The organism is Thiomonas sp. (genome assembly GCF_034007205.1).
Taxonomy (GTDB): Bacteria; Pseudomonadota; Gammaproteobacteria; order Burkholderiales; family Burkholderiaceae_C; genus Thiomonas.
The window spans coordinates 57066-137815 of the sequence record NZ_JAVERI010000010.1 but is presented as its reverse complement, the minus strand read 5'-3'; the positions used below and the strand labels follow the sequence as shown (position 1 = coordinate 137815).

The following is an 80750-nucleotide window of genomic DNA, read 5'->3' as shown; positions in this document are numbered from 1 at the left end:
CAGCCGCACCGCCTCTTGCTTGAACTCGAGCGTGTAGCGCGCCCGCGTTGTCGTCTTCGTCATTTCCGTTCTCCTTGCTTGGATTGAATCACTCAGCAAGGGATACGTTTTTCGAGGGCAAGGTCAGTAGAAACTGATGACCCCAATGCTCAGCGACGGCCCACAAGAATCTGCAATCCGCTTAACCTCTTTTGCAATAGAAATTGCCTCCGCCCGTCTTTCATAACCGGGTTTTAGGAATTTTTCTTTCCCGTCCTGCAGAGGCACATCCAACCAAGCTGCACATTTGCCTTGGTAGCCAGGAATCGTGTGAACGAAATCCTGCGCAGGCCGACCTGAGTGCAAGACGTCCAATCCCTCAGATTCATAAAACTGCTTGCTGATGAAGTCACCCAGTCTCGGATGCATTCTGTACTGCGTATCGAGCATCACGACGCGCTTGATGTTGTCGACTTTCTCTTGCTCCCTAAGCTGCTTCACCAGCCGCTCAAAAAGACTCTGCTCATACGCCTTCGCTTGAGCCTCAGTCAGGCTTTGCCTGGAAATGAGTTCATCTTCCAACTCTCGCTGAACAAGGTGAGGTAGTTGCCGATGATCGCCAACCAGGATGATGCGACGCCGCGCCATCGCCATTGGAACGAAAAGATCGAGAGGATTTGCTCTTGCGGCTTCGTCAATGACAACCGTGTCGAATTCAATTCCTTCTGATGCATCCAGGTCGCTCAACTCCTTCAAGCTGCTCATCGCCTTACCAGCTGACTGCTGGCATGTCGCACCGACAATGCTGGCGTACTCGCGGACCGCTCTAGCTGCCTCATTGGGGGCTTGGGAAAGTGCCGCCTGGTAGGAGGCCACTACCGCAGAGATGCCACGGCGAGATTGGCGTAAAGGCGCATCTATTGCGTGCTCGATCTCGGCCAAGAGCCCGAGCACTTCTCCGCTCAACGCCTGCTTAAGCTGCGGGGGCCTGTAATCGGGGATCAGCCGATCCAGCATGGACCGCTTAAACGCAGCCAATTCAGCAAGGTCTGCTTCTGTTGCATCGGCAACCGTTGAAAGACGCTGGAGCAAGCTCCATTCCGAATCTTGAAGGTTGACCTTGTTACGTCGCAGCGTACGCTCAAGCTGGTGAACTCTGTCCGGACCGTCGTCGGCGAACCCGATAGAACTGGTGCGCAGGGCCCTCGCCAAGCGCACAAGCCCAGCAGGCTCATTGGCCTGACGCTGGGTTTCGACTCTTTTCTGCTGAGCAAGAAACTCATCCCATCGGTCTTTAATATGGGCCGGAAGACGAACATCTAGATCGAACAGCTGACGCAAAAGGACATCAATTTGCTCGAACTGTGTTTGGCGTTCCTGTGCCGACATGCTCGCGAGTCTCAATGCTGTGATACGTCGATCTAGCTCTTCCAATGGTTGAGTCAGCGGCTCATTCAGCCGAATCGCGTCGAGTCGAACAGAGATTTCTTTCCGTTTGCGTTCACACCAAACACCAACGGGGTCGACACCGCCTTCGTCACGGCGCCCTCGGCCGCCAATTCGAACGGCAGGCAAGCCAAAGACTTCGGCACGATTCAGGGCGTTATCGACTGCATCGTGCTGGTAACTGCTGATCAGCACCTGATGCTGCAATGAATTTTCGCCCAGAGTTTCTGCTAGGCGACGCTGTAGCGCAGCTATGACTTGGGTTTTACCAGTACCTGGAGGGCCGACGATCAGTGCAATGTCCGGGGTATTGATGGCCACATCCAGGGCTAGTTTCTGGCGCTCGGTTGGAAGCCCCTTGAAACAAGCTTTGGCATAGCTAGATAGGCCAACGAGTTGACGTCGCCGGGCGCTTGGTGGAGCCACCCCTTCCAGCAAGTAGCTCAGCTGCGGCAGTCGCCGCCCTTCATTAATAGATTGCCTTGCGCGCGCACGACGGGTCTGTACGGCTTCATCACCTGATAGTGAGTAGTAGATGAACCCCTTGGTTGGGGGGCGTTCTGAGCGCCGGTCCTGGCTGGGAACCAAGACCACGCCCTCTCGCTCGAATCGCAATACACCACGAACGGGGCGACGGCGTGCTCGGTCAGCTCTGCTCGGCGCGTCTTCAACCTCGGAATCAAGATCAAGCTCCCGATCCCCAAGCTCGACTTGCGTCGTGTTCGCCAGCCCCAAAGCTTTCCATCGCTTCCGGAAATCCTTCAGGTGATCCGCATCAACTTTTAGAAACCAGGCCCACAGTTCACCTTCGACGAGTTCCGCACTCTTGAAACGAAGAGAACCCAGTTCCCTCGCGCAATCTCGAGCCTGCTCCCATTCGAGCGCACCATACTCTTGCCATAAACGTAGGTAGCTGCCGTTGTCGCGCAGCGCGGCATCCAGAAGTGCGCGTTGTTCTGTACTCTGGAGACGCACGGCGACACTGGCATCTTGAAAAGAGATCGTGCCAACGGCCATGGCTACACGTGCTGTAGCCCCCTTGAGACGAGTGACGCTCATCAGTTTGAGCACGCCAGCATCTCGTTTGACGTTGCCGCGCCAGCCTGCACCAAACAGAACGAAACTCTCATCGGAAGGGTTGTCGAAGCGGCCAAGAAAAACACGATCCATTTCTGAATTCGGTGCTTTTTCGGCTGAGATGAATTGCTCATTCAACCAACCAACTGCAGTGGGTACGTCGGGAGCAGAAATCTCACCCCTGCTGGCCAATTGCTCCGCAATGGCCTCATCAACAGAAATCGCCATATCCAACTGGATCTGCTCGACCAAATCCAAGGATTGAAGGTGGAGAACCTCCCCATGCCGATGCCTTAACACCCACAACGTCAGACCTCGTTGGACCTGAAGCGCAGTTCGATCTTGGCGTCCTTCTACTTTGCCGACGCAAACGGCGTCGCCCTGTCGGAGAAGATAGTCATTACCGTGTGCCTGTACTGACACGGCCTCACCGATCTGCCAATCGGCTCCCAGGTCGTCACATGTGAACTGGGCAAGTTCACCCGACAGAAGAGGAAAGTCGCAGAGTTTCATCGTTGCCTCACCAGTTGAAACGCCAAACGACGTGCTCTTCTTCTACTGCACCTAGGTGGAGCCAAAAAGACACTCCTGAACGGCTGTCTGACTTGAGCCGCTGCCGACGCACAACCGGGACGACTTTGTCGTCAGATGCTCTTTGCAAGGAAACTTGCGTACCGGCTGATGGCTCTATCCACAAGCCATCCTTTGCAAGCTCGACAGTGCATAGCGGACGTGCGTCCGCGTACAGAGACGTTCCTAAAGGCAAAGTTTTTAACTCGGCAGGGCTCATAGTCAAAACCATCGCCTTGCCTGTGCGAGTCCAGCACTCTTTTCGAATCAACGACTCTGGAACGTCTTCCGGTAAGCCCTCCCGGAGCAGGTCCGGTGGCATATAGCGATACTCCTGCAAGAGGATCGTGCGATTCGTGCCCTGGGTGTGATCGCAAAATGGACAGATGTGCTTAGATGTGTAAAAAAAAGTGCTGCCACAAGACTCGCATTGATCGCAATGGCCTGTGGCAGCCTCGAAGGCATCTGCCCACTCATTGAGACTTGGTCGCTCACCCGGATTGTTCAGCCCGGCATTGAAGCATCGTTCAAACAGCGCACGCAGTGGCGCATTGAGCGTGATTTCGCGAGGCAGACCTATCGACAAGACATTGCTGCGATCAACCGGGTGATCTACCCAAGGGAGTTCGCCGCGGAGGGCTGCCTCTTCACGCTCGGGTTCACCCTCAAGCACAACGTCCCCCTTGAGGGGGTGAACCAGCGTGAGGATGCGATACGCCATGACCGCAAAACTCCAGCTGTCGGTCAGTGTATTGATGCCGGACTCTCCCCTCAGAATCTCTGGAGCCCCGTAATCGGGGGTGAATACACCTTGCTGACCGTCATGCGACTGACTCGCAACGTTGTCGGCGTCGATTAACCAGACTTCGGCGTACTCTAGTGACTGCGATACGAAGACATTTGCAGGAGAAAGATCGCCATAAGCGAGTCCTCGGCCATGCAAGTCAGCCAGGACCCGAGCCAGTCGCGCGAGTATCTTCAACCGGCGCAACAGACCGCCTGTTTTCACATAGCCCGAGAGGCCTTCATCTGACATCAAGGCGTCCGTCGCGACCTGCATCAGTTCAGTCATTGGGACCAGACCATCCATCAGTTCCATGACGTAACCGGGCTGCGGCTGCGTGATGAGGGCTTGCGGATGTGCGATGGGAAGGCCCTCAAGTGGCTGACGCATAAGTGCGCGAATCTTGCTCGTCCAACTGTTTCGCTTTTCTTCTGTTGTTGCGCGAGAGACTTTGACGAGTACATTGGGGTAGTTGGTCGTGCAAACGATCCCCTGACCGCCTTCGCCGATACGCCCTGTCAGTTCATAGGACTGACCGTGTTGGTCTAGCACCGTCCTGTTTTTCTTTGGTGCCTCTGGTGTTGCTGCGCTCATTCAGAAGTCCTAAAAATGGCCACGAGTGTTTTGTCGTCGCTGTGTAAGGGTGTCGCCCAGTCATTCAGTTCAGACTGCAACCAGCGTCTGCCTCTGCGCCGATTTCGAACGCTTAAGTCTTGGTAAAGCGCATCAAAGAAGTCGGCAAGATGTGCAGGTTCGAGGTCATCGGCCACGCCATCTGTCATCAAGACAACACCATCACCCGGCTCGGTGAATCGGCCTTTCGTACAGCTCCATTTGTCCTGCAGGTGCGTGGACTCAAGTGCCCAGGTCTGATTGCCATAAGCTGTGCGCTCTGGCGTGACGCGACGGAACTCGCCAGCGCATTTCACCAGCAGAAGACCATCACCCAATTGGGCTGCATGGACCTCGCCTTGATCTGTCACGCGGCCGAACAGCAGCGTGGTCGCGGCGTCTCGAGGAGTTGTCGGATCGATCGCTCCAAGCCATTGCTGGTGAATCAAGGGCAGCGTTGCCGGTAGATCGAAACTGCTCGATGTGGCACGCAAAATCTGCCGGGTAACTTGGCAGGCACTACGTGCCCCCAGATCACTACGTGCTCTCGATCCCAATCCGTCTGCCACAGCCGCAATCCAGCCACCTCGGCAACCCGCCAGAACCATCGCGTCCTGATTAGGCTCGCCCAGATCCCGGTGTCGGGGGCCAATGACGCTCGCGCCGCAGGCAATAAACCTCATTGGAAGTCGAGGTCCAGTGCGTCGTCATCCGGCGGCGGGACAACGAATGCGGTTGAGATGTCTGGATTATGGCTTGCCGTGCGAGTGGTCACACTCATGGTCACTGCACGGAAGAAGCGGTGGATGTCCCGGGCGTTGTGGGCTTTAAAAATGGGAGCCTCTGCGTCGTTTGCAAAATCCTTCAGCATTGCTTCATCGGCATCCGGCCCAATCGCCATAGCTAGCCGGGTCGCCTTCTGTGCCCGCTCGGAGTCGCAAAGAGCCTTGAAAGGAGCCTCCCAGTCGTCGGTCGGTTGTCCATCAGACAACAGAATCAAGACGGGGCGATAGGCTCTGGAGGGGATGCGATCCTTGTCCTCCAGCAACTGACGCGCGAGATCAAATGCCGCACCCATCGGCGTGACACCGTCAGCCTTAAATTCCGAGAACCCTGCGACGCCATGTGCCGCAACCAATGGCAAGTGCATCTGCGCCTTGCCACCAAAGGTGATCAGGCCCACCTGGATCTCGGCGCGCAAACGACTTTCCTTGGCGAAAGTCGAGACCATGTCCTTCATCGCAGCATTTAGCGCTTCGATCTTGCCGTTCTCCCCCATGCTGCCACTTGTGTCTGCCAAGACGATCACGGGGAGAGGCCGGGGCGTGGCGACAGCGAATTTTTTGAGACTGCTCATCTTCTTTGTCCTTTGATCAGGTTGATTTTTGGCATTCGAGCTTGGGGGCTTGGGTGGTGAAACCGGCACCTTGGTGGAACGCATCGCGAGATCGCCGACGTATCGACTCACGATGTCTTCTTGGTATTTGGCAAAACCCATGACCCAGCCTCCAATTCATAATAGTTCTTATGCTTATGCACCATCCGTGCCAGCTTTTGTGGACTGGTACTTGAGCAACCAATTCGTCAAAGTTTGGTAACTGCCAAGACCCAACAGCTTCGCTGCCTCAGTCTTGTTGCCACGACTCTGCTCCATGGCCCTATCCAGGTAGTGCCGGGCCACATCTGCCATCAGATCAGGTAGCGAAAACCCATCGCCAAGTGCGGCCCCAAGAATGGCGTCGTCTGTGCCGGTGGTTGTGAGCGAGAGAACCTCATCGATATCCTCGGCGGCTATCTCCTCTCCTGGCGCCCAGATGGACGCCCTCAAAAGCGCGTTGTGCAGCTCCCTCACATTGCCCGGCCAGGTGTGGCGAAGAAGAAGATTTCTTGCGCCAACAGATAATTTCTTATTTTTAAAGCCCGGCTGGGAAGTTGCTTCGCGATTGATCTGCGCCAGCAAAGCGTCGATCAATAGATTGAGGTCCCCTTCGCGAGCGCGCAGGGGAGGCAACGCCAAGATGCCAACCGCGATTCGATGAAACACATCCTCTCTGAATCGCCCCGCCCGAACTTCTTCCGGCAGAACCCGGTTGGTCGCGGCGACGATGCGCACATCGATTTTTCGGGACTTACTGGCCCCCAGGCGGGTCACTTCATGCTCCTGGAGTACGCGCAGCAGTCGAACCTGTGACTGCAGCGGCAGTTCACCGATTTCGTCCAAAAAAAGCGTCCCGCCATCAGCTGCCTCAAAGTAGCCAGCACGGGTTGCATGGGCACCGGTGAACGCACCCTTTTCATGACCGAAAAGCTCGGAGTCGATCAGTTCGAGCGGGATGGCCCCACAGTTGACTGCAACAAAGGGAGCGCCTTTTCGCTTGCTGGAAGCGTGGATCGCACGTGCAAAGAGTTCCTTGCCGGTCCCGGACTCCCCTTGGATCAATACGGGCAGATCCCGTTGCGCCAATCGCTGCGCCATCGCGACTACACGCTTCATCGCATTGCAGCGGTGAATGATGCTGGCGAACTCCGGCGCTGCCGGGGGCAATCCTTGGACCAGGTGTGCGAGAGCTTCGTCAGCTTGCTTGCTCGCAACGGGAAGGAACTCAGCGGCCAGGTCGAATGGAACAACGACAGGACGCACGCCGTGTTCACGAGAGGATTCGATGAGGTTAGCCCCGTACTTGGCTTTCGCCAACAGCACCCAGACAGCAGCCATGGCAGGGGTGCCAGGGCTCACGTGAAAAGTGACCGGCAGCTCAGGAGAAGAAGAGAGCGTCGCGGACACCGCTCCGTTGGCTGCGACGTATATGTCTTCGAAATCGGTGGGGCTACGCAGTTTTGCGTACCGCACCTCTGTAGCTCCCGTGAATTTGCCGCTCAGCCACGCCACGAAGTTCTGCGTTTTCTGCTGACCGTGATCTGATAGGAGTACTAGACGGTCATACAACCCGGTCTCCAGCGCCATCAAGATGGGGCCGAAGTCTGTGCCCGACGCATCTTCCGAGGCGCGAAGGTCTGAGTTACCAAGCCAGGTAAAAAGTGTGGGCATCAGGCATAAGAAATTATGTGACTACATAAATTTCATTCTATCGTGGGTCATATGCATATGAAAAGCGTCGTAGGCGCTGGCTGATGACAAGCGAAATTCTGGACGGCGAGGAGCGCAAACCGATCAACTTCACACTCCCCGGCATTCACTCGCCATACCTCATTGCCCCAGCTTCCGTCGCAGAGTATTATGTCATCAATTTGATGATGTAAACTGCCTAGCAATGAGCAATCGAACAACCAATTTCGGTCTAACCGTCATCTTCCGTGGGTGAGGATCACCTGACCATGCACCCCCAACGTGTCGAGAGTCTGAGCCATGCCCAGCGCGAGCGCTTGGCGTACATCGACTTTCGCCTGTACTTCATGGGTGAAATCGGCCGCCCAGACTTGGCGAGCCGCTTTGGGGTGGCTCCAGCCGGGGCAACGCGCGACTTGGCGCTGTACCGGGAAATCGCGCCGCAGAACATCACCTTCGACGGCAGCAACAAGATCTACCGTATCGGCAAGACGTTCTCCCCGATCTTCGAGCACGCGACGCAGCGTGTCTTGTCGGCGCTTGCTCTTGGGTTTGGCGATGGAGTGAACGTCGAGTCGCAACCGCTGCTGCCCTGCGAATCCCCCGCAGCTTTGAGTAGCCCCCGGATGGATGTGCTGGCACCGATTTGCCGAGCCATCCACGCCAAGCGACCCATCGCCATCCGTTACCACTCGATGAGCAGCGGAGAGTCCGAGCGGATCATCGTTCCCTTTGCGCTGGTTGACACCGGCCTGCGCTGGCACGTTCGGGCGTTTGACCGCAAGTCCGGCGAGTTCCGCGACTTCGTCGTCACCCGCATCGAAGCGCCGACTTTGGTCGATGAGGAACCCAAGGCCAACGAGCGCCCGGATAACGACATCCAGTGGACTCGGATCGTGGAGTTGGACTTGGTACCGCATCCGCGCCTTGAGCGCCCCGAGATCATCAAGATGGACTACGGGATGACCGACGGCTCGATCCGGATGCGCGTTCGCGCCGCCGTCGCGGGCTACATGCTGCTGCGCTGGAGCGTGGACTGCTCGCCCGACCATCGTCTCAAGGAAGAACAGTACCGACTGTGGCTCAGCGATCCGCTTGCGCTGTACGGCGTCGAGAACGCCAAGCTGGCTCCGGGCTACCAAGCCCCAAGCAGCCCAAAGAAAAGATAGGAAAGAAGAAAACCAATGGCCAAGACACTTGAAGCCCACGACAAACTGATCCGGGAGATCTTCGAAGGCAGCTACCAGTTCGAGATTCCGGACTACCAGCGCCCCTACGCCTGGACAACCGAGCAGGCCTCAGAGCTGTTCGATGATCTGTACTCGGCGATGCAGGACGCGCGTGTCTCGGGGGTCAGCAGCCAATACTTCCTGGGCAGCATCGTTCTGATCAAGAACGACCGGGACCCGAAGTCATCGGTGGTCGACGGCCAGCAACGCCTGTCTACGCTCACGATGCTGTTCGCCGTGTTGCGTACCGTGATGCCGGACGCGGCAGACGACATCACTGACTTCCTCTACAAAAAGGGCAAAGTCAGTCTTGGGGAGAAAAACGAGTACCGCCTGACCGCCCGCGAGGAAGATGCCGACTTCTTCCGCACCAATATTCAGGAGCCGGGTGGCATCGCACAGTTGGTCGCCAGTACGGACAAGCTGAAAGACAGCCGTCTGCGTTATCGTGAAAACGCCGCGCTGCTGCTCGAAAAGGCCAGGGCGCTACCGCCTGCCGAGCTCATTGCGCTGTGGCAGTTCCTCGCCAACGACTGCTCGCTGGTTGTCATCTCCACGCCCGACCTCGAAGCCGCATACCGCATCTTCTCCGTACTCAACAACCGGGGGCTCGACCTCGCGCCTATCGACATCATCAAGGCGCAGGTACTGGGCCTGATCCGCACCACGGCAGGCGACGTCAAAAGCCGAGCCTACGCAAAAGAGTGGAGCCGAATCGAAAGCTCCCTGGGCCGTGACGCCTTCGGCGACCTGTTTGGCCACATCCGCAGCATCTACGCCAAGAAGAAGCAGAAGTACATCCTGGTCAAGGAGTTCCAGGAGCACGTCACCGAGTACAAGACACCTGTCGACCTCGTCGACAAGGTCATAAAGCCTTACGCCGAGGTGTGGGACTTCGTGCGCGACGCCGACTTCGAGGCCACCGAACATGCCGAGACGATCAACGAACACCTGTCTTGGCTCAACCGCGTGGACTTCAAGGACTGGGTGCCCCCGGCACTGGTCTACTTCAAGCGCTTCCGGCAGCAACCCAAACTGCTCGCGGAGTTTTTCCAGTCACTGGAACGGCTGACCTATTTCCTGCTGGTCACCAAGGTGGGCATCAACGAGCGCATCGAAACCTACGCTGCGCTCACCAAGGAAATCGAGCCGGAGACCTTCAAGGGGGATCTGGCTGCGCTCACTACGCTCGCCCTGACGGACGCGCAAAAGCGCAAGTTCGTCGCGGCACTCGATGGCGACGTGTACGACGATCTGCCCAAGGCACGGATGGCGCTGGTTTTGCGCCTTGAGTCCTTGGTGCGCGCCCCCGGCGTGCAGCTTCAGGATGCCGTGTCTCTAGAGCACGTCCTGCCGCAAACACCGCCCGACGGTTCGGACTGGATCAAATGGTTCCCGGATGAAGACGAGCGCGATGGCTGGACCCACCGTTTGGCCAATCTGGTTCCGCTGGATAGGAACAAGAACTCGTCTGCCAGCAACTACGACTTTGCCAAGAAGAAGGACGCCTACTTCAGGGGCAAAGGCAAGGCGTCGCCCTTCGTGCTGACGCAGGAAGTCAGATCAGAAAGCGAGTGGACGCCCACGCTTCTGGCCGAGCGACAGAAACGCCTGGTGGGCGTACTCAAACAACATTGGCATCTCGCCGTCGCCACAGGCAATGTCACCTGCGCTGCGGCCAACTGAGGAACGTATCGATGCAGAAGAAGCAACAACAAGACCAAAGCCAAATCAAGTGGATATCCGACTTCATCTGGAACATCGCTGATGACCGCCTGCGCGACGTTTACGTGCGCGGCAAGTACCGTGACGTCATCCTGCCCTTCACCGTGCTGCGACGGCTCGACGCCGTGCTCGAAGCCACCAAGGACGCAGTGCTGGAGCGCAAGAAGTTCCTGGACGCCCACAAGGTGGCCGAGCAGGACGGCGCGCTGCGCATGGCGGCAGGCCAGGCGTTCTACAACGTCTCGGAGTTCACGCTGTCCAAGCTGAAGGCCAGCGCGGCGGGGCAGCGGCTGCGCGATGACTTCATTGCGTACCTGGACGGCTTCTCGCCCAACGTACAGGAAATCCTCACCAAGTTCAACTTCCGCAACCAGATCCAGAAGCTGGTGGATTCCCACGTCCTGGGCTACCTGATCGACGACTTCCTCGACCCCGAGGTCAATCTCGCGCCGCTGCCAGTGAAGGATGCCGACGGCCGCATCAGGCTGCCCGCGCTGGACAACCACGGCATGGGCACGGTGTTCGAGGAGCTGATCCGCCGCTTCAACGAAGACAACAACGAAGAGGCAGGCGAGCACTTCACGCCGCGCGACGTGGTGCAGCTCATGGCCAAGCTGCTGTTCCTGCCGGTGGCCGACCGGATCGAGTCCAGCACCTATTCACTCTACGACGGCTCCTGCGGCACCGGCGGCATGCTCACCGTGGCTGAGGAGGCGCTGCACGAGCTGGCCGAGCAGCACGGCAAGGAAGTGTCGATCCACTTGTTCGGGCAGGAAATCAGCGATGAAACCTACGCCATCTGCAAGGCCGATCTGCTCTTGAAGGGCGAAGGCGCGGAAGCCGAGAACATCATCGGTGGCGCGGACAAATCCACCTTGTCCGCCGACCAATTCCGCAGCCGAGAATTCGACTTCATGATCTCCAACCCGCCCTACGGCAAGAGTTGGAAGACCGATCTGGAGCGCATGGGCGGCAAGAAGGAATTCAACGACCCTCGCTTCATCGTCAGCCACGCGGGCAACAACGAGTTCAAGCTCATTACCCGCTCAAGCGACGGGCAGCTCATGTTCCAGGTGAACAAGCTGCAAAAGATGAAGCACAACACGCCGCTGGGCAGCCGCATTGCTCTGGTGCATAACGGCTCGGCGCTATTCACCGGCGACGCGGGCCAGGGCGAGAGCAACATCCGACGCTGGGTAATTGAAAACGACTGGCTCGAAGCCATTATCGCCCTGCCGCTCAACATCTTCTACAACACCGGCATCGCCACCTACATCTGGGTGTTGGCAAACAAGAAGGCCGAAGCGCGCCGTGGCAAGGTGCAGTTGATCGACGCCAGTGGTTGGTTCCAGCCGCTACGCCGCAACCTCGGCAAGAAGAACTGCGAACTTGCGGACGGAGACATCCAGCGAATCCTCGACCTCTACCTCGGAGAGGCACAGGAAACCGCCCAGTCCAAATGGTTCGACACTCAGGACTTCGGTTACTGGAAGATCACCGTCGAGCGCCCGCTGCGCCTGAAAAGCCAGCTCTCAGACGAACGCATCGAGCCCCTGCGGTTTGCCACCGGCGACGAGGCTCTGCGCGCCGAGATCTACGCCACCCACGGTGAGGCGCTCTACAGCGAGTTCGCCAAGCGCAAGCCAGCCATCGAGGCGTGGCTGAAGGGCGAGGACGAGAACGAAGACGACGACAGCGAAGACAGCGACAGCAGTGATGACGGCGAAGCCACCACCACCCGCAAGGCCGTGCCCGCCAAGCGCCGCAAGAAGCTGCTCGATGCTTCGACTTGGCAGCGTGACAAGGGGCTGATGGAGGTGGCGAAGCGGGCGCAGCAGGCACTGGGCAGCGCCGTGTTCGACGACCACAATGAATTCCGCTCCCGCTTCGATGCGGCGCTGAAGGCGCAGGGCGACAAGCTCGGCGCGCCGGAGAAAAAGGCCATCTACAAGGCGGTGAGCTGGCGCGACGAAGCCGCGCCGCCGGTCATCGCCAAGCGCAGCAAGCTCAAGGCAGGGGAACACTTCGAGCCCGGCTTCGACGGCGCGTACCTGGAAACCGTGGGCAAGGATCGCTTCATGGTCGAGTACGAACCCGACAGCGAGCTGCGCGACACCGAGCAGGTGCCGTTGAAGGAGCCGGGCGGAATCGACGCCTTCTTCGCCCGCGAGGTGCTGCCGCACGCACCGGACGCCTGGATCGCCACGGACAAGACCCAGATCGGCTACGAGATTTCCTTCGCCCGCTATTTCTACAAGCCCGTGCCGCTGCGCACGCTGGCAGAGATCCGCGCCGACATCCTCGCGCTGGAGCGCCAGAGCGAAGGCTTGCTGCACAAGATCGTGGGGGGCGCGTAATGATGGTGGCGAGCGCGTACCCGAACTACCGACAACCGAAGATGCGCTGGTTGCCCGCTGTTCCGGAACACTGGAACGAGCAACGCGCCAAGACCTTTTTCCGCGAGGTGGATGAGCGTTCGAAGACCGGACAGGAAGAACTGCTGTCGGTGTCTCACCTCACCGGCGTTACCCCGCGCAGTCAAAAGAAGGTCACGATGTTCAAGGCTGCGAGCTACGTTGGCTCCAAACTGTGCCGCCCCGGCGACATCGTCATCAACACGCTGTGGGCGTGGATGGCGGCGCTTGGTGCGAGCAGGCACGTGGGCATCGTCAGTCCGGCCTATGGCGTGTACCGCCCGCACCACGCCGACAGCTTCAACCCGGCGTACCTAGATTACCTGTTGCGCACCCGCGCCTACGTCGCCGAATACATCGGGCGCTCGACTGGCATCCGATCCTCGCGCCTGCGCCTGTACCCGAACCAGTTCCTCGACATCGCACTGATTCAGCCCCCGCGCCCTGAGCAAGACCAGATCGTCGCCTACCTCCGCGCACAGGACGCGCAGATCGCCCGCTTCATCAAGGCCAAACGGGACCTGATCAAGCTGCTGACCGAACAGAAGCTGCGCATCATCGACCACGCCATCACCCGCGGCCTTGACGCATCGGTGGCGTTGAAGCTGTCCGGCATCGAATGGCTGGGCGAGATGCCGAAGCATTGGAAAGCACTCAAACTCAAGTTCGCTACGAAACGAATCGTTGGAGGCTCCACGCCGAAAAGCGACGAATCGTCCTATTGGGATGGCGGCATCGTCTGGGTGACGCCACGCGACATCAGCAAAACTGATTCCTTGCACACGTCGCTACGAACCATCTCGGCTGCTGGCTTGCAGTCCTGTGCGTCTACGCTTGTACCCCCCGGAAGCATCGTCATCACCTCACGCGCGCCGGTTGGGAACGTTGCCATTGCGCGAGTTGAGCTTTGCACGAATCAGGGTTGCAAGGCCGTAGTGCCCGCGCCGGATATTGCCATCAGCGACTTCTTGTTCCTGTTGTTGCTTCGTATGAAGGAACGGCTACAGGTTCTCGCAAACGGTACGACGTTCGCGGAGATCGGTACTTGGGTGCTCGCCAACGAGTTCATTCCAGTTCCGCCTGTCTCCGAACAGCAAGCCATCTGCCGCTGGATCACCGACGAATGCCAGCCGCTGGATGACGCCATCGCCCGCACCGAAGAAGAAATCAAGCTGATCCGCGAATACCGCGACCGTCAGATTGCCGATGTGGTCACCGGTCAAGTGGACGTGCGTGGCTGGCAGCCCGGCCCAGAGGATGTGGTGGACGACGCGGCGCTGGCCGCGCTCGGTGATGACCCAGATGATGTGACCGAAGAGGAGGATGGCGATGGCGAAGACTGACACCAGCGAGCGCTGGTTCGAGGCGCGCGTGGTGCGCGGCTTGACCGGTGTGCCGCAGCCCGAGTACAGCCATGCGCTGGCTCCCACGGACTTCGCCGCCACCCACAACGGCTACGTGCAGGGCAAGCCCACCGACTACAACCGCGACGTGGCGCTGGATGTGGCGCAGTTGCTGGCCTTCCTGCAGGCTACTCAGCCCAAGGCGGTAGAAACGCTGGAACTGGCGGCGGACGGCATCAAGCGCACCCAGTTCCTGCACCGGCTGCAGGGCGAGATCACCAAGCGCGGCGTGGTGGACGTGCTGCGCAAGGGCGTGAGCCACGGGCCGGTACACGTCGATCTCTACAAGCTGCTGCCCACGCCGGGCAATGCCGCTGCGTCGGATGCCTTCAGCAAGAACATCTTCAGCGTCACCCGGCAGGTGCGGTACAGCAACGATTCCGGCAATGAGCTGGACTTGGCTATCTTCATCAACGGTCTGCCGGTACTGACGTTCGAGTTGAAGAATTCGCTGACGAAGCAGACCCTGGCCGACGCCATCGTCCAGTACCAAACCACGCGCAGCCCACAGGAGCTGCTGTTCCAGTTGGGGCGTTGCGTGGCTCATATCGCAGTCGATGACGCGGAGGCCGCGTTCTGCACTGAGTTGAAGGGCAAAGCCTCTTGGTTCCTGCCGTTCAACCAGGGCTGGAACAGCGGCGCAGGCAACCCGCCCAACCCGGATGGTCTGAAGACCGATTACCTGTGGAAGCAGGTGCTGACCCGCGAGTCGCTGGCCAACATCATCGAGAGCTACGCGCAGGTGGTGGAAGAGGAAGAAGCAGACGCCAGCGGCAAGAAGCGCAAGAAACGCAAGCAGATTTTCCCGCGCTTCCATCAGTTGCGCACGGTGCGCGCGCTGCTGCGCCGCGCCCATACGGATGGGGTCGGCAGGCGTTATCTGATCCAGCATTCGGCAGGCAGCGGCAAGAGCAATACGATTGCCTGGCTGGCGCACCAGTTGGTGGAGCTGCGCCGCGCGGACGACCCGATGACGGCGCAGTTCGACTCCATCATCGTCATCACCGACCGGCGCGCGCTGGACACGCAGATTGCCCGCACCATCAAGGGTTACGACCACGTAGCGGCGATCTTCGGCCACTCCGACAACGCGCAGGAGCTGCGCGAGTACCTGCGCCGGGGCAAGAAGATCATCGTCACCACGGTGCAGAAATTCCCGTTCATCCTCGATGAGCTGGGCGACCTCTCCGGCAAGAGCTTCGCGCTGTTGATCGACGAGGCGCACTCCAGCCAAGGCGGCAAGACCACAGCGCGGATGCACGAAGCCCTCGGCGGCAAGGCTGCCGAGGAAGAATTCGAGGAGGACAGCACGCAGGATGCGGTAAACGCGGAAATCGAGAAACGCATCGCCTCGCGCAAGCTGCTGGCCAACGCCAGCTACTTCGCGTTTACTGCCACGCCCAAGAACAAGACGCTGGAGTTGTTCGGCGAGAAGACCCTGGTCGGCGACAAGGTGCAGTTCCGCTCGCCCGAAGAACTGACCTACACCACCAAGCAGGCCATCCAGGAGAAGTTCATCCTCGACGTGGTGGAGAACTACACCACCTATGACAGCTTCTACCAAGTGGCCAAGACGGTGGCGGACGATCCGGAATTCGACAAGGTGAAGGCGCTGAAGAAGATCCGCCATTACGTCGAATCGCACGACAAGGCCATCCGCCGCAAGGCCGAGATCATGGTCGATCATTTCATCGCGCATGTGGCGGGCAAGCAAAAGATCGGTGGCAAGGCGCGGGCGATGATCGTGTGCAACGGCATCGCGCGGGCCATTGACTACTGGCGCGAGGTGTCGAACTACCTCACGCAGATCAAGAGCCCATACAAGGCCATCGTGGCGTACTCGGGCGATTTCGAGATTGGCGGCCAGAAGAAAACCGAGGCCGATCTGAACGGGTTTCCGAGCAAGGACATTCCGCCCAATCTCAAGCAAGACCCGTATCGCTTCCTGATCGTCGCCAACAAGTTCGTCACCGGCTTCGATGAGCCCTTGCTGCACACGATGTACGTGGACAAGCCGCTGGCGGGCGTGCTGGCGGTGCAGACCCTGTCACGCCTGAACCGCGCGCATCCGCAGAAGCACGACACTTTCGTACTCGACTTTGCCGACAACGCCGAAGCGGTGAAGGCGGCATTCCAGGACTACTACCGCGCCACCATCCAGACCGGCGAAACCGACGCCAACAAACTGCACGACCTGAAGGCCGAACTCGACGGGCAGCAGGTGTACAGCTGGCAGCAGGTGGAAGACTTGGTGGCGCTGTATTTGAGCGGCGCAGACCGGGACAAACTCGACCCCATCCTCGATGCGTGCGTGGCCGAATACACGGACAAGCTCGGCGAGGACGATCAGGTCAAGTTCAAGGGCAAAGCCAAGGCTTTCGTTCGCAGTTACGGCTTTCTTGCCGCGATCCTGAGCTATGGCCATCCGACTTGGGAGAAGCTGTCGATCTTCCTGAACTTCCTCATCCCGAAGCTGCCCGCGCCCAAGGAGGAAGACCTCTCCAAGGGTGTCCTGGAGACCATCGACATGGACAGCTACCGGGTGGAGGCCAAGGCGGCGTTGAAGATGGCAATGGCCGACGCCGACGCCACGGTCGATCCAGTGCCGCCGGGCGGCGGTGGTGGCAAGGGCGAGGCAGACATCGACAAACTCTCCGCGATCATCAAGACCTTCAACGACCTGTTTGGCAACATCGAGTGGAAGGACGAGGACAAGATCCGCAAGGTCATCACCGAGGAAATCCCGGCGCGAGTGGCGCAGGACAAGGCGTACCAGAACGCGCAGGCGAACTCTGACAAGCAAAACGCCAAGCTGGAGCACGACAAGGCACTCAACCGCGTGGTACTGGAGCTGCTTTCCGACCACACGGAGTTGTTCAAACAGTTCAGCGACAACTCCAACTTCAAGCGCTGGCTGACGGACACGGTGTTCGATGCGACCTACCAGCGGGGCTCGGTGCCGCCGAAGGCGCCACCGCAGACCGGGGCGTCGGCATGAGGACGACTGAGTGCGGGAGGACGCGATGAATGGAATATCCCCAGAGGATCAAGCCAGAATTTCGGCGCTGCGCAGAGAGGCAGACCGACTGGAAGAAGACGCTCTGTATTCAAGCAAGGGGCATTTCAATGCCGAATACACATGGGTTCGGCGCAACTACTGGCTCGGTGTTCCAGCAACCGCTCTTGGTGCGATTGCAGGTGCCGCTCTGGTCAAAAGCCAACCCGAGTGGGCCAGTGCCCTCACCTTGCTGGCTTCACTACTGACCGGCTTGATGACCTTTCTCAAGCCCAACGAGCGCGCCGCAATGCACCGGGCAGCTGCCGGACAGTTTTTGGCTCTTCGGAATGAAGCCCGCTTTTTTCGTGAGATCGAACTGCTTGAAACCGATCGGCTCGGAGAGCTTCCTGCGAGATTGAAGGCACTTTCCTCCGCACGCAATGAGCTGAATCAAAAGAGTCCGAGCATTCCAAGGCGCGCATTTGTCGCTGCACGCAAAGGCATAGAAGAAGGTGAAGCCACCCACAAAGTGGACAGGGAGAAATGACAGGATGTCGGTATTGAGTTTTCTGACAAACACGGCCAGCAGTGCCGTGCTCTCGTCAAGCGAGCAGTCGTCAATCACGACCTCGATCACAACGCTGCAATCGCGGATGGCATTGCACTTTGACAGCGGCGCAATCGCACAGCACTTCCGCTTCGGGTCGTCAACACGAGGCACGATCTTGCCCCGTTCGATGGATGAACAGTCGGATATTGACTACATGGTGGTATTCAGCGACAGCAGCGCCACCCCGCAGACGTACCTCAATCGATTAAAGAATTTTGTCGAAAAACGGTACGGCTCATCGGAAATCTATCAGTCCAGCCCGACCATTGTTCTCGAGCTGAACCACATCAAGTTTGATTTGGTGCCCGCTACGAAAACCTGGCTTGGCGAACTTCAGATTCCCAACGGAGCGGGTGGCTGGATGACCACGAACCCGAACGACTTCAACGCCACGCTTGAAGCAAAAAACAAAGAGCACAAGTCACTGATCAAGCCCACCATACGCCTTTTCAAGTATTGGAACGCAACCGCCGGATTCCCGTTTCAATCCTTCGAAATGGAGAAATGGGTCTGCGGCCTGAGCTTCTGGTTCCTGGCGAATCAGAAGGACTACTTCCTTGCGGTCATCGAAAACCTGAATACCAGTACGTCGTACTCGCAATGGGTGAACAATGAGATCACACGCGCAAAGAATATCGTGGCCAATGTCAGGCAGTACGAAAAGGATGAGATGCCGGTGACGGCTGAGAACGAGATCAAGAAGTTGTTCAGGCTCTGAGGGAAAAATCTATGGCATTAAATCTGGCGAAAGTCGTACTGGGTTACTTGAAGGAGCGACCTGATGAGAAGCTGACTGCACGGCAGATAGCGGAGTGGATTTTCGCCACATTTCCCGATGAATGCCAAGCGAAGAAGCAGAGCAGTCAGTACGTCAGCACTGACGCTGAACTGGTGCAGCAGCTGGTCGCGGAAATCAGCTCCCAGCGCCCCCGTTTACAGAAACGGCACCCAGAGTTGAAGACCACGGAGGGTCGGCCACGCAAGTACTACTATTCGGAGAAATCTGACATTGCTGAAGTTGCGGCGGCTGAGGGCGTGGTTGCCGTGCCGATCCCAGATAGTAGCAATGCCAAACTCGGGGAGCACGCGATGTACCCGCTGCTCTCGTTGTATCTGTGGGAAGAGTTCGGCGTCTACTCGAAGCGGATCGACGAGAAGCGCTCATCAAACAAGCGCGGGCCAAACGGTAACCGCTGGCTGTACCCGGACGTGGTCGGGATGGAGGACTTGGGTGCTGAATGGCACCAGGAAGTGCGGGATTGCGTGAATCAGTATTCCGACAAGCGCACCAAGCTGTGGTCGTTCGAGGCCAAGTTGCTGATCAACCGGTCGAACGTGCGCGAGTGCTTCTTCCAGGCGGTCTCCAACTCGTCATGGGCCAATTTTGGCTATCTGGTCGCAGCGGAAATCGAGGGGCAGGACACGCTGAAGGAGTTGCGGATGCTGTTCGCGGCGCACGGCATCGGCCTCATTAAGCTGGATGTGGACAACCCTGCCGACAGTCAAATATTGATTCCGGCTCGTGAGCGCGATGAGATCGATTGGGACATGGCCAATCGGCTGGCTACAGAGAACCGGGATTTCCTGGAATACGTTAAGCTCGTGAAGCAGTTCTACCAGACCGGTGAGGCGCGGCTGGCAGACTGGGATATCCCCGAAACGCAGGACTGATGGGCTATTCCATGTGACCGATCACGTCGAGGCGTTCGTCGCCGCGCTGAAAGGCACCGAACCAACCCTCGCTGGAGTCGGCGCGGGTACGGCTTACCAGCAATGTGAATCCCTCGCAACCTCGTGCCTTGGCGGTGGCAAAGTCGGTGGTGTCGAATTTGGCTTCGCGCACCAGCGTCTTGGCCACGGACTTCATGGCCGATTCAAACAGGTCGAGCAGATGGTCTTGCAGGCTGGCGTCGATGTTGCGCGAGGTCACATCGTCAATGACGGCGTGCTTGAATCGATTACTCATAGTTAGTGCTCCGTGGTGGTTACGGATGTCATGAACGCGCTGTTCGGTCTGAAAGCCAAGCGCATTCGGGATGGAATGAGCGGGTGTTGCGAAGTCGCCAAGCGCTGATTACTTGGGGGCAGATTTCATCTCACTGACCCACACCTGCAACGCCCTCAGTTGCTCTGCGTTTTCATGGCAGGTCTGGTAGTTGGCGGCAACGGTTCCGGCGACGGCAGAGAGCGCAATGCCTGCGGCGGCCTCATCAGTATCTCGGGCGGGCTCGGGCAGCTCACCGGCGGCGGCAGCGTCGTGCAGGCGCACAAAGCCACGGTTGATAGTGCAAGCAGCATCGACTTGAACGGGCACATAGACGGGAACCTCCTTGAAGATGGTGTCGCCCTTCTCGCGGATGACGCGGACGCGGTCGACGTACTGGGTGACAACCTTGACGGTGGCTTGCGCTTGCCGCTCGCGGACGGCGGCGACCTGCAGGGTTTGCTGCCGGATGGCGGCATCCCATTGCTCTTGAACGTGGCTCGCACCCTTGATCCAGCCGAAGCCAATCAGGGCGACGCCGAGCGCCGCGAGGGCCAACAGCCGGTACGGCCACGGAATAACGCTCACGACGCCTCCCCGATGCACTGCCGGTATTCGGCTTCTCGCCGTGTAGCCAGCCCGCCGCACAGCCGCGCGTTGGTGGGCAGCGCGCAGTCTTTGCCCTGGAAGAAGCGCCAGCGCAGCAGCTCGGCGCAGGCCCCGGCGTAGTCCTCGGCGTTGAGTTTCCTGACCAGCGTGGACTGGCAGAACGCGCGGCTGCCGACGTTGTAGGAAAAGCTCACTAGCGCGTCGTACTCGTGCTGGGCAAGGGGCACGTTCACGCACTGCTTGAGCGCACCCTCGAACTGCTGCACATCGGTGAGCGCCCGAGCCAGCGCCTTCGGCGGCGTGGTGGTATCGCCCAGCTTCACGTCGGTGGTAGTACCGAAGCCGATGGTCGGCACATCGCCCTTGACCGGGATCACCGCGCGGTCGGTGTAGCCCTCGTGCAGCACGATGCCAACCAGTGCGGCGGCGGACAGCGTCAGCGCGGCCACCGTGCGTCTTTGCGGTGGCCGGATCATCGGTGCATCTCCGGCTGCGCCACGATGCGCGAGACGGTCGCGCCGATGCTGGCGACAAAGGCCAGCAGCACAAACGCGCCGCGCGGCAGTACGTCCCCGAACAGCGGCACCACCACTTCTGCCGCCGTGAAGGCAGCGGCCAGCAGAGAGAAGCGAATACTCCAGGCACGTCGCAACACGCGCCGCCAGTCGTCCAGAAGGCAGATCTTCGGCTTCGCGGTCATTGGACGCCTCCCATCAACTTCAACTTGATGGCGGCCCCCACCAGCAGCGCGGCCAGGATGCCGGTGGTCACGACCTTGATGGTGGTCTGCCACGCCGTTCGGCGGGCATCGCGCCACGCCTCCAGCAGATCGCGCAGTTCGCGGATGTCCTTCGCGGCGCTGCCGTTCTCCAGCCCGAGATGTGCAAGACAACGCTCGGCTCCGCGTTCGGCCGCACGGTCGAGCAGTTCGTCGAAATCCTCGCGGCGCAGCAGGAGCATGTTTTCCACGAGGGCGGCGGGTTGATGTTCGGGTTCAGTCATTGCAGGTCTCCAGAAAAGCGAAACCCGCCTCGCGGGCGGGTTCAGGGGTGATCAGGAAGATGGGTTTCAGATTTCGATGATTTCCAGCGTCAGGCTGGGTGCGCCGCCTTCGATGACGTCATCACGCAAGAACACCTTCTGGCCGATGGCAGCGCTGCCGCGTGCGCGGATCAAGCCACCGCCGGGCAACGCGACGATCACGACGCCGGAGCTGACGTCCACCACCGTTCCTGCCTGCAACGGTGGGTCGGGAATGAGTTGGCGGAACTGCTCGTAGAGGTTATGCATGGCTCTGCACCCCCAAGGTCTGCCAGACCTCCGGCATTCCTGTCTCGACTTGCGTCGAGCGCACGATGCCCAGCCTCGTCACGCTGCCGTCCTGGTACTCGACGAACGCACCCGGCTCGATGACCCCCGTCTCGGCCAGCACCGGCAGGCGCAGGCTCACCTCGATCTGTTGCCCGGTATCGGCCAGAACCGAGATGCCCCGCTGGCGCGCCGCAGCGGCTTCGGTGATCAGCGCATCGACCACCATCGGGGCCAGCACATCCCCGGCAGTCCCGGTCCGGGTCACTTGCCCGAGCACGCCGACGTCTTGCCCGGACACGAACACGCGGTTGTAGCCGGGCTTCTCCACCCAGCGCAGGGACTCGCGGGCCACCGCATCGACGGGCAGCACGAAGTCTGGCGTGACGGTGTTCCACTCCCACGGTGCGACCGGATACCGGTGGCGCACGCGGATGCTCTGTTCGGACCGGTGCGGGATCAGGTAACCCCCAGCCGCACTAGCAATGGCAATCAGGGCTTCCATCCACGTACCCTGCTGGGTGAATACCCCGGACGGGACGTTCCAGTCGGTCAGACCCCAATCGATGCTCCAACCCAGCGGGATACCGTTGAGCGTGAGAACATCGTCCATCAACTGTCGCGCCGTGCGCGCCTGCGGTTGCTGGAAGTTCATTACCGGCGCGTAAGGCGCGGCCAGCACGGCGTTGCGCCCTCTTCCCGAGATGCGGATGCTCGCGTCGCCGAACACCCGCTCGCGACTGATGCTCTCGGCCAGCACTCGGAACGGCGTCCCGTTGACGCTGGCCACCAGTTCAACCGGGCCGCCGTTGCTGCCGGGGGCGACGAGGCTTGTAGCGGCGGCGGGCAGCAGCGCATCGAAGCCCCACGTCCAGGAGGCTGCATCGAGCGACAGCGAGAGATTGAACACCGGCACCGGCAGGCCATCGGGCAGCCGGTACAGCGTCACGTTGTTGATCACGAAATACACCCTCCGAACGGGAACGACTACCGGCTCCCCATCAGGAGGTGGCGGGTCGATGTGGTTTTCACAAACGAACAGCAAGTGGCTGTCCGCTGGGGCCAACGCGGCGAACAGCAGGTGGGCGCTCGGCGTGTAGCAAGGCTGCGGCGCGGGCGGCTCTGGGATCACCCAGATGCTGATTCCAGGCGGTGGCGGGACGGCATCCTGATACCGGCCACACCAACCCCACACGAAGGCACTCGCGCTCTGAAAATCACTCCCTTGACGCTGGGTGAGCTGCTGCGCGGTTTTCCAAAGGCTCACCCGTCCCGCGCGCTTGGTGCGGTCGCCGTCTTGATGACGAAACCTCGTCGCATCGCGCAGGCGGGACGCGTTCTGGAACAAGCTCAGTCGAGCCAATTCGAGAGACGTGCCATCCTGATGCGCGAACCAAGTCAGATCGTGGAAGCGCCGAGCCTGTTGCTGGCCGGTGCGATGCTGCGCAGGCAGCGACGCCAAGACCGGGGGTAACCGATGGTCGACGCCTTGCGGAGCGGCAATCGTGCGCCGCCAGAACGTCTTCCAGCCTGCGGGCGTTGCAGCCGCATCCTGCTGGCCCTGCTTCGCGCCGTCCTCCGTCTGCTGCGCCACCCGCCAGAGGTGCGAAGTCCGACCCACCGTGGGACGCTGCGTGTGCGACGCGTACCTGACTTCGCCGGTGAACACGACGCCGGGCAGGCTTGCGCCAGCGCCAGCCCCCACGTTCAAGGGCACGCTCGGGCGCAAGACCAATGACTGCACCGTCAAGCCCGGCAGTTGGGCCAACAACTCTGCCCGGGCCGGTGGAATGAACTTGATCGTGACGACGGGCAGCGGCAGTGTGGCCCGCACCGTCACATCGTCGCGCGGGGCAATGTAGTTGGCCCCGAACACCAAATTGGCGTCGGTGGCGGCCGGTTGATCGAAGAGCAGATCGACCAGGGGCGGACCTACCACCACGGTGACGGCGGGCGCGGGTAACGTGGCGACCAGGGTCACCTCGTTCGACACGGCAGGCACGGCTTACCCCAGGATGGCCGACACCATCCGGGCGTCACCGCCCAGATAGAGGTTGGTGCTGGCCAGTTTGACGTCGCCATCGCCGTCAGTACCGCTGCAATCCAGATCCAAAGCCGTGACTTCGTTACCGTTGACCAGCCGCGCCCACGTGGCGACGCCGGTGCTGGTGATCAAACCGTCCTCCTGTTGCGTCAGGGTGAGAAGTCCGCCCGCAATCGTGCCTGCGGGCTTGGTGAGCCTGATCTCGACCAGCATCGCGCTCGCGGGCGTCGTCGCCGGGGTGGCGGGACGCGTACCGCCGTAAATGCGCAGGCGTGCCGGGTTGGTGCCTGCGTCGAGGAAGGCCAAGGTGCCTGCCAGCCGCGCCTCGTTATGTTCGACAGTGATGGCAACGGTCACGGCATCATCTCCGGGCGTAGGTTGTCCGCGATCACGGCACGGTACATCTGCTTGTGGTCGTGGCTGACCACGGTGTATCGCTGCGCCGGGTCCAGCAGTTCGAATCGGTAGTTGCCTCCGGTGTCTGACCAGGTCTCGGCGACCAGGACGCGGGTGTTCTCGCTGATGAGCTGCACCCTCCGCACCAGCGGTTGGTCGGGTTGTCCCTTCTCCTTGACGGTTCCGGCGATGAAGCCGGAGCCGCTAAAGTGGATGTTCTTGCGACCGTTCGGAATCGGATGGAACTGCCAGTCGTAGCCACCACCTCGGTTCCACTGATTGCTCGACGGGCTGTTGAGACGCGACAAGTCGAGCTGGGCATTGACGCCGATGTTGGCGGCGGGATTGGGCGGCACCGAGGTCGAGCCCCCGGCCAGGGGCAGGAGATCGTCGTCGGCGTTCACGCCCACCGTCGTCGGAAAAGCAGGCAAACCAGACGGGGTGTCGCCTGCGATAGCGTGGACGCGTGCCGTGGCCCCGTACAAAAAGACGCCAGGAATCAGTTTGCCCCTGTAGGCGGCATCGCCGACTTGGAACATCAGTACTCCACCAGCTTTGAACTGGATCAATCGGGCCCAGGGCACGCCGTTGGCATCTAAGGCACCGACGATCACCTCGCAGCGCAGGGTCAACCGCTGGCCGACATTGAACGTCGGCGCCACGTCGGCCAACCCAGCAATGGGCCTCGCCCCATCATTGACGCCACCCGTCACCCCAGCCCCGTCACCGAAACCACTGTTCCAGTGGGAAACACTCCACCCCCCGTCGAGGTGTGCGAACCGGTAGCCTTCGGAGCCAGTGCCAGTGGTCATCCACAGGCCGATGTGTTTGCGGGCGCTTGGGTCGGTCAGCAACTCGACGTCGGCTTCGAACCAGAAATCGCCGTGGGCGGTTTCATTGAAGCGCAGAATGGACTGGCTGTTAGGAGCCGAGATGTCGATGGATTGCTGCGCGCTGTTGTGCGTCGCGGACATTCCGCCCAGGACTGCGGTGTAGCCGGTGGCAGGCGCCGTGGCGAAGGACTCGCTCAGCGGGTAGCTCATGGCTTACCTCCACGGCCCGGTGATGTCGAACGCGATCTGCGCGCCTTCGGTTTCCGAGCTGTACTGCGTCCTGACCAACAGGAACTTTCTGCCTTCCTGGCCGACGACGTTGTCGACGATGGTCTGGTCGCTGTACGGACGATCCTGGGGCATCCACAGCATTCCAGGCAGGATGCCGCGCATGTGGCCATCCTCCTGCCGCACGTAGGTGGGCAGCAGCCACAAGCTGTAGTCGGCTCCATTCGGGAACGGCGTCGGGCCCCGGCCGCAGATCTGCTGGCCATTGTTCGTGTTCAGGGACGTGAGCCCAAACCGCACCGGGTTGCCAAGTTGGGTGTGGTTGCGCAGCAGCACCTTGCCCGTGAAGTCCAGGGACGAGACCAACCCGTAGCCGCTGAACTGGCCGGGATAGCTCCAGTAGTTGCTCATCCCCGAGTAGTTGTCATCGGCAGCCAGCACCGTGGCGTAGTTGTCACCCGGCTTGAAGCTGATGAGGTCCCCGAAGCAGTAGCTGTTGCGGCCATACCAGCCGTAGCCCGCCGCGTTGGTGCAGAAGAGGAAGAACAGGCGGTCGTCACCGATCAGCACCCAGTTGCGCCCACCGCCGCCGCTGTCGCCATTGCTCTCGTACTGGGGGCCGCGCGCGTGGAACCACTTGTACCAACCCCACTGGCTGGCGGTGACCTGTTTCCAGTTCTGCGTCGGGTTGTTCGGGTCATAGGGAGCCTGCGCGCCGACGATGGTGTCGATGTCCGACAGGTCTTCGACGATGCCGACGTTGGCCCACTTGGCCCAGCCCGTCGTGTAGTTGGGCGTCTTGAGGCTGTTGTCGATCAGCAGAATGTTTTGCGGGGACTGCGGGTTCTTGCTGCGGTAGGCGGCCTTGTGAGTCGACGAGAACGGCTTCTCCCACCCCAGCGGGGCAACCTTGGCCGAGAGACTCGTCGCCGTCGTGGCGGTCGAGACGGGCGTGCCGGTCACCGCATAGGTGAACGTGGTCATCGTCGCCGTCAGTACGCGGAACTGTCCGTTGTACTCGGGCTGCTCAGCGCCAGCGATCTCGACCACCTGAAATGGCCGATATGCGTGGCCCGAGGAAATGGTCGCCGTGGCGATGCCGTCGGCGAAGGTCAACGTGTCGATGGCCTTCAAGGCGAAGCCATTGATCAGGCACGCATCGAGCATGGTCACCAGATCGCCCCAGTTGTTGGCGATCTGGGGCGCGCCGGTCATACCGCTGCTGAAGTATTTGACGGTCAGGTCGGTCATAGCAATTCCTGCGAGAAGGGTTCAAAGATCAGGGGGCACCCACACCATCAGGGCGTGTCGACATCCCCACGAATCAGCAACGTGAAGTGGTCGTCGGGCACGGACTCCGGTCCCTGCTGGACGGTGCGCACCACCCAGACCGGGAACTGGCTGCCGATGGTGTTGAAGCGCAGCACGTTGCCGGTGGCCCAGCCGTTGCCCCAGCCGAGCGCGGGCAGACGGAAGTACGGCACGCCGGTCGCCGGGTTGTTGGGGGCGCAGTCGGCGCTGGTATTTCCGGTGGCGATCACACCGACGTTCTCGCCGATGACCTCGAACGAGGTGCTGTTGGTCATCCGAACCACCCAGCGCTCGGTGAGCGCCCCGCGATTGGTGACCGTGATCGGGTACTGGGTGTGGTTGAAGGTGGCGGTGGCGGCGCTGCCGATCAGTTCATCCGACCAGCTGCCGTTCCAGGTGCTCTGGTCGAACACGAGGTTCACGCGGGCGAACAGGTCACCGGCCACCAGCGCACTGGAGACAAAACTGCCAGAGACCGGATCGCCGGGACTGGCCAGCGGATAGGCGTGCGTCAGCGGGCGCGTGAAGCTGATCTCGCCGTTGATCTGCACGTCGCGCACTACGGCCATGTCCTCGATGCGGTGCTCGATGGTCACTGGCTGGCTGTAGCCAGTCACGTCGGTAAACGTGACGGTGCCTGCTTCCAGATCGGTAACGTAGCCTGTGTGGATCACCACGCCGTTGTGGCCGACCACACGCACGCGCGACAGACGCACCCGCGCGCAATCGATGGTCTGGCCGTTGCTGACCGAGGCAGTGATGCGACCGGTGTGGCCGACGACGGCGAAGCCTCCTGGACGGAAGATCGGCACACGCCCGTCGCTAGGCAGGCGTACCGGGTCGATACCCAGCAACGCCGAATCCAGGGGCAGATAGCTGTAGGCCACTGCGCTGTAGCGCAGGCTGGAGGCCGCCACCGGCTCTGGCCGGAAAATCTTGCCGTCTGGCCGCACGTTCTCGGCGTCGAACCACGGCTCGCTCTCGTTGCCCGCCGCCGTGACCACGGTGCCAAACCGCACTCGCACAAGGCCAGTGTCGTAATCGACGCTGCCGATGACGCCAGACGCGGTGATCGTGCCGTCGATGCCTGCCGTCACGGTCTGGGCTCCACCCACCGCGCGGGCGAACTGAATGGAGAGCGATCCGGGACGCAGCGGCGCAGCACCGGTGCGGAACACGTAATCGCTGGAGATGTTCTCGCCCACCGTGGTCACGCAACTGGCGCGCGTGATGCTGTTGGTCGCGCCCGCCGACCACGAGGTGAGCGTCACCGTACCAGAGAGGTAGTTGATGCTGCCACGCGTGACCCAGCCGCTGGGCGTGAATTCGCGCAGCGTGCCCTGACCGTTGTCGCCCCAGGGCTGGCTGCCCGCGATGGCCAGCAACACCGTGCCGGTCACCACCTGCGCGTTGATGCCGGGCACCAGCCGAAACGATGGGCTGAACGCGAACGTCTCACTGTGGTTGCTGGTCGAGCCCGCGCTGTTGTAGCGCAGCAAGACGCGGCCGGACTCGTCGTTCGGGTAGAGCGACGGCGCATCCACGTAGTTGATGCCGCCGTAGTTGAGGCGGAACATCTGGCCCACGCCCGACGCCCAGCCAAGGCGCTGCGCCCCGTAGACAGGACTTGGAATCTTTACAGTGACGTCGGGCTGGAACTGCACCGCCCCGGTGGCGTAGTTGACGCTACCGATGACTTGGCCTGCGCGCAGCACATTGCCCGCACCATCGTCGCGGGCGTATTGCGTGGGATCGACCCCGTTCCACAGGCCTAGCCCCATCGCCTGAATCTGCTGCAGCGTGTAGACCCCGAGTACGGCGGTGTCCGTCAGGGTGTTCCACTCGATCTCCAATGAACCCGGCTCGATGGAGCCCAGGGTTGCAGTCACCGGCACCTTGCCCTGGCCATCGCGCGAGGGGTGCGCGAAGCTGTCCTCCTGCTTGGGGCCCGCAACGTAGTCCACGGTCAGCAGTGCGCCGACTGGCGGCAGGACATTCGGCGCGAAGCTCAAGAGGTTCTGCGCGACGTTCAGACTACCGGTGGCAGCACCACTGAGCTCGCCAGACGTGGTGGCGGACGCCGTGCGCGTGCCCGTGCCGCTCTCGTGTGGCCAGGTGATGGTGAGCGTGCCCGGCTGAACGCTTTTGCCTTCGGGCGGGGCAAGCAGCAGGGCCTGCGATGCCTTCAGAGCGGCGGTTGGCTGCTGCGTTTCCTGGGTCGGCACGTTCCACGTCAGGATCAGCGATGAGCCCACGTCGGGCAGTGCCCCCAAGGTCACGACGAAGGCCCCGGTGTTCTTGTTGAAAGTACCCGCGCCATAGCTGGCATCCAGCCCTTTGAGGGAGCCATTGCCGCCATCCGAAAGCACGTACCAACGGCCCTGCGCCATGTAGCTGATGGCAAGCGTGCCGGGTTGCGGCACCGGATTTACGGTGCCGACGTAGGACTGGCTGCGCGATTCCGGCGTGACCGCGATCTCCGCGCTTTGCGGCGCGCGCTGCAGTTGTGCAGCAGGTATGTAGGTGATGGCCTTGCTGTTGGACATCGAGCCGGAGTTCAGGCTCAGGATGCCGTTGGCGTAGTCGATGGTGCCCAGCGTGCCGCTGGCGGTCTTGAGCAGGCCCGCATCGTCGAAGATCGTGATGCCATCGGTGACGATGGACAGCGACCCCGGCAGGCAGCCACCCGGCAGGTTGAATTTGATGCTGGTGTTCCAGGCGTGGCTGGCCGTGTAGCTCACGGGTGCCGCGCCCGGTACCGGCAACCCTGCTGCGGCGTAGGGTGGCACGAAGGAGATCGGCGTCTCGGTCTGGGCGCTGGGCACGAGCTGCGTGTAGATGGACGCGCCCTTGATGGTGAAGTCGCCCACATTGGCAGCCTGCGTCAGCGGCACGACGCCGACGTAGGTGCCCGCGTCGGCCACCACCGTGTCGCGCGTTTTCGTGCTGTTGGTTGCCCGCGTGAAGGTTCTACTGGCGGGCGAGCCCGTAAAATCAAAGCGCAGCGCGTCGCTGATGGCGACGGTGACGACCGCCGCCTTGTAGTCCTGGTCGGTGTTGTAAGTGAAGCTGCGCTCGACCACCGACACGGCGGTGGCGCGGATGTACTGCTCCTTCTGCGTGGGCAGTCCTTCGTTCTCGATCAGGACGAGAGTCTGGCCGACGTTGGGCACGGCGTCGCTCAGGCGCTGGAAGAGCTGGATCACCCGCTGCCCGGCGATGTGGTTCTCGAACAGGTAGCCCGCCCACTCCGGCCCTTTGTTGAGGTAAGCCTCGATGCGGGTCTGGGCCTGCTCACGGGTGTCGAAGGTCTTTCGGGTGGAAAACAGCGTGACGCTGACGCGCTCGTCCTGCGGCGGCTCGGCCACGATGACGTTGGCCCCGAAGTAGGTGTCGGTGTCATCCGTGGCCACTTGCACGAAGCTCTTGCGCAAGTTGACACGGCCTCCGGCGCGATCCAGCTCGGAGATGTCGGGGAAGATGGCGTTCGATACGCCATCGGCAATCACGAGGCCCGTGGGCGCGCCGCCGCCTTCGGGCACGTCCGCCATCACGGCGGACTTGAGCAGCTTCACGTCGCCAGATTGAATTGGCATCTCAGCCTCCGCAGAGCCGCCTCAAGGAGGCTGAAGCCCCCTCGGGGGGCAGCGAACAAAGTGAGCGTGGGGGCATTGCTAAATCTCCAAAAATCGAAGAGTCAAGCGGTAGAAGTCGTTGCCGGATCGCGCCGGGATGCCCAGCACGGGTTCGGCCTCGATGGCGACCTCCTGGTGGCGGAAAGCGACCGTGAAGACCCGGCCATCGGCGAAAGTGAGTTCGAAGCGGCCTGTGGTGCCGCCCACCGGAATCGCCGCCCACCCGCGCAACTGCTCCACGGCGGCACGCGTCACCCAAGCCATATCGGGTGCGCCCACCAGGGTGATCGGGCGGCCTGCCTGCCGGGTGGCCGACTGAATCAGCAAGGCCCCAGTGATCAGGTAGGACGCATTGCCAACCGCAGGCGACCAAGCGTGCTCGTCGCTCCACAGCAAGTCGTCAGGCAATGGCAGAGCCACCCCGGTGTCGAGGTTCTTCAGTTGCATCGGGAAACCCTCAGGCAGAGAAACAGGAGCGCACGGTCAAGCCGTGCGGGCGCGGGCGTTGTCCAGCAGTTGCAGCAGTCGCGCTTCGTCGCGCGCATCGACGGTGGCGTTGACCTTCTGTTGTCCCGAGGACAGTTCCACGCGCACGGTGCGGGTGGGCGTACCTTCGGGCAATGAGGGACGTGGCAGGCTGCTGCCAACGGGTTGCACCAGACCACCGGTGGCGAAGCCCTGAATGCCCGCCAGCGCACGCCCGGCCAGGGCCTGCGCCGGGGCAGACAGGTTGTTGATGGCTTCAAAGAAGCCCACGCCAAGGCGCGCCACCGCCGATCGGTTGACCACGTACTCACCCGGAGTGAGCATTGCTGGCACGGTGTCGGATTTGGACAGGCCGCCCTTGGCGAAAAACTCGCCGTCCAGCGATTCCATGTAATCGATCAGATCCCGCTCAAGATCCTTGCCGTAGATCATCGGCTGGGCCATAGCGAAGCGCCAGCGTTGCTTGATCTGGTCGAGGTTGGCGCGCTCGTTGGCGGTGAGCGTCTTGCGGTCGATGATCTTTTCCAACGCAGAGCGATCCTGACGCGCCAGAGGAGTCCAGTACGCGAAGGTCTTGTCGCGGGCGTCCAAACTTCCGCTGTAGCTGATCTGCCCCAGGCCTTGCAGCCCGAGCTCGATCATCTTTTCGGCCTCGACCACGTCCCGGTTGCGTTTGGGCTGGGTCACCGTGACCGGGCCACCCTTGGCAAAGTGCGCCACACCACCCACTGCGCGGTTCGCTAGTCGCGAGAGCGCGCCGCTGCCGTACTTCTGCACCGCCGCCTTGCGGATCACGAAGGCACCAGCATCCAGGGTGCGCGGCACGGTGTCGTGGTGGCCGGAGCCGGGCACCGAGCCACCGCTCATCCGTGGAAAGGCCGGAGCCACCGCACCGCCGTCGGCAAACCGCCGCACGCCACCCACCAGACCACCGGTGGCATTGGTTTCTACTTTGGTCACGTAGATGGTGTGAGTGCTGGAGGTGTTTCGCCCGTTGAGGCTGTCGATCTCCGCGCGTGCCGCACCGACGTTGCTGGCCACCTGATGCTGCGACTCGGTCTGGATGCGATCCAGCGCCTTGATCATCCCCTCAACATTGGTGATAGCCGCCTGCGCCTTCTCGGTCGCCACCTTCAGCTCGAACTGCGCGTTTTGGTCGGCGTAGGTCTTGAGCCTATCCAGTGCCTCCTTGGCCTTGGATACATCGGCATCGACCGGCAGCGTCTTGCCTTCCTTGAGCAACTGCTCGTATTCCTTGAGCTTCTTCTCCGCTTCCTGCAGATCGGCCTGGATCTGGAGCAGGTATTCCTTTTCGGCCAGCGCCTTGTCCAGATCAGCGATGGCCTTGTCGAAGCGCGTGGTGTCGGCGTCGAGCGTGACTTTCAGCCCGTCCTTGAGCTTGGCCGTGATGTCGTCGACCTGGCGCGTGGTCTCGGTCAGCGTCCGCTGAATCTCATCGCGCGCCGTGATTGCCGAGCGTGCCGCCGTCTGGTGCGCCTTCGCTTCGGCATCCAGCGTCTGGTTGAGAATCTCCTCGGACTGGCGAATACGGTCGATGGCATCGCGCACGCCCTGTTTGCCCTGCGCGGCCTGCACGTCGGCATCCTTGGCCTTCTGCGCCAGTTCCGCGCGCAACTGATCGGCTTGCCGCATCAAATCGGCGGCCTGCTGGTACTCCTGCCTGCGGTATGCCTCGCGCGACTGTGCTTCCAGCTGCGTGACCTGAGACACCGCTTGCTCGGACTGTTTGCGCGCTTCCTCGCCGCGCTTAGCCTCGTTGGTCTGGCTGGTGGCCACCTGCGCGGCCATGTCCATCGCTTGTCTAGCCAGCTGGCGGGCAAGTTCCAACTCGCCATTGGCCAGCGCCCGGCGCGCCTGCTCCTGCATCTCAGTAATCTGGCGCTTGCGATCCTCGGTGGCCTCGTACTCCGTCATGCCCTGACGGCGGATTTCGCGGATGCGCTCCTCCGTGGACATCGACAACTGGCGCTTGGCTTCCTCGATGCGCTGCACTTCGGCCAGATGCCGGTTGGCTTCGGCGTTGAGCGCGTCGATGTGCTGGCGGTACTCGGAGAGCGCCTGCGTCAAGGTCTGGCGCTTGGTGGCGAGGATGTCGTTCTCGACCCGCTGCACGTTGGCGCGGCGCTCTTCCTCGGTCTGGCCTTGCCGGGCGGCGGCATCCTTGCGCGCCTGCGTTTCCTGATCGATCAGACCGAGCGTCTCGGTCGTGGCCTGACGGCGCAGGGTTGCCTGCTGGGTCAGCGCCTCGGCGAGCAGCTGGGTGGATTTGGCGATTTTGGCGGTTTCGGACTGCTGGGTGCGCTCCAGTTCCGCCTTCTCCTGCTCGTAGCGGTTCTTCACCGCCTGCACCTGCTGCGCGAGACTGGCCTCGACGATGGCGGTCAGCCCCTTGTAGGCCTCGGCCATCCTGGCGGTGGCGTCGTTGACCACGCCTTGGGCCTTGCCCACCGCCTGTTCGACCTCGCCCAGCCGGGACTTGAGCTTTTCCAGGGCGGAGTGGACGGCCTCGATGCCGCGCCCGACCGCTTCCTGCGTGCCCTGGCGCACGGCTTCGAGTCGCTTGGCGATTTCCTCGGCAGCGGTCGCGGCGGTGTCCATCGCGCCCTTGGCGGCGTTCGCCCCTTCCGTGGCGTCGGCGTACATTTCGGCGAAGATGCGGTTCATCTCCGCGAGCCGCTGTTCGTGGCGCTTGGTGGCTTCGGCGATGGTGTCAGAAGTGAAGATGGCGGCGAACACCTCCCACTGGAAGCGCAGGTGCTCGATGCCCTTCATCAGCACCTCGACCATGAAGATGCCCGCCTTGCGGACGATCTCGAATTTCTCCGACAGCCACGTCCCGATCTCCCAACCGATGATGGCCGCGCCGAGCACACCGAACGCCACGCGCAGCTTGCCCACCGTGGCGATGGCGTTCGACACCGACAGGTTGGCCGCTGCCCACGCCGCTGCCGTGGTGCTGGCCGCCGTCACGGCTGCTGCACCTGCTGTCTGCCACGCGATGATCAGCGCCGGGATCAGGCGGTAGACCAGTACCGCGAGGCCGACCTCGGCGATGCGCCCCAGCCACTTCATCACCGTTTCCAGGTTCTCCGACAACCACGTCAGGGCCTCGGCGAGCTTCTGGGTAAAGCCCGTCGATTCGTCCAGACGACTGATCCACTGCCCGAAGGCGTTCGACAGACGCGTGAAGGCCTGGCTCACGGTCATCGGCAGTTGGGCGTACTCGGCGGCCAGCTTGTCCTTCTGGCTCATTAGAGCGTTCACCACCACATCGGCGGTGAGGCGGCCTTCCTCGGCGAGCTTGCGCAGCCGTCCGATGGGCACGTTCAGGCCGTCGGCCAGCGCCTTGGCCAGACGCGGGCTGTTTTCGACGACGGAGTTGAACTCCTCGCCGCGCAGCACCCCAGAGGCCAATGCCTGACCAAACTGCAGCAGGGACGACTGCGCCTCAGTGGCCGATGCGCCGGAGATCCGCAGCGCCTGCGAGATACTTTCGGTGAGCGAGAGCGCATCCTGCTGCTCGCCGCCCAGCATCCGCACCGCCTGTTGGAGCTTGCCGTAGAGGGTGGCCGTCTCCTGGATCGGCACGCCGATGCGCTGCGCGATGGCGAACAGCTCTTTCTGGGCGACCGTGTACTCGCGGCTGCCTGCGGTCGCGAGCTTCAGGCGCGCAGACATCATGTTCCAGGCGTCGGCGATCTGGACGATCTCCTGCACCTTGCCGCTGCCCCAGTTGATGGTGAGGAAGGCCAGCAACTGCGTCTTGGCCTTGGCGACCTGATCGCCAAAGGCGTTCATTCCGGCCTTGACCTCGGCCACCCCGGCAGCGGCCTTGTCGCTTGCGGTCTTAGCGCTGGAGCCGAACCCGCCGAGGCTGCGTTCGGCCGAGGTGATGGCGCGCTTGAGCCCTTCGTCCGCGCCTTCTAGTGCAACAAGGATGGAAATGCGGTTTGCCATCTCAGTCCACCAGCCGTAACTGCTTCTCGATCCGTGCAGAGAGGCGCGGGATGCGACCGGCGACGATGCGCTCGACGTTCAGCCGCTTCTTGAGCTGCACGCGCGGCACCAGCACGGCGATGGGCACGTCGGCACCGCGCTTCAGCTTCTTGATGCCCTCGGCTTTTCGGTAGCGGCGTTTGAAGCCCGACAGTGGCCGGTCGTGTTCCTTGATGTTCTCGGCCATCAGCACGATGTTCCCCTTGGCGTTCTTGATGAAATAGGCATTGCCGCCGCGCATCAGCTCGGCGATCTGCGCCTTGAAGCGTTTGCGGCCGACACGCCCGTGTAGCGGGATCAGCATCCGGCCTCCAATGACGCCGCCCCGCTCGTGAATACCCGACCACGGGATGCGCGAGCCGACGTAGAGCGCGGGCAGCCGGTTCTTGTCCTTGTCCAGCACCTTGGCGGTGAAGCCCTTGACGAAGGACTTCTTGACCACCGCCATCTGGCCCGCAACGTGGCTGCGCACGTCCTGCTTGAGTTCGGCGGCCTCACTGGCGATGCCACGCGCGACCGCCTTCTGCACTTTCTCGCGGAACTCGCCGCCCCAGCGGCGCAACTGCGCCTGCGCGGCCTTGCTATCGATGCGAACCGAGATGCGCATGGTCTTGGAGCCTGTCGAGGGTCTGGTCGATGTGACGTGGATCGCCGCGTGCGCCGATGGCGATCAGCGAGAGCAGCCGCGCATCGCGTGCGGCGTCCTCCCGCACGGTGGCGGCAGCGAAGCCGTGCACCTGCGCCAGGGTGTAGTCGAGGATGTCCGGCAGCCGGTGGCCGTGGGCAATCAGGTGCTGGACGGTGTCGAACCACCCGTGGCCATTGCTGCCGTCGCGCCCGTCCGCGCGATCAGCCCGTCGAGCCGAGGCATCACCGTCCGGGTAAAAAAATCGGCGTTGACCTCGATCACCTTGGCCGCCAGCAGGATGGCCTGGTCGGCATCGAGCGCGTCTACCCACGCGCGCGGTTTGCCGACAGCGATGGACACTGCGGTCAGCAGGTCGTCGCCGCGCTCGCCGAACAGTGCCAGCCAGTCGATGCCATCGCCGCCGATCTGCTGCATCACCGGGGTGATAGCGCGCAGGAAGGCGGGCATCTGGCCGACCTTGAGTGGCTTGATCGCCAGCGGCTCGCCATCGATGACCAGCTCCACCGCCTGCGGGATGAGGGTTTCCAAATCGCTCATGGCAGTCCCCATCACAGTTGCACGATGCGGCCGAACTGGCCGAGCACCGCGTCATAGGGTTTGGTGGTGTCGGCCAGCAGCGAGCCTTCCAGCTCGAACTTGTTGTACTCGTCCGAGATGAAGGAGATTTCCTTCAAGGGGTCGAAGGCGACGCGGTACAGCTCCACCAGCACCTTGGCGTTGCCCTGCGCGGTGTTGACGCCTTCCAGGCGCAGGAACCGCTCGGGCAGTGCCTGCGTGAAGATGCCGATCTCCGTGGCGACGCCGTAGCTGTAGGCCGCCTTGAACGGCGCGGTGAAGCCGGTGGTATCCAGAAACTGGAGGGCACCGAAGTCGGTGTCGGCGGTGTAGTGCGTGCCTGCGGTCAGCGTCGCGGGCGTTCCTGCCGAGTCGGTCACCACCAGCGCCGACACCTTCGGGTGGGCGAAAAAGTAGCGGTCGCCGACCACGGGCGCGGCACCGCCGATGGGTTCGGCGGTCACCGTGCCGGTACTGCCGGTGACGTGGTTGCCGTACAGGGCCAGGGCGAGGTTTTCCTTGGTGAACTCCTCGATGGTGAGGTTCACGGTGGCGGACTTCTGCTTGACCATCCGGTGATCCAGCGAGCGCTGGCCGGTCTGGCTCTCGTAGTGCTCCAGCACGTCGGTCTTGAGTGAGAGCTTCAGCTCGGCCACGTTGCCGGGCGAGCGCACTTCGATGGGAAGGCCGTCGATATCGCGCTTGCCGAGGAAGACGCGGCCTTGAAACGATGCATAGGTGCTCATGATTTGGATTCCTTGCGTTGGGTGGTTTTGGGTTCGATGGGGGTGCCGTCGCCTTCCGGCTGCGGCACGGGTGCGGGCTGACGGTCGTGGCGGGCGATGCCGTTGGCGATGAGCCAGTCGGCAGTGCCGCTTTCCACGTCAAGCCGTTCGCCCGGCTGCAGCGGCTTGCCCGCGTGGGTGTGCGGGCGGATCAAAACGAGTGATGTCATGGGAGTCATCCGTTGGTTGAAAGATCGGTGTCGAGCGTCCGGTAGGTGATCGCGTAGCGCGCGGGAATAGCGGCGGCCACCGCGTCGGCGTCCTCGACATCCCACTCGCATTCCTGCTCGCGGATGCCCAAGGCAAGGCCACCCAGATTCCGGTCGGCCAGCAGCGCGGCGTGGGCGGCGGTGAGCAGCCGGTCGGCTTCGGTTTCCGGAATGGCGGGAGGTACCGCGCGGGCCAGCGCGACGAGGCGCACCGTGAGCTCACGCGTCACGCGGTCGTTGGCACGCTCGGTGATGGATTCGGACTCGGGAAACACCACCAGCGCCGGGCATTGCTCCCGGCTGATGGCCACCGTGGGCGAGCGGTGTAGCGTGGCACCGAGCGATTCCACCGGCGTGCGGACAGCCGCCATCACCGCGAGCAGAATCTGTTCGCGGATCGAGTTGCCGGACACGGCACTACACCCGGGTGAGCTGTGCGCGCATCTCCGAGCCGTCGCCCACGGCCCGGGTGCTACGCACCTGATAGATCACGCCATCGATCTCGACCGCCTCGCGCGGAACCAGCCCCAGGAACACCGAGGCCGGATACGACATCTGATAGTCGGTGGTCGAGGCCAGGCCGTCGAACACGGTGTCGTCCGGAGCGGCGAAGCCAACCGGGTGGCGCTGCGCTGTCGTGCCGTCCGAAGGACGCCAGAGGCAGTCCTTCAAGAGCCCGGCATTGGCGGCCGATTCGTAGATCTGCTCGACGAGACTCATCACGCCACCGTCAACTTCACCAGCACACCCGGACGATGGCACATCGGCAGCGGGTTGGACTGCGTGTGCAGATCGGTGCCCCGGTCGAACTTGCGCGGCTCCTGCTTGGCGTACAGCGGCTGGCCGACCGTGTTGACGGTTTCGTTGAAATCCGCCGGTGCGAAGTAGGTGCCGAAGGTGTCGATGGTGCCCAGCGGGAAGGCATGAGCCTCGCCAGCGGCGATGAAACGGCGTGCGGTTCCGCTGGCATCGGTGGCCTGCCCCCGGTACTCCTCGAAGGTGATACCGCCGTAGGTGAAGCCGCGACGCACGTCGTTGATGAGGATTGCCCCGTTCTGCCAGTTCTCGAAGGCCTTCTCGACCTTGGCGTGGCCGGTGAGCGCGGCGAAGAACTCCGGCGAGCACAGGCAATGGACACCATTCATGAACTCGCCTTTGAGGTTCTCCTCGATGGTTGCCAGCACCGTGGTGCACTTGGCTTTCACATTGGTGCCCGCCGTGCCCAGCTCGAAGGCCACCGCCTGCTGGGTGATATCGAAGGCATCGAACAGGTCGTAGAGAACCGAGCCGTCCGCGTCGAGGATCACGCCCTTGAGCGCACCCATGCGCAGGTGCTCCAGCGTGATCGCATGCTTGTTGCGCATCGTCTCCAGATGGCGCGCGATCACGCCTGCCACCGTCTCGGTTTCGGTTTCCGAGCCGAAGGCACGGATGCCTTGGACTTCCTCCGGCAGCACCACGTCGTCGTGCGGGATGTGCGGCACCACGAAGGAGCGCAGCTTGCGTTTTCCACGCACGCCAACCGTGCCGGGTGAACCCGGTGGCAGCGTAGGCAGCAAGTTGAGCACGCCGTTCATTTCCTCGACGACGATCTGGCGCTGCCGTACCGGCTTGGACGGCATCAGGTTCAGTTCTTCCAGACGCCCGTAGCGGTTGGGCAGGATGTTGATGGCGGCGGTCAGCGCCGTCATCGAGAAGGCGGGATTGCTGAAGGGGTTGTTCATGGTCAGGCTCCTTGGCGAACGAGCACGCCAAGCGCCTTAAGCTGCGCAATGGCGGTGAGTTTTTCGGCGGTGGTGATGGCGTCGGGCCACGCGAGCGCATGGTGGGCGACGATGGCGTGGCGCGCGACGACGAGACCGTCGTCACGGTCGATCAAGGTGGCGTCGCAGGCCTGTAGCAGCACGCCAGCCGCGACCTGCGTGCCGTCTTCTGCGGACGGATCGAGCTGTTTGAACTTGGCCGTTGCGGTGACGATGCCGACCACCGTGCCCAGCGGCAGGTTCTGGCCCGAAGCGACCGTGACGCGGTCGCGCGAGTAAAGGTTGGGGGCTTCGTACTTGAGCAGGTCGCCCAGGTTCAGAGGTTCGGCGAGAGCGGGCATCTCAGATCTCCTTCTTGGTGGATTGCGCTGCGATCTGCTTGGCGGCGTCGATCAGCGGATTGCTGGCCACAGGGCGCGCGGCATCGGGGGCGATGCGGCTGGTGATTTCGGGACTGGCTTCGGCCTGCGCCGCAAGCAGTTGGCTGCGCACCTTGGCGGGCGAGGACTGGGCTTCGAGGAAGCCCGCAATCAGGTCGGTTCGCCCGGCCAACGTGCAGGTCTGGGCGATTTCGACGGCGTCGGCCACGCTCAGCGCGGTGGAGGCGGCGGACGGTTGAGGAGGACTGCCAGCAGGATCAGCAAGAGGCCGATCAGGAGCAGCGGGGTCGGTTCGATCATTCATGGAAGACTCCATCTGGTGGTTGCGAAGAAAGCCCGCTTGGCTGGCCGGAGCCACCTGAGTCGGGAGTGGGGAAAGCGATTGCGTGAGTTGTGTAAGCGCGTCGTCAAGGCTGCCGACGGCGTCGGCCAAACCGGTGGCGACGGCGTCCGGGCCGAAGAACAGACCCGCTTCCGTGGCGCGCACGGCGTTCGCATCGAGGCCGCGATGGCGCGCGACCGTCTCGACGAACAGGTCATAGATGCGATCCACCTCGGCCTTGAGGACGGCGTGGGCTTCGTTGGAGATCGGTTCGTGCGGGTTGAGGTCGTTCTTGCGTTCGCCTGCGAACACGGCGGTGTAGCGAACGCCATCTTGGGCGTCCTTCACCGACTGATCGACGTGCATCGCGATGACGCCGATCGAGCCAACGCCGCCGGTGCGCGCGACGAACACGCGGGTGGCGGCTGACGCCAGCGCATAGGCTGCAGAGAACGCCATGTCGTTGGCCACGGCCCAGACGGGCTTCACTTCCGACGCCGCTCGGATACGGTCGGCCAGATCGAACACGCCGCCCGACTCGCCACCGGGCGAATCAATGTCGAGCAGGATCGCGACGATCTCAGGGCTGGCCAACGCCGCATCCAGTTGCGCGGCGATGCCGGTGTAGCTGGCGAGACCCGATTCGGCTTCGATGCCCGAGGTTCGGCGTACCAGCGTGCCGTGGATCGGGATGACGGCGACCTTGCTGCTCGGAGGCCCGGGCGCGCGGGCCACAGGCGTGTAACCCACGGGCGCAGTGAGGTCGGCGAGGCCGACGCGTGCGCCGAGCACGGAGAGGATGACGTCGAGTTTCGGGCGATGGATCGCCAGCGGCACGCCGAACAGGCGCGCCGCCAGATGGGGTAGCACGGTCATGGGAATCCTTATGGAAGGCTGTCTGGCAGCCGTTCAGGAAGACGTTTGGCTGCCGGTGATGTCCAGCGCGTTGGCGCTGCGGTTGGGTTCAGCACTGCCACCGTCCTTGGACGTGTAGCGAGGGTCGGAGTCGAAGATCAAGCCGAGGTCGTCGGCGCGCTGGTTGTCGGCCGCAATCTCGCGGTCGACGTCCTCGGCGTCGTAGCCGTTTGCCGAGATGGCTTCCGAGCGACTCATCAGGCCCGCGCGGATCGCCAGCAACATCGCCTTGAATTCCTTCTCGGGATCGACCCACTGCCAGCCCTGGGGAATCCACTTCACCGCGAGGTACTGGCGGCGACGGGCTGGCCCGCCACGCGCGAACCCGGGGGCTTCGATTGCACCGGCAAGCACCGCCTGCTTCATCCAGGCTGCCCACACCGGACGGCACATCTGATGCACCAGCACCCCGTGCTGCACCATCTCGCAGCGACGCCGGAACTCCAGCATCCCGGCGCGGATGGACGAGTAGTTCACGCCGGTCAGATCGCCGGTCAACTGCTCGTAGGTGATGCCAATGGCGGCGGCAACCGCGCGGAACTGGGTGCGCAGGAATTCGGAGTACGAACCGCCCACGTCAGCGGGGTCGGAGAACTTGATGTCCTCTCCGGGCTCCAGAATCTGCAGCGTTCCCGGCTCCAGCCCGGCGAGCGCAATCCCGTCGGCGTCCGATGCGCCTTCGCCCATCAGGTTGTCCTCGGGGTTGGCGCGCGTGACGAAGCCCGCGAACATCGCGGCGGTTTTCTTGCGCACCAGCTCGGCGTCGTCGTACTGGTCGAGCTCGTTGAGCTTGACCAGGGCTCGTGACAACCACGGTTCGCCCCGGATCTGGCCTGGGCGCAGCACGCGGAACAGGTGAATGATCTCCTTGGCATCGATGCGCACCGTGTCCATCCCGCCCTGGCCCGACATCGGGGCCAAACGCCCGTCCTCCGGGTGCGAGCGGTACAGGTGGTAGGCCACGCGCCGCCCCAGGCTGTCGAACTCAATGCCGGAGCGCACGACGTTGCCGGACGGCAGATCGGTGTTCAGGTTGATGGGCAGGTGCTCGGGCTCCAGCAACTGGAGCTGCAGGGGGACCGACAGGCCATCCTCCGGACGGCGTGGCCGCAGTCGGATCAGGCATTCGCCACCTTCGAGCATCGCCCGACACGCCAGGGCCTGCAGGCCATAGAAGTCGGTCTGTCCGGCCGCGTCGGCTTCCTCGACCCAATCGCGCCACAGTGCCTGCACCTCGGCCTTGAACCGTTCGTCGCCAGACAGGCTTTGCGGCTTGATGCCGGTGCCGACCGCATTGGCTACGAAGGCTTCGATACCGGCCTGCGCCCAGGCATTGCGCCGAACGAGGTCCCGGCTCTTACCGCGCAGTTCGGCGTTGGTCGCCAGCATCGCAGCGACCGCGCCGGGGTTGCCGGGCATCCACGCCAGCGAGCGGCGGCCACGCCCCGCCGCCTCGTGGACGGGAGGCTGACCAAAAAGGCTACGGAGTTTGGAGTACCAGGCCATCAGAACCCCTTCGACGTCGTGACACGGATCTGGCGCGGCGCACCGGGCAGCAACCCGGTTTCAGCCGCCTGCTGCAGCAGTCCGCGCCTGACCTCGCGGATAGCGGCCATCAGTTCGTCAACCGAGCGGTACTCGACCGTCTTGTCGGCAAAGGTCACCCGCCGTTCGCCCTTGGCTAGTGCGGATTCCAGGGCCTGGAGCTGGGTTTCTGTGTAGGCCATCAGCGGTACACCACGAGATTGATTTCGGAGGAGTCGTCGAACGACGTTGCTGTCGTCGCGCAGGAGATGTCGACGTACTGGGCCGTTTTCAGGTCGGAGCTGGCGCGAACGACAGCCACACGCTGCTGGCCGCTGTTGCTGCTGCTGCGTGCGAGCGCCGTCCAGCAGTAGTTCGCATCCGGCATCGCCAGCGCAAAATGCACGCGGTACCGGCCCGCCGCTGTACGCACGACGCTGGCCACGTTGTGCGCGCTGCCGATCACGATCTGACCGCCCACGTAGCCAAAGCTCACCCACACCCGAGCAAGTCCAGGGTGCGTGGCGTCGATCTTGGTCTTGACCTCGAAGCCGATGCGCGCAGCCAGGGCGGCGATGCGGGACGCGAGGCTCATCAGGCCAGCGCCCCGTCGAAGATCACGACGAAGTCCGTGTCGGTGTTGCCAACATCGACGGCCGCAACCGCGCCAATGTTGGTGCGCGCCTGAAGTTGCTCGGCAACGGTCAGGGTTTGCGCCGCGTCGTACCGCACCCGCAGATTGACGGCAGCGAGGAGCGCGTCCAGGCCCGTAGTGCCGTTCTGCAGCAACTGCTGGATCTCCACCAGGGTGTCGTAGGCGGCGTCTGCTCCACCGAGGATGTCGGCCTTGAGCGCGTCGAGCAGCGACACGATCTTGTTCGACGAGTAGGTGGTTGAGGTGGCGATCTGGTTGTCGTCGATGGCGGTTGCGGAGAGCACCGCCGCCTTCAGTTCGTTTATCGCCGCGACCAGACTTGACTTGTCGGTGGTGGACAGGCTGGCTAGGTTTCCCGCCGTCGCCCGGACGTCGTTGAACTCCTGGGCGACCCGGATGACCAGGCTCTCGATACGGGTGGCAAGACTCATTTGTTCTCCTTGGTTTGAAGGCGACGGCCATCAGCGAAGCCAACGGCTTCGGATGACGCGTCGACCGGTATTGCGGGTTCCAGAAGCAGCGAGGCCACCGCTGGGGGTGGCCTCGTTCAATTCGATGTTGTGAATGGGCGGTGGCGCATCCGGTGGGGGCGCCACCCCAAGTTGACGCTCCAACTCCCGCCAGTGGCGATCCTCGAAGCGGTCCAGTCCCGCCGCCGACGCGGCGGCGCGGGCGTAGACGTAGCAGTCGAGCGCTTCGTTGCGCTCTCGCATCTTTTGCCATTCGCGCACCGGGAATCCGTTGCGGTCGCGGCGCGTGATCAGTTGCTCGGCGCAGAGCTGCTGGATGAACTCGGCGTCGATCTTGGGCAAATGGACGAACCCGGCTGGAAACACCGGGGTCGAGCCGTCCTCGCCCACATCCGCGCTCTTGCGCAGGTTGTTGTAGAACTCCAGCTTGGCGATCCCAACCGCCACCGTGAACACCTTGATGCCTCGGCGCAGTTTCTTGCCACCCTGCGACACATCGATGGCTGTCGGTGTGCCGATCAGTGCGGCACCGCGCGGCACGCCCTTGACCGCCATCACGCGCGGATCGTGGCAGGCTCGCACGAAGGCGTAAGCCTCCTGCGTGGCAAAGCCGGTGTCCAGCGCGAAGCGCGCCAGTGGCATCGCCACCCCCGAGGCGTGCGTCCAGTTCTCGGCCAGCATCGCGGCCAGCGCCTTCCACACCGCGTCCCGTGCGGTATAGCCCATCAGGACTCGGTGCTCGATGAGCCAGGACTCCTTGCCGCGCCCAAAGGCCCAGATCGAGGCCTCGATGCGATCCTTCTGGACGTCGGCCGCACCCACCAACAGCAGGCCTCCCTGTGGAACGGTGCCCACGGAATAGTCCTCGCGGCGCTCGACCAGCCGTTGCCAGTCGGGCGCTTCGCCTTCCTCGACCCAGGTCTCGCCCAGCTCGGTGTTCTTGAAAGTCTTGATCGCGGCGGCCGATCCCGACTCCTTGTTGACGGCGGCTTCCCACGCCGCAGCGATGTCACGCCAGGATCGCCAGCCAACGGGGCTGTAGAGCGACGACAGGTGAAAGCCAGCCGTCTTGCCCTGTGCCATCGAACGCCATTCGCCACGCTCCAGCATCCACGTCTTGTGATGCTCGGAAATCGCGGTGTCGCAGGACTCGCAGATGTAGGCGGCGGTTTCCGGTTGCCCCCTGTCCCAGCGCAGTTGCTCGAAGCGCAACCATTGCGGGTGGTTGCAGTGTGGGCACGGCACGAAGTAGCGGCGCTGGTCGCTGGCCTCGTATTCGCGTTCGATGGCCGAGGCGCCCGAGATCGTCGGCGTCGACACGATAAAGATCTTGCGCCGGGCAAAGGTGCGCGTGCGCGCCTCGGCCAGCGAGATCGCGTCGCCTTCGCCCTCGACGTCCAGGGGGTAGCCGTCCACCTCGTCGAGGAACAGGTAGCGCACCGGCATCGAGCGCAAGCCCACCGCACTGTTAGCACCGGTCATCACCAGCACGCCGCCCCGGAACTCCTTGGCCAGGATCGTGTTGCCCGAGTCGCGGCTGCGCGCCGGTGCGATCAGTTCGGCCAACGCGGCTGACTCCTCGATCAGCGGATCGATCCGCTGCTTGGAGTTGCGCTTGGCCATCTCCACCGTCGGCCAGACCGCCATCATCGGCCCCGGCGCGTGGTGGATGACATAGCCGATCCAGTTCGACCCCATCTCGGTCGCACCGAGCTGCGCTGCCTTCATGAACACCACACGCTCGACCGGCGAGGTCGGCGACAGGCAGTCCATGATGGCCTTCAGGTACGGCGTGCGACTGGTGCGCCAGCGCCCCGGCTCGGCAGACGCCTTGCTGGAGAGCATCCGGTGGCGATCTGACCATTCCGATACCGTGAGCAGCTGGTCGGGAGTAAGCCCGTCGCGCCACGCCCGCTCGATCTCCTGCGCGCCTTCGTAGTCCATCGTCATCAATCCACGCGCGGGCGCAGCTCGCCCAGCTCAATCAGGTGCTCGCGCACGGCAGCCTCCAGGGCCACGTGCATCTGGTGCGCATCGACACCGAGCGTGGATGCCATCTGCCCCGAGATACGCGCGGGCCAGTTCAACCACGCGTCGCGCTCGATGCGCGCAAGTTTGAACACGTGGGCCACGGCCTGCGCCCGATCCACCAGCTCCTTCTTGCGGTACGCCAGCTCCACCTTATTGAGCTGGGCTTTGAGCACTTCGTTGACGGTGCGTGCCTGTAGCAGCGATGTCCCGCCCGTCGACAACGGTGGGGTGCCGGGTTCGGTCACCTCACGCTCAGGCAGTACGCGCGCCTTCGCGGGGCTGACCTTCTCCGGCGCTGCCGCCTTGCGGGGTTGCAATGTGTTTTGTGCCCACTGCGCGTCGGCGGTATCCGGATCAATCGTGCCGTCTGGCAGCGGTGTGATCCGCCCGGTGTCGATGGCCTTCTTCACGGCCACGTGCGACACGCCACGGTGGCGCGCGTAGGCGCGAATGGAAAGTCCCATCGTCACCTTCAATCATTTGTTCGTCATGTCCGCAGATTGAGCTTGGCTTCCATCGGGAACAGCGCGTTCATCACGTCACGCCAACCAACCCCGAAAGGAAAACGCCATGAGCCAGATCGACACCATCCTCACCCTCATCGCCCAGAAGCATCTCGACATCGAAACCCTGCAGACCCGCAACGCCGACAGCCTCGACTTCCACGACACGGCGGTGTGGTGCCTCAAGGACGCGTTGGAAGCGGCCTTTAAGGCGGGCGTCGAATTCGGCGCATCGAGCCCGAAGGCCTCGGAAGCGGAAATCGCCAAGGACTGATCAGAAACCGACGAAGCCAAGCAGAAAGCGCTTGGCTTCAGTCCCAGACAGCGCGTTCATCACATCGTCATCCACCACCCCCGAAGGAGCAGCCCATGACCACCACCAACCTGACCCCGGCCCAGCACGCCATCCTGGCCAAGGCCATCAACACCAGCAGCGGCAAGATCGACTGGTTCCCCGACAACATCAAAGGCGGCGCGCGCAAGAAGGTGCTCGACGGGATGTTCAACCGTGCCCTGATCACCAACGACGGCACCGACTGGTTCGTCGCCGCCGAGGGCTACAACGCACTGGGCATGAAACGCCCGGACGTCACCCCGCCGATACCGGAAGTCGATGCCGAACTGGAGCACGCTGTGGCCACCGCCGAAGCGACGTGGACGCAAGCACCGGCGCAGGCCAAGCCGCGCACCCGCGACAACAGCAAGCAAGCCGACGTGATCCGGATGCTGCAACGCCCCGAAGGCGCAACCATCGGCCAGATCTGCACCGCCACCGGTTGGCAGGCGCACACAGTGCGCGGCACCTTCGCCGGGGCCTTCAAGAAAAGGCTGGGCCTGACGATCGTGTCGGACAAGCAGCAAGGCGGCGAGCGGGTGTACCGCATCGCCGAAGCGAAATCAGCGCAAGAGGCGGGTTAGCCCATCCCAACTGTCTACGGTGGGGGCCCGTTCGCGGGGATCGGTAAACCCGACCTCCTCAAGCGTCCAGTGCCCGCGTCCAAACTGACACATGCCGCAAGCCGCAACCAAATTGCCTTCTTCGTTGGTGCCACCTCGACTGTGCGGAAGAATGTGGTCAAGTGTTGCGGTCAACGCACTCAGCGCGTAGTGCTTGTCGCGATTGACCCGACCCCATCGCGCCACCGAGGGGAACATCTCCACAAGCAACTTTCTTGCTTTCGGGGAAATGACCTTGATATTGCAGAAGCGACAGCGCCAACCATCGCGCTGGTAGATCCCGTACTCAACCGACGAACTGGGCATACGCTGTTTAATTCGCTCAGTCAGGACATCGGTGGGCATACGAGACTGCCAGTGGATCGCTGGATCGACTTTTCCGGTGATGCGTTGCGCAAACTCACCGAGGATCGGCAGATCTGCTTTGGCAATCAACTGTTTCGCATCTTCCTCACGACCTTCAAGTACAGCGTCTGCAGCCAGCGACAACCAGTCTGCCGCCAAGTCCAGTTCAGGAATCGGCGGCAAGAAACATTGGCGAGATCTGTCAGATGGTTTGAGCATCGAAAGATTTTCTCTCAGTGAGCTTGGCTTCTCAATCGAACAGCGCGTTACTACGGGTGTCGCAACGATCAACCCGAAGGAGCAGCCACCATGACCACCAGCCAGATCCCCGCCACCCAGAACGAAGCCAGGGGCTTTTGGGGCACGATGAACGAACACGCCAGCACGGCTTGGCCCCTGGCAATGGCCGCCATCTCGGACGCCACCAGCCAGCCGCTCGAATCGGTCAGGGTCTTCCTCGACAGCCGCCACGGTCGCCACTTTGCCGACGACGTCCAGAACGGGCTTTACGAGGGTAAGGCCATGGCGGACGCGATCAACGCAGCCACCCAGCGTTGGATGGGCTGGACGATTGGCCGTCAAACCAGCAAGCAATACGGCATCCCGCGCGGCCTGCCTTAGAACTTATCCGTAAATAATGTTGATGCTCAACGGCACTTTGCGGAACGCGATGATGGCTGCGGCGAGATGGTTGAGTGCGACGAAGCTGCGTTCGAGTTTTTCATAGCGCACGAGCAACTTGCGGAAGCGATTGAACCAGCTATGGCAGACTTCGACAACCCAACGCCGCGCCGTCTTGCCGGGCTGGCGCCGCTTGGTGTCGGCTTCCTTACGGCGATCGACGACGTGCGCGATGTAGCCATGGCTGTCGATGATGCGCGAGACTTCTGCGCTGCGGTAGCCGGCATCGGCGCACAGGTGTTTGCTGCGCCGCAACGGCGGGCTCTTTCGCTTGACGACGATGGCGCTGAGTACCTGCTCGATGCGCTTGCCATCATTGACGTTGGCTGCGGTCACGACGATCGACAACGGGACGCCACGCCCGTCCACCAGCAGGTGGCGCTTGCTGCCTTTTTTTTCCCCGATCCGTCGGGTTGGGGCCGACAGCTTCTTGGGCCAGCGGCGCTTTGAACATGGCCCCATCAATGCTCTGCCAGCGCCAAGCGATGCCGGCCATCTCGTCGTACTCGGCCAGGCCGGCCTTCCACAGCGCCTCGAAGAAGCCCGCGCGCTCCCACTCGAGGAAGCGCTTGTGCACTGCGCTGGCGCTGCCAAAACGCTCCTTGGGCAGCGCCTTCCACTGGCAGCCCGTGCGCAGCACGTACACGATGGCCTCGAAAACCTGCCGTGCAGGCTTGGGTGGTCGCCCTGCGCCGGGCTTGCGCAAGTACTGCTTTCGCGCAACTGGCACACGCGCCGGCACCAGCGGCTCCACCCGCGCCCAGAACACATCCGATACGACCCACGACTCAAGTCGCTTGGTTGCCATCTGCCTGCTCCGACGCCGCGCTCCATGCGGCTCGGGCAGACATTCTACTATTTACGGATAAGCTCTTACCTGACGGGCTTTGTGATTCACTGCGAGATCGTCGAGGAATCGCTGGCCGCCTGATCAAGCACCGCGCCATCCGCCTCGCGGGTGGCCTGCTTGCCAGTGAACTCCTCCCACCGGCGCACGATCACATCCACGTACTTCGGGTCGAGTTCGATCAGTCGCGCAGAGCGGCCTGACTTCTCGGCAGCAATCAGCGTGGTTCCAGAGCCACCGAACGGGTCGAGAACCACGTTGCCGGGTCGGCTCGAATTGCGGATAGCACGCTCGACCAACTCCACCGGCTTCATCGTCGGGTGCAGGTCGTTCTTCTGCGGCTTCTTGATGTTCCAGACGTCCCCCTGGTCGCGGTCACCACACCAGTGGCGTGTCGCCCCCTCGGGCCATCCGTAGAGGATCGGCTCGTACTGGCGCTGGTAGTCGGCGCGCCCCAGGGTGAAGGTGTTCTTGGCCCAGATGATGAAGGTCGACCATTTGCCACCGGCGGCGCGGAAGGCAGCCTGCAGCACATCCAGTTCGCTGGAGGACATCGCCACGTAAATACCGCCCCGGCAATGAACCACGGTGGGCGTCAGGGCCGCCAGCAGGAAGTCGTAGAAGCCGTCACCCAGGTTGTCGTTCAGGATCGCGCGATCCTTGCCGCGCATCTTGTCCTTGGCGCTGTTGGCGTAGTTCACGTTGTACGGTGGGTCGGTGAAGACCATGTCCGCCACCGCGCCTTGCATCAACCGCTCGTAGCTCTCGGCCACGGTCGAGTCGCCGCACAGCAGCCGGTGCTGGCCCATGATCCAGACATCGCCTGGGCGGGAGATGGGCGTCTCGCTGACCTCGGGTACCGCATCCTCATCGGTCTGGCCCTCGTTGTCGGGCTCATCGCCCGCGATCAGTTCGGCCAAGGCGTCGGCGTCGAAGCCGGTGATGTCCAGATCGAAGCCTTCGAGTTGCAAGGCTTCCAGTTCGATCCTCAGCATGGCGTCGTCCCAACCCGCGTTTTCGGCGATACGGTTGTCCGCAATGACCAGGGCCCGGCGCTGGGTCGGCGTCAGGTGATCGAGCACGACCACCGGTACTCGTTCCAGACCCAGCTTCTGGGCGGCGGCGAGACGACCGTGGCCAGCGACGATGATGCCGTCGCTGCCCGCCAGGATCGGATTGGTAAATCCGAACTCCGCGATGCTGGCGGCGATCTGCGCCACCTGCTCCTCGGAATGGGTGCGCGCGTTGCGGGCGTAGGGCAGCAACTTGGCGGTCGGCCACTGTTCGATCTTGTCGGCCAGCCAGTTCATGCCACCACCTCGGCATCAGGGGTGGTGGCGCGCTCAGCGGCGACCTGCTCGAAGGACTGACCGGTGGAGAGCAAGGTGACCGGTATGCCGGGGTGGTTCTGCTGGAACCGCTTGATGGCCACGTCCACGTACTGCGGGGCGATTTCCACGCTGCAGCAGATCCGACCGGTGCGCTCGGCGGCCAGCATCGTCGTGCCGCTGCCGCCGAAGGGCTCAAACACGATGTCGCCCGCGTCCGTGTAGGCCTCGATCACGAACTCCGGCAGCGCCACCGGAAACACAGCCGGGTGGTCGATGTCCTGCCCGATCTTGCCCTTGTGGCGCATCACGCGGATCACAGCGTCGGGGATGCGGGTGTCTTGCGTGGGCAGCCCCTTGTGCGTCCAGCCGCCCACCTCGCCATCCTTGCCGCGCATGGCCGTGGACGACCCGTCGGCGCGCAGGTGGGACTCCTGGCCCGCATGCTTGCAGGGGACGGTCTTGTTGGGCTTGCGGCTTTCACGGTTGAAGTGAAAGACGAACTCAAAGCTCGGTGCCAGTCGGCCCTGCCAGTCGCCGGGCATCCCTGGCCCCTGATCCCAGACGTACCAGGCAAAGCGCCGCCAGCCCTGCTGGCGCATCCAAGATAGCCAAGCGTCCCAATACGGGATCACCTCGTTGTCGCGGTGGATCAGGCCCAGGTTGACCAGCACCTGACCGTCGCCTGCCATCGGCAGGTGCGCAAACACGCCACGCATCAGGCCATCCCAATCGGAGATGCCGCCCGAGGTGTAGTCACGCTGGTTGCCGTAGGGCGGCGAGGTGAAGCACAGGCGAGAGACTTCACCCTGCATCAGCGCAGCGACCACGTCCCGGTCGGTGGCGTCGCCACAAATCAGGCGGTGCGCTCCAATGGCCCAGACATCGCCGGAGCGGGATACCGCCACGAAGGGTACTTCCGGCACGTCGTCGGCCGCGTCAGACTCGTCAGGTTCGGACGCTGATTCATCATCCGCGACGGCCACCGCGCCGGTGAGCAGTGCCTCGATCTCGGCATCCTCGAATCCGGTCAGGGCGAGGTCGTATCCCACGTCGGACAGCTCAGCCAGTTCCAGGGCCAGCATCTCCTCGTCCCAGCCCGCATCCAGTGCCAGCCGGTTGTCGGCGATCACGAGTGCCCGCTTCTGCGCGACGGTCAGGTGGGCCAGTTCGATCACCGGCACCTGATCCAGGCCGAGCTTGCGCGCAGCGGCCAAACGCCCGTGCCCGGCGATGATGCCGTTGTCGCCGTCGACCAGGATCGGATTCGTCCAGCCGTACTCGACGATGCTGGCCGCGATCTTGGCGATCTGGCTTTCGGCGTGCGTGCGCGGATTGCGGGCGTAGGGAATCAGCGCCTCGACCTTGCGGTACTCGACGTTGAGCGTGTTCAAAGTGGGAATCCCAAAAGCAAAACCCGCCGAGCGTTGCCGCAGGGCGGGTTGGTTGAATGAAGATTCTGGTGGGGTGGTAACTGCGCCTGGGGGTGGTAACCGGAGCCGGTAACCTGGCCGACTGGTAACCTTGCCCGTACCCTGACGCTAAAAAAGCGTCGCGCTCGCGCCCCCCGCATGGCGATTCGGGAAGGAAGGACCCCTTTTGCCTCGGGCCGCTCGCCGAACCGTCACCGCTGTCCAGAAGATAGCTGAAATACTACCCCCGACCGGGGTGATTTGTTGCAGCCTCGGCGAGCGTCAAAAGGGACAAACGCAGGAAACGAAGGACAAACGCGGCAAGCATTACCCTGCTTGGCCTACGATTTTGGAAGGCGCACGGATGCCTTCGCTGTTGAGCTTCTCGGCCACGATCTCCAGCGCCCGCTGCCAGCGACGCCACGCCGTCGTGCGGTCGCAGGCAAAGCGGATCGTGATGTCTCGCCAGCCGTAGCGCTTGGCGCGCATCCACACCAGATGTCGTTGCTCGACCTCCAACCACTGCACCCACTTCATCGTCTCCAGCATCCGGTCGATGGCGTCCGGAGCGGGTGGGAACGGTCGATAGACGTGCTCATCGGCTGCGAACGTCTCCCACTCCTTGCGCACGATGACGGGCCATGTGTTGAAGTAGCCCTGCACACGCACAGGGGGCAGGCGTCGTCCGGTGCTGGCGGCCTCCTCGAAGCGGGCCGCCACATCCTCAATCGTCCATTCAGCCATGACGAGCCCCTCCGTACAAGCGTTCGCCAATGCGGCGCACGATCTCTCGCTCGATGAAGTCCAGACGTTCGTCGGATGCGTTGACCACCAGGATGTGTTGGTCGCGCCAGCCACGTTCCTTGATGGCGTCCAGATCGGTGGCCTGGGGTTGCAGTCGCCCGAGGGGGCAGCGGTACTGGGGTGTGGGAACTTTCATTTCACACCTCCTGGCCATCGTCGTGATGCTGGATGGCCCAGTGCAGCAGTGCCAGGGCATCGGCCTCGTTGTCGTCGACCGGCGTGTGCCCGCGCGCGGTGACGGAAGCGATGACATCTTCCTTCCCAGCGTTGCCTTTGCCCGTGGCGTGCTTCTTGATCGTGCCGACAGGCACGCCTTGGTACGGGATCTGATGGTGCTCACACCAGGCCGTGAGCGTGGCAAGGAAACCGCCGTAGGCGTGGGCAGCGTCGGTCGAGACGTGGCGACGCACCTCTTCGAAGTGCAGACAGTCGATGCCGTCGCAGGTTTGCTTGATCTCGCTGAGCCAGCGTTTGAACCGCAGGAAGCGCATTCCGCCGCCTTCGAAGCGCTGCGGCCGGAAGCTCTCGGAGCCGCTCGTGATGTGGCCGTCGCTGCCGCGCAGCGCCCAGCCGGTGGTGGTGCCCAGATCGAGGGCGAGGATGGTTGTGATCATGGTGTCAGTCCTTATCCGGTGCAGATCTGACGCAGCTGACACTTCGTGACGAAACTCTCCATGAGGCGCGCGCACACGCGCACGCGTAGGGGTTACGACAAACTGCGTCAGCTGCGTCAGACTGCTTGGTTTTCACAGGGGTCAGTCGTCCGCGTAGGGGGTGTAGGCAGGGGTCGGCGGGTGCTTGAGGCCAATGCCCTGAAACCCGCGCACGCCCATCCCGTTGCGCCATTTGTCCAACCCGCGTGTGATGAGCAGATCGGAGAAGCGGCGTTGTGCGCCGACAAACTCGCCAGAAGCTTCAGCCCACTGCTTCCAGTCGTTGAACAACTCGGCGGTCAATGACTTGGCGTTGGGCTCGCGCACGCAGCGCTCATCGAGCCAGCGACCCAGGGCGTCCTCGGCTTCGAAATACTCCTCGGTGGCGTCCACCACGCGCTGCGGTGGAGAGAGTCGTCCGTGGCGCTGCCAGTCGAGACAGCCCTGCACGGCCCACCCGAGGATGCCGTCACGTTCGGCCAAGAGCTTCTGTTGCAGGTTCTTGTCGCGGCGCTCGGGCGGCACGGTGATCGTGAAAGGGATCAGGTGCAGCCTGCGTTTCATCGCCTCGTCGATATTGCGAATGGCAGGCTTGTGGTTGCCCGCCACGAACAACTTGAACTGCGGGAAGAACTCGAAGAAGTCCTGGCGCATGAAGCGCGCCGAGATCTTGTCCCCACCGGTGAGGTTCTTGAGCTTGGACTCGGCCCAGCGTTTGCCCTGTTCAGTTTCGATGGCCGCCACGAAGCGCGCGCCACGCAGTCCCGCCATATCGGTCGGGTGCCGGTCGGTGCGCGTTTCCATGAACGTGTCCATCGGCGCGTTGGTCGCGTAATCACCCAGGATGGTGGCCAGCGTGTTGACGAACACCGACTTGCCGTTCGCGCCTGTGCCGTACAGGAAAAACAGCGCGTGCTCTTGCGTCGACCCGGTCAGCGCGTAGCCGACCATCCGTTGCAGATAGGACTGCAGTTCCTGGTCGCCGCCCGTGACCTCGTCGATGAACTGCCTCCAGGTCGGGCAGTCGCCGCTGGGCGTGGCTGTGGTGATCTTGGTCATCCGATCGGCGCGCTCGTGCGGGCGCATCCGGCCTGTCTTGAGATCGACCACACCGCCCGGTGTGTTGAGCAGCCACGGATCTGCATCCCATTCGTCGGTGGTGGCCGCGTGCCGGCGGTCAGCACGCGCCAGACGTTCCACACCGCCGACCGTTCCTGCGCTGGCCAATTTGGCGGCGACCTTGGGGTTGTCGGCGCGCACAGCCGTCTGGCGGCAGACGCTGCGGATCAAGTCCGTGGCCGCCAGCGTGTCCTCGGTGCGCCAGCGTTGCCCGTCCCAGACCAGCCACTTGCCCCAGCCAGCCACGTAGCGCCAGTCGCGGTGGTAGCGGCGCGTGAAGGACAGCGCCAGCGCGTCCTCCGTACCCCAGACGGATTCGTCGCTGCTAACGACTGGATCAACGTCATCGGCCACGTCGTGCATCTGCAGGCGCGGCCCGTGGGTGAGGAATGTGGCGACATCAAAGCCCTCGGCGATGGCATCGGCCACGTCCCAGCCCTCTGCAGCCTCTTCGGGCGGATAGAGAACGTGGCAGGATTTGGCCCCCGCCGACAAGATGGCCTGTGCCGCCTGCGTGGCGTACTCCCAGCCCGGCTTGTCGCGGTCGGGCCAGATCAGCACGGCCTTTCCGGCCAATGGCGACCAGTCGGTCTTTTCAACCGGAGCGTTCGCGCCGTGCATCGCCGTGGTGGCCACGATGCCCGCGTCGATCAGGGCCTGCGCGCACTTCTCGCCTTCGACCAGCACCACCTGCGCGGTACTGGTCATCCCTGGCTGGTTGTAGAGCGGACGCGGGTCGGGCGGTGCCATCTTGCGCCGCTTCGCATCCCAGGGCCGGAACTGCTTCTTCTGTCCGGGCGGGTCGTAGCGGTAGACGACGGCGATGAGATGGCCTTGGGCGTCGAGATAGTCCCACTTCGCGGTGGCGGGGCCGAGTTCGTCGACCGGCACGTCCTTCTTGTTGGCCTTGCGTACTGGTGCGGAACGCGAGCGTCCGATCAGATCGGCGGCGGCGTCGAGCACGCGCGGGAAGTCGTTGAGCACGTCGATACCGAGGTGCGCGGCAATCAGTGCATAGATGTCGCCACCGTCGCCGGTGGCGCGATCTGTCCACAGTCCAGCCTTCTCGCCATCGAGCACCACCTCGAGGCTGTCGCCGGGACTACCCAGCACGTCTCCGATCAGGAACTTGCCACGGCGCTTCTTGCCCGCCGGGAACAAGGTGATCAGAACTGATTCAAGACGCGCGAGCAGTTCGGCACGCAGTTCTTCGCGTTCGGCATCGCCGAGGGTGCGGCGGGTGGGGTCGGGCAGTGGCGCGATGTCGTTGAAGTCGAGGGTCATTCGGCCTCCTCAACATCGGCGTCCCCGTTGCGCCCCTGCGCGGCGGTGCTGCGCGCGGCCCACGCGGACAGTTCTGATGGTCGATAGCGCACCAGACCGCCCATCAGGTAGTGGGGAATCTTGTACTTGCTGCGCATCTGCGGATCAGCAAACCAGTAGTACGGCAGTCGCAGTGCGGCAGCGGCCTGCTTGGCGTCGATCATCGGTTCGACGCCACCGATGAATTGCGTGTCGTTGCTCATGTTGTCCTCCAGCAGCGGTCTTGCCACGCGCACATCCGGCATTCGAAGTGGGTCGGATCGTGGAAGGCGCGTGGCAGAAGCTCGCCAGCCTCGGTCGCCGTGATGACCTTCACTGCCCGATCCGACATGCGTTGGGCCAGCGCCGCGTCAAAGGGCACGAGCTCGGTGTAGATCTCCATCGTGTCGGCGTTGAGCGCCGTGAAGATCGCCGGGTGCTCGTGCAGTTCGAGATAGGCTTGGTAAATCGCCACTTGCGCGGCGTAGATGGGCTTGGAGATGGCCAAGCCCTTTTTTTCCAGGTCGCTCCAGGACTTGTTGCCCAGGCACTTGCACTCCCACAACGCGGGATAGGCGAAGCCCTCTGGGCCCCCGACGAAGACGCCGTCGACGTGTCCCTGCAGGCGACCATCAGCCACCGAGAAGCCGAACTGCTCGCCATCGGCCTTTCGGGTGCGCAAGTCAAAACCTGCGTCCCGCAGCCACGTGACCATGCAGTCCTCCATGACATGGCCACGCTCGAAGATACGCAGCATCCGGCCCGGGGTGTCCCGCCCGTGGTCGATGGGAGCCTTGGCGTACTCGAACTGCAGCGCACGCTCGCAGGCCACCCCGAGGCGCGAGGCCCCGAGGTACCGGCGCTCAGACTGGCGGGCGCGGGCCTGCTGCAACCCGGCGTCGACCAGGGCGGTGACCTGGCCCGCGATGCTCGATGAGGAATTGAAGTCCATCATGGCTTTTTCCCCTTCGGTTCTTCCCAGGGCAGGTCGTCCTCCAGATCCGCGAACGGATTGGCGGCTTCGGGTGCCAGCGGATCGGGCGTGGGCGACAAGCCCCGCACGGGCGGAAACTTGCTGGACTCGTGGTGCGCGACCATTGCGTCCGACCAGCAAGTGACGATGGCGTCGATCACCCGCAGGGCCTCGGCCTCGGAGTAATCACCCAGCGGCTTTGTGAAGCCGATCTCGCCCGCTGCCTCGCCGAAGGCCTTGAGGCACTGGCGCATTGCGGCCAGTTCGACGTCAGACGGATCAATCATGGCGACCTCCGTCTTGTCGATGCGACCTTCCTTGGCCCGCTGCCAGTTGCCGTACAGCGCGTGAAATGCGTCCTGGCAGCGACGCGAGCAGAACACCCAGTCGATGGGATAGCGCCGGGGATCGCCCACACCGTGGCGGTTGTCGGTGTGGCCGTAGCCCCGGGCCTGTCGTTTGCAGACCCAGCATTTCACGCCCCCTCCTCGAGTTCATCGAGCAGCAGGCCCAACTGCAGGGCAGCGCCAGCAAAGGCGGCCTCGCAGCGGCGCTTGAAGTCGGGATAGCTCATCGAGCTGCGCGCAATCGCCGTGACCGCGTGAATCTGCGACTCCAGATGCGCGAGCCCCTGATCGGACAGCCACTGGTGGTGCTTCTGCGAGATGCCCTTGCGATTGCGAATCTCGCCCAGCAAGTCCTCCGGGAGCACCGGCCCATAGACCCAGCGCAGCGTGATCTGGCCGACGACGTGCGGAGGGTTCTGGTCGTGGCCCTGGTACTTCCAGCCGAACAACCGATAGATGGCGCGGTAGTAGTCCGGGTGGAAGCGGCGCTCCCACGATGCGCACGACTGGCGCAGCAACTTGGAGATCAGCTCCTGCAGCGCATCCGGTGCGCGGTGGTGCTGGTAGCCAGTGGCCTCGTCGATCAGCGCAACCTCGCCGGTGGTGGCAAGAGCGCGCATGATCGTCAGGCAGTTACCGACGATGCCTTGGCGTGCGCGGTGCAGCGTGCCTGCAATGGCTGCGTCCACCACGGAGGTGGCCACGTCCGCGATGATGCCTGCAGGGAAGAACTGGGTCTGGCGTCCCGATGGCAGCAAAATCGGCCCGGATGATTTCTCCAATAGAGACAATGAGTTAGGTGCAATGTCAGCCAGAAAACGGGCGAAACGGCCACCCTTGTGCGATTCGTGAAAACCGAGGAGCTTGGCCAGTTCCTTGCGGACGTAGCCGCGCTCGCCGGTGGTGAGCACAACCGCCTCGCAGTCGAGATCGCCGAAATGCACGACGCCGTAGTGGCTGGCAGTGAGGATGGATGCGTTCATGGCCACCTCCCTCACTGCGCCCACGACGGTTTGCCCGTCACGGGTGCGCGTTGCGGAGCCGGTGCTTGGTACGCGGGTGCTGCCTGCGCCGGAGCCCCGGAAGATCCGCCGCCCGAAGCCTTGGTCGGCACACCCATCAACTTGGCGTAGTCGGGGTGATCGGGTTCGACCGCCACTTTGACCACGTTGCGGTCCTGGCCCTTGGCGTCCTTCTCGATGTCGACGCGGGCGAGGAACTCCAGGCCATCCAGTTCATGGAAGCCCTGGATGCGGCGCGCAGAAGAAGCCTGTGGGCTGTTGTCCTGCGGGTGGACGTTGCGGGCGCTGTTGAGCGCGGCGCGGATGAAGCTGCGCCCCATCTGGCCCCAGGTTGGCCCCTTCTTGGAGTGCAGGCCGATGTTGCTCCACATCTTGCGCTTGGCGTGGTCACCAGCGGTGACCACGAATTCGGCGGCGAGATAGACGGAGCCGGTCTCGAAAGACTCGGTGGCGTAGCCACCGCCCCAGCCTTGCGACGGGTCGTCGTAGCCACCGGGCTTGATGGTCATGCGCACCGGGACAACGGTGCCCTTGGGGATCAGATCGAAGCCGGATTGCTGGGCGTCGGCGTCGTTGAAGTCATTCCATGCGGTCATTGCGATTACTCCTGAGATTCGATGTGTGCGGGGGTGGCGGCGCTGACAGGCACGGCGGAAGCGCCTGCGCACTTGGCGATCAGCGCTCCGAGATGCGGCGGCTCCAGCAGGTCGAGACGACCGCTGCGGTCTTTGGCCGGGAAGCCGTAGGGATTGACGGTGTGCGTGACGAAGGCGCGGTAGGCGCTACCGTCCTCGGCCTTGATCTCGGCCAGCGTCACCACCTCATCGACGATGCCGGGCAGTTCGAGGCTGGTCTTGCTGCCTTCGATCTGCGGTACGAACACCTTGCGGTTGTAGTCGTCCAGGCGCTCGTCGAGGATCGCCACGAACACCACGTTCTTGCCGCGTGCGTGCTGCAGATGGGTCAGCGCGCTGATCATTTCCTGCCCGAGCAGGCCATAGGCCGCGCGCAGGTCGGGCTTGCCGGAGCGGTCGCTGACGGCACCCGGCTGCGTCTTGCACCACGCGAAGCACTGGCGGGACAGCTGGGTGATCGAGTCGAGGAAGAAGGTCTGGTAGCGGTTGAGTTGCGCCGGGTCGCCAAACTTCTCGACGACGTGGTCGTAGTGCGCCTGCGAGAAGGCGCTCTCAGGCGGCAGCGACTTGTCCGGGCCCGCGAGGAACACGAAGAAGTCGCGGCTCTCGGGCCAGGACGCCGGGCGGATGGTGTCGCCCGGCCAGTCGGCCACGGCCAGGTCACCTGCCTCGATGTCGAGAAACAGCGTGGTGGCCGGGTCGAGGTCTTTGAGCCGCGTGGTCTTGCCGATGCCGGACTTGCCCAGCATCAGCAGCTTCACGCCCTTGCGTTCAGCCATGCGCTCGATGGCGGACACGATGGGGAGCTTCTTCATGCGGCACCCCCATCGAGCGTCAGGGTGATGCTCGGCTTGCCTTCCTCGACTGTGCGCGCAGCCGCAAATTGCTCCTGCAGCGCCGTGGGCCAGTTGGTGTAGCGGGACTCGGACACCGACAACTTGATGTCGATGTAGTCCTCGACCTTGTCGCCCGAGGCGGCAATACGCTCGGCCATCTCCTTGAGGATGGTCTGGCTCCAGGTCACCTTTTTGGGGAGCTCGTACTTCACGTGCAGCGCACCGTCGCTGACGTGGGCGGTTCCGAAGTCGCGGCCGGAATCCCGCAGCGCGCTACGTGCCTGCTCGCCGTAGCGCTGGAGCTTGGCGGCATCCAGCTTGGCACGCAGCTGCTTGAGGTAAGCAGTGGCCTCGTCGACATTGCGCTCGGCAGCGACGAAATCGGTGATCGGCAGCGCCACCAACTGGGCGGTGCTCATGGCAGCGAGGTCGGCGGGAAAAATGGTCAGATCGCTCATGGCCGCTCTCCTCACTGGTATGCACGAGTGAAGGTCGAGTGCCGCGAAACGCGACGCTCGAAGGCTTCGACCTCGGAGATCAGGTAGGTGACGCGGGCACCGAGCTTGCAGAAGACCGGGCCGAGTTGTTCCTGCCGCCAGCGGCGCAGGGTCTTGACGGAAAGCCCCCAGCGGATGGCCAGCTCGTTTTCGTCAAGGGCGATGCGCTGTGGCGCACCGGTTTTGGCAGGGATCAGGCCAGATGTTGCGTTAGTGAAGTGGGTTTGCATTTCGATGTGCCTCCTGTATGAAATGGGCACATCGCAGTCTCCGCACGGGTTTATGGGCCGTGTCTGGTTCGATTTATGGGTGCGTTTATGTGTTGCGCCTCACCCGGTATTTCCCATGCGAAACCCACTCAATCACTTCCTCACGTGCAACCTTGTCTCCGAAGGCATCGTCGAAGGACTGGAAGCCGGTGTTGACGGTGACAGCACCATTCACCTCTTTCCACGACATCACGGGCGGGGCACTTCCTTCGCTCCCCCACATCAGCTTGATGATCTTGGCGCGCGCTTCAGTGAGTTCGATGGACGACGCCATGTGCGGGAGCTTGAGCCGCTTGCCATTGAAGAACTGCATCGGCTCCGGCTCACCCACGTTGGTTGCGTAGCCGCGCAGGACACGATCAAAGGCATCGGTATCGAACGCATCTGCGCCATCGGTCACGCGGACGAACTCATCGAGGCCGCGCAGCGTGTGGTCACGTGGCAGCGAGGCATTGGTTCGCCTTGAGCACAGAACAACGCCACCACGCGGCCACACGGCGTCGGCAAGGACTGCGGTGATCTTGTCCTGCGGCGCGCGTGACCATGCTCGGGCAACGAACACCGGTGCGAAATCGTGCGTGCCAGCGATTCGCTGCTCACCGAGGTGCCACAGGTGGTTCGGTGTCCGGCAGATCTGGCTAGAGCGTCGCCGCTCCTCAATGCCGATCAGCGCTGCCAGATCTGCGAGCCAGGAATCCACCTGGATGGAATAGAGGGCAATCCCCGCCAGCGGTTGGACGACGGTTCTTCCGTTCAGCGGACTGCAGTAGCTGTAGCGACCGGCGCCCTCGTCGACATCGACTTCGACCTCCTGTTCGGAATCGAGAAACGGCACCATCACGTGGGTGAGATGGCCTGCGGGCACGATCCAGCGCCGCTGAAGAAACTGCTGGTGGTCGCGCCCGAGCCTGTCGGCCAGCACTGATTCGTCGAGTCGTGGGAGGTTGTCCAGCGCGAGGAAGAAGCTCAGATGCGGCGACGTCATCGGCGTCCTCCTCAGAATTGGCTCAGCACGCCGATCTTGATGAGCTGTTCCTGCACGCGCTTGCGGTCGTCGTCCGTCCTGCTCTTGTCGTTCAGCCCGTTCGGCGCGGTGATCTGGACCGCGACGTTGTGCGCCTTGCGGTGTGGCGTCTTGGACATCCTCATGACCAACTTCACCTGCACGAGCGCGTACTGACTCAGGTCTTCGGCGCAATAGTCCTCATAAGCAACCTGATAGATGTTGCGGCCATCGCGCCGGTCGCGGGTGATTTGCATCTTGCTGGAGAGTTGCCGCACCACATCACGTCCGCCGTACTCTGAGGTCTGCTCGAACGGCTTGGCCACCGTGATCTGCAAGATCGAGATATCGTCGATGCCTGCGACCCGGTCACGTTTGAGGCGGTCGAGCATCCTGGAGGTCGCAAAGCCGAGCAGGTCGAACTGCCGCATGGGCATGTCCTCGATCTGGCCGTTGTGCGCCAACGCGACGTCGCGGAAGGCGGTGGCCAGCTCGCGGCGCGCCTCCCGTTCTTCGCAGAACACGCTGAGCGAGCCAGTCTCCGGCTCCCACGAGAAGCGTGCCGACATCGCGGCGGGTTCCTCGTGGTCGACGACATGCCCGTTCGCCACTTGCTGGAACGTGGCCGTCTTGCCATTGAAGGTCGCCGTCAGCGTGTGCAACAGCGCCGACTGACCGGCTTCGCAATCATCGTCATCACCCTGTTCGCATGACAGATCGCGGCGCGTGAATTGCTCGATCAGGATTTGATCCTTCGGCACCTTCGGGAACAGTTCGGCAATGCGTGTGCGCAACACCTCTTGAACGTCGACCCCAGTCTTCGGCACGACGCCCTTGGGGCCCAGGTAGTGGCTGGAGTAGTGGTCGCTTTTCCACTGGCGATGCATCACTTGCAGATGCTCAGCCTGATCGAAGCGTTCGTCGCGGCGGGCGCCTTGCGCTGGAAAGTCCTGCAAGAGGTGCAGATACAGGGCGCGGCTGTAGCGGTCGCTGGGCGCAGCCAGCACGGCGGCATCGTCCGCACGATCCTCGTTGAGCAGGGACAAGACGGCCTGTGCCCCGTAGTCATCGTCAAGGAGCATCACTCGCTCGGCGGCACACTCGATGCTGTACTGGGCGGCCGCCGGCAATTTGCCAACAGCATGAAAGAGTGCCTGACGCGACTCGACTGGCAACTTGCCCTTGGCCGCTTCTGCCAATGCCTTCAACTCCGGCAGTGCCGTCGCGCTGGCGCGTTCGAGCAGATCCACCAGCAGCCCGGGGCGCGCGACCTTGCGCACGAGGCTGACGAAGTTCTCTGCGTTCGGCAGGATGTTTGCGCCCTCATCGGATCGATGCTCACGCGCACGTTTTGCTGCAGGCTGGCTCGTCGCCAACTTGGTGCTTTTCTTTGTTGTTGAGGCTTGGTCAGCTGGCATAGGCAAGTTCCTTTGACAAAGTGCGCGATTGCGCGAACGGTTAATCGGATGATTCAAAAAACGCCGACGCGAGGTCGGCTCCACAGGCGGTAGATCCTGGTCAGCGCATCGTGGCCTCCTGAGTGGTCAGGCCATATCGGTTTAGACGTACTTGGATGAACCGTGGATTGACACCGAAGCGCGTCGCCAAGGCTTTCTCGAAGCGATCCATCTCCAAGACTCCCAGGTCGCCGTTCGCCTTGATGCGCATGGCCGTGCCGGGGTGGTCGGGATCGGTTGAAGGATGGCGATGGATGGTGATGTCGTGCTGGGGCGCAAGCTCTTCGACGGCGGCAATGATGCGTTGGCGAGGCACCAGCAAGGAGCCCATGAACTCGTTGGCGCGCAGTTCGGCGAAGTGTTCTTCCGTCGTTGGCTTCGCAGATAGTGACTTGGACAGATGGTCGCTGTCCGGCGTCGTGGTGCGGTAGGCGCGTTGCATCGTCGGTTCGATGTCATCGAACAATCCGGGGCCCTTACTGCCCTGAACAACCCAGCCGGGGGCGTCGAACACGGCGTGGCCCAGCTCGTGGGCCAAGGTGCTGAGGGCCAGCAGTTCGCTGAGACTCTCTCCCACGGGCGAGATGGACACCATCGCGGCGTCGGGCATAGCGGGGTCGAATTCACAGACGCCGAATACGTGGTTGCCTTGCTCGTCATGCACGGCGTAGTCGGTGCTGACCTCCAGCGCGAAGTCGATGCCGTTGATCTTCAGGCCTGAGATCTGCCGCAGCGCGTCGAAAGAAACGGCATCGATGCTGTCCGCGACCAGTTGCTGGCGCGCGGTCGCGGCGATGCGTTCGACCTCAATGTGCTTGATGTACAGGGGGCGCTTCCGGTCGCAGCACCGGTAGTCGAGAGTCAGTACCGCCATTCACTTCTTCTCCGTCACGTTCCGGCGGTACATCCGAACCAGGTTGCCAACATCATCGCGGATGTCGGGCGGCAGGCGACTGGCCTCGACGAAAGCGTCGTCGGCGCTGATGCCAAGGATCTCGGCCGCCTTACGGATCAGCTCGTCCTTGGGCGGTTTTTCCATGTCGCGCTCGATGCGCGACCAGTAGGCGGGTGATATCTCCAGCTGGCGCGCAAAGTCATTCATCTGAATGCCTTTCTCTTCGCGCTTCTTGCGGATGAATGCTCCAAAGGGCATGGTTGTGACCTGATTGCGTGATTAGTTAACGACGGATGGTAGAGGCCAAGAGGCACTCTGTCAACTGTTTCGTTAACGCGCAATGGATTCATGGCTGGCGGGCACGATTACCCTGCGTTGCCATCCGCTTCGGAAGATCAGGCTCACTATCCCTGACGGTTGCAATTCCTCGGAGCCGTCATGAAGAACCTCGAACTCGCATCTCCCCCAGAGATGAGCGCCAGCGCCCGTGCTGGCGAAATCGCCGCCATCCTTGCGGCTGCCATCGTCCGCACCCTTGCTGCGGATGAGCCGAAACAGAGAGAAGTTGGCCTTGGCTTCCTGCCCGACCAGCGCGTTCATACAACCCCCTATCAACAGGAGAAGTTGTGATGAACGAGAAACAAGCATCCGTCGCGGCACGGATCGCGGAGCTGGCCTGCCTGCCGATGTCCGAGCTCTGGACGGTGTGGGATCGGTATTTCCCGCGCCGCCCGGACTACCCGAACCGCACGCACGTCGAGTCCCGTCTCGCCTACAAGCTGCAGGAGGAAGCCTTCGGTGGCCTTGCGCCCGAGACCAAGCAGCGCCTGGAAGCCATCGGCGCAAAACACTCCAAGATCAAGCTGCGGGCCAAGCCGCGCGAGTTCGATTTCGCGCCGGGCACGATCCTGCTGCGCGAATGGGGCGAGCGCGAACACCGGGTGACAGTCACCGCCGAGGGGCTGTTTGAGTACCAGGGGCGCAACTTCAAGAGCCTGACGGCAGTGGCCCGCCACATCACCGGCGCCCACTGGTCGGGGCCGCTGTTCTTTGGCCTGATCAAGTGAGGTGCGCGATGAACGAGATCGCCAGCCCCAAGGCCCGCAAGCGCTGCGCCGTCTACTGCCGGGTGTCCTCGGATGAACGGCTTGACCAGGAGTTCAACTCCATCGACGCGCAGAAGGAGGCGGGCCACGCTTTTGTGGCCAGCCAGCGATCCGAGGGTTGGATTCCGGTGGCCGACGACTATGACGACCCTGGCTTCTCCGGCGGCAACACGGATCGGCCGGGACTGAAACGCCTGATGGCGGACATCGAGCGCGGCCAGATCGACATCGTGGTGGTCTACAAGATCGACCGCCTGACGCGCAGCTTGGCCGACTTCTCCAAGATGGTTGAAGTGTTCGAACGCCACGGGGTGTCCTTCGTGTCGGTCACCCAGCAGTTCAACACCACCACCTCGATGGGTCGGCTGATGCTCAACGTCCTGCTGTCCTTCGCCCAGTTTGAGCGTGAGGTCACCGGCGAGCGCATCCGCGACAAGATCGCCGCCGCCAAGCGCAAGGGGATGTGGATGGGCGGCGTCCCACCCCTGGGTTACGACGTCGACAACCGCCTCTTGGTCATCAACGAAACCGAGGCGGCGGTGGTGCGCCGTATCTTCGAGGAGATGCTGACCATCGGCTCGCCCACCCAGATCGCCGTCAACCTCACCGCCGACGGCATCACGACCAAGGCCTGGACGACGCTGGAGGGCCAGACCCGCAGCGGCACGCGCATCGACAAGAAGTACCTGCACAAGCTGCTGCGCAACCGCATCTACCTGGGGGAGTTGTCGCACAAGGGGAGCTGGTACCCCGGCGCTCACCCGCCGATCATCGACCAGGAGCTTTGGGACAAGGTCCACGCGGTGCTGGCCAGGGATGGGCACGCCCGGTCGGTGGAAACCAAGATCCGGTCGCGCACCGACGCCTTGCTGCGCGGCCTGCTGTACGCCCCCTCGGGCGAACGGATGTACCCGACCTACTCGCGCAAGAACGGGCGCAAGTACCACTACTACGTGTCCAAGTCGGAAAGCCGATTCGGGGCACCGGGCAAGAGTTATGAGCGCCTACCAGCGCCGGAGATTGAGGCGGCGGTGGTAGCCCAGATCCGCACGGTGCTGACCAGCCCGGAATCCATCGCATCGGTGGTGCGCCACATCCAGCGCAACGGCGCTCAGATCGACGAGGCCACCACGGTGATGGCGATGGGACGGCTCAACAATGTGTGGGATCAGTTGTTCCCGGTCGAGCGCCACCGCATCGCCAACCTGATGATCGAGCGCATCGACCTCGTCCACGTCGGCGAGGTGCAGGGCATCAAGGTGAAGTGGCGGGAACTTGGCTGGGACGCCCTGATCGGCGAGTTCGCCCCAAGGGGCATCGGCGCGGAACTGGTGGAGGTCGAAGCCTGATGGACGACACACTGGAAACCTTTGTGCCCCTGACATTCCGCCGCCGGGGCGCGCGGCGGGTGGCCGCCGACGACCGCCATGTTCACGATGTGACGCTGCTGGAGGGGGTGGCACGCGGTTTCTACTGGCAGCACCTCGTGGACACCGGTGTGATGAAGAGTGGATCAGACATTGCCCGGGCCGAAGGACTGCACCCCTCGGTGCCCAACGAGCTGATGCGCCTGACCCTACTCGCGCCTGACATCCTCGAACTGCTGATGGCCGGGCGGCAGCCTCGCCGGATGAACCTGATCTGGTTCCAGCGCAACCCGCTGCCGGTGGATTGGGTGGCGCAACGCCAGATCGTGAAGCGCTTTGAGGAGGACGCATGAGCAAGAAGCACCGGGGCCGGTTCAAGGGTGATCCGGTCACCTATCAACTGCCGAACCCGGCAGGCGGCGTGCAACTGGAAACCTTCGTGCCCTGGACGCTGGTGAAGCGGGGGCTGAAGAAGCAGGTCATCACGCCCTTGGACGCGCCGCAGGAATTTCTGTCCGAGGCCACCCGGGAGCGGGAAGCCCGGTCGGCCGCGCAGGACACCGCGTTGATGCGGGCGCTTGGACTGGCGCACCACTGGCAACGCCTGCTGGATGAGCAGCGGGCGGCATCGGTGGCCGAGATCGCCAAGGCCGAAGGCATGGACGTGACGCAGGTGCGCCGGGTCATGCGGCTGACGCTCCTGGCCCCGGAGGTCGTGGAACGGCTGGTGGGCTCGCCCGATGCCGTGCTGGAGAAAGTGATGCGCCGCCCCTGGCCCAACGGCTGGGGCGACCAGATGCGCGTGCTCGCGCCACCCGGGTGAGCGCGTCGCACCCAGCGCCAGCAACCGCCTGCGGGCGGTTTTTTTTGCGGCCGCTCGGCACTCGGTCGCCACCGCTACAGGAGTTGCCAACCACAACCGACCGCCTCTAAACCCGCGCCAGCAAAGGAAATGGCCTCGAGAACGCTCGCGTGCCCACCAGAGAAAACGGAGAACAGAGAGGCGTCGGCGGGGCCGAAAGCGCCGCCTTCGCAGGGGCGGCGCTCGCGAGGCCAGGCCCGGAAACCGCGCCAACACTGGGGGAACGGGCAAAAAAAATCCCAACCGATGAGGGTTGGGATTTTGTGTGTTGGTGGACCGAAGGAGGATCGAACTCCCGACCTCTGCATTGCGAACGCAGCGCTCTCCCAGCTGAGCTATCGGCCCGAAAGCCGCAATCATAACCGACGCGGCCGATGGGCAGCGCCGGCTCGGTTCGAGCGGCAATGGTAACGAACGGTATCTTCGATGGTGAGGTGCGACCTCCCGCCCTACCATCGGTGCGTGACAAATCCGTATTCAGGCCCGATGGGGTGGGATGATGCGTTACGACGCTGCGGTGCTCGACCGCCAATTCGACAATCGCGAACTGGTGCCCGACTGGGCTGACTATCTCGCGCGCTGGAAGCGCGATTCGCAGGAGGCGCGGCTGAACTGGCCCTGTCTGCTCGATCTGCAGTATGGCGATGCCATCACGCAGACGCTGGACTGGTTCGCTCCGGCGGCTACAGGGCTGGCGCCTTGCCTGGTGTTCATCCACGGTGGCTGGTGGCGTTCGTTGGACAAGGCCGATCACAGTTTCATCGCGCCGCCGTTCGTGGCGCGCGGGGTGCATGTGGTGGTGGTGAATTACGCCCTTGCTCCCGGAGCGACGCTGCAGCAGATCGTGGGCGACGTGGTGCAGGCGCTGGCGTGGGTGTGGCGGCGGGCGCAGGACTTTGGCGTGGATCGCTCGCGCATCGTGCTGGCGGGGCATTCGGCGGGAGCGCATCTGGCGGCGATGATGCTGGCCTGCCGCTTCGACTGGTACGGCGACGATCTGCCGTCGCAGATTCCATCCGGTGCGCTGGCGCTGTCGGGGGTGTACGACCTGGAGGCGGTGCGCAAGACGGCGTTTTTGCAGCGCGATCTGAAGCTCACGCAGCATTCGGCGCGGGCGCTGTCTCCGGCGTGGCTGCCCCCCGCCGGGCCGGCGCCGCTGGTTCTGGCCGTCGGTGCGGATGAATCCGAGGCGTTTCATGCGCAGGCCCGGTTGATGCACCGCCATTGGCCCGTATCGGGAAAGACTTGGGTCGTGCCCGGAGCGCATCATTTTTCGGCCCTGGACGCGCTGGTGCAGCCGGGGTCTGCGTTGCACGCGCGTCTGTGGGATTTGATGGGCCTGCCCGAGCGCGGGCGCGTGAGCCAAAGCGCGAACGCCAGGCAAGCGCTCACTCCGGTCGATTGAACCCGCGCTGTTGCGATTCCAGTACGCGCAGCAGGCTGGAGGTGTCGTCCCGTCCCCAGCCCGACTGCATCAGCGCCTGGAGCTGACGTTGCACCTGCTCCAGTGCGGGCAGATGCAGCCCTGCGGCCTGGGCCGACGCGGCGATCAGGCCGAAATCCTTGGCGTGCAGCCGGGCCTCAATGCCGGCGGCGAAATCGCGGTCGGCCATCTTCGGTCCCATCAGGTCGAGCATGCGGCTGCCGGCAAAACCGGTGGAAATCGCGCCGAGCACCGCGTGAGCGTCCACCCCTTGCTGCGCGGCATAGAGCAAAGCCTCGGCGATGGCTTCGATGGTGACGACCTGAATGAGCTGATTGCAGGCCTTGGCCACCTGGCCGCTGCCGCTGGGGCCGACGTGCCGCAGGTTTTGTCCCAGGGCGCGCAGCAGGGGCAGGGCACGCTCGAAGACCGCCGCATCGCCGCCGACCATGATGCTCAGGCTGGCCTCGCGCGCGCCGCGCACGCCGCCCGATACGGGGGCATCGAGAAAGTGCAGGCCCACGGCTTGAAGCGTTTGCGCGATTTCACGGGCGCCTTCCGCTGAGATGGTGCTGTGGTCGATGCACACCGCTCCGGGCCGCGCGCCATGCATCGCACCCTCCGGGCCGCACAGCACCGTGCGCACGTCCTCGGTCGAGGTGACGTTGGTGAAAATGAATTCGGCGCCCTGCGCAGCCTCGGCCGGGGTGGGGCAGTCCGGCACGCCGAGTTCGGCGGCGACTGCACGGCTGCGGTCGCTGCGGGCGTAGGTGGCGGCCCTGCAGCCCAGTTGCAGCAGATGGCTGAGCATGGGCGCGCCCATGGCGCCCAGGCCGATGAAGGCAATGGAAGCGCCGGGGCAGCTTGAGTCGTGGCGTCGTGGCATAGACAGAGGTGTTTCTGGCGTAGAAATAGACTTTTCGCAAAGGATATAGCGCTGGTCTATGGTGCATATTGAAAGCGCTCATTGGACGCTTTCACGCGCAGTCCCTACAGTGTGCACTGCAGCATCCATGAAGGTAAAACCTTCTCGCAAGGAAACCGGCCGTCCCAAGTTTCCTTGGCCCCCGCGGGGGCGGGCTGGGTGAAGCCCGGACCTGCGGGCACTCAAAGCAAGACGGCAAAAAACCGAACGTCAACAGCAACCTCAAGGAGTTTCACATGTCTCTGATCAATACCGAAGTCAAACCCTTCAAGGCCACCGCCTTCCAGAACGGCAAGTTTTTCGACGTGACCGAAGCCGACCTGAAGGGCAAATGGTCGGTCGTGGTGTTCTACCCCGCCGACTTCACCTTCGTCTGCCCGACCGAGCTCGAAGACCTGGCCGACAACTACGAGACCTTCAAGTCCTTGGGGGTGGAAATTTACAGCGTGTCCACCGACACCCATTTCGCCCACAAGGCCTGGCATGACACCTCGGACGCGATCAAAAAGGTGAAGTACCCCATGATCGGCGACCCGACCGGCGCCTTGACCCGCAATTTCGACGTGATGATCGAAGAAGAGGGTGTGGCGCTGCGCGGCACTTTCGTGATCGATCCGCAGGGCGTGATCAAGCTGTGCGAAATCCACGACAACGGCATCGGCCGCGACGCCAAGGAGCTGCTGCGCAAGGTGCAGGCCGCGCAGTATGTGGCGGCGCATCCGGGTGAAGTCTGCCCGGCCAAGTGGAAGGAAGGCGCGGCCACGCTCAAGCCTTCGCTCGATCTGGTCGGCAAGATCTGAGCGGCCCAAGGGCCGGGTTGCGCCCGGCCCAGACTGCCCCGCCGGGTTGCGCCCGGCCCAGACTGCCATACCCTGAAGGAGCGCCATGCTCGACGACACTCTGCTTTCCCAACTCAAGGCCTATCTTGAGCGCGTGACCCAGCCGTTTGCGCTCGTGGCCTCGCTCGACGACAGCGAGAACGCCGCGCAGATGCGTGCCCTGCTGGAGCAGATCGCGGGTCTTTCCGACAAGATTTCGGTGCGGCTCGATGGCGCCGATGCGCGCCGGCCCTCTTTCGCCCTGGAGCGCATATCGGGCGCACCGCTGCATTTGCGGTTTGCCGCAATTCCGTTGGGCCACGAATTCACCTCGCTGGTGCTGGCGCTGTTGTGGACGGGCGGGCATCGGCCCAAGGTCGAGCCCGAGACCCTCGAGGCCATCCGCCAGCTCGACGGCGACTATCGCTTCGAGGTGTATATGTCGCTGAGCTGCCATAACTGCCCGGACGTGGTGCAGGCGCTTTCGCTCATGGCCGTGCTCAACCCCCGGGTGCAGACCGTCATCATCGACGGGGCGCTGTATCAAGGCGAGGTCGAGGCGCGGCAGATCATGGCCGTGCCCACGGTGTATCTGAACGGCGAGTTGTTCGCCAGCGGCCGCATGGATGCGGCGGAGATCGTGGCCAGGCTCGACGGCGGCTCTGCGCAGCGCGATGCCGTCAGGCTCGATGCCAAGGCGCCTTACGACGTATTGATCGTCGGCGGTGGCCCGGCTGGCGCGGCCGCTGCGGTGTACGCCGCGCGCAAGGGGTTGCGCGTGGGCCTGGCGGCCGAGCGTTTCGGCGGGCAGGTCAACGACACGCTGGCCATCGAGAACTACATTTCGGTGCTGGAGACCGACGGCCCGAAGTTCGCCGCTGCGCTGGAATCCCACGTGCGCCAGTATGGGGTGGAGATCCTCGATCGCCAACGGGCCGAGAAGCTCATTGCGGCCACGCAGGCTGGCGGCATGATCACGGTCGAGTTCGCCAGTGGCGGACGGTTGCAGGCGCGCAGTGTCATTCTTGCCACCGGCGCGCGCTGGCGCAACGTCAACGTGCCGGGTGAGGCGCAGTACCGCAACAAGGGCGTGGCCTACTGTCCGCATTGCGACGGCCCGCTGTTCAAGGGCAAGCGCGTGAGCGTGATCGGCGGGGGCAACTCGGGCGTGGAGGCCGCCATCGATCTGGCGGGTCTGGCCGCGCACGTCACCCTGCTGGAATTCGCCCCCGAACTGCGCGCCGACGCCGTGCTGGTGAGCAAGCTGCGCAGCCTGTCCAATGTCACCATCCACACCGGCGCGCAAACCACCGATATCACGGGCGACGGCAGCAAGGTGAATGGCCTGAACTACACCGACCGCGTTTCGGGCGAAAGCCACCATCTGGCACTCGAAGGCGTATTCGTGCAAATCGGCCTCGTGCCCAATACCGAGTGGCTCAAGAATGCGGTGGAACTGAGCAAGTTCGGCGAAATCGTGGTCGATGCCAAGGGTCAGACCTCGGTGCCGGGCGTGATGGCCGCGGGCGACGCCACCACCGTGCCTTACAAGCAGATCGTGATCGCCGCGGGCGATGGAGCGAAAGCGGCGCTCAGCGCCTTCGACTATCTCATCCGCACGCCGCTGCTGCAGACGGCACAAGCCATGACCACCTGAATCTGCATGCAAGCGGGGTGGGGTCGATACACTGGCACTGCTCCCAGACTTTGTGAGAACCGATATGTTGTTGATGGTCCTGTCCCCCGCCAAATCGCTCGACTACACCACCCCGCCCACTACCTCGCTTGCCACCCAGCCGCAGTTCACCCAACAGGCCAAGGTGCTGGTGGACGGTCTGCGCCGGCAGAGCCCGCAACAACTCGGCGCGCTGATGGGTATTTCCGACAAGCTCGCCGCGCTCAATGCGGCCCGCTTTGCCGAATGGCAACCCCGGTTCACTTCCGAAGACAGCAAACAGGCGGTGCTGGCGTTCAACGGCGATGTCTACGAAGGGCTGGACGCAGGCAGCCTGAGCGAAGCCGATCTGCAATGGGCGCAGCAGCATCTGCGCATTCTCAGCGGTCTGTATGGGGTGTTGCGCCCGCTCGATCTGATGCGCCCCTACCGGCTGGAAATGGGCACGCCCTGGCCCAATGCCAAGGGCAAGGATTTGTACGCCTACTGGGGCACGCAGATCGCAGAAAGTCTGGGTGCCGACCTCGCGGCGGGCGAGGGCGAGCCGGTGCTGGTCAATCTGGCCTCCGACGAATACTTCCGCAGCGTCGATCGCAAGGCGCTTCAGGCGCGTGTGGTGCAGCCGGTGTTTCAGGACGGCACGCCGCAGACCGGCTACAAAATCGTGAGCTTTTACGCCAAGCGGGCGCGCGGGCTGATGGCTCGCTACGCCATCCTGCATCGCCTGACGGAAGTGGAGGCGCTCAAAGCATTCGACACCGAGGGCTACCGCTTCGTCCCCGAGGCGTCCAAGCCCGATCAGTGGATTTTCCGTCGCGACAAGGTGTCGGCATGAGTGCGATGCCAACCCTGACGGTTTACGGTTTGAGCCAGTGCGACAGCGTCAAGCGCGCGCGGCAGTGGCTGCAGTCGCAGGGCCTGGACTACTCATTCGTCGATTTCAAGAAAACCCCGCCCAGCGCCGCCCAGATTTCGGCCTGGGCCGAGGCGGTCGGCTGGGAAGCGCTGCTGAACAAGCGCGGCACCACCTGGCGCAAGCTCGATGCGGCCACGCAGGCCAGCGTGATCGACGCGCCCAGTGCGGTGGTTGTCCTGGCGCAGCATCCCAGCGCTATCAAGCGGCCCGTGGTCGAGGCGGGCGGGCAGTTGTTGGTGGGTTTCGACGAGGCGACGTGGCGTGAGGCGCTATCCCCCGGGCTGCGATAGACGCCAGGCGAGCTCGCTGCCCAGTGCCAGCAGGGTGAGGGTGGGCGGCAGGCCCCAGGGCTCTGGAATGACCGAGGCGTCGCACACATGCAGGTTCGGGCTGTGGCAGCTCAGGCGCTCGTCGAGCAGTTCGCCCAGACGCACCGAACCGCCCGGATGCGCGGCGATCCAGGGCGAGGCGTAAGGCTTGCCCGCACCGGCGGCCTTCAACACCGCGCGGGCCTGTTCGACGCCCGTGCGCATTTTCAGCCGGTCGCCCGGGCCGAAGCGCCGCCAGGGGCGTCCGTGGGCGTCGATGCGTCCTTCGATGTCGTCGCGGATTTTGACCATGATCATCGCGGTGTGGCCGTAGCCGAGCAACTGGTCGGGCCGACCCGCGGCCCAGGTGAAGGCGCGGAAAAAATGCGCCGGAACGGTGATGTCCGACAGCATCAAACCCGCTTCGAAGTCGTAGTAACCGGCGGACATGGAAATGTCCTGCGCCTGCCGGGCGACGGGCACATGGGCCATGACGATGCGCAAGGGGTCGCAGAAAAATCCGTTGCCCGCCTGTTCCACGCCGCTTTGCTGCAGGATGGCGGGGCTGGCGATGCCGCCTGCACTCAGGATGACCCGCCCGGCGCGGAAGATCTGTGCCTCACCGTTCTGGCGCGCCTCCACCCCGACGGCCAGGCCGCGTTCGAACAACACCCGCGAGACCTGGACGCCGCAACACAGCTCGGCGCCATGCGCCACCGCCTGCTCCAGCAGCGCGTGCGCCGACCAGAAGGCCTCGGGCGGACAGCCTGCCTGCGTGCAGCGCGACTGGTCGATCATTTTCGGCAGCGGCTGCCAGGGCAGACCGAGAGACTGCCCGGACTGCATCAGCAGCGAGGGAATCGGCGCGAGCAGATCGTCGCGCAAGGGCGCGTGCGGCAATTCGCACTGCACCCGTTGCAGCGCCGCTCGGAGGTCGAGGCCGTGACGGGCGAACAGCGCCAGCGGCGGGGGCGTGGCGGTGTGATAGAAGGTGACCGAGCCGCCGCCCACCCGCAGGCTGCGCAGCAGCACCACGCCGGGCGCGATGTGCATCGCCTCCTTGCGACGCAGCAGTCCCAGCAGTTGGTTGCCGGGCGGCGGGCCCGAACCGCGTTCCAGAATGCGCACGCGCGCTCCGGCGCGGGCCAGATCGCGCGCCACCATGGCGCCGGCCGGACCGGACCCGACCACGAGGACGTCGGGTATCGGTGAGACGTCCGTCATGCGGCAAGGGCGCTGGATCAGGGCCGCGCGCTCAGGCGGCGAGCAGTTGCCGCAGCACGAAGGGCAGGATGCCGCCGTGCTGGTAATAGTCGACCTCGATCGGGGTGTCGATGCGCAGCCTGAGCTTGACCTCCTGCCGGCTGCCATCCGCGCGGGTGATGACCAGTAGCGCATCCTGCTGCGGGCGCAGGCTGTCGCCCAGGTCGATGTCGAAGGTCTCATTGCCCGCGATGCCCAGCGATTCCCACGAATCGTTGCCGAGGAACTGCAGCGGCAGCACGCCCATGCCGACCAGGTTGGAGCGGTGGATGCGCTCGAAGCTGCGCGCCACCACCGCCTTCACGCCCAGGAGCTGCGTGCCCTTGGCGGCCCAGTCGCGGCTGGAGCCGGTGCCGTACTCCTCGCCGGCGAAGATCACCGTGGGGGTGCACTCGGCGATGTACTGCATCGCCGCATCGAAGATGAACATTTTCTTGCCCGAGGGCTGCAACAGGGTCACGCCGCCTTCCTCGCGCGAGCCGTCCGCTCCCGGCGGGATCATCAGGTTCTTGATGCGCACATTGGCGAAGGTGCCGCGCATCATCACCTCGTGGTTGCCGCGGCGCGAGCCGTAGGAATTGAAGTCGGCCTTGAGCACGCCGTGGGCCAGCAGCCATTGCCCGGCGGGCGAGGTTTCCTTGATCGGGCCGGCGGGTGAGATGTGATCGGTAGTGACCGAATCGCCGAACAGCGCCAGCGCGCGCGCGCGCTGCACCTTCAGCGACGTGGCGGCGGGCTGCATGCCGAACCCGGCGAAGAACGGCGGCTCGGCGATGTAGGTGCTCCTGGGCCAGTCGTACACCTGTCCCTTGACGCCTTCGATCTTTTTCCACAGTTTGCCCGGATGGGTGGCGACCTGGGCGTAGTTTTCGCGGAATACCTTGGGATTCATCGCGAACTTCATCAGCTTGTCGATTTCTTCGCTGCTCGGCCAGATGTCGCCCAGATACACCGGCTTGCCGCCCTTGCCATAGCCCACCGGCTCGGTCATCAGGTCGCGGCGCATCGTGCCGGCTATGGCGTAGGCCACGACCAGCGGCGGGCTGGCGAGGAAGTTCGCCTTGATGTTGGGGTGGATGCGCGCTTCGAAGTTGCGGTTGCCCGAAAGCACGGCGGCGCACACCAGATCGTTGGCGGTGATGGTGGCTTCGATGTCAGGAGCCAGCGGCCCGGCGTTGCCGATGCAGGTGGTACAGCCATAGCCCACGAGGTAGAAGCCCAGTTTTTCGAGATAAGGCAGCAGACCCGCCTTTTCCAGATACTCGGTGACCACGCGCGAGCCTGGGGCCAGCGAGGTCTTGATGTGCTTCTTCACCTTGAGGCCGGCTTCGACCGCCTTTTTGGCGAGCAGCCCGGCAGCCAGCAGCACGCTGGGGTTGGAGGTGTTGGTGCACGAGGTGATGGCGGCGATGAGCACGTCGCCATCGGCGATGTCCAGTCTGGACGATTCTGCCGCCAGCTTGGCGTGGGCATGCGCGGCGCTGCGGGTGGAGCGATTGTCGACCATCTCGATCACGTCGCGTTCGGCACCCGCGGCAGCCTCGGGGCCGTCGCCATTGCTCTTGCCATCGGCACTGACCGGGAACCGCTGGTTCAGGCGCTCGGCTGGCTGGTTGAAGCCGTTTTCGGCGGCGGGCCTGGAGAACAGCGCTTCGAACTGGGTTTTGACGCTGCCCAGTGCGATGCGGTCCTGCGGCCGCTTCGGGCCGGCCAGCGAGGGCTCGACCGTGGACAGATCGAGGGTGAGGGTCTGCGAGTAATCGATCTGCCCGGCCTTGGGCACGCCGAACAGCTTCTGCGCCTTGAAGTAGGCCTCGAACAACTCGATTTCGCTCTTGGTGCGTCCGGTGCCCTTGAAGTAGTCGAGGGTTTTGTCGTCCACCGGGAAAAAGCCCATCGTGGCCCCGTATTCGGGGGCCATATTGCCGATGGTGGCGCGGTCGGTGACCGACAGGCTGGCGGTGCCTTCGCCGAAGAATTCGACGAACTTGCCCACCACCTTGGCCTTGCGCAGCATTTCGGTGACGGTCAGCACGAGGTCGGTGGCGGTCACGCCGCCCCGCAGCGCGCCCTTGAGCTCCACGCCGACCACGTCGGGGGTGAGCAAGTACACCGGCTGGCCGAGCATCGCGGCTTCGGCTTCGATGCCGCCCACGCCCCAGGCCACCACGCCGATGCCGTTGATCATGGTGGTGTGGCTGTCGGTGCCCACCAGGGTGTCGGGGTAGGCCACGCCGTCCTGGGTCTTGTGCACGCCGCGGGCGAGATATTCGAGGTTGACCTGGTGCACGATGCCGAAGCCGGGCGGCACGACGCCGAAGGTATCGAAGGCCTGCATGCCCCATTTCATGAACTGGTAACGCTCGCGGTTGCGCTGGAACTCGATCTGCATGTTCAGGTCGAGCGCCTTTTTGTTGCCGTAGCTGTCGACCATCACCGAGTGATCCACCACCAGATCGACCGGCACCAGCGGCTCGATGGACTTGGGGCTTTTGTGCAACTGCTTTGCTGCGCCGCGCATCGCGGCCAGATCGACCAGCAGCGGCACGCCGGTGAAGTCCTGCAGCACCACGCGGGCGACGACGAAGGGAATTTCATCGGTGCGCTCGGCGTTGGGCTTCCAGCCCGCAAGCTGTTTGACGTGCTCTGGGCTGACTTTCTTGCCGTCGCAATTGCGCAGCACCGACTCCAGCACGATGCGGATGGACACCGGCAGACGCGACAAGTCCATGCCCAGCTCTTTGGCGAGCTGGGGCAGGGAATAGAACTGGGCCGATTTGCCCGAGGCGGTACTGAAGGTCTTGCGCGTGCTGGCGTAGGCGTGCGCGGCGCTGGCGGGTTGGGCTGGCATGGGGGGTCTCCGGGGGCACTCAGATGACGTACAGATCGACGTACTCGTGCACGGGCATGGATTCAAGCAGGTTCTGATCGAGCGACACGTCGAGAATGGTTTTTTGCTGTTTGGCCGGAAAGCGCCGCGCCAGGTTGGTGCGGAACTTGGCTTCGAGCAGCGGGATGCCGTCGGCGCGACGGCGCCTGTGGCCGATGGGGTATTCGACGGCGACCTCGGGCAGCACCGTGCCGTCGCTCAGCGTGACGGTGAGCGCGTTGGCGATCGAGCGTTTGTCGGGGTCGTGGTAGTCGCGGGTGTACTGCGGGTCCTCCACGCAGGTGATCCTGTCGCGCAGCGCGTCGATGCGCGGGTCGGCGGCGACTTCGTCCTCATAGTCGGCGGCGGTCAGACGGCCGAAAATCAGCGGCACCGCCACCATGTACTGGATGCAGTGGTCGCGGTCCGCCGGGTTGGCGAGCGGGCCTTTCTTGTCGATGATGCGCATGCACGCCTCGTGGGTGCGGATGCGGATGGCGGCGATGTCCTCGGCGGTCTTTCCCAGGTTGCGCAGGGTGCGGTGAAGCTGCATCGCCGCCTCGACTGCGGTCTGCGCATGGAACTCCGCCGGGAAGCTGATCTTGAACAGCACGTTTTCCATCACATAGCTGCCGTAGGGCCGCTGGAATTTGAACGGCTGGCCGCGAAAGCTCACGTCGTAGAACCCCCAGGTCTTGGCGGTGAGCACGCTCGGGTAGCCCATTTCTCCGGTTTTGGCGATCAGCGCCAGCCGCACCCCGCGGCTGGTGGCGTCGCCCGCCGCCCAGCTCTTGCGGCTGCCGGTGTTCGGGGCGTGGCGGTAGGTGCGCAGGCTCTGGCCGTCGACCCAGGCGAGCGACACCGCGTTGATGATTTCGTCGCGCGTCAGGCCGAGCATGCGCGCGACAACGGCGGTGGTGGCGACCTTGACCAGCACCACATGGTCGAGACCGACCCGGTTGAAGCTGTTTTCCAGCGCGATCACCCCCTGGATTTCGTGCGCCTGGATCATCGCGGTGAGCACGTCCCGCAGGGTCAGGGGCTTCTTGCCGGCAGCGACGGCGTTGCGGCTGAGCCAGTCGGCCACGGCGAGGATTCCGCCGAGGTTGTCCGAGGGGTGGCCCCATTCGGCGGCAAGCCAGGTGTCGTTGAAGTCCAGCCAGCGGATCATCGCGCCGATGTTGAACGCCGCCTGCACCGGGTCGAGCTGGAACTGCGTGCCCGGCACCCTGGCGCCGTGGGGGACGATCGTGCCCGGCACGACAGGGCCGAGCAGCTTGGTGCAGGCGGGGTACTCAAGCGCTTCCAGTCCGCATCCCAGGGTATCGATCAGGCAGTTGCGCGCGGTCTGGTAGGCCAGCGTGCTGTCGATGTCGGTCTTGAGGACGTAGTCGGCGATGTCGACCAGAACCTGGTCGGGGGAAGGGCGGACGTTGGAAATCGCTGAGGACATGGAATGAAAGGAAAGAAGCGCGTCAGGGCGAGGGAACGCAGTCGTCGGCCAGTCGCGTCATGTTCTTTTTATCGAACAGCATGCTCTTGGTCGGGATCTGGATCAGGACGAAGCCGGCCTTGGCATCGTCGAAGTGGTAGGCGCCGGTCGAGGTGGGCTTGCGTTTGAGCAGGTAGTGCTTGCGGTTCCAGGTGAGCAGCACGGCCTGATCGCCTGCGCCTTCGATCTTCACGTCCAGCGGGATGCGGTGGCTGCCGCAGACCATGCGCCCCGCCTTGAGCGGATAGACCGGGTTGACGTCGGGATAGCCGTTTTCCGTGCCGGGCACGCGCGCACCGGGGGCGTTGCCGGTCAGCAGGGCCGGGGTGGTCGTGGCGGCAGTGGCCACGATGGTCGCCCCGGCGGTGGCGGCGTTGGGGGATGCGGCTGTGGGATTTGCCGCTTTTGCCTCGTCCGCATGCTTTTGCGCATGGGCGGGCAGCGTAAGCGCGCAGGACAGGCCGACGACACTGGACAGGAAGAGGAAGATGCGCTTCATATCAGATACTCCACACGAACTGAAACACGGAAAAAACCGCTCCAGGTCGGGACGAGCGACAAGTCGGGCGCATGAACATGGTGGCAAGTGCGCTTGACGAGTCAGGGACGCTGGGCGAGCGGCACGAACTGCAGATTCTCCGGGCCAGTGTAATTCGCGCTGGGTCGAATGATCTTGTTGTCCTGTCGCTGTTCCACCACATGCGCGCTCCAGCCGCTGGTGCGTGAGATCACGAACAGCGGGGTGAACATGGCGGTGGGCACGCCCATGAGCGAGTAACTCACTGCGCTGAACCAGTCGAGATTGGGGAACATCTTTTTCGCGTCCCACATCACCGACTCCAGCCGCTCGGCGATGGCGAACAGGCGCATGTCCTTCTGATCGGCGGCCAGGCGCCGCGCGACTTCCTTGATGACCTTGTTGCGCGGGTCGGCGAGGGTGTAGACGGGGTGGCCGAAGCCAATGACGACTTCCTTGTTGGCGACACGGGTGCGGATGTCGGCCTCGGCCTCGTCCGGGTCGGCATAGCGCCGCTGGATGTCGTAGGCGGCCTCGTTGGCACCGCCATGCTTGGGGCCGCGCAAGGCGCCGATGGCGCCGGTGATGGCGCTGTACAGATCACTGCCGGTGCCGGCGATGACGCGCGCGGCGAAGGTCGAGGCGTTGAACTCGTGCTCGGCGTAGAGGATGAGCGAGGTGTGCATCGCCCGCTCCCACAGCGCACTGGGCTTGCTGCCGTGCAGCAGGTGCAGGAAGTGGCCGCCGATCGAGTCGTCGTCGGTCTCGACCTCGATGCGCCGGCCGTTGGCGGCGTAATGCCACCAGTACAGCAGCATCGAGCCCTGGCAGGCCAAGAGCTTGTCGGCGATGTCGCGTGCACCGGCGGCGTTGTGGTCATCCTTTTCCGGCATCACGCAGCCCAGCACCGACACCCCGGTGCGCAGCACGTCCATCGGATGGGTCGACGGCGGGAGTTGTTCCAGCGCGTTCCTGACGGCGGCGGGCAGGCCGCGCAGGCGGCGCAGCTTGGTCTGGTAGGCCGCGAGTTCGGCGGAGTTGGGCAGCTTGCCGTGCACCAGCAGGTGGGCGACTTCCTCGAATTCGCAGGCTTCGGCGAGGTCGAGAATGTCGTAACCGCGGTAGTGCAGATCGTTGCCGGTACGCCCGACGGTGCACAGCGCCGTGTTGCCCGCGGTGACGCCGGAAAGCGCCACCGATTTTTTGGGTTTGAAGGTCATGCCGGCCGGCGCAGCGTTGTCGCTCATGGGTTTGTCTCCTCGGTACTTCAATGACAGATGCTTTACGAAGATTTCTTGCCGGAAAAGATGGCGTCCAGCCGCTGTTCGTAAGCGTGATAGCCGATGCTGTCGTATAGCTCGGCGCGGGTCTGCATCAGCGGCAGCACGGCCTTTTGCGTGCCATCGCGGCGCAGGGTTTCATACACTGTCTGCGCCGCCTTGTTCATGGCGCGGAACGCCGACAGCGGGTAGAGCGCCATGGCCACGCCCGCGCTGCGCAGCTCATCGACGGTGTACAGCGGCGTGGCGCCGAATTCGGTGATATTGGCCAGCAGCGGGGCGCCGGCCTCGGCGGCAAAGCGGCGATAGGTCTCGAGGTCGGGCGCGGCCTCGGCGAAAATGCCGTCTGCCCCGGCCTCGACACAGGCGCGCGCGCGGGCAATCGCGGCGTCGATTCCCTCGACCGCGATGGCGTCGGTGCGGGCGATGACGAAAAACGATGCGTCGGTGCGGGCGTCGACCGCGGCCTTGATGCGATCGACCATTTCCTCGCTGCTGACGATTTCCTTGCCGGGGCGGTGGCCGCAGCGCTTGGCGCCGACCTGATCCTCGATGTGCAGCCCGGCGGCGCCGAATTTGATCAGGCTCTTGACCGTGCGGGCGATGTTGAAAGCGCTCGGGCCGAAGCCGGTGTCCACGTCCACCAGCAGCGGCAGGTCGCAGACATCGGTGATGCGGCGCACGTCGGTGAGCACATCATCGAGGGTGTTGATGCCCAGATCGGGCATGCCCAGCGAACCGGCCGCCACGCCGCCGCCAGAGAGGTAGACGGCCCTGAAGCCCGCCCGCTGCGCCAGCAGCGCGTGGTTGGCGTTGATGGCGCCTGCGATCTGCAGCGGGCTTTCCTGTGACAGGGCGAGGCGCAGCCGTGCGCCAGCGGTTGTTTGGGTCATGACGGATTCAGAGCAGATGCTGCACGCCGGCCTTCTCTTCTTCGAGCTCGGCCAGGGTTTTGTCGATGCACTGCCGCGAGAAGGCGTCGATCGGCAGATCACGCACGAGCTGGTATTCGCCGCCCGCG

General features: G+C 63.4%; 83 protein-coding genes and 1 tRNA gene (1 of these 84 only partly in view). 21 read left to right on the top strand and 63 right to left on the bottom strand.

Going from position 1 to position 80750, the window contains the following annotated elements; genetic code table 11:
• Positions 1-123: 123 nt before the first annotated feature.
• The 5 genes from RBR52_RS10080 to RBR52_RS10060 are packed head-to-tail and all read right to left on the bottom strand — an operon-like array spanning position 124 to position 7517.
• Positions 124-3015 (bottom strand): DEAD/DEAH box helicase, encoded by a 2892-nt coding sequence (locus RBR52_RS10080; protein WP_320377070.1) that lies wholly within the window; start codon positions 3013-3015, stop codon positions 124-126.
• A gap of 7 nt (positions 3016-3022) precedes the next feature.
• Complete coding sequence (locus RBR52_RS10075; RefSeq protein WP_320377069.1) at positions 3023-4450, bottom strand: protein kinase domain-containing protein; 1428 nt, start codon at positions 4448-4450, stop codon at positions 3023-3025.
• The gene (locus RBR52_RS10070; protein WP_313315325.1) at positions 4447-5151 is read right to left on the bottom strand and encodes a PP2C family serine/threonine-protein phosphatase; all 705 of its coding nucleotides are present in this window, start codon (positions 5149-5151) and stop codon (positions 4447-4449) included. The genes RBR52_RS10075 and RBR52_RS10070 overlap by 4 nt, the downstream gene beginning before the upstream one ends.
• Complete coding sequence (locus RBR52_RS10065) at positions 5148-5966, bottom strand: vWA domain-containing protein (RefSeq protein WP_320377068.1); 819 nt, start codon at positions 5964-5966, stop codon at positions 5148-5150. Before RBR52_RS10065 ends, RBR52_RS10070 begins: the two co-directional genes overlap by 4 nt.
• A 33-nt stretch (positions 5967-5999) precedes the next feature.
• Positions 6000-7517 carry a sigma-54 dependent transcriptional regulator gene (locus tag RBR52_RS10060; RefSeq protein WP_320377067.1) on the bottom strand — a complete coding sequence of 506 codons (1518 nt, stop codon included), beginning with the start codon at positions 7515-7517 and terminating at the stop codon, positions 6000-6002.
• A 287-nt stretch (positions 7518-7804) separates the two neighbouring features.
• Between RBR52_RS10060 and RBR52_RS10055 the strand changes: the two genes are divergently transcribed.
• From RBR52_RS10055 to RBR52_RS10020, 8 genes are read left to right on the top strand one after another with little or no spacing between them, the layout of a single operon-like run.
• A complete protein-coding gene (locus tag RBR52_RS10055) occupies positions 7805-8704 on the top strand; it encodes a helix-turn-helix transcriptional regulator (RefSeq protein WP_320377066.1) in 900 nt (299 codons plus the stop codon).
• Between the two features lie 15 nt (positions 8705-8719).
• Positions 8720-10450 carry a DUF262 domain-containing HNH endonuclease family protein gene (locus RBR52_RS10050; RefSeq protein ID WP_320377065.1) on the top strand — a complete coding sequence of 577 codons (1731 nt, stop codon included), beginning with the start codon at positions 8720-8722 and terminating at the stop codon, positions 10448-10450.
• 11 nt (positions 10451-10461) lie between these two features.
• Positions 10462-12846 (top strand): class I SAM-dependent DNA methyltransferase, encoded by a 2385-nt coding sequence (locus tag RBR52_RS10045; RefSeq protein ID WP_320377064.1) that lies wholly within the window; start codon positions 10462-10464, stop codon positions 12844-12846.
• Positions 12846-14246: a restriction endonuclease subunit S gene (locus RBR52_RS10040; RefSeq protein WP_320377063.1), complete on the top strand. Its 1401-nt coding sequence runs from the start codon at positions 12846-12848 to the stop codon at positions 14244-14246. Before RBR52_RS10045 ends, RBR52_RS10040 begins: the two co-directional genes overlap by 1 nt.
• Positions 14233-17304 carry a type I restriction endonuclease subunit R gene (locus RBR52_RS10035; protein WP_320377062.1) on the top strand — a complete coding sequence of 1024 codons (3072 nt, stop codon included), beginning with the start codon at positions 14233-14235 and terminating at the stop codon, positions 17302-17304. The genes RBR52_RS10040 and RBR52_RS10035 overlap by 14 nt, the downstream gene beginning before the upstream one ends.
• Before the next feature lie 25 nt (positions 17305-17329).
• Positions 17330-17851 (top strand): SLATT domain-containing protein, encoded by a 522-nt coding sequence (locus RBR52_RS10030; protein WP_320377061.1) that lies wholly within the window; start codon positions 17330-17332, stop codon positions 17849-17851.
• 4 nt (positions 17852-17855) lie between these two features.
• Positions 17856-18632, top strand: a complete 777-nt coding sequence (locus RBR52_RS10025; RefSeq protein WP_320377060.1) for an SMODS domain-containing nucleotidyltransferase — start codon at positions 17856-17858, stop codon at positions 18630-18632.
• Between the two features lie 11 nt (positions 18633-18643).
• Complete coding sequence (locus tag RBR52_RS10020) at positions 18644-19585, top strand: COG2958 family protein (RefSeq protein ID WP_320377059.1); 942 nt, start codon at positions 18644-18646, stop codon at positions 19583-19585.
• 4 nt (positions 19586-19589) lie between these two features.
• Here the strand turns inward: RBR52_RS10020 and RBR52_RS10015 are convergent, their stop codons facing one another.
• The 29 genes from RBR52_RS10015 to RBR52_RS09875 all read right to left on the bottom strand — a co-directional run bounded on the left by RBR52_RS10015 (position 19590) and on the right by RBR52_RS09875 (position 45487).
• Positions 19590-19880 carry a hypothetical protein gene (locus RBR52_RS10015; RefSeq protein WP_320377058.1) on the bottom strand — a complete coding sequence of 97 codons (291 nt, stop codon included), beginning with the start codon at positions 19878-19880 and terminating at the stop codon, positions 19590-19592.
• A gap of 108 nt (positions 19881-19988) precedes the next feature.
• Positions 19989-20486, bottom strand: a complete 498-nt coding sequence (locus RBR52_RS10010; RefSeq protein ID WP_320377057.1) for a hypothetical protein — start codon at positions 20484-20486, stop codon at positions 19989-19991.
• A complete protein-coding gene (locus RBR52_RS10005) occupies positions 20483-20983 on the bottom strand; it encodes a lysozyme (RefSeq protein WP_320377056.1) in 501 nt (166 codons plus the stop codon). Before RBR52_RS10005 ends, RBR52_RS10010 begins: the two co-directional genes overlap by 4 nt.
• On the bottom strand, positions 20980-21207 hold the full coding sequence (locus RBR52_RS10000) for a hypothetical protein (protein ID WP_320377055.1): 228 nt from the start codon (positions 21205-21207) through the stop codon (positions 20980-20982). Before RBR52_RS10000 ends, RBR52_RS10005 begins: the two co-directional genes overlap by 4 nt.
• Positions 21204-21509: a DUF6127 family protein gene (locus tag RBR52_RS09995; RefSeq protein WP_115075718.1), complete on the bottom strand. Its 306-nt coding sequence runs from the start codon at positions 21507-21509 to the stop codon at positions 21204-21206. The genes RBR52_RS10000 and RBR52_RS09995 overlap by 4 nt, the downstream gene beginning before the upstream one ends.
• 66 nt (positions 21510-21575) lie before the next feature.
• A complete protein-coding gene (locus RBR52_RS09990) occupies positions 21576-21797 on the bottom strand; it encodes a hypothetical protein (RefSeq protein ID WP_320377054.1) in 222 nt (73 codons plus the stop codon).
• Positions 21790-23757 (bottom strand): hypothetical protein, encoded by a 1968-nt coding sequence (locus RBR52_RS09985; protein WP_320377053.1) that lies wholly within the window; start codon positions 23755-23757, stop codon positions 21790-21792. Before RBR52_RS09985 ends, RBR52_RS09990 begins: the two co-directional genes overlap by 8 nt.
• Positions 23758-23820: 63 nt before the next feature.
• Entirely contained in the window at positions 23821-24216 is a 396-nt protein-coding gene (locus RBR52_RS09980) for a hypothetical protein (RefSeq protein ID WP_128313629.1), read from the bottom strand.
• Positions 24213-25298: a hypothetical protein gene (locus tag RBR52_RS09975; RefSeq protein WP_320377052.1), complete on the bottom strand. Its 1086-nt coding sequence runs from the start codon at positions 25296-25298 to the stop codon at positions 24213-24215. The genes RBR52_RS09980 and RBR52_RS09975 overlap by 4 nt, the downstream gene beginning before the upstream one ends.
• A 3-nt stretch (positions 25299-25301) precedes the next feature.
• Positions 25302-26567, bottom strand: a complete 1266-nt coding sequence (locus RBR52_RS09970) for a hypothetical protein (protein WP_320377050.1) — start codon at positions 26565-26567, stop codon at positions 25302-25304.
• A gap of 47 nt (positions 26568-26614) precedes the next feature.
• Positions 26615-30223 carry a hypothetical protein gene (locus tag RBR52_RS09965; protein ID WP_320377049.1) on the bottom strand — a complete coding sequence of 1203 codons (3609 nt, stop codon included), beginning with the start codon at positions 30221-30223 and terminating at the stop codon, positions 26615-26617.
• Between the two features lie 78 nt (positions 30224-30301).
• A complete protein-coding gene (locus RBR52_RS09960; RefSeq protein ID WP_320377048.1) occupies positions 30302-30709 on the bottom strand; it encodes a hypothetical protein in 408 nt (135 codons plus the stop codon).
• 36 nt (positions 30710-30745) lie between these two features.
• Positions 30746-34726 (bottom strand): tape measure protein, encoded by a 3981-nt coding sequence (locus RBR52_RS09955; RefSeq protein WP_320377047.1) that lies wholly within the window; start codon positions 34724-34726, stop codon positions 30746-30748.
• Position 34727: 1 nt separating this feature from the next.
• Positions 34728-35372, bottom strand: a complete 645-nt coding sequence (locus RBR52_RS09950; RefSeq protein ID WP_320377046.1) for a DUF6441 family protein — start codon at positions 35370-35372, stop codon at positions 34728-34730.
• Positions 35347-35502 carry a hypothetical protein gene (locus tag RBR52_RS09945; RefSeq protein WP_320377045.1) on the bottom strand — a complete coding sequence of 52 codons (156 nt, stop codon included), beginning with the start codon at positions 35500-35502 and terminating at the stop codon, positions 35347-35349. Before RBR52_RS09945 ends, RBR52_RS09950 begins: the two co-directional genes overlap by 26 nt.
• Before the next feature lie 50 nt (positions 35503-35552).
• A complete protein-coding gene (locus RBR52_RS09940) occupies positions 35553-35951 on the bottom strand; it encodes a hypothetical protein (RefSeq protein WP_218559714.1) in 399 nt (132 codons plus the stop codon).
• Positions 35952-35962: 11 nt separating this feature from the next.
• On the bottom strand, positions 35963-36715 hold the full coding sequence (locus RBR52_RS09935; RefSeq protein WP_320377044.1) for a hypothetical protein: 753 nt from the start codon (positions 36713-36715) through the stop codon (positions 35963-35965).
• On the bottom strand, positions 36712-36924 hold the full coding sequence (locus RBR52_RS09930) for a hypothetical protein (RefSeq protein WP_320377043.1): 213 nt from the start codon (positions 36922-36924) through the stop codon (positions 36712-36714). Before RBR52_RS09930 ends, RBR52_RS09935 begins: the two co-directional genes overlap by 4 nt.
• A 5-nt stretch (positions 36925-36929) precedes the next feature.
• Entirely contained in the window at positions 36930-37376 is a 447-nt protein-coding gene (locus tag RBR52_RS09925; RefSeq protein ID WP_320377042.1) for a hypothetical protein, read from the bottom strand.
• A gap of 4 nt (positions 37377-37380) precedes the next feature.
• A complete protein-coding gene (locus RBR52_RS09920; RefSeq protein ID WP_069376976.1) occupies positions 37381-37683 on the bottom strand; it encodes a hypothetical protein in 303 nt (100 codons plus the stop codon).
• Positions 37683-38687, bottom strand: coding sequence for a major capsid protein (locus RBR52_RS09915; RefSeq protein ID WP_024541998.1), 1005 nt, complete (start codon positions 38685-38687; stop codon positions 37683-37685). Before RBR52_RS09915 ends, RBR52_RS09920 begins: the two co-directional genes overlap by 1 nt.
• Positions 38688-38689: 2 nt before the next feature.
• Positions 38690-39067 (bottom strand): head decoration protein, encoded by a 378-nt coding sequence (locus tag RBR52_RS09910; RefSeq protein WP_004629291.1) that lies wholly within the window; start codon positions 39065-39067, stop codon positions 38690-38692.
• Position 39068: 1 nt separating this feature from the next.
• Positions 39069-40304: a S49 family peptidase gene (locus RBR52_RS09905; RefSeq protein WP_320377040.1), complete on the bottom strand. Its 1236-nt coding sequence runs from the start codon at positions 40302-40304 to the stop codon at positions 39069-39071.
• A gap of 33 nt (positions 40305-40337) precedes the next feature.
• Entirely contained in the window at positions 40338-41849 is a 1512-nt protein-coding gene (locus RBR52_RS09900; RefSeq protein ID WP_320377039.1) for a phage portal protein, read from the bottom strand.
• Complete coding sequence (locus RBR52_RS09895) at positions 41849-42070, bottom strand: phage head-tail joining protein (protein ID WP_024973197.1); 222 nt, start codon at positions 42068-42070, stop codon at positions 41849-41851. Before RBR52_RS09895 ends, RBR52_RS09900 begins: the two co-directional genes overlap by 1 nt.
• Positions 42070-42462 carry a hypothetical protein gene (locus tag RBR52_RS09890; protein ID WP_320377038.1) on the bottom strand — a complete coding sequence of 131 codons (393 nt, stop codon included), beginning with the start codon at positions 42460-42462 and terminating at the stop codon, positions 42070-42072. The genes RBR52_RS09895 and RBR52_RS09890 overlap by 1 nt, the downstream gene beginning before the upstream one ends.
• Positions 42462-42953, bottom strand: coding sequence for a hypothetical protein (locus RBR52_RS09885; protein WP_004629282.1), 492 nt, complete (start codon positions 42951-42953; stop codon positions 42462-42464). Before RBR52_RS09885 ends, RBR52_RS09890 begins: the two co-directional genes overlap by 1 nt.
• 30 nt (positions 42954-42983) lie before the next feature.
• Positions 42984-44942 (bottom strand): phage terminase large subunit family protein, encoded by a 1959-nt coding sequence (locus tag RBR52_RS09880; protein WP_320377037.1) that lies wholly within the window; start codon positions 44940-44942, stop codon positions 42984-42986.
• Positions 44942-45487, bottom strand: a complete 546-nt coding sequence (locus RBR52_RS09875; protein ID WP_320377036.1) for an elements of external origin — start codon at positions 45485-45487, stop codon at positions 44942-44944. The genes RBR52_RS09880 and RBR52_RS09875 overlap by 1 nt, the downstream gene beginning before the upstream one ends.
• A gap of 106 nt (positions 45488-45593) precedes the next feature.
• On the opposite strand from RBR52_RS09875, the gene RBR52_RS09870 reads away from it, so the two are divergent.
• Positions 45594-45800, top strand: coding sequence for a DUF6900 domain-containing protein (locus RBR52_RS09870; protein WP_320377035.1), 207 nt, complete (start codon positions 45594-45596; stop codon positions 45798-45800).
• A 95-nt stretch (positions 45801-45895) separates the two neighbouring features.
• Positions 45896-46444, top strand: a complete 549-nt coding sequence (locus tag RBR52_RS09865) for a DUF3489 domain-containing protein (RefSeq protein WP_320377034.1) — start codon at positions 45896-45898, stop codon at positions 46442-46444.
• On the opposite strand, the gene RBR52_RS09860 is transcribed toward RBR52_RS09865, so the two are convergent.
• Positions 46424-47047 (bottom strand): HNH endonuclease signature motif containing protein, encoded by a 624-nt coding sequence (locus tag RBR52_RS09860; RefSeq protein WP_320377033.1) that lies wholly within the window; start codon positions 47045-47047, stop codon positions 46424-46426. The genes RBR52_RS09865 and RBR52_RS09860 overlap by 21 nt on opposite strands.
• 90 nt (positions 47048-47137) lie before the next feature.
• Here RBR52_RS09860 and RBR52_RS09855 point away from each other — a divergent pair, with 90 nt between their 5' ends.
• Positions 47138-47449, top strand: coding sequence for a hypothetical protein (locus RBR52_RS09855; RefSeq protein ID WP_320377032.1), 312 nt, complete (start codon positions 47138-47140; stop codon positions 47447-47449).
• Between the two features lie 3 nt (positions 47450-47452).
• On the opposite strand, the gene RBR52_RS09850 is transcribed toward RBR52_RS09855, so the two are convergent.
• From RBR52_RS09850 to RBR52_RS09760, 19 genes are all read right to left on the bottom strand, one after another.
• A protein-coding gene (locus RBR52_RS09850) for an IS5 family transposase (protein ID WP_320377031.1) occupies positions 47453-48317 on the bottom strand; the annotation gives its coding sequence in 2 pieces (ribosomal slippage) (positions 47453-47900 and positions 47899-48317; 867 coding nt in all).
• Positions 48318-48403: 86 nt separating this feature from the next.
• Complete coding sequence (locus tag RBR52_RS09845) at positions 48404-49666, bottom strand: site-specific DNA-methyltransferase (protein ID WP_320377030.1); 1263 nt, start codon at positions 49664-49666, stop codon at positions 48404-48406.
• Complete coding sequence (locus RBR52_RS09840) at positions 49663-51078, bottom strand: site-specific DNA-methyltransferase (RefSeq protein WP_320377029.1); 1416 nt, start codon at positions 51076-51078, stop codon at positions 49663-49665. Before RBR52_RS09840 ends, RBR52_RS09845 begins: the two co-directional genes overlap by 4 nt.
• A 345-nt stretch (positions 51079-51423) precedes the next feature.
• Positions 51424-51840 carry a DUF6362 family protein gene (locus tag RBR52_RS09835; protein ID WP_095558449.1) on the bottom strand — a complete coding sequence of 139 codons (417 nt, stop codon included), beginning with the start codon at positions 51838-51840 and terminating at the stop codon, positions 51424-51426.
• Positions 51833-52036 (bottom strand): hypothetical protein, encoded by a 204-nt coding sequence (locus RBR52_RS09830; protein ID WP_009238689.1) that lies wholly within the window; start codon positions 52034-52036, stop codon positions 51833-51835. Before RBR52_RS09830 ends, RBR52_RS09835 begins: the two co-directional genes overlap by 8 nt.
• A gap of 1 nt (position 52037) precedes the next feature.
• A complete protein-coding gene (locus RBR52_RS09825) occupies positions 52038-52514 on the bottom strand; it encodes a hypothetical protein (protein ID WP_320377028.1) in 477 nt (158 codons plus the stop codon).
• A gap of 141 nt (positions 52515-52655) precedes the next feature.
• Positions 52656-54956, bottom strand: a complete 2301-nt coding sequence (locus tag RBR52_RS09820; RefSeq protein ID WP_320377027.1) for a phage/plasmid primase, P4 family — start codon at positions 54954-54956, stop codon at positions 52656-52658.
• Positions 54953-55198 (bottom strand): hypothetical protein, encoded by a 246-nt coding sequence (locus tag RBR52_RS09815; protein ID WP_009238686.1) that lies wholly within the window; start codon positions 55196-55198, stop codon positions 54953-54955. The genes RBR52_RS09820 and RBR52_RS09815 overlap by 4 nt, the downstream gene beginning before the upstream one ends.
• Positions 55195-55929: a hypothetical protein gene (locus RBR52_RS09810; protein ID WP_320377026.1), complete on the bottom strand. Its 735-nt coding sequence runs from the start codon at positions 55927-55929 to the stop codon at positions 55195-55197. The genes RBR52_RS09815 and RBR52_RS09810 overlap by 4 nt, the downstream gene beginning before the upstream one ends.
• Positions 55926-56426, bottom strand: coding sequence for a DUF6511 domain-containing protein (locus RBR52_RS09805; RefSeq protein WP_320377025.1), 501 nt, complete (start codon positions 56424-56426; stop codon positions 55926-55928). Before RBR52_RS09805 ends, RBR52_RS09810 begins: the two co-directional genes overlap by 4 nt.
• On the bottom strand, positions 56423-57277 hold the full coding sequence (locus RBR52_RS09800) for a P63C domain-containing protein (protein ID WP_009238683.1): 855 nt from the start codon (positions 57275-57277) through the stop codon (positions 56423-56425). The genes RBR52_RS09805 and RBR52_RS09800 overlap by 4 nt, the downstream gene beginning before the upstream one ends.
• Positions 57278-57288: 11 nt before the next feature.
• On the bottom strand, positions 57289-57912 hold the full coding sequence (locus RBR52_RS09795) for a hypothetical protein (RefSeq protein WP_320377024.1): 624 nt from the start codon (positions 57910-57912) through the stop codon (positions 57289-57291).
• Between the two features lie 5 nt (positions 57913-57917).
• Entirely contained in the window at positions 57918-58766 is an 849-nt protein-coding gene (locus RBR52_RS09790) for an ATP-binding protein (RefSeq protein ID WP_320377023.1), read from the bottom strand.
• Positions 58763-59245, bottom strand: coding sequence for a hypothetical protein (locus RBR52_RS09785; protein WP_009238680.1), 483 nt, complete (start codon positions 59243-59245; stop codon positions 58763-58765). The genes RBR52_RS09790 and RBR52_RS09785 overlap by 4 nt, the downstream gene beginning before the upstream one ends.
• Positions 59246-59256: 11 nt before the next feature.
• Positions 59257-59514, bottom strand: a complete 258-nt coding sequence (locus tag RBR52_RS09780) for a helix-turn-helix transcriptional regulator (protein WP_054286341.1) — start codon at positions 59512-59514, stop codon at positions 59257-59259.
• A gap of 85 nt (positions 59515-59599) precedes the next feature.
• Entirely contained in the window at positions 59600-60538 is a 939-nt protein-coding gene (locus tag RBR52_RS09775; protein WP_320377022.1) for a hypothetical protein, read from the bottom strand.
• Between the two features lie 11 nt (positions 60539-60549).
• On the bottom strand, positions 60550-61974 hold the full coding sequence (locus RBR52_RS09770; RefSeq protein ID WP_320377021.1) for a hypothetical protein: 1425 nt from the start codon (positions 61972-61974) through the stop codon (positions 60550-60552).
• Between the two features lie 100 nt (positions 61975-62074).
• The gene (locus tag RBR52_RS09765) at positions 62075-62887 is read right to left on the bottom strand and encodes a hypothetical protein (RefSeq protein WP_320377020.1); all 813 of its coding nucleotides are present in this window, start codon (positions 62885-62887) and stop codon (positions 62075-62077) included.
• Positions 62888-63166, bottom strand: coding sequence for a helix-turn-helix domain-containing protein (locus RBR52_RS09760; RefSeq protein ID WP_039731095.1), 279 nt, complete (start codon positions 63164-63166; stop codon positions 62888-62890).
• A 180-nt stretch (positions 63167-63346) separates the two neighbouring features.
• Between RBR52_RS09760 and RBR52_RS09755 the strand changes: the two genes are divergently transcribed.
• From RBR52_RS09755 to RBR52_RS09735, 5 genes are read left to right on the top strand one after another with little or no spacing between them, the layout of a single operon-like run.
• Complete coding sequence (locus RBR52_RS09755) at positions 63347-63538, top strand: hypothetical protein (RefSeq protein WP_146463126.1); 192 nt, start codon at positions 63347-63349, stop codon at positions 63536-63538.
• Entirely contained in the window at positions 63538-63975 is a 438-nt protein-coding gene (locus RBR52_RS09750; protein ID WP_320377019.1) for a DUF2924 domain-containing protein, read from the top strand. Before RBR52_RS09755 ends, RBR52_RS09750 begins: the two co-directional genes overlap by 1 nt.
• An 8-nt stretch (positions 63976-63983) precedes the next feature.
• The gene (locus RBR52_RS09745; RefSeq protein WP_320377018.1) at positions 63984-65363 is read left to right on the top strand and encodes a recombinase family protein; all 1380 of its coding nucleotides are present in this window, start codon (positions 63984-63986) and stop codon (positions 65361-65363) included.
• Entirely contained in the window at positions 65363-65734 is a 372-nt protein-coding gene (locus tag RBR52_RS09740) for a site-specific recombinase resolvase (RefSeq protein WP_320377017.1), read from the top strand. Before RBR52_RS09745 ends, RBR52_RS09740 begins: the two co-directional genes overlap by 1 nt.
• On the top strand, positions 65731-66204 hold the full coding sequence (locus RBR52_RS09735; RefSeq protein WP_319053195.1) for a LacI family transcriptional regulator: 474 nt from the start codon (positions 65731-65733) through the stop codon (positions 66202-66204). Before RBR52_RS09740 ends, RBR52_RS09735 begins: the two co-directional genes overlap by 4 nt.
• A gap of 308 nt (positions 66205-66512) precedes the next feature.
• Here the strand turns inward: RBR52_RS09735 and RBR52_RS09730 are convergent.
• Positions 66513-66588 (bottom strand) — tRNA-Ala (locus tag RBR52_RS09730).
• A 151-nt stretch (positions 66589-66739) separates the two neighbouring features.
• Here RBR52_RS09730 and RBR52_RS09725 point away from each other — a divergent pair.
• A complete protein-coding gene (locus RBR52_RS09725) occupies positions 66740-67648 on the top strand; it encodes an alpha/beta hydrolase (protein ID WP_320377016.1) in 909 nt (302 codons plus the stop codon).
• Here the strand turns inward: RBR52_RS09725 and RBR52_RS09720 are convergent.
• Positions 67632-68552 (bottom strand): NAD(P)-dependent oxidoreductase, encoded by a 921-nt coding sequence (locus RBR52_RS09720; protein ID WP_320377015.1) that lies wholly within the window; start codon positions 68550-68552, stop codon positions 67632-67634. The genes RBR52_RS09725 and RBR52_RS09720 overlap by 17 nt on opposite strands.
• Positions 68553-68827: 275 nt before the next feature.
• On the opposite strand from RBR52_RS09720, the gene ahpC reads away from it, so the two are divergent.
• From ahpC to RBR52_RS09700, 4 genes are all read left to right on the top strand, one after another.
• On the top strand, positions 68828-69391 hold the full coding sequence (gene ahpC, locus RBR52_RS09715) for an alkyl hydroperoxide reductase subunit C (protein ID WP_320377014.1): 564 nt from the start codon (positions 68828-68830) through the stop codon (positions 69389-69391).
• 85 nt (positions 69392-69476) lie between these two features.
• Positions 69477-71066, top strand: coding sequence for an alkyl hydroperoxide reductase subunit F (gene ahpF / locus RBR52_RS09710; RefSeq protein ID WP_320377013.1), 1590 nt, complete (start codon positions 69477-69479; stop codon positions 71064-71066).
• Positions 71067-71130: 64 nt separating this feature from the next.
• Positions 71131-71919, top strand: coding sequence for a peroxide stress protein YaaA (gene yaaA, locus RBR52_RS09705; RefSeq protein WP_320377012.1), 789 nt, complete (start codon positions 71131-71133; stop codon positions 71917-71919).
• On the top strand, positions 71916-72290 hold the full coding sequence (locus RBR52_RS09700; RefSeq protein ID WP_320377011.1) for an arsenate reductase: 375 nt from the start codon (positions 71916-71918) through the stop codon (positions 72288-72290). Before yaaA ends, RBR52_RS09700 begins: the two co-directional genes overlap by 4 nt.
• Here the strand turns inward: RBR52_RS09700 and RBR52_RS09695 are convergent.
• From RBR52_RS09695 to RBR52_RS09665, 7 genes are all read right to left on the bottom strand, one after another.
• Positions 72270-73532 carry a GMC family oxidoreductase N-terminal domain-containing protein gene (locus RBR52_RS09695; RefSeq protein ID WP_320377010.1) on the bottom strand — a complete coding sequence of 421 codons (1263 nt, stop codon included), beginning with the start codon at positions 73530-73532 and terminating at the stop codon, positions 72270-72272. The two genes, RBR52_RS09700 and RBR52_RS09695, sit on opposite strands and share 21 nt — an antisense overlap.
• 31 nt (positions 73533-73563) lie before the next feature.
• The gene (locus RBR52_RS09690; protein WP_320377009.1) at positions 73564-76422 is read right to left on the bottom strand and encodes an aconitate hydratase; all 2859 of its coding nucleotides are present in this window, start codon (positions 76420-76422) and stop codon (positions 73564-73566) included.
• A 19-nt stretch (positions 76423-76441) separates the two neighbouring features.
• Positions 76442-77893: a bifunctional 2-methylcitrate dehydratase/aconitate hydratase gene (locus tag RBR52_RS09685; RefSeq protein ID WP_320377008.1), complete on the bottom strand. Its 1452-nt coding sequence runs from the start codon at positions 77891-77893 to the stop codon at positions 76442-76444.
• Positions 77894-77915: 22 nt separating this feature from the next.
• A complete protein-coding gene (locus RBR52_RS09680) occupies positions 77916-78431 on the bottom strand; it encodes a hypothetical protein (protein ID WP_320377007.1) in 516 nt (171 codons plus the stop codon).
• A 101-nt stretch (positions 78432-78532) separates the two neighbouring features.
• Positions 78533-79696, bottom strand: coding sequence for a 2-methylcitrate synthase (gene prpC, locus RBR52_RS09675; RefSeq protein ID WP_320377006.1), 1164 nt, complete (start codon positions 79694-79696; stop codon positions 78533-78535).
• A gap of 35 nt (positions 79697-79731) precedes the next feature.
• Positions 79732-80622, bottom strand: a complete 891-nt coding sequence (gene prpB, locus RBR52_RS09670) for a methylisocitrate lyase (protein ID WP_320377005.1) — start codon at positions 80620-80622, stop codon at positions 79732-79734.
• 7 nt (positions 80623-80629) lie between these two features.
• Positions 80630-80750, bottom strand: the 3' end of a protein-coding gene (locus RBR52_RS09665) for a malate dehydrogenase (protein WP_320377004.1). It continues 866 nt past the right edge of the window; only the last 121 of its 987 coding nucleotides appear in the window; its start codon lies off the right edge, out of view; the stop codon is at positions 80630-80632.

Bases quoted from the DNA above. Each gene is read 5' to 3' on its own strand.
- RBR52_RS09910 (WP_004629291.1), bottom strand. From the start codon at position 39,067: ATGCCCGCTCTCGCCGAACCTCTGAACCTGGGCGACCTGCTCAAGTAC.
- RBR52_RS09820 (WP_320377027.1), bottom strand. From the start codon at position 54,956: ATGACCCTCGACTTCAACGACATCGCGCCACTGCCCGACCCCACCCGC.
- RBR52_RS09790 (WP_320377023.1), bottom strand. From the start codon at position 58,766: ATGAAGAAGCTCCCCATCGTGTCCGCCATCGAGCGCATGGCTGAACGC.
- RBR52_RS09695 (WP_320377010.1), bottom strand. From the start codon at position 73,532: ATGACGGACGTCTCACCGATACCCGACGTCCTCGTGGTCGGGTCCGGT.
- RBR52_RS10030 (WP_320377061.1), top strand. From the start codon at position 17,330: ATGAATGGAATATCCCCAGAGGATCAAGCCAGAATTTCGGCGCTGCGC.
- RBR52_RS10060 (WP_320377067.1), bottom strand. From the start codon at position 7,517: ATGCCCACACTTTTTACCTGGCTTGGTAACTCAGACCTTCGCGCCTCG.
- RBR52_RS09940 (WP_218559714.1), bottom strand. From the start codon at position 35,951: ATGAGCGATTTGGAAACCCTCATCCCGCAGGCGGTGGAGCTGGTCATC.
- RBR52_RS10025 (WP_320377060.1), top strand. From the start codon at position 17,856: ATGTCGGTATTGAGTTTTCTGACAAACACGGCCAGCAGTGCCGTGCTC.
- RBR52_RS09810 (WP_320377026.1), bottom strand. From the start codon at position 55,929: ATGATGGACTTCAATTCCTCATCGAGCATCGCGGGCCAGGTCACCGCC.
- RBR52_RS09845 (WP_320377030.1), bottom strand. From the start codon at position 49,666: ATGAACTGGCTGGCCGACAAGATCGAACAGTGGCCGACCGCCAAGTTG.
- RBR52_RS09800 (WP_009238683.1), bottom strand. From the start codon at position 57,277: ATGAACGCATCCATCCTCACTGCCAGCCACTACGGCGTCGTGCATTTC.
- RBR52_RS09685 (WP_320377008.1), bottom strand. From the start codon at position 77,893: ATGTCCTCAGCGATTTCCAACGTCCGCCCTTCCCCCGACCAGGTTCTG.
- ahpC (WP_320377014.1), top strand. From the start codon at position 68,828: ATGTCTCTGATCAATACCGAAGTCAAACCCTTCAAGGCCACCGCCTTC.
- RBR52_RS09930 (WP_320377043.1), bottom strand. From the start codon at position 36,924: ATGACATCACTCGTTTTGATCCGCCCGCACACCCACGCGGGCAAGCCG.
- RBR52_RS09775 (WP_320377022.1), bottom strand. From the start codon at position 60,538: ATGACGTCGCCGCATCTGAGCTTCTTCCTCGCGCTGGACAACCTCCCA.
- RBR52_RS09720 (WP_320377015.1), bottom strand. From the start codon at position 68,552: ATGCCACGACGCCACGACTCAAGCTGCCCCGGCGCTTCCATTGCCTTC.
- RBR52_RS09860 (WP_320377033.1), bottom strand. From the start codon at position 47,047: ATGCTCAAACCATCTGACAGATCTCGCCAATGTTTCTTGCCGCCGATT.
- RBR52_RS09750 (WP_320377019.1), top strand. From the start codon at position 63,538: ATGAACGAGAAACAAGCATCCGTCGCGGCACGGATCGCGGAGCTGGCC.
- RBR52_RS10000 (WP_320377055.1), bottom strand. From the start codon at position 21,207: ATGACCGCGAAGCCGAAGATCTGCCTTCTGGACGACTGGCGGCGCGTG.
- RBR52_RS10045 (WP_320377064.1), top strand. From the start codon at position 10,462: ATGCAGAAGAAGCAACAACAAGACCAAAGCCAAATCAAGTGGATATCC.
- RBR52_RS09905 (WP_320377040.1), bottom strand. From the start codon at position 40,304: ATGACCGTGCTACCCCATCTGGCGGCGCGCCTGTTCGGCGTGCCGCTG.
- RBR52_RS10080 (WP_320377070.1), bottom strand. From the start codon at position 3,015: ATGAAACTCTGCGACTTTCCTCTTCTGTCGGGTGAACTTGCCCAGTTC.
- RBR52_RS09795 (WP_320377024.1), bottom strand. From the start codon at position 57,912: ATGACCGCATGGAATGACTTCAACGACGCCGACGCCCAGCAATCCGGC.
- RBR52_RS09765 (WP_320377020.1), bottom strand. From the start codon at position 62,887: ATGGCGGTACTGACTCTCGACTACCGGTGCTGCGACCGGAAGCGCCCC.
- RBR52_RS09950 (WP_320377046.1), bottom strand. From the start codon at position 35,372: ATGCGCATCTCGGTTCGCATCGATAGCAAGGCCGCGCAGGCGCAGTTG.
- RBR52_RS09885 (WP_004629282.1), bottom strand. From the start codon at position 42,953: ATGAGTCTTGCCACCCGTATCGAGAGCCTGGTCATCCGGGTCGCCCAG.
- RBR52_RS09880 (WP_320377037.1), bottom strand. From the start codon at position 44,942: ATGACGATGGACTACGAAGGCGCGCAGGAGATCGAGCGGGCGTGGCGC.
- RBR52_RS09975 (WP_320377052.1), bottom strand. From the start codon at position 25,298: ATGAGCTACCCGCTGAGCGAGTCCTTCGCCACGGCGCCTGCCACCGGC.
- RBR52_RS09890 (WP_320377038.1), bottom strand. From the start codon at position 42,462: ATGAGCCTCGCGTCCCGCATCGCCGCCCTGGCTGCGCGCATCGGCTTC.
- RBR52_RS09755 (WP_146463126.1), top strand. From the start codon at position 63,347: ATGAAGAACCTCGAACTCGCATCTCCCCCAGAGATGAGCGCCAGCGCC.
- RBR52_RS09870 (WP_320377035.1), top strand. From the start codon at position 45,594: ATGAGCCAGATCGACACCATCCTCACCCTCATCGCCCAGAAGCATCTC.
- RBR52_RS09725 (WP_320377016.1), top strand. From the start codon at position 66,740: ATGATGCGTTACGACGCTGCGGTGCTCGACCGCCAATTCGACAATCGC.
- RBR52_RS10040 (WP_320377063.1), top strand. From the start codon at position 12,846: ATGATGGTGGCGAGCGCGTACCCGAACTACCGACAACCGAAGATGCGC.
- RBR52_RS10035 (WP_320377062.1), top strand. From the start codon at position 14,233: ATGGCGAAGACTGACACCAGCGAGCGCTGGTTCGAGGCGCGCGTGGTG.
- RBR52_RS09760 (WP_039731095.1), bottom strand. From the start codon at position 63,166: ATGCCCTTTGGAGCATTCATCCGCAAGAAGCGCGAAGAGAAAGGCATT.
- RBR52_RS10070 (WP_313315325.1), bottom strand. From the start codon at position 5,151: ATGAGGTTTATTGCCTGCGGCGCGAGCGTCATTGGCCCCCGACACCGG.
- RBR52_RS09825 (WP_320377028.1), bottom strand. From the start codon at position 52,514: ATGATCACAACCATCCTCGCCCTCGATCTGGGCACCACCACCGGCTGG.
- RBR52_RS09895 (WP_024973197.1), bottom strand. From the start codon at position 42,070: ATGGCCTACACAGAAACCCAGCTCCAGGCCCTGGAATCCGCACTAGCC.
- RBR52_RS09700 (WP_320377011.1), top strand. From the start codon at position 71,916: ATGAGTGCGATGCCAACCCTGACGGTTTACGGTTTGAGCCAGTGCGAC.
- RBR52_RS09780 (WP_054286341.1), bottom strand. From the start codon at position 59,514: ATGCAAACCCACTTCACTAACGCAACATCTGGCCTGATCCCTGCCAAA.
- yaaA (WP_320377012.1), top strand. From the start codon at position 71,131: ATGTTGTTGATGGTCCTGTCCCCCGCCAAATCGCTCGACTACACCACC.
- RBR52_RS09735 (WP_319053195.1), top strand. From the start codon at position 65,731: ATGAGCAAGAAGCACCGGGGCCGGTTCAAGGGTGATCCGGTCACCTAT.
- RBR52_RS09745 (WP_320377018.1), top strand. From the start codon at position 63,984: ATGAACGAGATCGCCAGCCCCAAGGCCCGCAAGCGCTGCGCCGTCTAC.
- ahpF (WP_320377013.1), top strand. From the start codon at position 69,477: ATGCTCGACGACACTCTGCTTTCCCAACTCAAGGCCTATCTTGAGCGC.
- RBR52_RS09785 (WP_009238680.1), bottom strand. From the start codon at position 59,245: ATGAGCGATCTGACCATTTTTCCCGCCGACCTCGCTGCCATGAGCACC.
- RBR52_RS09740 (WP_320377017.1), top strand. From the start codon at position 65,363: ATGGACGACACACTGGAAACCTTTGTGCCCCTGACATTCCGCCGCCGG.
- RBR52_RS10050 (WP_320377065.1), top strand. From the start codon at position 8,720: ATGGCCAAGACACTTGAAGCCCACGACAAACTGATCCGGGAGATCTTC.
- RBR52_RS10005 (WP_320377056.1), bottom strand. From the start codon at position 20,983: ATGATCCGGCCACCGCAAAGACGCACGGTGGCCGCGCTGACGCTGTCC.
- RBR52_RS09690 (WP_320377009.1), bottom strand. From the start codon at position 76,422: ATGCCAGCCCAACCCGCCAGCGCCGCGCACGCCTACGCCAGCACGCGC.
- RBR52_RS09965 (WP_320377049.1), bottom strand. From the start codon at position 30,223: ATGCCAATTCAATCTGGCGACGTGAAGCTGCTCAAGTCCGCCGTGATG.
- RBR52_RS09935 (WP_320377044.1), bottom strand. From the start codon at position 36,715: ATGAGCACCTATGCATCGTTTCAAGGCCGCGTCTTCCTCGGCAAGCGC.
- RBR52_RS09990 (WP_320377054.1), bottom strand. From the start codon at position 21,797: ATGCATAACCTCTACGAGCAGTTCCGCCAACTCATTCCCGACCCACCG.
- RBR52_RS09815 (WP_009238686.1), bottom strand. From the start codon at position 55,198: ATGAGCAACGACACGCAATTCATCGGTGGCGTCGAACCGATGATCGAC.
- RBR52_RS10055 (WP_320377066.1), top strand. From the start codon at position 7,805: ATGCACCCCCAACGTGTCGAGAGTCTGAGCCATGCCCAGCGCGAGCGC.
- RBR52_RS09875 (WP_320377036.1), bottom strand. From the start codon at position 45,487: ATGGGACTTTCCATTCGCGCCTACGCGCGCCACCGTGGCGTGTCGCAC.
- RBR52_RS09770 (WP_320377021.1), bottom strand. From the start codon at position 61,974: ATGCCAGCTGACCAAGCCTCAACAACAAAGAAAAGCACCAAGTTGGCG.
- RBR52_RS09835 (WP_095558449.1), bottom strand. From the start codon at position 51,840: ATGGCTGAATGGACGATTGAGGATGTGGCGGCCCGCTTCGAGGAGGCC.
- RBR52_RS09900 (WP_320377039.1), bottom strand. From the start codon at position 41,849: ATGGCCTGGTACTCCAAACTCCGTAGCCTTTTTGGTCAGCCTCCCGTC.
- RBR52_RS09855 (WP_320377032.1), top strand. From the start codon at position 47,138: ATGACCACCAGCCAGATCCCCGCCACCCAGAACGAAGCCAGGGGCTTT.
- RBR52_RS09920 (WP_069376976.1), bottom strand. From the start codon at position 37,683: ATGAGTCTCGTCGAGCAGATCTACGAATCGGCCGCCAATGCCGGGCTC.
- RBR52_RS10020 (WP_320377059.1), top strand. From the start codon at position 18,644: ATGGCATTAAATCTGGCGAAAGTCGTACTGGGTTACTTGAAGGAGCGA.
- prpB (WP_320377005.1), bottom strand. From the start codon at position 80,622: ATGACCCAAACAACCGCTGGCGCACGGCTGCGCCTCGCCCTGTCACAG.
- RBR52_RS09960 (WP_320377048.1), bottom strand. From the start codon at position 30,709: ATGCAACTGAAGAACCTCGACACCGGGGTGGCTCTGCCATTGCCTGAC.
- RBR52_RS10075 (WP_320377069.1), bottom strand. From the start codon at position 4,450: ATGAGCGCAGCAACACCAGAGGCACCAAAGAAAAACAGGACGGTGCTA.
- RBR52_RS09830 (WP_009238689.1), bottom strand. From the start codon at position 52,036: ATGAAAGTTCCCACACCCCAGTACCGCTGCCCCCTCGGGCGACTGCAA.
- RBR52_RS09995 (WP_115075718.1), bottom strand. From the start codon at position 21,509: ATGACTGAACCCGAACATCAACCCGCCGCCCTCGTGGAAAACATGCTC.
- RBR52_RS09970 (WP_320377050.1), bottom strand. From the start codon at position 26,567: ATGACCGACCTGACCGTCAAATACTTCAGCAGCGGTATGACCGGCGCG.
- RBR52_RS10065 (WP_320377068.1), bottom strand. From the start codon at position 5,966: ATGGGTTTTGCCAAATACCAAGAAGACATCGTGAGTCGATACGTCGGC.
- RBR52_RS10015 (WP_320377058.1), bottom strand. From the start codon at position 19,880: ATGAGTAATCGATTCAAGCACGCCGTCATTGACGATGTGACCTCGCGC.
- RBR52_RS09915 (WP_024541998.1), bottom strand. From the start codon at position 38,687: ATGAACAACCCCTTCAGCAATCCCGCCTTCTCGATGACGGCGCTGACC.
- RBR52_RS09955 (WP_320377047.1), bottom strand. From the start codon at position 34,726: ATGGCAAACCGCATTTCCATCCTTGTTGCACTAGAAGGCGCGGACGAA.
- prpC (WP_320377006.1), bottom strand. From the start codon at position 79,696: ATGAGCGACAACGCTGCGCCGGCCGGCATGACCTTCAAACCCAAAAAA.
- RBR52_RS09680 (WP_320377007.1), bottom strand. From the start codon at position 78,431: ATGAAGCGCATCTTCCTCTTCCTGTCCAGTGTCGTCGGCCTGTCCTGC.
- RBR52_RS09865 (WP_320377034.1), top strand. From the start codon at position 45,896: ATGACCACCACCAACCTGACCCCGGCCCAGCACGCCATCCTGGCCAAG.